This window comes from Rhizobacter sp. P2_G4 (assembly GCF_056403575.1).
Window position 1 is genome coordinate 1 of the sequence record NZ_JBFUFG010000015.1, and the last position, 114,141, is coordinate 114,141.

The 114,141-nt window shown below is 65.3% G+C and carries 84 protein-coding genes and 1 pseudogene; 49 read left to right on the top strand and 36 right to left on the bottom strand.

From position 1 onward, the window contains the following. Both AC1DYS_RS29515 and AC1DYS_RS29520 read left to right on the top strand, forming a co-directional pair. Positions 1-562, top strand: a 562-nt coding sequence (locus tag AC1DYS_RS29515; protein WP_477905206.1) for a beta propeller repeat protein, incomplete at its 5' end; no start/stop codon positions are given. 980 nt (positions 563-1,542) lie between these two features. Further along, positions 1,543-4,629, top strand: coding sequence for a hypothetical protein (locus AC1DYS_RS29520; RefSeq protein WP_477905208.1), 3,087 nt, complete (start codon positions 1,543-1,545; stop codon positions 4,627-4,629). 72 nt (positions 4,630-4,701) lie between these two features. Here the strand turns inward: AC1DYS_RS29520 and AC1DYS_RS29525 are convergent, their stop codons facing one another. From AC1DYS_RS29525 to AC1DYS_RS29560, 8 genes are all read right to left on the bottom strand, one after another. Next, positions 4,702-5,754: an MBL fold metallo-hydrolase gene (locus AC1DYS_RS29525; RefSeq protein WP_477905210.1), complete on the bottom strand. Its 1,053-nt coding sequence runs from the start codon at positions 5,752-5,754 to the stop codon at positions 4,702-4,704. A gap of 346 nt (positions 5,755-6,100) precedes the next feature. Next, the gene (gene katG, locus AC1DYS_RS29530) at positions 6,101-8,368 is read right to left on the bottom strand and encodes a catalase/peroxidase HPI (protein WP_477905212.1); all 2,268 of its coding nucleotides are present in this window, start codon (positions 8,366-8,368) and stop codon (positions 6,101-6,103) included. Between the two features lie 215 nt (positions 8,369-8,583). Then, positions 8,584-9,087 carry a hypothetical protein gene (locus AC1DYS_RS29535; protein WP_477905214.1) on the bottom strand — a complete coding sequence of 168 codons (504 nt, stop codon included), beginning with the start codon at positions 9,085-9,087 and terminating at the stop codon, positions 8,584-8,586. A gap of 29 nt (positions 9,088-9,116) precedes the next feature. Further along, positions 9,117-9,620, bottom strand: a complete 504-nt coding sequence (gene msrA, locus AC1DYS_RS29540; RefSeq protein WP_477905216.1) for a peptide-methionine (S)-S-oxide reductase MsrA — start codon at positions 9,618-9,620, stop codon at positions 9,117-9,119. Next, the gene (gene msrB / locus AC1DYS_RS29545) at positions 9,617-10,066 is read right to left on the bottom strand and encodes a peptide-methionine (R)-S-oxide reductase MsrB (protein WP_477905218.1); all 450 of its coding nucleotides are present in this window, start codon (positions 10,064-10,066) and stop codon (positions 9,617-9,619) included. The genes msrA and msrB overlap by 4 nt, the downstream gene beginning before the upstream one ends. A 157-nt stretch (positions 10,067-10,223) precedes the next feature. Further along, the gene (locus AC1DYS_RS29550; protein ID WP_477905220.1) at positions 10,224-13,268 is read right to left on the bottom strand and encodes a caspase family protein; all 3,045 of its coding nucleotides are present in this window, start codon (positions 13,266-13,268) and stop codon (positions 10,224-10,226) included. 89 nt (positions 13,269-13,357) lie between these two features. Beyond that, positions 13,358-18,676 carry a beta strand repeat-containing protein gene (locus AC1DYS_RS29555; protein ID WP_477905222.1) on the bottom strand — a complete coding sequence of 1,773 codons (5,319 nt, stop codon included), beginning with the start codon at positions 18,674-18,676 and terminating at the stop codon, positions 13,358-13,360. A 14-nt stretch (positions 18,677-18,690) separates the two neighbouring features. Then, positions 18,691-20,355, bottom strand: a complete 1,665-nt coding sequence (locus AC1DYS_RS29560) for a ShlB/FhaC/HecB family hemolysin secretion/activation protein (RefSeq protein ID WP_477905224.1) — start codon at positions 20,353-20,355, stop codon at positions 18,691-18,693. Positions 20,356-20,625: 270 nt separating this feature from the next. Between AC1DYS_RS29560 and AC1DYS_RS29565 the strand changes: the two genes are divergently transcribed. From AC1DYS_RS29565 to AC1DYS_RS29580, 4 genes are all read left to right on the top strand, one after another. Further along, a complete protein-coding gene (locus AC1DYS_RS29565) occupies positions 20,626-22,497 on the top strand; it encodes an ATP-binding protein (protein ID WP_477905226.1) in 1,872 nt (623 codons plus the stop codon). Between the two features lie 114 nt (positions 22,498-22,611). After that, entirely contained in the window at positions 22,612-23,607 is a 996-nt protein-coding gene (locus AC1DYS_RS29570; protein ID WP_477905228.1) for an XdhC family protein, read from the top strand. A 49-nt stretch (positions 23,608-23,656) separates the two neighbouring features. Further along, complete coding sequence (gene aat / locus AC1DYS_RS29575) at positions 23,657-24,436, top strand: leucyl/phenylalanyl-tRNA--protein transferase (protein ID WP_477905230.1); 780 nt, start codon at positions 23,657-23,659, stop codon at positions 24,434-24,436. After that, positions 24,433-25,173 (top strand): arginyltransferase, encoded by a 741-nt coding sequence (locus tag AC1DYS_RS29580; protein ID WP_477905232.1) that lies wholly within the window; start codon positions 24,433-24,435, stop codon positions 25,171-25,173. Before aat ends, AC1DYS_RS29580 begins: the two co-directional genes overlap by 4 nt. A 57-nt stretch (positions 25,174-25,230) precedes the next feature. Here AC1DYS_RS29580 and AC1DYS_RS29585 read toward each other — a convergent pair whose 3' ends face one another. Further along, complete coding sequence (locus tag AC1DYS_RS29585; RefSeq protein WP_477905234.1) at positions 25,231-34,623, bottom strand: YDG domain-containing protein; 9,393 nt, start codon at positions 34,621-34,623, stop codon at positions 25,231-25,233. Positions 34,624-34,671: 48 nt separating this feature from the next. Then, a complete protein-coding gene (locus tag AC1DYS_RS29590) occupies positions 34,672-36,408 on the bottom strand; it encodes a ShlB/FhaC/HecB family hemolysin secretion/activation protein (protein WP_477905236.1) in 1,737 nt (578 codons plus the stop codon). Positions 36,409-36,663: 255 nt separating this feature from the next. On the opposite strand from AC1DYS_RS29590, the gene mutS reads away from it, so the two are divergent. The 9 genes from mutS to AC1DYS_RS29635 all read left to right on the top strand — a co-directional run bounded on the left by mutS (position 36,664) and on the right by AC1DYS_RS29635 (position 46,607). Beyond that, a complete protein-coding gene (gene mutS / locus AC1DYS_RS29595; RefSeq protein ID WP_477905238.1) occupies positions 36,664-39,267 on the top strand; it encodes a DNA mismatch repair protein MutS in 2,604 nt (867 codons plus the stop codon). Further along, positions 39,264-40,088, top strand: a complete 825-nt coding sequence (locus tag AC1DYS_RS29600; protein WP_477905240.1) for a proteasome-type protease — start codon at positions 39,264-39,266, stop codon at positions 40,086-40,088. The genes mutS and AC1DYS_RS29600 overlap by 4 nt, the downstream gene beginning before the upstream one ends. Next, entirely contained in the window at positions 40,088-40,924 is an 837-nt protein-coding gene (locus AC1DYS_RS29605) for an alpha/beta fold hydrolase (protein WP_477905242.1), read from the top strand. Before AC1DYS_RS29600 ends, AC1DYS_RS29605 begins: the two co-directional genes overlap by 1 nt. 98 nt (positions 40,925-41,022) lie before the next feature. Then, positions 41,023-42,687 carry a CTP synthase gene (gene pyrG, locus AC1DYS_RS29610; RefSeq protein WP_477905244.1) on the top strand — a complete coding sequence of 555 codons (1,665 nt, stop codon included), beginning with the start codon at positions 41,023-41,025 and terminating at the stop codon, positions 42,685-42,687. Next, positions 42,684-43,541, top strand: a complete 858-nt coding sequence (gene kdsA / locus AC1DYS_RS29615) for a 3-deoxy-8-phosphooctulonate synthase (RefSeq protein WP_477905246.1) — start codon at positions 42,684-42,686, stop codon at positions 43,539-43,541. Before pyrG ends, kdsA begins: the two co-directional genes overlap by 4 nt. 41 nt (positions 43,542-43,582) lie before the next feature. Beyond that, a complete protein-coding gene (gene eno, locus AC1DYS_RS29620) occupies positions 43,583-44,866 on the top strand; it encodes a phosphopyruvate hydratase (protein ID WP_477905248.1) in 1,284 nt (427 codons plus the stop codon). A 131-nt stretch (positions 44,867-44,997) separates the two neighbouring features. Continuing rightward, positions 44,998-45,276, top strand: coding sequence for a cell division protein FtsB (gene ftsB, locus AC1DYS_RS29625; RefSeq protein ID WP_477905250.1), 279 nt, complete (start codon positions 44,998-45,000; stop codon positions 45,274-45,276). An 84-nt stretch (positions 45,277-45,360) separates the two neighbouring features. Then, complete coding sequence (gene pnuC / locus AC1DYS_RS29630) at positions 45,361-45,981, top strand: nicotinamide riboside transporter PnuC (RefSeq protein WP_477905252.1); 621 nt, start codon at positions 45,361-45,363, stop codon at positions 45,979-45,981. Continuing rightward, positions 45,978-46,607, top strand: coding sequence for an AAA family ATPase (locus AC1DYS_RS29635; RefSeq protein ID WP_477905254.1), 630 nt, complete (start codon positions 45,978-45,980; stop codon positions 46,605-46,607). Before pnuC ends, AC1DYS_RS29635 begins: the two co-directional genes overlap by 4 nt. A gap of 5 nt (positions 46,608-46,612) precedes the next feature. Here the strand turns inward: AC1DYS_RS29635 and AC1DYS_RS29640 are convergent, their stop codons facing one another. The 3 genes from AC1DYS_RS29640 to AC1DYS_RS29650 are packed head-to-tail and all read right to left on the bottom strand — an operon-like array spanning position 46,613 to position 48,582. Next, complete coding sequence (locus AC1DYS_RS29640) at positions 46,613-47,089, bottom strand: CopD family protein (protein ID WP_477905256.1); 477 nt, start codon at positions 47,087-47,089, stop codon at positions 46,613-46,615. 12 nt (positions 47,090-47,101) lie between these two features. Then, a complete protein-coding gene (hslO, locus tag AC1DYS_RS29645; protein WP_477905258.1) occupies positions 47,102-48,058 on the bottom strand; it encodes an Hsp33 family molecular chaperone HslO in 957 nt (318 codons plus the stop codon). Next, complete coding sequence (locus tag AC1DYS_RS29650; RefSeq protein ID WP_477905260.1) at positions 48,058-48,582, bottom strand: gamma carbonic anhydrase family protein; 525 nt, start codon at positions 48,580-48,582, stop codon at positions 48,058-48,060. Before AC1DYS_RS29650 ends, hslO begins: the two co-directional genes overlap by 1 nt. 37 nt (positions 48,583-48,619) lie before the next feature. Between AC1DYS_RS29650 and AC1DYS_RS29655 the strand changes: the two genes are divergently transcribed. The 4 genes from AC1DYS_RS29655 to AC1DYS_RS29670 all read left to right on the top strand — a co-directional run bounded on the left by AC1DYS_RS29655 (position 48,620) and on the right by AC1DYS_RS29670 (position 52,320). Beyond that, entirely contained in the window at positions 48,620-49,414 is a 795-nt protein-coding gene (locus AC1DYS_RS29655) for a ferritin-like domain-containing protein (protein WP_477905262.1), read from the top strand. Positions 49,415-49,543: 129 nt separating this feature from the next. Further along, a complete protein-coding gene (locus AC1DYS_RS29660) occupies positions 49,544-50,401 on the top strand; it encodes a basic amino acid ABC transporter substrate-binding protein (protein WP_477905264.1) in 858 nt (285 codons plus the stop codon). A gap of 15 nt (positions 50,402-50,416) precedes the next feature. Next, on the top strand, positions 50,417-51,169 hold the full coding sequence (locus AC1DYS_RS29665; RefSeq protein WP_477905267.1) for an amino acid ABC transporter permease: 753 nt from the start codon (positions 50,417-50,419) through the stop codon (positions 51,167-51,169). A gap of 152 nt (positions 51,170-51,321) precedes the next feature. Beyond that, positions 51,322-52,320, top strand: coding sequence for a porin (locus AC1DYS_RS29670; protein ID WP_477905269.1), 999 nt, complete (start codon positions 51,322-51,324; stop codon positions 52,318-52,320). 249 nt (positions 52,321-52,569) lie between these two features. Here AC1DYS_RS29670 and mutL read toward each other — a convergent pair whose 3' ends face one another. Then, positions 52,570-54,387 carry a DNA mismatch repair endonuclease MutL gene (gene mutL / locus AC1DYS_RS29675; protein WP_477905270.1) on the bottom strand — a complete coding sequence of 606 codons (1,818 nt, stop codon included), beginning with the start codon at positions 54,385-54,387 and terminating at the stop codon, positions 52,570-52,572. Between the two features lie 50 nt (positions 54,388-54,437). Between mutL and AC1DYS_RS29680 the strand changes: the two genes are divergently transcribed. Beyond that, positions 54,438-55,088 (top strand): DedA family protein, encoded by a 651-nt coding sequence (locus AC1DYS_RS29680; RefSeq protein WP_477905272.1) that lies wholly within the window; start codon positions 54,438-54,440, stop codon positions 55,086-55,088. Between the two features lie 19 nt (positions 55,089-55,107). On the opposite strand, the gene AC1DYS_RS29685 is transcribed toward AC1DYS_RS29680, so the two are convergent. Together AC1DYS_RS29685 and tsaE are read right to left on the bottom strand one after the other, a co-directional pair. After that, the gene (locus AC1DYS_RS29685; RefSeq protein ID WP_477905274.1) at positions 55,108-56,424 is read right to left on the bottom strand and encodes an N-acetylmuramoyl-L-alanine amidase; all 1,317 of its coding nucleotides are present in this window, start codon (positions 56,422-56,424) and stop codon (positions 55,108-55,110) included. Then, a complete protein-coding gene (tsaE, locus tag AC1DYS_RS29690; protein WP_477905277.1) occupies positions 56,421-56,888 on the bottom strand; it encodes a tRNA (adenosine(37)-N6)-threonylcarbamoyltransferase complex ATPase subunit type 1 TsaE in 468 nt (155 codons plus the stop codon). Before tsaE ends, AC1DYS_RS29685 begins: the two co-directional genes overlap by 4 nt. 24 nt (positions 56,889-56,912) lie before the next feature. On the opposite strand from tsaE, the gene queG reads away from it, so the two are divergent. Further along, positions 56,913-58,037 (top strand): tRNA epoxyqueuosine(34) reductase QueG, encoded by a 1,125-nt coding sequence (gene queG, locus AC1DYS_RS29695; RefSeq protein WP_477905279.1) that lies wholly within the window; start codon positions 56,913-56,915, stop codon positions 58,035-58,037. Between the two features lie 192 nt (positions 58,038-58,229). Then, the gene (locus AC1DYS_RS29700; RefSeq protein WP_477905281.1) at positions 58,230-60,404 is read left to right on the top strand and encodes a TonB-dependent receptor; all 2,175 of its coding nucleotides are present in this window, start codon (positions 58,230-58,232) and stop codon (positions 60,402-60,404) included. A 28-nt stretch (positions 60,405-60,432) separates the two neighbouring features. Here AC1DYS_RS29700 and AC1DYS_RS29705 read toward each other — a convergent pair whose 3' ends face one another. Continuing rightward, positions 60,433-61,338 (bottom strand): AEC family transporter, encoded by a 906-nt coding sequence (locus tag AC1DYS_RS29705; protein WP_477905283.1) that lies wholly within the window; start codon positions 61,336-61,338, stop codon positions 60,433-60,435. Positions 61,339-61,444: 106 nt separating this feature from the next. Between AC1DYS_RS29705 and AC1DYS_RS29710 the strand changes: the two genes are divergently transcribed. From AC1DYS_RS29710 to AC1DYS_RS29725, 4 genes are all read left to right on the top strand, one after another. Then, positions 61,445-62,416: a tripartite tricarboxylate transporter substrate binding protein BugE gene (locus AC1DYS_RS29710; protein ID WP_477905285.1), complete on the top strand. Its 972-nt coding sequence runs from the start codon at positions 61,445-61,447 to the stop codon at positions 62,414-62,416. Positions 62,417-62,605: 189 nt separating this feature from the next. Next, entirely contained in the window at positions 62,606-63,517 is a 912-nt protein-coding gene (xerD, locus tag AC1DYS_RS29715; RefSeq protein WP_477905287.1) for a site-specific tyrosine recombinase XerD, read from the top strand. Between the two features lie 144 nt (positions 63,518-63,661). Next, positions 63,662-65,047, top strand: a complete 1,386-nt coding sequence (locus AC1DYS_RS29720; protein WP_477905289.1) for a pseudouridine synthase — start codon at positions 63,662-63,664, stop codon at positions 65,045-65,047. Further along, entirely contained in the window at positions 65,044-65,715 is a 672-nt protein-coding gene (locus AC1DYS_RS29725) for a 4'-phosphopantetheinyl transferase family protein (protein ID WP_477905291.1), read from the top strand. Before AC1DYS_RS29720 ends, AC1DYS_RS29725 begins: the two co-directional genes overlap by 4 nt. An 8-nt stretch (positions 65,716-65,723) precedes the next feature. Here the strand turns inward: AC1DYS_RS29725 and AC1DYS_RS29730 are convergent, their stop codons facing one another. Then, positions 65,724-66,647 (bottom strand): PA2778 family cysteine peptidase, encoded by a 924-nt coding sequence (locus AC1DYS_RS29730; RefSeq protein WP_477905293.1) that lies wholly within the window; start codon positions 66,645-66,647, stop codon positions 65,724-65,726. A 4-nt stretch (positions 66,648-66,651) separates the two neighbouring features. After that, positions 66,652-67,056 carry a PA2779 family protein gene (locus AC1DYS_RS29735; RefSeq protein WP_477905295.1) on the bottom strand — a complete coding sequence of 135 codons (405 nt, stop codon included), beginning with the start codon at positions 67,054-67,056 and terminating at the stop codon, positions 66,652-66,654. A gap of 99 nt (positions 67,057-67,155) precedes the next feature. Between AC1DYS_RS29735 and AC1DYS_RS29740 the strand changes: the two genes are divergently transcribed. The 7 genes from AC1DYS_RS29740 (at position 67,156) to AC1DYS_RS29770 (ending at position 74,761) form a co-directional block, all read left to right on the top strand. Beyond that, complete coding sequence (locus AC1DYS_RS29740) at positions 67,156-67,950, top strand: putative signal transducing protein (protein ID WP_477905297.1); 795 nt, start codon at positions 67,156-67,158, stop codon at positions 67,948-67,950. Continuing rightward, complete coding sequence (locus tag AC1DYS_RS29745) at positions 67,947-68,858, top strand: polysaccharide deacetylase family protein (protein ID WP_477905299.1); 912 nt, start codon at positions 67,947-67,949, stop codon at positions 68,856-68,858. The genes AC1DYS_RS29740 and AC1DYS_RS29745 overlap by 4 nt, the downstream gene beginning before the upstream one ends. Before the next feature lie 24 nt (positions 68,859-68,882). Next, the gene (locus AC1DYS_RS29750) at positions 68,883-69,344 is read left to right on the top strand and encodes a nuclear transport factor 2 family protein (protein WP_477905301.1); all 462 of its coding nucleotides are present in this window, start codon (positions 68,883-68,885) and stop codon (positions 69,342-69,344) included. Between the two features lie 96 nt (positions 69,345-69,440). Further along, on the top strand, positions 69,441-70,664 hold the full coding sequence (locus AC1DYS_RS29755; RefSeq protein WP_047484208.1) for a multidrug effflux MFS transporter: 1,224 nt from the start codon (positions 69,441-69,443) through the stop codon (positions 70,662-70,664). Further along, the gene (gene miaA / locus AC1DYS_RS29760) at positions 70,661-71,608 is read left to right on the top strand and encodes a tRNA (adenosine(37)-N6)-dimethylallyltransferase MiaA (RefSeq protein ID WP_477905304.1); all 948 of its coding nucleotides are present in this window, start codon (positions 70,661-70,663) and stop codon (positions 71,606-71,608) included. Before AC1DYS_RS29755 ends, miaA begins: the two co-directional genes overlap by 4 nt. 1 nt (position 71,609) lies before the next feature. Beyond that, on the top strand, positions 71,610-72,254 hold the full coding sequence (locus AC1DYS_RS29765; protein WP_477905368.1) for an ABC transporter ATP-binding protein: 645 nt from the start codon (positions 71,610-71,612) through the stop codon (positions 72,252-72,254). Between the two features lie 2 nt (positions 72,255-72,256). Next, the gene (locus AC1DYS_RS29770; RefSeq protein WP_477905306.1) at positions 72,257-74,761 is read left to right on the top strand and encodes an FtsX-like permease family protein; all 2,505 of its coding nucleotides are present in this window, start codon (positions 72,257-72,259) and stop codon (positions 74,759-74,761) included. On the opposite strand, the gene AC1DYS_RS29775 is transcribed toward AC1DYS_RS29770, so the two are convergent. The 6 genes from AC1DYS_RS29775 to AC1DYS_RS29800 all read right to left on the bottom strand — a co-directional run bounded on the left by AC1DYS_RS29775 (position 74,745) and on the right by AC1DYS_RS29800 (position 81,566). Beyond that, the gene (locus AC1DYS_RS29775) at positions 74,745-75,245 is read right to left on the bottom strand and encodes a M48 metallopeptidase family protein (protein WP_477905308.1); all 501 of its coding nucleotides are present in this window, start codon (positions 75,243-75,245) and stop codon (positions 74,745-74,747) included. The genes AC1DYS_RS29770 and AC1DYS_RS29775 overlap by 17 nt on opposite strands. A gap of 30 nt (positions 75,246-75,275) precedes the next feature. After that, positions 75,276-76,283 (bottom strand): transporter, encoded by a 1,008-nt coding sequence (locus tag AC1DYS_RS29780; protein WP_477905310.1) that lies wholly within the window; start codon positions 76,281-76,283, stop codon positions 75,276-75,278. A gap of 4 nt (positions 76,284-76,287) precedes the next feature. After that, positions 76,288-77,922, bottom strand: coding sequence for an inorganic phosphate transporter (locus AC1DYS_RS29785; RefSeq protein ID WP_477905311.1), 1,635 nt, complete (start codon positions 77,920-77,922; stop codon positions 76,288-76,290). A gap of 91 nt (positions 77,923-78,013) precedes the next feature. Continuing rightward, the gene (gene ppk2 / locus AC1DYS_RS29790; protein ID WP_477905312.1) at positions 78,014-78,931 is read right to left on the bottom strand and encodes a polyphosphate kinase 2; all 918 of its coding nucleotides are present in this window, start codon (positions 78,929-78,931) and stop codon (positions 78,014-78,016) included. 82 nt (positions 78,932-79,013) lie between these two features. After that, a complete protein-coding gene (locus AC1DYS_RS29795; protein ID WP_477905314.1) occupies positions 79,014-81,005 on the bottom strand; it encodes a S9 family peptidase in 1,992 nt (663 codons plus the stop codon). A 129-nt stretch (positions 81,006-81,134) separates the two neighbouring features. Beyond that, on the bottom strand, positions 81,135-81,566 hold the full coding sequence (locus AC1DYS_RS29800) for a hypothetical protein (RefSeq protein WP_477905316.1): 432 nt from the start codon (positions 81,564-81,566) through the stop codon (positions 81,135-81,137). Between the two features lie 462 nt (positions 81,567-82,028). Here AC1DYS_RS29800 and AC1DYS_RS29805 point away from each other — a divergent pair, with 462 nt between their 5' ends. Beyond that, positions 82,029-82,598 (top strand): DUF1415 domain-containing protein, encoded by a 570-nt coding sequence (locus tag AC1DYS_RS29805; protein ID WP_477905317.1) that lies wholly within the window; start codon positions 82,029-82,031, stop codon positions 82,596-82,598. Here the strand turns inward: AC1DYS_RS29805 and AC1DYS_RS29810 are convergent, their stop codons facing one another. Further along, positions 82,599-84,032 carry an aminotransferase-like domain-containing protein gene (locus AC1DYS_RS29810; protein ID WP_477905319.1) on the bottom strand — a complete coding sequence of 478 codons (1,434 nt, stop codon included), beginning with the start codon at positions 84,030-84,032 and terminating at the stop codon, positions 82,599-82,601. It lies immediately after the preceding gene. Between the two features lie 178 nt (positions 84,033-84,210). Between AC1DYS_RS29810 and AC1DYS_RS29815 the strand changes: the two genes are divergently transcribed. The 4 genes from AC1DYS_RS29815 to AC1DYS_RS29830 all read left to right on the top strand — a co-directional run bounded on the left by AC1DYS_RS29815 (position 84,211) and on the right by AC1DYS_RS29830 (position 88,518). Next, on the top strand, positions 84,211-84,534 hold the full coding sequence (locus AC1DYS_RS29815; protein WP_477905321.1) for a hypothetical protein: 324 nt from the start codon (positions 84,211-84,213) through the stop codon (positions 84,532-84,534). Positions 84,535-84,553: 19 nt separating this feature from the next. After that, positions 84,554-85,522 (top strand): threo-3-hydroxy-L-aspartate ammonia-lyase, encoded by a 969-nt coding sequence (locus AC1DYS_RS29820; RefSeq protein WP_477905323.1) that lies wholly within the window; start codon positions 84,554-84,556, stop codon positions 85,520-85,522. Between the two features lie 755 nt (positions 85,523-86,277). Further along, the gene (locus AC1DYS_RS29825; RefSeq protein ID WP_477905325.1) at positions 86,278-86,646 is read left to right on the top strand and encodes a DUF1304 domain-containing protein; all 369 of its coding nucleotides are present in this window, start codon (positions 86,278-86,280) and stop codon (positions 86,644-86,646) included. A 102-nt stretch (positions 86,647-86,748) separates the two neighbouring features. Then, complete coding sequence (locus AC1DYS_RS29830) at positions 86,749-88,518, top strand: ATP-binding protein (protein ID WP_477905327.1); 1,770 nt, start codon at positions 86,749-86,751, stop codon at positions 88,516-88,518. A gap of 1 nt (position 88,519) precedes the next feature. On the opposite strand, the gene AC1DYS_RS29835 is transcribed toward AC1DYS_RS29830, so the two are convergent. Both AC1DYS_RS29835 and AC1DYS_RS29840 read right to left on the bottom strand, forming a co-directional pair. Beyond that, a complete protein-coding gene (locus tag AC1DYS_RS29835) occupies positions 88,520-89,359 on the bottom strand; it encodes an N-acyl amino acid synthase FeeM domain-containing protein (RefSeq protein ID WP_477905329.1) in 840 nt (279 codons plus the stop codon). A gap of 146 nt (positions 89,360-89,505) precedes the next feature. Next, positions 89,506-90,813, bottom strand: a complete 1,308-nt coding sequence (locus AC1DYS_RS29840; protein ID WP_477905330.1) for an alpha/beta fold hydrolase — start codon at positions 90,811-90,813, stop codon at positions 89,506-89,508. A gap of 277 nt (positions 90,814-91,090) precedes the next feature. On the opposite strand from AC1DYS_RS29840, the gene AC1DYS_RS29845 reads away from it, so the two are divergent. Beyond that, the gene (locus AC1DYS_RS29845; RefSeq protein WP_477905332.1) at positions 91,091-91,663 is read left to right on the top strand and encodes a DUF3617 domain-containing protein; all 573 of its coding nucleotides are present in this window, start codon (positions 91,091-91,093) and stop codon (positions 91,661-91,663) included. A gap of 48 nt (positions 91,664-91,711) precedes the next feature. On the opposite strand, the gene AC1DYS_RS29850 is transcribed toward AC1DYS_RS29845, so the two are convergent. The 4 genes from AC1DYS_RS29850 to AC1DYS_RS29865 form a co-directional block, all read right to left on the bottom strand. Further along, a complete protein-coding gene (locus tag AC1DYS_RS29850; RefSeq protein WP_477905334.1) occupies positions 91,712-92,119 on the bottom strand; it encodes a type II toxin-antitoxin system VapC family toxin in 408 nt (135 codons plus the stop codon). Position 92,120: 1 nt separating this feature from the next. Then, complete coding sequence (locus AC1DYS_RS29855; RefSeq protein WP_477905336.1) at positions 92,121-92,399, bottom strand: antitoxin; 279 nt, start codon at positions 92,397-92,399, stop codon at positions 92,121-92,123. A gap of 81 nt (positions 92,400-92,480) precedes the next feature. Then, complete coding sequence (locus AC1DYS_RS29860) at positions 92,481-92,774, bottom strand: hypothetical protein (RefSeq protein ID WP_477905338.1); 294 nt, start codon at positions 92,772-92,774, stop codon at positions 92,481-92,483. Between the two features lie 140 nt (positions 92,775-92,914). Then, a complete protein-coding gene (locus tag AC1DYS_RS29865) occupies positions 92,915-95,743 on the bottom strand; it encodes a DEAD/DEAH box helicase (RefSeq protein ID WP_477905340.1) in 2,829 nt (942 codons plus the stop codon). Positions 95,744-95,798: 55 nt separating this feature from the next. On the opposite strand from AC1DYS_RS29865, the gene AC1DYS_RS29870 reads away from it, so the two are divergent. Both AC1DYS_RS29870 and AC1DYS_RS29875 read left to right on the top strand, forming a co-directional pair. Continuing rightward, entirely contained in the window at positions 95,799-96,869 is a 1,071-nt protein-coding gene (locus AC1DYS_RS29870) for a lipocalin-like domain-containing protein (protein ID WP_477905342.1), read from the top strand. A 125-nt stretch (positions 96,870-96,994) separates the two neighbouring features. Next, positions 96,995-97,816 carry a GGDEF domain-containing protein gene (locus tag AC1DYS_RS29875; RefSeq protein ID WP_477905343.1) on the top strand — a complete coding sequence of 274 codons (822 nt, stop codon included), beginning with the start codon at positions 96,995-96,997 and terminating at the stop codon, positions 97,814-97,816. A 69-nt stretch (positions 97,817-97,885) separates the two neighbouring features. Here AC1DYS_RS29875 and AC1DYS_RS29880 read toward each other — a convergent pair whose 3' ends face one another. The 4 genes from AC1DYS_RS29880 to AC1DYS_RS29895 form a co-directional block, all read right to left on the bottom strand. Further along, positions 97,886-99,511 carry a DHA2 family efflux MFS transporter permease subunit gene (locus AC1DYS_RS29880; RefSeq protein ID WP_477905345.1) on the bottom strand — a complete coding sequence of 542 codons (1,626 nt, stop codon included), beginning with the start codon at positions 99,509-99,511 and terminating at the stop codon, positions 97,886-97,888. Positions 99,512-99,536: 25 nt separating this feature from the next. Next, positions 99,537-100,868 (bottom strand): EmrA/EmrK family multidrug efflux transporter periplasmic adaptor subunit, encoded by a 1,332-nt coding sequence (locus AC1DYS_RS29885; RefSeq protein ID WP_477905347.1) that lies wholly within the window; start codon positions 100,866-100,868, stop codon positions 99,537-99,539. 52 nt (positions 100,869-100,920) lie between these two features. Further along, positions 100,921-102,402: an efflux transporter outer membrane subunit gene (locus AC1DYS_RS29890; protein WP_477905349.1), complete on the bottom strand. Its 1,482-nt coding sequence runs from the start codon at positions 102,400-102,402 to the stop codon at positions 100,921-100,923. 77 nt (positions 102,403-102,479) lie between these two features. Then, positions 102,480-102,986, bottom strand: a complete 507-nt coding sequence (locus AC1DYS_RS29895; RefSeq protein WP_477905351.1) for a MarR family winged helix-turn-helix transcriptional regulator — start codon at positions 102,984-102,986, stop codon at positions 102,480-102,482. 128 nt (positions 102,987-103,114) lie between these two features. On the opposite strand from AC1DYS_RS29895, the gene AC1DYS_RS29900 reads away from it, so the two are divergent. The 8 genes and pseudogenes from AC1DYS_RS29900 to AC1DYS_RS29935 all read left to right on the top strand — a co-directional run. Then, entirely contained in the window at positions 103,115-104,941 is a 1,827-nt protein-coding gene (locus AC1DYS_RS29900; protein ID WP_477905354.1) for an ABC transporter transmembrane domain-containing protein, read from the top strand. Positions 104,942-105,075: 134 nt separating this feature from the next. Beyond that, on the top strand, positions 105,076-105,738 hold the full coding sequence (locus AC1DYS_RS29905; RefSeq protein ID WP_477905355.1) for a YiaD family glycine zipper/OmpA-like lipoprotein: 663 nt from the start codon (positions 105,076-105,078) through the stop codon (positions 105,736-105,738). An 85-nt stretch (positions 105,739-105,823) separates the two neighbouring features. Beyond that, positions 105,824-106,366: pseudogene (locus AC1DYS_RS29910) on the top strand (thymidylate synthase); the annotation flags it as partial. Positions 106,367-106,629: 263 nt separating this feature from the next. After that, on the top strand, positions 106,630-107,526 hold the full coding sequence (gene thyA, locus AC1DYS_RS29915; RefSeq protein WP_477905359.1) for a thymidylate synthase: 897 nt from the start codon (positions 106,630-106,632) through the stop codon (positions 107,524-107,526). A gap of 222 nt (positions 107,527-107,748) precedes the next feature. Further along, positions 107,749-110,367, top strand: coding sequence for a hypothetical protein (locus AC1DYS_RS29920; protein ID WP_477905361.1), 2,619 nt, complete (start codon positions 107,749-107,751; stop codon positions 110,365-110,367). Positions 110,368-110,541: 174 nt separating this feature from the next. Continuing rightward, on the top strand, positions 110,542-112,527 hold the full coding sequence (locus tag AC1DYS_RS29925) for a hypothetical protein (protein ID WP_477905363.1): 1,986 nt from the start codon (positions 110,542-110,544) through the stop codon (positions 112,525-112,527). A gap of 33 nt (positions 112,528-112,560) precedes the next feature. Beyond that, on the top strand, positions 112,561-113,073 hold the full coding sequence (locus tag AC1DYS_RS29930; protein WP_477905365.1) for a coiled-coil domain-containing protein: 513 nt from the start codon (positions 112,561-112,563) through the stop codon (positions 113,071-113,073). Positions 113,074-113,083: 10 nt separating this feature from the next. Continuing rightward, the coding region (locus AC1DYS_RS29935) for a tyrosine-type recombinase/integrase (RefSeq protein WP_477905366.1) at positions 113,084-114,141 on the top strand (1,058 nt) is incomplete at its 3' end.

Here is a 114,141-nt window from a genome sequence, read left to right on the forward strand (position 1 = left end):
CCTGGTTGCCGATCGCAAGAACCCGAACAAGGTCTATGCCTACGATTCAGGCGCCAATTGGTGGGGCACGCCGGGCAAGGCCTATGTGTCGACGGATGGCGGCCACACGTTCACGCTGAGCCAGGGCTCGGTGAGCGCGGGGCTGGCCCCCAACTACTTCGCGAACACCTCGCTGGCGGTCAACCCCAACGCCGAGGGCGACCTCTGGCTGGCCGACGGCAACGCCGTGTACCACTCGGTGGATTCGGGCTCGAGCTGGACGAAGCTGAGCCAGTTTGCGTCGATCACGGGCAGCAACGCGTGGCCCGACGTGCAGGGCGCCACGGCGGTGGCGGTGGGCAAGGCCAAGCCCGGCGCGGCGTACTCGGCTGCGGTCTATGTGGTGGGCGTGGTGGGCGGCGTGTGGGGCGTCTACCGCTCGGACGACGGCGGCGCCACCTGGTCGCGCTTCAACGACGACGCGCATCAGTTCGGCGGCATCGGCGCGTTGGCGGCCGACCAGAACGTTTATGGCCGGGTCTACGTCAGTGGCACCGGGCGGGGGCTGCTGTACAGCAACTGAACCAGTTCGGCTCGCGCCGGTCTACGGCGCCTTGACGACCCGCGTCTTTCCGCGGCTTGAACATGACCGCATGGTGCTGAAGGCCAATGGCAAGGAGAGCGGCTGAAGCGTGCCGATTTCCTTGCGGTTGCCGCCATCGCGGAACTCCGAGCGTCGCAAGCACGGTGTGAGGTGCTTGCCCGTTCGCCGCCCAGATCGACTGCAGCCCTACTGCGCAACAACGACGTTGTCGGCAGGACCAGATGCACTCGTGGCCACTGAAACGACAGACCCTGCCGGGGTGGTGACGGTGTTGCTGTGCCCCTGGACGACAACGACATTTCCGTTAGGCGCACTCACTGTCGTCCCTGCTGGAACATCAACCGTTTGTCCCTTTTCAAGGGTGATCGATTGACCAGCAGAAAGAGTCGTCGGTGCAGCACTCGGCGTGCTGTCGCTGCCCCCCCCGCAGGCGGAAAAAGCAGCAACACACAGAACGACAGAGCCCACGAGTTTCGTGTTCATTTTTCTTCCTGGGTGAAAGCGGGAATCCTAGCGTCGGGGCCTGAATCCGGTCTTAAGACCCCCGGGCGCGGAGACGTAAGCGGCACTCGCTTCGGACATCAGCTTTTGTCTCATGGCCTATGGGGGCTGCGCCACGACCATGCGCCAGGTCACACCACGGGATGAGCTTCTCGCCGTCGCTCTTGATGAGCCTGCCCACCTGGTCATCTGCGTAGCCAGTGGACACGATGAGATGATTGCCGCGCCCTGTGCATTGACACGGCATCACAATATTTCCAGGGAGTATTCCAATGAAGAGGGATGGTGGCTTGACGTCGAACGTCTGGCGTGGAGTGGTGTGGCTCGCAAGGTCACTTCCTTTGGCGTTGTTCATGGTCGTCCCCAACGCGCACACGCAACCCGCGTCGGGGCCGCCGCCCGTCCCCATCGGCCCGCCGCACGGCTTCCCTCCGGCGTGGCATGGCATGCCGGGGCCCATGACACCACCGAAGCTGCCGCCACTTGCGCACGAGCAAGCGCCTGTCGACTGGCCAGTCGTCGACTACTTCGACCAAGCCTTGCAAATGACAGGGCTGAAGCCTGGCACGCGGGCCTCGTCGCTCAAGCTGAGAATGACGGCCAACGAAGAACCACCCTATCTTGCGTTGCCGGTGCAGAGCCAGGCGTTCGGCTTTTCGCCTGCATTTCGCGCTCTGGTTGGCGCAGAGCTCGATCAGCAGCTTGAAGCTGCCGGCATCGACGCCGCCGGGCAGACTGATCTCGTTGATGGCCAAGGGCCATTCGTTCGCCGCTTCGACGTCGCCAGGGTCGATGCGTTTGCCGCGGAGCACCCGAAGCATAAGCTGATCGGGCTGTATGTGGGACACGACGGTGTCACGCAGATGTTCCTCACGCTGGTCGTGCGTGATGGTGCGAAGAGACAAGTCGCTCACCGCGCACTCGCGTTGCCGGCCGACCCAGCCTCGGCATTCGCGCCAATCTCAGCGGCTCTGCCTAGTCTGCTGAAGGAGGCTGGGCTGCCGGTTCGACCGACCGATGTGCGGGCCGATCGGCCCGCCACCGGTTGCCAACTCGACACTTTCAACTTTGCCACTCCTACGCGCAACGCTCCATCTGGCGCGCGTGCTTGCCACGCCTTCGCGCTGGGCATGCTCCTGCCGGTTTACGAGACCGTTGGCGCGCGCTTCGGTGCCCCTGAAGCACAGTCTCCAGCACGGCTAGCTTGGTTGGCACAGGCTTACGTCTTGGCCACCCCTGAAGCACTTTCGCCGGCCACAGCAGCCGCGATTCGTGACTGGACATTCAGGCACCTGGGTTTGCCAGTCGCGCAAGCCACGACAAGTTCTCCTGCACCCGTCGATGACCCGGTGGTGCAGCGGATCATGCAACTGAATCAGTTGCACACCAACAGCGAGAGGTCACCAGCTCGCTCGGCCCAAGACGCGCGAACCCAGCAAGTCGAGCGTATGACTCGGAATCTGCCGGAGTTCGCTACCGCAGTGTTTCGCGCTCATCTCGATTTCACCGAGCCTTTCTCTCAAGTCGACTTGTGCAGCATCGAGCGCCTGCTTCCGCAGGCGATGCCTCGCGCCGAATGCCGAGAGCAAGGCCAGGCAGCGCCGTCGCGCGCCGCCTGGCCGGCCGAAACGCTGCTGTACCAGGAGTGGCGACTCGCCACGTACTACAAGGAACTCGACCACGCAGGGAATACACAGGGTTCGCGCGCCCGCGTAGATGCTGCTCTCGCACGCTGGCCGGGCGATGCGGCTGAACACCCGCTGCTGCAGCGCTTGCGCCACATGGTCACCGGCAAGTTCGCGACCAACGGCACCGTCGATGATTTGATGAATGCCTCACGAGCCAGCGCCCGTGCGGTCACACAGAATACCGTCGACCTGCAGCGAGCTGACCGCTGGCTGGCTGGGCATTCCTTGAACGGCCATTCGTGGACGAACAACCTGAACATGATGAACGATCCCCAGGTGCAAGAGGTCACGGGGCACGAGCTGCGCTTGCTCTCTGTGCTGCGCTTCGATCGGTTCACCATGGACCGGTATCTTGCCCCGCGCAAGGCCGGCGACACCGCGTTTTTCTTGGCGCCGCCCATGCTGCTAAATTTTTCGAGCGGTGGCATGCCGCCGTATCTCGTGCAGAGCGGCCCGCCGATGCAGGCGGGCATGCCGCCGCCAAGCTTTCTGGCAAGCGCATCCAAGCGCAAGAAGTTTCCGACGCCATTCGCGGTACTTCAGGTGAGTAGTGACAAAGAACTGCTGGCAGAAATCGAAAACTCCCCGACCGATCTCCACGCCCGCACGACGCTGGCCATAGGTCGCCTGCAAGACGGGGGAACGCTTGCCGACGCGCTGAAATTGATCGATGCCCAACCGCGGGACCAGCGGCTGGACCAGCGTGTCAGCCAATCCCACGCGTGGGCCGAGCCGGGCCATTACTTCTACTTTGCTGGCGAACTGGAACCGGCTCGCCGGTACTACGCAAAGACTGCCGAGATCGGCACCGGCAGCGAGTCGGACATGATGGCCCGCACCCGGCTCAAACTGCTGGACGGCCAGTTGCGTGATGCGCTCGAATCCTCCGCACGGCGTGCAGACCGATACGACTCCAATTACGCGCGACGCGACCAGGTCGGTCTCTTGTTCATGCTCGGCGAGCGCGACAAAGCGTGGCAGGTCTTCATGTCTCGGGCCATGTCAAGCAATCTGTTTCCTTTCTGGATGGCGGCCTATACCGGCCATCGCATGGAAAAGGCCGATCTTGCGCAAGTCGACGAATGGCTGACCAAGAGCCAGCTCGACAAGGCACAGGTCAATTTCACCGATGCCAGCAGCCTGTACATGCATCTGGTATCCGTCATGGACCGGCTCCCATCGGAGGCTGATGTTCAGCGACTCAAGCGAACCAGGGGATCGAAGCCGTACATGGACCCTATGTGGAGCGCATCGGCCGGGCTGGCACGAAGCGCACTGCTGGGATCCGAATCCACTGCGGCCTATGAGGCGGCTTCTGCAGCACTGAAGAATCGCAGCGATTCTTCAGTCTCGTTCATGCAACCGCTCTACACATGGGTGGCATGGCAAGCAAGCGGAGGCAAGGACCCTTACCTCGACGAGGTACGCGAGGTCACGACCCGCTTGAGCTTCGACGAGATGCTCTCCAAATCCATGGTCCTGGCACTGGAAGGCAAGAGCGAAGAGTCACTGCGTTACTTCACGGCCGCCCGCTACCAGATCGCGTCCACATCGGAGCGCATCGTCCCGGGCGCGTACTCGTGGGCATTGGCTGGACTGCTGATGCATCGCAAGACCGGCCAGGAGGTTTATCGCCGGGACACCTTGCGCTTCGTTCGCGCGTACCAGAAGGTGTTCCCGTATCAAGGCTGGCTCTACGGCATGGAAGCGCTGCTCGCGACTGAGAACTCCGGCCGACTCATCGCAGCCTGCAGGGCACAGCACCTGGACGCGGGCTCCTATTTCCTGAGTCAGGCCCAGGTGAAGGGCGTGGACGCGGCGTCCTGCCGCGCGGCGCTGAAGTCATTGCTGCACTGATGCCCTTCCCGCTGGTTCACGGCCAAGTCCCTCAACGGCATGGTCAGCAGTGGCCGCAGGCGCGGCCACTGCTCAGCGTCCCCGCACAAGCGCCATCGGTACCCAGGTGTACCCATGCCGACTATCGGCCTGCAATTTCCCAATCCCCGGAAACCCCACATGCGCCGCGGCGACCCACGTCCCTTCGCGCGCGGCCTCGCGAAAGATCCTCTCGCGATTCGCTTTCGACAGCGCTGGCATCGCGTCGAACACTACCGTCGCCGCGGGCAGTGGGAACTGCACGGCCGCCACGTGCATCAGGTCGCCCCAGAGGATGAGCTTCTCGCCTTCGCTCTGCACGACGTAGATGCTGTGGCCGGGCGTGTGGCCAGCGGCGGGTTCGCCATGCACGCCGGGGACGAGTTCGGTGCGGCCGTCGAAGGGCTTGAAGCGGCCGCTCTTCACGTACGGGTCGAGCATGGCCATCGCGCTTTCGAAGTCTTCGGCGTCGCCCTTTGATGCGGCCATCTTCTCGCGGCTGAGGTAGTGATCGGCCTCGCGTGCCTCGGCGCGCACCACGGCGTTGGGGTACACGGCCTGGCCGTCGATGGTGAGGCCGCCGACGTGGTCGGTGTGCATGTGGGTGAGGTAGATCTCGTCGATCTGCTCGGGCGTGTAGCCAGAGGCGCGCAGGTTGGCGAGCACGTGGCCGAGCCTGTCGCCGAACATCTTTGATGCGCCGGTGCCGGTGTCGACCATCACGATGCGTTGGCCGGTGTCGATGACGAAGGCGTTCACCGACATCGGCATTGCGGGCGTGAGGTAGTGCTTCGCGAGCAACGCCTTCAGCTTCGCCGGGCTGGGCTTCTTGAACACCTCGGTGACCGGCATGTCGAGCGTGCCATCCCACAGCGCGGTGACGGTGATGCGGCCGATCTGCGCGCGGTACCAGCCGGGGCTTTCGGCGAGCGGCTCGGCGGCGTGCGATGCCAGGCCCGCGGTGAGCGCGAGCAGGCCGGCGATGAAGCGCAGCACGGCCTGTGCGCACCGATTCTTCAGACCGTCGACGATTGGCCTTCGGGTGGAGCGGCGCCAGAAGTGAGCCGCACGGACAGCGGCGTGGGTGCCACACAGGATGGTCGTCATGAAGAATGCCTACGTCTTGTTGTTCGTCGCAATCGTCGCAGAAGTGGCGGTCACGAGCTTCGAACGCGGGCCAGATCGTGATGAACCTGTTCTCCACGTCGGCGGGGCACCGAGCAGGGCGGTCGGGCAAGCACGCAAGCGTCTCCCGTTCGGGCTGAGGTATCGAAGCCCCTCGCTGCCCTTCGATACCTCATGGCGAACGGAGCTTGGCTGGGGTCACCAATCAGGAAGCTTGGCTGAAAGCGCAAATAGAAAACCCGCTCAGCCTGAGAGGACCTCAGGCTGAGCGGGTGTTTCTTGGCGAACGCTTCCGCGAACGGCGGGCCCAGATGGACCCGTGGTGCGCTCAGGCGATATCGAACCTGTCGAGGTCCATCACCTTGGCCCATGCGGCCGCGAAGTCATCGACGAACTTCTTCTGCGCGTCTGCGCTGGCGTACACCTCGGCAATGGCGCGCAGCTGCGCATTCGAGCCGAACACCAGGTCGACGCGCGTGGCCGTCCACTTCGGCGCGCCGGTCTTGCGGTCACGCCCTTCGAACTGCTCTTGGGTGCCCGAGGTGGACTTCCACTCCGTGCCCATGTCGAGCAGGTTGACGAAGTAGTCGTTGCTCAAGGGGCCCGGCTTCGTGGTGAGAACGCCGTGCTGGCTCTGGCCGACATTGGCACCCAGCACGCGCAAGCCACCGACGAGCACGGCCATCTCGGGTGCCGTCAACGTGAGCAGCTGTGCCTTGTCGATCAGCAGCAACTCGGCGGGCACGGCATAGCGAGACTTCTGGTAGTTGCGAAAGCCATCGGCAACGGGTTCGAGCGGCGTGAACGAGGGCACGTCGGTCTGCGCCTGAGAAGCGTCGGTGCGGCCGGGCGAGAACGGAACCTGAGTCTCATGCCCCGCATCGGCCGCTGCCTTCTCCACACCGGCAATACCCGCCAGCACGATCAGGTCGGCGATCGAGATCTTCTTGCCGCCCTTCTGCGCAGCGTTGAACTGGCCGCGGATGCCTTCCAGCACGTTCAGCACCTTCGCCAGTTGCTCGGGCTGGTTGACGGCCCAGTCTTTCTGCGGTGCGAGGCGAATGCGCGCGCCGTTGGCGCCGCCCCGCTTGTCGGAGCCGCGGAAGGTGGAGGCCGAGGCCCAGGCGGTCGACACCAGTTCGGCCACCGTCAAGCCAGATGCCAGCACCTGCTTCTTGAGCGACTCGACATCCTGCGCATCGACCAGTGCGTGGTCGACCGCGGGAATCGGGTCCTGCCAGATGAGTTCTTCGGCCGGCACTTCTGGGCCGAGGTAACGGGCACGCGGGCCCATGTCGCGGTGGGTGAGCTTGAACCAGGCGCGTGCGAAGGCATCGGCGAACTGGTCGGGGTTGGCCAGGAAGCGCCGGGAGATCTTCTCGTAGGCAGGGTCGAGCCGAAGCGAGAGGTCGGTGGTCAGCATGGTCGGCGCGAGGCGCTTGGAAGCGTCGTGCGCATGCGGAATGGTGCCGGCACCGGCGCCGCCCTTGGCGACCCACTGGTGTGCGCCTGCGGGGCTCTTGGTCAGCTCCCATTCGAAGGCGAACAGGTTCTCGAAGAAGTTGTTGCTCCACTTCGTCGGCGTGGTGGTCCAGGTGACTTCGAGCCCGCTCGTGATGGTGTCGGCGCCCTTGCCGGTGGCAAAGCCGTTCTTCCAGCCGAAGCCCTGGGCTTCGAGGCCGGCCGCCTCAGGCTCTTCTGCGACGTGCGATGCCGCAGCAGCACCGTGCGTCTTGCCGAAGGTGTGGCCACCGGCGATCAGCGCGACGGTCTCTTCGTCGTCCATGGCCATGCGGCCGAAGGTGTCGCGGATGTCGCGCGCCGCGGCGAGCGGGTCGGGGTTGCCGTCCGGACCTTCGGGGTTGACGTAGATCAGACCCATCTGCACGGCAGCCAGCGGGTTCTCGAGATTGCGTGAGTGCTTGTCACCGTCGGCATCGTCTTCGGAGACCAGCACGCCGCCTTGCTTCTCGACGCCTTCGGAACCGTGGGCGTAGCGCAGGTCACCGCCGAGCCAGGTGGTCTCGCGACCCCAGTACACGTCTTGATCGGGTTCCCACACGTCGGGGCGGCCGCCGGCGAAGCCGAAGGTCTTGAAGCCCATCGTCTCGAGAGCGACGTTGCCGGTCAGGATCATCAGGTCGGCCCACGAAATCTTGTTGCCGTATTTCTGCTTGATCGGCCACAGCAGGCGGCGCGCCTTGTCGAGGCTCACGTTGTCCGGCCAACTGTTCAGGGGCGAGAAGCGCTGCTGGCCACGGCCCGCACCGCCGCGGCCATCGCCGATGCGGTAGGTGCCGGCGCTGTGCCATGCCATGCGAATGAACAGTGGACCGTAGTGCCCGAAGTCTGCGGGCCACCAGTCTTGCGAGTCGGTCATCAACGCGGCAAGGTCTTTCTTCAGCGCGGCGAGATCGAGGCTCTTGAACGCCGCGGCGTAATCGAAGTCATTGCCCATCGGGTCGGACTTGGAGGAATGCTGATGCAGCAGATCCACACGCAATTGCTTGGGCCACCAGTCACGGTTGGTCGTACCACCACCGCCTGCACCGCCGTGGTCGACGGGGCACTTCGATTGAGCTTTTTCGTTTGCCATGTGGGCAACTCCTGCTTGATGAGAGAAAGTGATCAGGGACGGACGAATTCTGTTGCAAGGAACGTGTCGTCGCGACTGAAACGCTCTATCCCATCGATAGCTGACGGCACCGTGAACACACCGCGCTCTGCGCGCACGTGCCGATGCATGACGACGCGCCGTGCGGCGAGTGTGCTCCGATTCATGACCAATCGGTGACGGTCACGCAACGGCAGCTACTTCGATGAAGGAGTGGAGTTCGCAGGCCCGACCCTCAGGCCGACGCGGGTGTTGTTCAGCTCGTAGACATAAGCCGCGCGGCAGGCCTTGCCGCGCTGCGTCGAGCGCAGCAGTTCGTCGGCTTCGATGCTTCGGATGCGGCGGCGCAGCTCTCTCGCCATCTGCCCCACGGTCCACGTGGAGACCGATGCACAGAAGGTCGGTACCTCTCTCGATGTGAGCAGCGCCAACACGAAGCCGGTGCAGTTTCCCGCTGCGGTACGCACCGCTTCACGGTGTGCATCGACCGCCTTCGAGCGGCTGCCTCGCGCCAGCTGGATCGAGAGGCTCACCGCACTCAGTTCACACCGGGTGGTGCTCTCGTTGAGGGCCACCATGTCGAAGGAGCCGCTCAGGTACTCGTTGACCTTGTCGGCGCCTTGCCGGGACAAACGCTGCTCCAGGTCGGCGACCAATGCATCGGACGCCGTGGCGGCCGTCGGATAAACGACGGCCGCCACGAGAACAGCGAGCAGCTTCCGGGGCAAGCTCAGGCCCGAACGGGCAGCTTCCAGTTCGGCCGGATGAAGTGGCAGGTGTAGCCGTTGGGAATGCGCTCCAGGTAGTCCTGGTGCTCGGGCTCGGCTTCCCAGAACGGGCCAACAGGCGCGAGTTCGGTGACCACCTTGCCGGGCCACAGGTCCGAGGCGTTGACGTCGGCGATGGTTTCTTCCGCCACACGTTTCTGCTCTTCGCTCGTGTAGTAGATGGCCGAGCGGTAGCTCAGCCCCATGTCGTTGCCCTGCCGGTTCTTGGTGGTCGGGTCGTGGATCTGGAAGAAGAACTCGAGCAATCGACGGAAGCTGATGCGCTCGGGGTCGAAGATGATCTCGATGGCCTCGGCATGCGTGCCGTGGTTGCGGTAGGTGGCATTCGGCACGTCACCGCCGGTGTAGCCCACGCGCGTGGAGACCACGCCGTCGTATTTGCGGATGAGGTCTTGCATGCCCCAGAAGCAGCCGCCTGCCAGCACTGCGCGTTCGGTGGTACTCATTTCACTTCCTCTACTTGGTCGATGTAGGCGCCATAGCCTTGCGCTTCCATGTCATCGCGATGGATGAAACGCAGCGAGGCCGAGTTGACGCAATAACGCAAGCCGCCGCGGTCACGCGGGCCGTCGTTGAACACGTGCCCGAGGTGGCTGTCACCATGCGTCGAGCGCACTTCGGTCCGCACCATGCCGTGTGCGGTGTCGGTCAGCTCGTTGATGTGGGCCGGTTCGATCGGCTTGGTGAAGCTCGGCCAGCCGCAACCCGACTCGAACTTGTCGGACGAAGCGAACAGCGGCTCGCCCGAGACGATGTCGACATAGATGCCCGGCTCGTCGTTCTCGAGGTATTCACCGGTGCCCGGCCGCTCGGTCGCGCTCTGCTGCGTGACGCGGTATTGCTCGGGCGACAAGGCGGCCACGGCCTCGGATGTCTTCTGGTACTTCGGCATGTCGTTCCCTTCTGGAAGGCGTTGTTGAAAGGGTGGCTGAGGAGTATGACTGCGGCGACGCCGCCAGGTTCACTGGCAGGCTGTAGACCTTCATCGGGCAGTGGCCAGGCGCCTGCTGCGGCCTTCTGATGTCGGCCGCCACGCTCGCTTCTTACACCTAGGGCGCCACCAGACTCACCCCGGCGAGGGCTGGATTTGCGGTCAAGGTGGGCGTTTGCAAGGGCCCTTGCGTCGCCTTGCGCGGCACGCTTCGCAAAAGCTCGCTCACGCGCGGGCCGACGTACTTGAACGCGCTCTGCAAGGTCACTGCGCCACCTTGCGCGGCCTTGCCCGACAAGGCTTCGATCAGCGCATAGGTGAAGGCGCCGTGCCTGGGCGCGGTGCCGGCGGCGTTCTGCGGCACTTCGTACGACTCCTGGTCGCCTTGCGAGGCGGACAACACGGCGATCTGTGCCGAGGCGCTGCGCTTGGCCAGTGCATACGGGTCGCTGCGGCCGTCGGCGCTGCCGGAGTGGCAGGTGTCAAGCACGAGGATTCGCTTGCCGGGCACGCGCTTGAGCAGGGTGTGCAGCTCGGTGCCGCTCATCAGGCTGGCCGCGGAGCGCACGTCGACCGGCTGGCCGGGCTTGGCGGTGAAGACGTTGAGCAGGTCTTGCTGGCTCGCGTCCTTGGTGACGAAGTAGTACTCGCCCGAAGCGGGGTCGGGCGTGAAGCCGTGCGAGGCGACGAACACGAGCACGGTGTCGTCGGGGCTCACTTTTTCGAGCTCTTGCAGGCGCGAGACGAGGTTGGCCTTGGTGGGCTTGTCGGCGCTGTCTTCGGTGAGCAGCACGGTGCTCACGCTGCTGAAGAGCTTGCCGGTGTGGCGCGTGATCACCTCGGCCAGCTCGCGTGCGTCGTTGGTGGTGTTGGGGAGCTGGCTGATCTGCAGCTTGCAGCTCTTCGACGGGTCTTTCTCGGCCTCGCAGGCGAGCACGCTGTCGAAGCGCGACACGCCGGTGACCACCAGCCACAGCTTGCCGGGCCTGGCGCGCGCCGGTGCGGGCTGTGTGAGCGGGGCCGATTCGTCGAGGCCCAGCGAGCGCTCGGTCTCGGCCTCGACCCGGATCACCGAGGTGGCGCTGCCCACGCGTGCGTTCACGGTGCGGTTGACGCGCTGCGAATCGGCCGCGCTCACCAGCCGGTCTGCTGCGCGCAGCACGGGCACGCCGTCGACGTACACGCCGAGCTCGCTGATGGCGGCGCCAGTGCTCTCGGCAATCAGGCGCACGGCCACAGTGCCGGGCTCGCTGCCAGGCGTGATGGACTCGATGCTCACACGCGGTGCGGCCATCTGCCGCAGCGTCTCGGCAAGCTGATCGGCCGCGGCGATCGCGGCGAGCGTGGTGGCGCGCAAGGCGGTGCGCACGAGGTCGGGCCGGTACAGCTTGCGTTCGAACTGCACGGCACGAAAGAAGTCGGGGCTCTGCGCGTCACCGCGGTTCACCAGCCAGCCGACGTACTGGTCGCCTTGCGGTGACGAGGCATAAAACCCATCGCCACGCCAGGCCACCCAGTCGCCGCCGTTGGCGTGCACGAAGAGGCCCAGCAGCTCGCGCCCGCTGTCCACGCCGTACCAGCGGATGGTGCCGTCGCCCAGCGCCACCACCACCTTCTTGCCGTCGCCGGTGATGAGCGTGTGGTGCGCCGCGGCAGGCAGGTAGGGCGGGTTCTCCCAGGCCTTGAGCGGTTTGCCTTGCGCATCGACCACGCGCAGCCGCCACTGCGTGCCGATGGCGGCAATGGGTTGCGTGGCGTGCACCGCCCAACTCCATGCGCTCTCTTCGCGGTCCATCGCCACGGGCTTGCCGTTGACGAGCGTCTTGTCGCGGTAGGCGTAGATGCCGGTCTGCGTGTCGACCTTGGCCGCGCCGCTGCGGCGCGCAGGTTGCAGCGCCTTGTCGTCGAGGCCTTCGGTGCTGAGCACCTTGAGCTGGTTGATGGTGCCGAGGTTCACGCGCAGACGCGTGGCGTCGCCGCGCGCGAACACCAGCGCCTGGCCGTCGGCCGAGACGCGGAAGGCGTCGGCATCGGCGCGCTGGGCGTAGAAGTCGATGTTGTCGGGCAGCATGCGCATGGGCTGGCCCTCGCGGTCGATCACCACCTGGCCCTCGGCATTCAGGCGCGTGATCGACGGCACAGTGGTCGAGAGCACGATCTGGCCCTGCGGCAAGGGCAGCATGTTGGTGATCTGCTGGCGGCCGGCGTTCCAGCGTTGGAGCGCGCCGCTGAGCGGGTCGCGCACGCGGTAGATCGGCGTGGGGCCGTCGCCTTCGACGTTGCCGCTCACGTAGAGCGTGGCGCTGTCGGGCGACCACGCCACGCAGCAGAGCGACTGCTGGTCGGCCTCGGCGGCGCGCAGCGTGCGCTTGACCGTCAAGGTGGCAGCGTCCATCAGCGTCACTTCGGGTTGGTAGCGGCCGCCATCGGCGCGGTAGCGCACGCCGAAGGCCAGCCACTTGCCGTCCGGCGAGAAGCGGATGCCGCCGAGCTGCGAGCCGGTGCACTGCGGTTGGCCGGCGGGCACCGGCGGGTACTGGTTGCGGAACGCAAGCGCCATGTCTTTCGCATACACGCGCACGCAGCCGTCTTCGGAGGTGGACGCGAGCCGGCCGTCGGGCGCGAAGTGCACGAAAGTCACCGGCGCGGCGTAGGCGTTGTCGGTGCCGAGCGAGGCGCCGGTGTCGGCGTCGACCACCTGCACGCCGCCGCGCGCGAGACCGACAGCGAGGCGCTTGCCGTCGGGCGAGAGGTCGAGCGAGATCACCACGTCGTTCTCGAAGCGGGCGATCTTGCCGACGATGCGACCGCGCTCCGCGTCGACGGTGTAGACATGCGCGGCGCGGTTCCATTGCCAGCCGGTAACGCCGGCTACATAGACGCGCTTGCCATCGCGGCTCACGGCGAGGCCGTGGGGGGTGCCTTCGAGACCGGGCTCGGCCGGCAGGTAAACGGTGCGCAGCAACTGCAGGTCGGCCATGCGCCAGATGCGCAAGGTCTTGTCGAGCGAGACGGTGTAGAGGCGCGAGTAGTTAGCGTCAGCGCGGATCTGGCCGACGGGGGCGTTGTGCATTTCTTGCACGACGCGGAGTTGCGGGGTGGTGTTGGGCGTGGCGGCGATGGTTTGGCCAGCGAAGCCCAGTGCAAGCGTTGCTGCCAGCATGGCAACGCCGCCCAGCACGCCCTTAGCCGTTCTGGCTGAGGTATCGAAGCCCCGCACCGCTGACAACCAACGCACCAGCAAACGCCTCACTACTTCGCCGCCGCGCAATCCCGCTCCGTTTTGCCGTCGGCGGGCTTGACGGGTTGCAGCGACTCCGGCGCGCACACCGCGTTCGTGCTCGACGTGCCCAGGCGATAACGGCGCTTGAACACGTTGAAGGCCGAGCCTGGCACCGCAGAGCCGCGGCCGAGGTCGGCCTGCGAGGCGGCGCGCACGCCGAAGAGAACCTCGCCTTCGCCCAGCTCGCCGCCCGGCGTGCCCTCGGCACCGGCCACAGGCAACACCGGGATGCTGTCGGTCGGCGTGGTGGGCTCGGGCGGCGGCGGCGTACCGCTGCCGGTCTGCCCCGCAGGTGCGGTGGCGCCACCGGCGCCCTGCCCGCTCGCCGAGCCGGCGCCCGTGCTGCCGGCAGTGCCACCGGCCAATGAACCGAAGCCGGCGCCGACACCAGCAAAACCCACCGTGCTGTTGTTGAAGCCGGGGATGCCACCGAGACCCGGGATGGCGACGCCGGTGTTGGAGTCGGAGACGGCCGAGCCATTGGCGGAATTGATGATGCCGTCGTAGAAGAAAACGCGTGTCCCGGGGCGCGACCCGGTCGCCTGCGCGTCAACCAATGCACTTCTCACCGTGTACGTGGCGGGACCAATGGTCTGCACCAACTGCGGGTCCGGGAAATTGTCCGAAGGCAGGTAGCTGGGCTGGTAGTAGGTCGACTGGTTCAGGGCATATACCGGAATGGCCTGCGTGCCATTTTGCAGGGCAACAGTCGATACCCCAGTCACCGCCGGGTACAACGACGACGTGACGCTAACGCCCGATGCCGTTCCAGCCGTGGCGATGCTTGGCGAGACCAGGCGAAGAGCGGCAAGCGCCCCATCGCTTTGCCAGCCCGAGATGGTCCATGCGCCCGGTGCCGTGCCGCCGGGTGGCAGGGCAGGCAAGGCGGCCAGGTTCACGCTGCCGAGTTCCGTGTGTATCAGCTTGACCTGGTTGACGGTGCCCGCCACCAACTGAAAGGTTTGGATCGCCGCGTTCTCAGGGGTCTGAACCGTTTGGGTCACGATGCTTCCGTTCAACGTGAAGCTTCGTGTCGCGATGGCCGGCACTGACACCGTGAACACGCCGTTGACAGGCACCGTTGCAGCGAATTGCAGGATCTGGAGCGCATCTTGCTGTCCGTTCGGGTCGGTGAAAGGATGAAAGAAGAACAGCTGCCCGCTGTCATCGAGCTTGATCTGCGACGCCCACACCGCGGTCGATGCATCGCCGGCTCCAGGGAACGCCAGGGTCTTCAGGCTGATGCCCTTGGTGGCGGCGACCACGCCAGCAGTGGTCGGGGCCGAAACAATCGGCGTTTCACGCAAGGCTGAAAGCGTCGGCACCGGATCTCCAAGGTGCATGGCTGTCTGCGGCGTGTGGTTGCTCACGCCGGCAATCGTCGCGCTGTCGATGTTGATGCTTTGGCTGGATGTCAGAGCCTGTGTAGGTGCTACCAAGGTTCCAGCATTGGCGGCGTCCTGGTAATTCGCGACGTTGTTAGCCACTTCGATCTTGGCGATTTCCTGGGTCTTCGTGGGCACGGCATGACCGCCCACACCAAACACCTGTTCTCCGGCATGCGCATTCCCTGCAGCGACCTTGCCGTCCGCGGTGACGTTGTAGACCGCCATGTCGAAAACCGTCGGACCGGTGTTCGGATCGATGATGCTGTTCAACAAGCCGACCTGCTGATAGGTGCCATCGCTGGCAACAATGCGCAAGCCTGTTCCATCCACCAAAAAGCCCGAACCGTCGGTCGCAACCTCCTGTCTCACAGGCAACCCATTCTGGGTCTTGTAGTAGCCGACGATCAGTGAATCGACCGGCAGCTGCGCCATCTCGACCGTGTTGTCGAACAGGGCCAGCACCTTGCCGCCGATGCGGATACCGTAGCCCGTCTTCTGGTCGTCGGTGCCGCCGCGCACGCCGTCGGCGCCCACCGAATCCCAGCCGCGCGAGTACACGCTGCTGCCGAGGTAGACACCATCGGTGGCTTGCGTGCTGCCGCCGGTGAGTTCGATGTCGCCCTTGTTCACCGCGATCTCGTTGTTGCTGACGATGCGGCGGCCGGCGGTGACCGACAGGCCCGGCGTGGTGTCTGTCGGGTTGGCGTTGCCGTCGAGGTTCAGGCCGTTGAGTTCCACCGAGCCCTGCGGTGCGCTGATCACCATGCGGCCGACATTGGGCCGGTACTGCGCGAGGTAGCCACGCGCGTAGTCCACGTAGCCGGTGTTCAGCAGCACCGTGTTGCCGCCGAAGCTGCCGCTGGCGTTGCCGCCGAGGCCGCGCTTGAGCACGACGTTGCCCGTGTCAGACGTGAGCTGCACGCGGTTGTAGGCAATCATCTCGCCGAGGTTCATATCGCCCGCCGCATGCACGGCGATGATGGAGTTCGTGCCATCGGCCCCGGCGTCGAGCGTCGCGTTCTGCGTGGCATCGGTGCCGGTGCTGCTCGCGAGCACGTTGACCGTGCCTTGCGTCGAGTCGAGTGCGATGGTGCCGGCGTGCGTCTGGATGTCGCTGTTCGCCGCCAGATTGCCCTGGCTCGTGAGGCTGAGGTTGACGTCGCCATCGGCGCGGATGCCGGCGTTGCCGAGCGTGAGCGTGCCGCCGCGCGAGGTGAGCGACACGCTGCCGGTGTTCGTGGTCGTCGCGATGCCGGCGCCTGCCAGCAGCGACACCGCGCCGCCAGCACCGATCGTCACCGGGCCCTGGCTGAACAGCGAGCTGTCGCGCAGCGTGACGCTGCCTGTGCTGCTGTCGACCGAGATGCCGCCGGTACCGGCGATGCCACCAGCGAGGTCGATCGCGTCGCGTGCCGTGATGGCGATCGTGGTCGGCCGCGCGGTCGTGCTGGCGTTGACGGCACCGGTGTCGGCTGCGATGGGCTTGCTGACGGTCACGCCCCCTGCGGCGGCGCTGAGCGTGATGCTGCCCTGGCCGAGCAAGGTGCTGGCGTTGACGCCGGTGTTGCCGCCGACCAGCACGTTGCCCGCGGTCGCCTGCAGGTTCAGCGGCGCGGCCGTGGTGCCGGCCTGGCCGGCGTTGGCTTGCAATGTGATGCCGCCTGCGCTCAGCAGCCCACCTTCTGCCGTGGTGGCGCCTTGCGAGGTGATGTTGCCGCTGGCGGTGGTGATGGCGATGCCGCCGGCGCCGGCGTTGACACCTGCCAGCGCCACCGGGCCGGCCGCGTTGACGGTGAGGCCGCCCGTGGCCGCGGTGCCGCCGCCGGTGACGGCCTGGTGCACGGTGACGCCACCACCTGTGGATGTCAGCGTGGCCATGCCCTTGCTGATCACTGCGCCCACGTCGATCGACTGGCCGGCCGTGAGGTCCACGGTGCCGGCCGAGAGCACACCGACATTGTTGGCCGCCGTGGTGATGCTGCCGCCGGCGTCTACGTCGACATTGCCGCCCACGCTCTGGATCACGGCCGTGCTCAAGCCGACGTTGCCGGTGCCGCTGCGCACCGTCGCATTGCCCTGCACCAGCGCGCCGTTGAGGCTCACGTTGCCGGCGCCGTCGACGTTCAGGCTGGCCACCGGTGCGGCCGTGCCGTTGGCACTGGCCGCGACGATGGCGTTGCGCACGTTCACCGTGCCGCTCGCGCTGCGGATGTCGACCGCGCCGCCAGCGAGCACCTGGCCGACGTCGACGCCTGCACCGCCGCGCAGCGTGGCATTGCCGGTGCCGGTGTAGAGCAGCGCCGTTCCGCTGGTGCTGAGCGTGCCGTTGGTGGCGGTGAGCGCGAGTGCGCTGTCATTGAGCGCGATCGTCTGGTTGACGGTGAGGTTGTTGCCCGCGGTGAGCGTGAGGCCCCCACCCGCCACGCCGGTGCCGCCGGTGACGAGACCGTTGACCTCGGAATCGACGGTGATGTTCTGGTCAGCCGTGAGCGTAACGTTGCCGCCGCGGGTGAGGAAGTAGCGCAGCTGGTCGGCGGCGATCTCGGAGTCGCCCGAGGTCACGGTGCCGATGGTCAGGTTGGTCGGGTCGAGCAGCAGCGAGCCCTGCTTTCCGTGGGTCGCGAACATGTCGACATCGCCCATGAAGCCGAGCTGGCCCTTGGATGAGACCTCCACCTGGCCGCCGTTGCCACCGGCCGTGCCGCCGCTCGCCTTGATGCGCCCTGCGAACTGTGTGCTCCGATCGGACCACACGGCCACGGTGCCGCCATTGCCAACGCTGCCGGCACTGGCATCGACGACCGCCCCGGCCTCGATGTTCACCTGCTGCGCATGCGCGAGCGGGCCCTGGCCTTGCCAGTCGCCGCCGATGGCAATGCTGCCGGCGCCGCCTGTGGCCGCGAGCAAGGCAGTGGGCGCGAGGCGCACGTCGCGGCCGGTTACTTCGATGCGGCCACCGACGTCGCCCGATGTTTCCAGCGTGCCGCTTACCGACACCTTGGTGTTGGCATCGCCTTGCAGCGAGATCAGCCCCGGCGCCGTGGCAAACGAGGTGGCCCGCACGACGCCGCTCACGTTGATGATGTTGTCGACCAGTTGTTTGACTGTCGCGGCGCTGAGCTGCACACGTCCGCCCTGCGCGTTGATCTGGCCCGACTGGTCGACGATGGCGGCGAGAGGCATGCCGCTGGCGTCTGTGAGCGTGTTCATCGCGGCCGGGTCGACGATTAGGTTGACGAGCTTGTCGCCATAGAGATCGAGCACGAAGGCATCGCCTGCGGCGAGCGCCACCTTGCCGAGGCGTGCGTTGATCACGCCGCTGTTGGCGACGTTGCGGCCGACCAGCGCCGCGAAGCCGCCCTCGCCCACCGTGATGCTGCCCTCGTTCTCCACGCGCGCACCGGCCTTGCCGGGTTGGTTGAAGTCGAGCTTGCCGGCCATGAAGTTGCTGTTGCTGATGTTGGCGGTGGACGCCGTGAGCGCACCCACATCCACCTGCGCCGAGCGGCCGAACAGGATGCCGTTGGTGTTGACCAGGAACACCTGCCCGTTGGCGTTGATGCGGCCGAAGATGGCCGACGCCTCGTTGCCCACCACGCGGTTGAGGATGGCCGAGCTGGCGTTGGGCTGCACGAAGTTCACCGTCTCGCTGCTGCCCACGTTGAACGAGCGCCAGTCGATGGCGGCGCGCTGCGAGCCTTGCGTGATCGTGGTCGTCGCACCGCTCTGCTGGATGGCGGCTTGCCCGGCCGTCACCGTGCCGCCCTGTGGCGCGGCAAAGGCGAGAGGGACTGCCAGCATGGCGTAGGCCGCTGCGCCAGGCCGGAAGATGCGCGATATCTCGACCGCGAGCGGGCGCGCGGTGAACGGAGTGCGTGAACGTTGGATTGCGGTTGCCATGGCTTGCCTCGCTCTCAGAAATCGATGCCGATGCCCGCGAACACGCGCACATCACGGTTGCCTTCACTGATCACATCGCGGCGGCCCGGCTTGGCCACTTCGAGGTAGCCGCGCGTTCGCCGCGGGCCGCTCACGCGCACGCCAATGCCGGCCGAGCTGAGCGAGGTCGACGCGTAGCCGCCGTCGGCCTGTTGGCGCTTCACGCTGCCGCCGTCGCCGTACACGTAGACCGTCGAGGCGAAGCCAGCGATGCCCAGGTCGTAGCGCACTTCGAGCTTCACGGCCGCACCTTTCTCGCCGATGACTTCGGAGGGGTCGAAGGCGCGCAGGAAGGTCTCGCCGCCGAGGCCGAGTTGTTCGGCCGTGGGAAGCTTGTCCTTCGACGTTTGCGCGGTGCCGGCCAGCAGCGCCGACCAGTTGCCACCCAGGCTCTGCAGGCGCGCGGCGTAGGCCGTGAGCTTGCTGAACTGGGGGTTGGCGTCGACACCGGGGGCACCCTCTTTGGCAGCGCCCAGACTCGATAAGCCCTTGGACCATTCGAGGTCGAGCAGCGAGATGCCGCCCCAGTTGTCGGCGTAGTCGCCGGTGAGGCCGAAGCGCAGCGCGCGGATGCGGTCTTCGGACGCGCGGCTGCCGGCGATGTCGGCGGTATTGTTGTAGCCGTTGAACCCGCCGCGCAGCGAGAGGTTGCTTTGGCGGCTGCGCAACAGCGGGTAGGCCAGGCCTAGGGACACGTTGGTGCTGCGGGTGTCGATGTTGCTGAAGGCAATGTCGGTGTCGGGCTCGGAGCGCGAGGCCGAGGCGCCGAGCTGCAGCTTCAAGCCGTTGCCGCCAAGCGGCACGTCGCCGTTGTAGGCCAGCAGGTTCAGGCGCTTGCTGCCGGCAGTGACCCAGCGCAGGTTGTGGCGGTCGAAGTCGGCGATGGCGTCGTGCACTTCAGCGCTCGCTTCGAAGCGCACGCGGCCTTGGGCGGGCGTGCTGCGGTTGTGCAGCGAGAGCGAGAACTCGGTGCGTTTGAGGCTGGCCACCACTTCGAGGTCGGACGCACCCGGCGTGGCGCTCGGCCGCAGGTTCGCTTGCGCCGAGACACCGGCGAGCTCCCCGATCAGCAGCAGGCTGCGCTCGAGCGTGGCCAGGCGCAACGGCCGCTCGCGCCGCACCGGTTCGAGGTAAGGAAGGAGCTTGGCCTCGGGCAAGCCGGTGACGGATATCTTGTCGATGAAGCCTTCGATCACCTCGATGCGCAGCACCGCCACGCCAACGGTGCGGATGTCTTGCGCCGGGATGATGGCCTGCGACAGGATGAAGCCCGCCTCGCGGTAACGCGCCGAGATGGAAGCTGCGATGCCGAAGGCCTCGGCCAGCGTGATGGGCTTGCCGATCAGCGGCGCCCAGATCGGCGCCAGCGCATCGGTGGGCATGGAGGTACTGCCGTAGACCTGCACCTCGCCGAGCAGAAAGCGCACCTCTTGCGCGCCGGCCGGCACCTGCTCGGCGAAGCGCGGCGTGTCGATGCGCACGCTGTCGCGCCGGACCGGCTGCGGCGGCGGGCGCGTGTCGCGCTCGACGCGGCCGGGCTGAACGGCGCCGCCCTGCGCGAATGATGGTGTGGTGAAGCACGAGGCGGCTATCACGATGCACAACGAAGCGGGCAGCAAGGATCGGATGATTTGGCGCAAGGCAATTCCCCGGTTGTCAGCTGCGCCCCCGAAAGCTGGGTCAGCGCGCGACGCGGATGTTGCAACCGAGCGGCGCACTTTCCAATCCCGCAATCCCTGTAAATGGGCTTCGAGGTGACCTTGGTAACGACCACATAACGCCCGTGAGCACTTCGATCTAGGGGGTTGCCCAGACTTGCCCGGTGCTGCGATTCGCGAAGTTCGGGATTGCCCGCGCCGACGGATCGGCACATGATGCTCGGCAATCGACACGCGACACGAGGGGTCTGTGTGAATCGAAGCACCACGCCGCTCGAGTTGGACGCCAGCTTCACGCTCGATGAGGCCGCGCTGGCACAGCGCCGAGCCGCCAGCGTGCGACGGTTGAACACCGTGCAGATCCCCGCGATGCGGGCCGTCGGCTTCGTGATCCTCTGCGCCATCGCGCTGCTGCAAGGCTGGCGCAGCAACGGCCACTCGTTCCCGCAGCCCGGCATCGTCTGGCTTGTTGCATTGAACCTGGCGTATGCCGCCGCAGCCTATGCCGTGCTGCGGTTTGGCCACGGCCGAAGCGGGCCGGTCAACTTGAGCCTGCTGCTCTTTCATGTGGACGTGCTGGTCTGGCTCGTCAACCTGCATCAGCTGGAACAGAGCCAGCTGTTCTTTGCCTACTTTCTGCTCGTGCGCGTGGTCGACCAGGTGGGAGACGGCTTTCGGCGCGCGCTGTACTTCGGCCACGTGGTGACAGCGGCCTACCTGGCGTATTCGGCCTGGGTGGCCTACCACCAGCCTGCGCTGGCGTTGTGGCCCGATCGTCTGGGCATCGCCATGACGATGTACCTGCTAGGCATCTACCTCGCCATCACCGGGTTGGTGACCGAGCGGCTGCGCAACCGCACGCGGCAGGCGGTGCGCACCGCGCGCGCACTCGTGGGCAGCCTGAACCAGAAGGCAGCCGCGCTCGAGGCGCAGGCGGCCGAACTGGAACACGCACGCCAGCAGGCCGAGCAGGCCAGCCTCGCCAAGTCGCAGTTCCTGGCCGTCACCAGCCACGAGATCCGCACGCCGATGAACGGCATCCTCGGTGCCGCGGAGTTGTTGATGGCGACTGCACTGACTGCCACTCAGCAGCGCTACGTGCAGATCGCGCACCGCTCGGCCACCGCGCTGCTCGGGTTGATCGACGACGTGCTCGACCTGTCGCGCATCGAGGCCGGCAAGCTGGCGCTGAACACCACCAGCGTGGACTTGCGAGCGCTCGTCACCGACGCGCTCGACCTCGTCGCGATGACGGTGCGCGACAAACCGGTCAGACTGACCAGCGAGGTGGCCGCAAAGGTGCCACCCACGATGCTGGCCGACCCCTTGCGGCTGCGCCAGATGCTCGTGAACCTGCTGCACAACGCGGTGAAGTTCACCGACCAGGGCACGGTCGACCTGCAGGTGACCGTGCTCGCCGAGACGCCTCACTCCATGGGGCTGCGCTTTTCGGTGCTCGACACCGGCATCGGCATCCCCGCCCACAAGCTCGCTTCGATCTTCGATGCGTTCACCCAGGCCGACAAGTCGACCACCCGGCGCCACGGCGGCAGCGGCCTGGGGCTGACCATCGTGAAGCAGCTTGCCGACCTGATGGGTGGCCAGGTGCATGTGGAGAGCAAGGTCGATGTGGGCTCGCACATCTGGATCGAGCTGGAGCTGCAGAAGGCAGCCCATGTGGACGCACCGGTCGAGAAGCCGCGGGTCGACGAGCGGGATACATCGGTTTCGGTGTCGGTGCTGCTGGCGGAAGACGACTTCGTGAACCAGACCGTGATCGGCGAAATGCTTCAGCTGCTGGGTTGCGACGTCGACCACGTGGGCGATGGCCACGCCGCCTACAACGCCGCCCTGGGCAGGCGCTACGACATCATCTTCATGGACTGCCACATGCCGGTGATGGACGGCCACGAAGCCACCCGCCTCATCCGGGAAGAAGAGCTGCGGCGCGGGCAGCACACGGTCATCGTGGCGCTGACGGCGGACTCGGTGGCGAGCGATCTCCAGCGTTGCATCGAGTCGGGCATGGACGCCGTGCTGACCAAGCCGGTGAGCAGCATGCAGCTGTCGTCCACCATTGCCCGCTGGACGGGGCGCCGCACCAGCCCGATCACGCGCTGGTAGCCGCATGCCGGCAATCAACCTTCGGCGAGCACGGGTTGAGAAAAGCGTGACCCACACCATCGGAGCCTGCGCGATACCATGGCTGCAACCCGCGCCGCAAAGGATCTTTTTTCGATGGACAGCCTCGACCTCCAAGTTCTGACCCAGGCACGCCAGTGGCATGCCGAAGGGCACGCCGTGCGCCTGGTCACCGTCATCGAAACCTGGGGTTCGGCACCGCGCCCACCCGGTGCGCTGCTGGCGATGCGGGGCGATGGCCTGGTGGTCGGCTCGGTGTCCGGCGGCTGCGTCGAAGACGACCTGATCGACCGCGTGCGCGCCGGTGAGAGCGTCGACCAACCCTCGCTCGTGACCTATGGCGTCACCAAGGAAGAAGCCGCCCGTTTCGGCCTGCCCTGCGGCGGCAACCTGCGGCTGGTGCAAGAGCCGTTGCGCGACACCGCCTGGATCGACGAGGTGTTGGCGCGAACCCAGCGGCACGAGCTGGTGGCTCGGCAGCTCGACCTGAGCACCGGCCAGGTGACGGTGAGTGCCGCCACCCGCGGCGACGAATTCAGCTTCGACGGCCAGGTGATGCGTGCGATGTTCGGGCCGCGCTGGCGCATGCTGGTGATCGGCGCCGGCCAACTGTCGCGCGTGCTGGCGCAGATGGCGCTCGCGCTCGACTTCGAGGTGATCTGCTGCGACCCGCGCGACGAATACAACCTCACCTGGGACGTGCCCGGCACCCAGTTCAGCCGCAGCATGCCCGACGACCTGGTGCTGGAGCTGCAGCTCGACCCGCACAGCGCCGTGGTGGCCGTGACCCACGACCCCAAGCTCGACGACATGGCCCTGCTCGAAGCGCTCAAGTCGCCGGCGTTCTACGTGGGCGCGCTGGGCTCGCGCAGCAACACCGCCAAGCGCAAGGAGCGGCTGGCGATGTTCGACCTGTCGGCTGACGAGATCGGCCGCCTGCACGGCCCCATCGGCCTCGACCTCGGCGGGCGCACGCCGGCCGAGATTGCGGTGTCGATCCTGGCCGAGATCGTGGCGGTACGCCACGGCGTGACGCTCACGCAGAAGAAGCCGGTGATGGCCGTCGACGCGTGCGAGTCGCGTACCGAATGAGGAAACCGCTCAGGCTGAGCGGACATGACTCCGGCACAGGCGAATACAGATGATCCAGTGGCTGCGCCACCCGCTCGACCCGCTGCCTGACACGCAGCTGGCCCTGCCGCCCGGCTCCGACGCGCCGGGCCTGCTGGCCGCCGGCGGCGAGCTCACGCCGCAGCGCCTGCAGGAGGCCTATGGCAAGGGCGTGTTTCCCTGGTACAGCGAAGGCCAGCCGATCCTGTGGTGGTCGCCCGATCCGCGCATGGTGCTGTTCGTCGACGAATTCAAGCTGTCGCGCTCGCTGCGCAAAACGGTACGCCACTTCGCGTGGGACAAGCGCTGCGAGATCCGCATCGACAGTGCGTTTCGCCGCGTGATCACCGCCTGCGCCAGCACGCCGCGCGACGGCCAGGCGGGCACCTGGATCGTGCCGGAGATGATCGACGCCTACTGCCAGTGGCACGCGCTCGGCACGGTGCACAGCTTCGAGACCTGGATGGACGGCAGCCTGGTCGGCGGGCTCTACGGCATCAACCTCGGCCGCATGTTCTTCGGCGAGTCGATGTTTTCGCACCGCACCGACGCCTCGAAGATCGCGATGGCCGCGCTGGTGTGCTTTTGCCGCACCCACGGCATCGACCTGATCGACTGCCAGCAACGTACCGTGCACCTGGCCTCGCTAGGGGCAAGGGAGATTCCGCGAAGCGAGTTCGAGCAGGCCATCACCCCACGCGTCAGAGAGTCATCCATCGGCGATTGGACCTATCATCCCGCCATGTGGGCGCAGCTGGAAACCGAGGGGTCTGAACCCAGGCGCGCGCCCCACCAGGAACCTGGCCCGTGACCCACCCGAAAGAGCTGCCGCTCTCATCGATCCAGTTCTATGCCACCGCGCCTTACCCGTGCAGCTACATCGCGGGTCGGATGGCGCGTTCGCAGGTGGCCACGCCGAGCCATCTGATCCACGCCGACGCCTACTCGGGCCTCGTCGCCAACGGCTTCCGGCGCAGCGGCATGTTCACCTACCGGCCGTTCTGCGACGGCTGCCGTGCCTGCGTGCCACTCCGCATCCCGGTCAAGAGCTTCGAGTCCACCCGCAGCCAACGCCGCGCCTGGAAGCAGCACAACAACCTGCAGGCGCGCGTGCTGCGCCTGTGCTTCGTGCCCGAGCACTACCAGCTCTACCTGCGCTACCAGGCCGGCCGCCACAGTGGCGGCGGCATGGACAACGACAGCGTCGACCAGTACACCCAGTTCTTGCTGCAAAGCCGCGTCAACTCCCGGCTGGTGGAATTTCGGGAGCCGTCGGCAGACGGGCTGGGCACGCTGAAGATGGTGTCGATCCTCGACATCCTGAACGACGGGCTCTCCGCCGTTTACACCTTCTACGAACCCGAAGAACACACCAGCTACGGCACCTACAACGTGATGTGGCAGATCGAGCAGACCCGATTGCTCAAGCTCAAGCACGTGTACCTCGGTTACTGGATCGGCGAGAGCAACAAGATGGCCTACAAGGCGCAGTTCAAGCCGCACGAGTTGCTGGTGAACGAGAAATGGGTGCCGGGCGAAGAGGGTTGAGGCKGGTTGCCACCGGTACTCACACCTGCGGCGCGCAGGGGCAGCACACAGCAGCGGTCAGAGCGCCTTGTCAGCTCCCACAAAACGCAGGGTGACGGCAACCTGCACTTCCTTGCCCGTGCCATCTGCAGTCGCAATCAAGACCTTGAGCGTTTGCACATCGGCAGGCACCGTACCGGAAAAGGTGCGGCTGACCGGATCGAACTTGAGCCACGCGGGCAGCTCGCCGCCGCCTTCTGCCCGGGCACCCAGGGTGAGTGCGCCGGGGGCATCCGGGCGCGCCAGCGCCTCAGGCGGAACGGCAAGCGTAAAGGCCGTGCCTTCTGCGACGGGAACCGTCACGACCATCCCGGTCGCCGGGTTGTCGGCTGCGCTTGGCGCTGCTGGGCCGCCACTCTCGGCAGGCGCCGGTGCGGCTTTTGCAGGCGCGCTCGGCGGGTCAACCAGCGCGACGCTGGCCTGCACCACCGTCGCAGGGGCCACCAGCGGCGCTGCGATGCTTGGCGCAGGCTGTGGCGTTGGGGCCTGGATGATGGGTACCGGCGGTGGCTCAACAGGCGCTGCGGCCATGATGCTCGCCCGCAAGCCAGTCGGCTGCAGCAGGGCGTAGTTGCCCGCGTCGACACCGCTCAACGCGAAGCCGCTCACGCTGACGGGTTTCGCCGCTTCCACGTCCGCGTTGGCGAAGTCCGCTCGACCCACGCCGGCCACGGTTACTGAATCATTGCCCAGCGCACTCACGACGGCCGTGCCACTGAGGCTCGCCACGGTGGTCGCGTCGTAAACCTTGTTCAGGACCATGACGCCGCTGACGGCGAGCGTCGCCGTGGTGACGTTGGCCGCCAGCCCCGACGGTTGCATCACGGTGTAGTTGGACGCATCCGCGCCACTGAGCGTGTAGCCGCTCACGAGGACGGCCTTGCCGGTACCGACGTTTTTGTCCGCAAAGTTGCCGGAGCCGGGGCCTGCCACGGTGACTTCATCGCCCGCCAGCGCATTGACGGTCGCCGTGCCGGTGACACTGGCCACCGTGGTCGCGTCGTAGACCTTGTTGGAGGCAACAACCCCAGTGATGGCCAGATTCGCCGGGCTGATGTTGGCCGTTACGCTGCCCGGCTGCAGCACGAGGTAATTGCCTGCGTCGGCGCCGGTGAGCGTGTAGCCGGTGACTGTCACAGCCTTGTTCGTGCCGGCGTTCTTGGTAGCGAAGCTGCCCGTGCCCGTGCCGCTGAGAGACACGTCGTCGCCCGACAGCGCACCCACCGAGGCGGTGCCCCCCAGGCTCGCGGTGGTCGTTGCGTCGTACACCTTGCTTGACGCGGTGACACCCGTGACCACCAGATTCGCCTGCGTGATGTTGGCCGTCAAGCCGGTGGGCTGTGTGGCAACGTAGTTCATGGCATCCGCCCCGGCGAGCATGAAGCCGGTGACCGCCACTGCCTTGCCCGAACCCACGTTCTTGTTCACGAAGCTGCCTGTCCCCGTGCCCGCCACGGTGACGTCATCGCCCAGGAGCGCGCCCACCGCTGCCGTGCCGGTGAAGCTGGCGGTCGTGCTCGCGTCATACACCTTGCTTGATGCCGCCACGCCCGTGATCGCCAGACTGGCCGTGGTGATGCTGGCGGTGACACCGACAGGTTGCACCACGGTGTAGTTGCCTGCATCGGTGCCGACCAGCGAGTACCCCGTCACCGTGACGGCCTTGTTCGAACCGACGTTCTTGTCGGTGACGCTGCCAGCACCCGCGCCCGTGACGGAAACGCTGTCGCCCGACAGCGCGCTCACCAAGGCGGTGCCCCCGAGGCTCGCGGTGGTCGTCGCGTCGTACACCTTGTTCGATGCGGTGACGCCGGACACAGCCAGACTCGCCTGCGTGACGTCGGCCGTCAGACCCGCGGGCTGACTCAGCACGTAGTTCGCTGCATCTGTGCCTGTGAGCGTGAAGCCCGTCACCGTGACTGCCTTGCCCGTGCCGACGTTCTTGTCGGCGAAGCTGCCGGTGCCAGTGCTCAAGAAAACGCTGTCGCCCGACAGCACATTCACCGATGCGGTGCCAACCAGGCTCGCTGTGGTCGTTGCGTCGTATACCTTGCTCGACGCGGTCACGCCCGAGACCGCCAGGTTCGCTTGCGTGACGTTGGCCATCAAGCCCGCGGGCTGTGCGACGGCGTAGTTCGCCGCATCTGCACCCGCGAGCGTGTACCCGGTGACAGTCACGGCCTTGTTCGTGCCCACGTTCTTGTTGGCAAAGCTGCCCGTACCGGTGCCGGCCACGACAACGTTGTCACTCGAGAGCGCGTTAACCGCCGCGGTTCCGATGAGACTCGTTGTGGTGGTGGCGTCATACACCTTGCTCGACGCGGTGACACCCGAGACAGCCAGGCTGGCTTGCGTGATGTTGGCCGTTACGCCCGTCGGCTGCACGAGGGCGTAGTTGCCAGCATCCGCGCCTGAGAGGGTGAAGCCGGTGACGGTCACCGCCTTGCTGGTGCCTGCGTTCTTGTCGACAAAGCTTGCGCTTCCAGTGCCAGTGACCGAAACAACATCGCTCAACAGCGCGCTGACCCCCGCCGTGCCGGTGAGGCTGGCGGTGGTGGTCGCGTCATATACCTTGCCCGACACCGCCAACCCGGTCACGGCCAGATTGGCCTGCGTGATGTTGGCTGTGAGGCCTGTCGGTTGCGTCAAGACATAGTTCGCTGCATCGGTGCCAGCGAGCGTGTACCCGGTGACTGTCACGGCCTTGGCCGTGCCCACGTTCTTGTCTGCAAAACTGGCAACGACCGTGCCGCCAACCGACACGTCGTCGCTCAGGAGCGGGTTGGCCGTCGCCGCGCCGATGAGGTTTGCCGTGGTGGTCGCGTCATACACCTTGGTCGACGCCGTGATGCCGCTGACCGTGGTCGCCCGGGGGGTGATGTTGAAGCTGATGCCGCTGCCTGACAGGCTGTAGTTGCTGGCCAGGCCCGTGCCATCGCCGAGCACCAGCGTGCCCGTCGCTACTGTCTTGGCGTTGCCCACGTTCTTGTCGATGGCGACGCCGCTGCCGCTCACCGTGAGGGTGTCGCCACCGACCAGGCTGCCCAGAGTCAACCCGCTGCCTGCCACACCCGTGGTGGCGTCATAGCTGCGGCTGCCCGTCGCGCTCACGATGTACGGCGTGATGGTGCTGGTGGTGTTGTCGACGTAGCTGACGGTGTAGTTGCCGTTGTGCACGCCATCGCCGACCGTGACGCCTGAGACGGTGACCGTCTTGTTGCCACTGCCCGCGTTCTTGTTGGTGAAGGCGAAGCTGCCCCCCGTGAGCGTGTCGCCGCTGAACAAAGTGCCGCTGCTGATGGCCGCCGTGGTCGTGACACTCAGGCCACCGTCATAGACCTTGCTGGCATTGTTGGCAGTGAGCGTGAGCGGGGCCGGCGTGATGCTGAACGAGGTGCCCGTGCCGAAGCTGATGGCGTAGCCGAGCGTGGATGTCAGCGAGCCCAGCACGTAGGCATAGCTGCCCACGTCCTTGCCCGCAGCCCGCCCCAGCACGCCGCTCAATGCGGTGGATGCGTTGTCGGCTGTGGCCGGGTCGAACCCCGTCACCGCGTAAGTGAAGGTCGGGTCGGCAGCACCATAGGTCTTGGTCAACGTGTCGGCAACCACCGACAACACCCTCGGTGCAGCCAGCAGCGAGAACTCGGTGGCGCCATAAGACGGCGTGGCATAACTGCGCCCCAAGTTGAAGGCATCGAAGCTTCCGCTGTTCACACCGGAGGCAGCACTCAGGAGCGAGAACGTGTCGCCACTCAAGTTCACATAGCCATACCCGTTGATCTTGGTCAGCGCGAGGTTGCCGAACGAAGAGCCGGCGGTGCCGGTGTCTCCCGACAGCGCCCCGGTCACGACCAGCCGGTCAAACTGGCCCGCACTTGTGCCGCCCAACTCTGCGTTGAGGCTGGCGCCGGTGGCCATCTGCAGGTCGCCACTGATCGTGAGCGTTCCCGTCACGCCGGTGCCGCCCGGGTTGATGCTGCCCTGGTTGACCAACCTGGAAGCGCCCGTGCCCACGGCAATCGTTCCGCTGCCCGCCAGGTTGCCCGTGTTGACGAACCCACTGCCGCGGTAAAAGGTCGCGCCGGCATCAGCCTGAACCGTCCCGCTGTTGCCAAAGTTGCTGGCGTGGATGTAGAGGGCTTGGCCGCTCGTGTTGGCAATCAAACGGCCCGCGTTGATGACGGTGTTCCCACCCCAGGTCTCATTCAAGCTGCCATAGCCTTGGATCGTCATGCCCGACCCAATCTGCAGGGTCTGGCCGTTGACGGAGAAGGTGTTGAGGTTGGTGCCGCCCAGGTTGAGCGTAGCGGTGCCGGGGGTCGTCAGGTGGTGCACGGTGCCGGCGGCTTGCCCGGTGTCCTGTCCGTTGAAGTACCAGTTGTTGGGACCGGCGTTGACGGTCACTCCGTTGGCGAGCGTGAGGTCGTTGTACAGGTGCAGCTCGCCGCTCACGTTCAGGCTGGTGCCGCCAAGCGTCACGTTGTCGAGCCTGCCGCTGTTGCTCGTGAGCACGGTGCTGTCGCCACTGAGCACGGTGCCGTTGAGGACGCGGCCGTACAGCGTGGTGAGCCCACCGGTGCCGAAGAGCCCGCTGCCGCCGACGTCCACCGAGGTGCCGGTGTTGTCCAGCAAGCCGGTGAGGTTGACGTTGCCGCCGCTGCGTGCGTATCGGGCGCCGGTCAGATCCGCGACGGTGAAGGTACCGCCGAGGTTGAGCGTGCCGCTGTTCGCGTTGATCGTGCCGGTGTTACTCCAACTGGTGGCGTTGAGCGCCAACGTGCCGCCGCTGGCGTTGGCGGTGCCGCTGTTGCTGAAGCTCTGGGTCTGGATGTCCAGCGCGCCGGCGCTCGTGCCGATCGTGCCCACGTTGCTGAAGTTGCTGGTGTAGACGTACAGGCCTTGACCGTTCGTGTTCGCAAGCAAGCTGCCGGTGTTGATGACGGTGTTGCCACCCCAAGTCTGGTTCAGGCTGCCGTAGCCCTGGATCGTCATGCCTGACTCGATCTGCAAGGTCTGGCCGTTGACGGAGAAGGTGTTGAGGTTGGTGCCGGCCAGGTTGAGCGTCGCAGTGCCCGGTGTCGTGAGCCGGTGCACCGTCCCCGCCGCCTGACCGGTGTCTTGCCCGTTGAAGTACCAGTTGTTGGCGCTTGCGTGGACGGTTGTGCCGTTGGCCAATGTGAGGTCGTTGTAGATGTGCAGTTCGCCGCTCACGTTGAGGGTCGTGCCGCCCAGCGTCACGTTGTCGAGCCGGCCGCTGTTGCTGGTGAGGGTGGTGCTGTCGCTGCTGAGCACGGTCCCGTTAAGGATGCGGCCGTACAGCGCGGTGAGCCCTCCGGTGCCGAAGAGGCCGCTGCCGCCGATGTCCACCGAGGTGCCGGTGTTGTCCAGCAGGCCGGTGATGTTCACGTTGCCACCGGTGCGCGCGTATCTCGCGCCGGTGAGGTCCGCGACCGTGAAGGTGCCGCCCAGGTTCAAGCTGCCGCTGTCGACGTTGATCGTCCCGCTGTTGCTCCAGTTGGTGGCGTTGAGTGCCAGCGTGCCGCCACTGGCGTTGGCGGTGCCGCTGTTGGTGAAGCTCTGGGTCTGGATGTCCAGCGCGCCGGCGCTCGTGCCGATCGTGCCCACGTTGCTGAAGTTGCTGGTGTAGACGTACAGGCTCTGCCCGGGTGTATTGGCGAGCAGGGTGCCAGCGTTGATGAGGCTGTTGCCGCCCCAGTATTGGTTCAGGCTACCGAAGCCTTGCACAGTCACACCCGAGTCGATCTGCAGCGTCTGGCCGTTGACGGAGAAGGTGTTGAAGTTGGTTCCGCCTAGGTTGAGCGTGGCGGTGCCAGGGGTCGTCAGGTGGTGCACGGTGCCAGCCGCCTGCCCGGTGTCTTGCCCGTTGAAGTACCAGTTGTTGGCCCCGGCGTTGACGGTCACTCCGCTGGCCAGCGTGAGGTCGTTGTAGAGGTGCAGTTCGCCGCTCACGTTGAGGGTCGTGCCACCCAGGGTCACGTTGTCGAGCCGGCCGCTGTTGCTGGTGAGCACGGTGCCGTCGCCACTGAGCACGGTGCCGTTGAGGACGCGGCCGTACAGCGCGGTGAGCCCGCCGGTGCCGAAGAGGCCGCTGCCGCCGATGTCCACCGAGGTGCCGGTGTTGTCCAGCAAGCCGGTGAGGTTGACGTTGCCGCCGTTGCGTGCGTATCTCGCACCGGTGAGATCAGCGACGGTGAAGGTACCACCGAGGTTGAGCGTGCCGCTGTTCGCGTTGATCGTCCCGCTGTTGCTCCAGTTGCTGGCGTTGAGTGCCAGCGTGCCGCCACTGGCGTTGGCGGTGCCGCTGTTGGTGAAGCTCTGGGTCTGGATGTCCAGCGCGCCGGCGCTCGTGCCGATCGTGCCCACGTTGCTGAAGTTGCTGGTGTAGACGTACAGGCTCTGCCCGGGTGTATTGGCGAGCAGGGTGCCGGCGTTGATGAGGCTGTTGCCGCCCCAGTATTGGTTCAGGCTGCCGAAGCCTTGCACGGTCACGCCCGAGTCGATCTGCAGGGTCTGGCCGTTGACGGAGAAGGTGTTGAGGTTGGTGCCGGCCAGGTTGAGCGTGGCGGTGCCAGGGGTCGTCAGGTGGTGCACAGTGCCAGCGGCCTGCCCGGTGTCTTGGCCGTTGAAGTACCAGTTGTTGGCGCTTGCGTTGACGGTCACCCCGTTGGCCAATGTGAGGTCGTTGTAGATGTGCAGTTCACCGCTCACGTTGAGGGTCGTGCCGCCCAGCGTCACGTTGTCGAGCCGGCCGCTGTTGCTGGTGAGGATGGTGCTGTCGCTGCTGAGCACGGTGCCGTTGAGGATGCGGCCGTACAGCGCGGTCAATCCGCCGGTGCCGAAGAGTCCGCTGCCGCCGATGTCCACCGAGGTGCCGGTGTTGTTCAGCAGGCCGGTGAGATTCACGTTGCCGCCGGTGCGCGCGTATCTCGCGCCGGTGAGGTCCGCGACCGTGAAGGTGCCGCCCAGGTTCAAGCTGCCGCTGTCGACGTTGATCGTCCCGCTGTTGCTCCAGTTGGTGGCGTTGAGTGCCAGCGTGCCGCCACTGGCGTTGGCGGTACCGCTGTTGCTGAAGCTCTGGGTCTGGATGTCCAGCGCGCCGGCGGTCGTGCCGATCGTGCCGGTGTTAGCGAAGTTGCTGGTGTAGACGTACAGCGTCTGGCCCGGTGTGTTGGCGAGCAGGGTGCCGGCGTTGATGAGGCTGTTGCCGCCCCAGTATTGGTTCAGGCTACCGAAGCCTTGCACGGTCACGCCCGAGTCGATCTGCAGGGTCTGGCCGTTGACGGAGAAGGTGTTGAGGTTGGTGCCGGCCAGGTTGAGCGTGGCGGTGCCAGGGGTGGTCAGGTGGTGCACGGTGCCGGCGGCCTGACCGGTGTCTTGCCCGTTGAAGTACCAGTTGTTGGCCCCGGCGTTGACGGTCACTCCGTTGGCCAGCGTGAGGTCGTTGTAGAGGTGCAGTTCGCCGCTCACGTTGAGGGTCGTGCCGCCCAGCGTCATGTTGTCGAGCCGGCCGTTGTTGCTGGTGAGGGCCGGGGTCGCATCCAGACTCAGCAGCGTGCCGTTCTTGACGGTGCCATTGAGCGTGGTGACGCCGGTGAGCGAGGTGGTGCCACCGCGGTTGTCGATGGTGCCCGAGAGGGTGTTGCCACTGGCCGCGCTCAAGCTGACGTTGAGCACATTGCCGCTGGAGCCCGCGATGTTGGCGCCGGAACGGATGTCGATCGCACCATCGGCAATGAGGCTCAGGCCGCGCGTGCCGCCGCTGTTGTTGCTGATGGCCACGGCGCCGCCCGCATCGCTGTTGCCATTCACCACGATGGCGCCGGAGCCGCCGCTGCCCGTGGTCGTCTGGATCGTCACATCGGTACCGCCATCGAGTGCAGCATTGATCTCGGTGTCGCCGATGTTGGACGGCGCGCCGGGGTCGAACGCACCGCCCGCAAGTGAACCGGAAGAGCCATGCACGATGGTCACGTCTGACGGATCGAGCAGCCACCGGCCGTTCGCACCCTTGGGCGCAGAAGCATCCACACGCGCCCCGCCGATGTCGAGTGAGCGCTTGCCGGATGTCTCGATGAAACCGCCGTCGCCACCCGAGGCACCCCCGCGCGCGGTGAGGCTGCCCGCCACCACCGTGCGCTGGTCGGCCCATACGACAACCTTGCCGCCCTGCCCGCTTTGAGTGGCATCGGCACTTACCAAGCTGCCGGCATCCACGGTGGTGTTCTTCGCGTTGGGTACGCTGGCATTGCGGCCCTGCGTGTCGCCACCGATCAGCACCTCGCCACCTGCCCGCGTGCCGCTGGCGGTCACTTGTGCGTCGAGCAGATTCACGGCATTGCCGGTGAGCAGCACGCTGCCGCCGCGCTGGCCGCTCGCGTCGATGCGACCGACAGCCGTCAGCGTGCCACCGTCATCGCTCGCCAACGCACGCAGCTCGATGCGGCCGCCGTCGGCCACGGCGCTGGAGGCGTCGATCGTGCCCGTCTGCGAAATGACATCGCCTTCGAGCCGGATCAAGCCGCCCACATTGCGCACGCCTTTGGCTTCGATGCTGCCGTCGTTGCGGATCACGGCGCGTTGCAGCGCATCGCTGCTGCGCGCGCTGATGAGCACGCGGCCGTCTTCAGCCTTCACCAGATGCTTGTTTTCGATCAGCGACTCGAGCGCGCCTTGATCCACGGCAACGCTGAGAAGCCCCGAGGTCTGCAGCGTGATCGCTTGCCCGGACGCAAGTGCCACCGTGCCCAGCGTGGCGCTGACCACGCCCTCGTTGCGCACCTCGGGTGCCAGCAAGGCGATGTAGCCGCCATGCCGAGCACTCAGTTCGCCCTGGTTCACGACGCTGCCGCGACCGGCGGTGAAGTGATAACGGCCGGCCATGAAGTCGGCATCACCCAGCGTCAAGGTGCTGGCCACCAGGCCCCCCACGTCGACCCGCGCGGTGTTGCCGAACAGCACCCCGTTGGGGTTGAGGATGAACACTTGGCCATTGGCACTGAGCCGCCCGAAGATGCTGGATGGGTCGCTGCCCAGCACGCGGTTCAGGGCCACCGACGTGGCGCCGGGCTGCACGAAGTTGACTTGCGCACCAGCGCCAATGTTGAAACTCTGCCAGTTGATGATGGCTTGCTGGCTGGTCTGTGTGATGTCGAGCCGGTTGCCCGTGGTGCTCAAGCTCGCCTGGCCGCTTGCCACCTGGCCCGCGGTGGGCAGGGTGTTGGGCGGGGGCGCACCTTGCGCGAACGCCGCGCCACCGCTCAAGCCCATCAGCACGCCGGCAAGCAGGGTTGCAGTGCCGCCACCCGATTTGCCGCGCCTCGGTGCGGTTTCGCCCACTGCCACGTAGGTGCCGCTGTGCTCGCTCCAGACAACGCGATGAATGTGGTTCATGGGGGCGGCTTGATGTTGAAGTGCGGTGGGCGAAAAGAGCGCGGCGTGCTAGAAACTTGCGACCAGCGCCAGCCAAACGCGGGTGCGCCGCAAGCTGCCATCGCTGTCATTGCCTGTGGTCGGGCTGGCCAGCGGGTTGCTGCCGATGCGCTGGGCAACCCGGGCGCGAACGGTGTAGCGGCCGAAGCCCGACCAGTTCAGCCCGACCCCTGCGCCCTTGAGTACCAGCTGGTTGATGGCCGGCGCACCGGCATAGCTGCCGTCGTGACTGACGCGCACTTCACCGTGGTCGTAAAACGCCACCCATTGCAGATCGTCTCGCATGCCGTAGCGCCATTCGGCAGTGGCCAGCCAGCCGCTGTCGCCACTGCCTTCGAGGCTGGGGTAGGCGCGCACGCCGTTGGCACCGCCGAGGCCGAACTTCTCGGCCGAATCGAGGTTGCTGCGCGCAACTTGGCCGCTGGCGCTCAGCCACAGCGAGCTGCGCTGACTCAGGCTTTGCGAGCGCGCCAGGTTCCAGCTGAGGCGGGTATAGACGCCTGCCGTGCGCGGCCCGGCCTGATCGGCGGCGAGGCTCGCGGCATTGGCCGACAGATTGACCCGCCCGCTGCCCACGTTGACACCCCACAAGCTGAGGCCACTGCCGTACCAATCGTCGCTGAGGTCGCCACTGAGGCCGGCGTTGAAGCTCGTCAGGCGCTTGTGGGAGACCTCGGCGCCATTCGCCTCGTTGAGAAAGCTGCGGTGGTCTGCCGCGAGGTTGAGGTTCACGCTGCGCAGGCTGCCACGCAGCAAGGGGTAACGCGCGTTGGCACCGAGGGTCTGCGCGCTGCCCCGGGCACCGAGCGAAGCGAACTCCTCGCCCAGCCGGTAGCGCAGTGCCGACGCGTTGGCGCCGGCTCGCCAGCCGTCGCTGCCCAGGGGCAGGCTGTAGGCCAATGACAGGTAGGCGTTGCCCGCGCCGGTGGTATGCGCCCCGAACAGCAGCTGGTCGCCGATGCCACTCGGGCTGTCGAGCGAGGCCGAACCGCTGAGCCGGTTGGAACCGGTGGCCCGTGCGCTTTCGTTGTCGAGCTGCACCGTGCCGGACCAACGCGGCTGATCGCGCGGCTTGAGCACCAGGTCCGTCTCGCCTGGAAGCCGCCCTGCAGCCAGCACCGCCGCCACGCGCAGGCCCGGTGTGTCGTTGAGCAAGCTGACGGCACGTTCCAGGTCAGCAGGCCGCAAGGCCTCCCCTTGACGCTGGCGTGCCGTGAGCGCCTCGGCAAGGCGTTGGCGGCTGAAGCGCAGCGGCAGGCCGCCGTCGTCGATGCGCACCTCACCGAGCCGGGATTCGATGACCACGATGGTGACCGTGCCACCGACCACGTCTTGCGCTGGCAGCATGGGCCTGGCCAGCCAGCCCTCGTTCCGGTAGGCATCAGCCACGGCTTGCAGCGCCAGCTCCAGATCGGGAAAGCGGATGGCGCGGTTCAGCCAGGGGGCCAGGGCGTCTTGCAGTGCCGCCTCGGGTAACAGCTTGGCGCCCTGGATGCGAAAGCTCGTCACGGTGAAGGTGATGCCGCCCGTAGAGCCGCTCGCAGAGGCAGACCCTGCAGGCGCAACGATGGTCACGGCCTTGGGGGGCAGCGGCGCAGGTTCTCGCTGGCTGTCTCGCAAGAGGCTGCCGGCGTCGGGTGCGGTCTGTGCACGTGCGGCAAACGGCAGCAGGCACACCACGCACAACATCCATGCCATGGTGGGCCAGCCCGGGTGCGCCTTCCCTCGGCGATTCAGTTCAGTCATGTTCACCCCGTGCAGGGCCCAGCTGGTGTTCAGGCGCGTGGCTCCAGGCGAGGTTTGAGGCTCACTTGGACAGTTATCGGCAGCCTATGGGCATGACTAAAGGCTAAAGCCTCGACTTGACGGGGAAACGGCTCGCTTCTCGGGGTGTCGTGGTGCAGGGCCATGTGAATGGCAGGGTTAACCGGATTCAGCTGCCTCCCGGCATGGCGGGGCACTGCGGGACAATGCGCGTTTTGCCTCCCCGCCCCTCACCGCATGACCTCCGCGACTGCCGCCCCCGACCTGGCGCGCCACACGCCCATGATGCAGCAGTACCTGCGCATCAAGGCCGAGCACCCCGACACGCTGGTGTTCTACCGCATGGGGGATTTCTACGAGCTGTTCTTCGACGACGCCCGGCGCGCCAACAAGCTGCTCGACATCACGCTGACGCAACGCGGCCAGAGCGGCGGCGAGCCGGTGGTGATGGCGGGCGTGCCGGTGCATTCGGTCGAGGGCTACCTCGCCAAGCTCATCAAGCTCGGCGAGCCGGTGGCGATTGCCGAGCAGGTGGGCGATGTGGCCACGGCCAAGGGGCCTGTGGAACGCAAGGTGGTGCGCGTGGTGACGCCGGGCACGGTGACCGACACCGAGTTGCTGGCCGACAAGCGCGACGCGCTGCTGCTGTCGGTCTCGCAGCAGAGCAAGCGCGGCGTTGTGAGCTATGGGCTGGCGTGGCTGGGCTTGTCGAACGGCCAGCTGGGCATGACCGAATGCGGCGAGCGCGAACTCGCTGGCTGGCTGGCGCGCCTGAACGCTGCTGAAGCCTTGGTCGATCGGGAGCAGGTGCCGGCGTTGCTCACGCAATCGCGCATCGCGGTCACGCATCGGCCCGCATGGCAATTCGACACCGCGCTCGGTCAGCGCAAGCTGTGCGAGCAGCTGCGTGTGCAGAGCCTTGCGGGCTTCAATGCGCATGACATGGCCTGTGCGCAAGCCGCCGCCGCCGCTCTGCTGAGCTACGCCGAGCACACGCAAGGCCAGGCGCTGGCGCACGTGCGCACGCTGACGGTCGAGCGCGCGAGCGATCTGCTCGACCTGCCACCCTCCACGCACCGCAACCTCGAACTCACTCAAACACTGCGCGGCGACGACGCGCCGACCCTGCTCTCGCTGCTGGACACCTGCCGCACCGGCATGGGCAGCCGCGCGCTGCGGCACTGGCTCACGCACCCGCTGCGCGAGCGCACGGTGGCCATGCAGCGGCACGATGCCATCCAGGTGCTGATCGACCGCTCGCCAGAGCCGCTGCGCGAGGCGATGCGCCACGTGAGCGACGTCGAGCGCATCACGGCGCGCATTGCGCTGCGCCAAGTGCGGCCGCGCGAGCTGACCGGCCTGCGCGCCACGCTGCAAGGGCTGCCCGCGCTGCGCTCGCTGGTGCCGCCCGGCGCTGCCGTGCTGCTCGACATGCTGGCCGATGCGCTGAACCCTTCGCCCGAGATCGAGGCGCTGCTGCGCACTGCCATTGCTGAAGAGCCCGCGGTGCTGCTGCGCGACGGCGGCGTGATCGCCACCGGCTACGACGCGCAGCTCGACGAACTGCGCGGCATCAGCGAGAACTGCGATGCCTTCCTGCTCGACCTGGAGACCCGCGAACGCACGCGCACCGGCATCGCCAACCTGCGCGTGCAGTACAACAAGGTGCACGGCTTCTACATCGAGGTGACGCAAGGCCAGGCGGCCAAGGTGCCGATGGACTACCAGCGCCGCCAGACCTTGAAGAACGCCGAGCGCTTCATCACGCCGGAGCTGAAGGCCTTTGAAGACAAGGCGCTGTCTGCGCAAGACCGCTCACTGGCGCGCGAGAAGATGCTGTACGAGGACGTGGTCGACAAGCTGCAGACCCACCTCGATGGTTTGAGCGGCCTCGCCCGCGCACTCGCCGGCCTGGACGTGCTGGCAGCACTCGCCGAACGCGCCGGCACGCTCGACTGGTGCCGGCCGCAGTTCGTGCGCGAACCCTGCATCGACATCGAAGCAGGCCGCCACCCGGTGGTGGAAGCACGGCTCGCCGAAACTGGCGCCGGCAATTTCATGGCGAACGATTGCCGGCTCGATGCGACGCGCAAGATGCTCGTGATCACCGGGCCGAACATGGGCGGCAAGAGCACCTTCATGCGCCAGGTGGCGCTGATCGTGCTGCTCGCCGCGGTGGGCTCCTTCGTGCCCGCGACGGCGTGCCGCCTCGGGCCCATCGACGCCATCCACACCCGCATCGGCGCGGCCGACGACCTGGCCAATGCGCAGTCGACCTTCATGGTCGAGATGACGGAGGCCGCCGCCATCATCCACAGCGCGAGCGAACAGTCGCTGGTGCTGATGGACGAGATCGGCCGCGGCACGTCGACATTCGACGGCCTGGCCCTGGCCGGTGCCATCGCGAGCCACCTGCACGAGCGCAACCGCGCCTTCACGCTGTTCGCGACGCACTATTTCGAGCTGACGGAGTTTCCGGTCAAACATGATCGCGCGCTGAACGTGCACGTGTCGGCTGCCGAAAGCGGGGACGATATCGTCTTCCTGCACGACATCCAGGCCGGGCCGGCGAGCCGCAGCTATGGCGTGCAGGTGGCGCGCCTGGCCGGCATGCCTGCCACGCTGGTACGGCAGGCGCGCAACGCGCTCGAAGCGCTGGAGGCGCAGCAGAAGTCGGCCGACGCACAGATCGATCTGTTCGCAGCGCCAACGCCCCAGGCCGAAGCCGAGGCTTCCGCCGTGGACAAGGCGCTGGCTGCGATCAATCCCGATATGCTGTCGCCCAAGGAAGCGCTGGACGCGCTTTATCGCCTGAAGACTCTTCAAGAAAGCAAGACATGACCTACTGCGTGGGCATCAAGCTCGATGCCGGCCTGGTGTTTCTCTCCGACTCGCGCACCAACGCAGGCCTGGACCAGATCAGCACCTATCGCAAGATGATGGTCTACGAGAAGCCGGGCGACCGCTTCATGGTGCTGCTGTCGGCGGGCAACCTGTCGATCTCGCAATCGGTGCGCGAGATCCTACAGGTGGAGAAAGTCGAGAACGGCGACGACGCACCAATCACGATCTGGAATGCGACCAGCATGTTCGACGCCGTGCGGGTGCTCGGCGCGGCGGTGCGCCGCGTCTACGAGCAAGACGGCCCTTCGCTCAAGCAGGCCGGCGTGGACTTCAACGCCTCGATGATCTTCGGCGGGCAGATCGCCGGCGAGGGTATGCGCCTCTTCCTAATTTATTCGGCCGGCAACTTCATCGAGGCGACGCGCGAAACTTGCTACTTCCAGGTGGGCGAATCGAAGTACGGCAAGCCGGTGCTCGACCGCATGATCACGCCGCACACCCCGCTGGACGAAGCCGCCAAGTGCGCTCTGGTGTCGATGGATTCGACGCTCAAGTCCAACCTGTCGGTCGGCTTGCCGCTGGACCTGCTGGTGTACCAAGCCGATTCGATGCAGACCGAGCAGATCGTCTGCATCGACGAGCACAACCCGTATTTCGCGATGATCCGCGGCGCCTGGGGCAAAAAACTGCGGCAAGTGTTCGAGTCGATCGAAGACCCGCAGTGGGTCGGCCAGGCGGCTGCGCACCCGCTGATGACCCGGTCTGAGCGCTACGAGCCCATGCGCAAGATCACCCACCCCGGCGAGAAGATCATCTGATGCCGAAGCGATCGCTGGGAAGCATCGTCTTCTCGCACGGCAACAGCTTCCCGGCGGGCACCTACCGCCAGTTGCTTGAGGCCTGGCGCGAAGCCGGCTACACCGTTCATGCGATCGAAAAGTACGGCCACGACCCGAAGTACCCGGTGACGAACCACTGGCCGCGGCTGCGTGACCAGTTGATCCATTTCACTGAAACGCATGTCGAGGAGCCGGCTTTCCTCGTCGGGCATTCGATGGGCGGCTTTCTCAGCCTGCTGGCCGCCGCGAAGCGCCCTGGCCTCGCACGCGCCGTGCTGATGCTCGACTCGCCCATCATCGGTGGGCTGCTCACGCCCACCATCCGATTCGCCAAGTTCACCGGCTGGGGAGCCCGCTTCTCGCCGGCCAGCGTGTCGGTGCGCCGCCGCCAGCACTGGCCGACACGCGCCGCCGCGCACAAGCACTTTGCAGAAAAGGCCTCGTTCGCCCGCTGGGACCCGCAGGTGCTGAACGACTACGTCCAGAGCGGCATCGAGCCGTCGCAACCGCCGCTGGAGCGCGGCTACACGCTGAGCTTTCACCGCGATGTGGAGACGGCCATCTACAACACCATCGCCCACGACATCCCCGGGTTCCTGCGCAAGCACCCGCTGCAGTGCCCGTTGGCCTTCATCGGCGGCAAGCAATCGACCGAGGTGCGGCAGGTGGGCATGACCGCCACCGAGCGCTTGACCGAGGGCCGCGTGTCGTGGATCGACGGCACGCACCTGTTCCCCTTCGAGAAGCCCAGAGAAACGGCGGCCGAAGCGCTGAAATGGCTGGAAGAACTGGCTCGGGTGCCGGCCACCGCCTGAACCCACGAGCGCTCTGCCGGCATCGTCTGAGCCGACATCCACACGCCTATAATCGCGCTTTACCACCAGAGCATTTGTAATCAACAAGTGCCACAGCAATGACCAAGTTCGTCTTTGTCACCGGCGGTGTGGTGTCCTCGCTGGGCAAGGGCATCGCGGCTGCATCGCTCGCAGCGATTCTCGAATCGCGCGGCCTCAAGGTCACCCTCATCAAGCTGGATCCGTACCTCAACGTCGATCCGGGAACCATGTCTCCGTTTCAGCACGGCGAGGTGTTCGTCACCGACGACGGCGCCGAGACTGACCTCGACCTGGGCCATTACGAGCGCTTCATCACGACCAAGATGAAGAAGACCAACAACTTCACCACCGGTCAGATTTACAAGAGCGTGCTCGAGAAGGAACGCCGCGGCGACTATCTCGGCAAGACGGTGCAGGTGATCCCGCACGTCACCAACGAGATCCAGGATTTCGTCAAGCGCGGCGCAGGCTTCGGCACCGACCATGCGGTCGATGTGGCCATCGTGGAAATCGGCGGCACGGTGGGCGACATCGAGTCCCTGCCCTTCCTCGAAGCCGTGCGGCAGATGAGCCTGCGCATGGGCCCCAACAGCTGCGCCTTCGTGCACCTGACCTACGTGCCCTACATCGCGGCCGCCGGCGAGCTGAAGACCAAGCCCACGCAGCACACGGTGCAGAAGATGCGCGAGATCGGCATCCAGCCCGACGCCCTGCTGTGCCGCGCTGACCGCGCCATTCCCGATGAAGAGCGCGAGAAAATTTCGCTCTTCACCAACGTGCCCGAATGGGGCGTGATCTCGGTGTGGGACGCCGACACCATCTACAAGGTGCCGCGCATGCTGCACGAGCAGGGGCTCGACGGCCTGATCTGCGACAAGCTGCGCATCAACACGCCGCCCGCCAACCTGAAGCGCTGGGACGACCTGGTGCGCGAGGTCGAGCACCCGCAGCGCGAGGTGACGATCGGCATGTGCGGCAAGTACACCGACCTGTCGGACTCGTACAAGTCGCTCAACGAGGCGCTGCGCCACGCCGGCATCGCCAACCACGCCAAGGTCAACATCGAGTACATCGACTCCGAGACCTTGAACGCCACCAACGTGAACCAGCTGGCGCGCTTCGACGCCATCTTGGTGCCGGGTGGCTTTGGCAAGCGCGGCGTCGAAGGCAAGATCCTCACGGCGCAGTTTGCGCGCGAGCAAAAGCTGCCCTACCTCGGCATCTGTCTGGGCATGCAGGTCGCGACCATCGAGTTCGCGCGCCACAAGGCCAATCTGCCGGATGCCAACAGCACCGAGTTCGAGGCCGACACGCCGCACCCGGTGATCGCGTTGATCGAAGAGTGGCAAGACGCCGACGGCTCCATCCAGAAGCGCGATGCGCATTCCGACCTCGGCGGCACCATGCGCCTCGGCGCGCAGAGCTCCGACGTGAAACCCGGCACGCTGGCCCACGAGATCTATGGCGACGTCGTCACCGAGCGCCACCGCCACCGCTACGAAGCCAACGTGAACTACCTCGACAAGCTGACCGAATCCGGCCTCGTGATCTCGGCGCTGACGCAGCGCGAGCGGCTCACCGAGATCGTCGAACTGCCGCGCAACGTGCACCCGTGGTTCATGGGCGTGCAGTTCCACCCCGAATTCAAGTCGACACCGTGGGGCGGCCACCCGCTGTTCAAGTCGTACATTGAAGCGGCCCTGGCGCACCAGGCGTCGCGCACTGAAAAGGTGGCAGCATGAAGTTGTGTGGATTCGACATCGGCATCGACAAGCCTTTCTTCCTGATCGCCGGCCCCTGCGTCGTCGAATCTGAGCAATTGCAGATCGACGTAGCGGGCGCGCTGAAAGAAATGACTTCAGCGCTCGGCATTCCCTTCATCTTCAAGAGCAGCTACGACAAGGCCAACCGCTCGTCGGGCACCACGTTCCGCGGACCGGGCATGGAGAAGGGCCTGGAGATCCTGGCCAAGGTGAAGCGCGACTTGAAAGTGCCGATCCTCACAGACGTTCACAGCATCGAAGAGATCGGCACAGTCGCTTCGGTGGTCGACGTGTTGCAAACGCCCGCCTTCCTGTGCCGGCAGACCGACTTCATCCATGCCGTGGCGCAATCGGGCAAGCCCGTGAACATCAAGAAGGGCCAGTTCCTCGCACCGCATGACATGAAGAACGTCATCGACAAGGCCCGTGCGGCCGCCAAGGCCAAGGGCCTGAGCGAAGACAACTTCATGGCCTGCGAACGGGGCGCGAGCTTCGGCTACAACAACCTGGTGAGCGACATGCGCTCGCTGGCCATCATGCGCGAGACCGGCGCACCCGTGGTGTTCGACGCCACGCACTCGGTGCAGCTGCCGGGCGGCCAGGGCACGAGTTCCGGCGGCCAACGCGAGTTCGTGCCTGTGCTGGCGCGCGCCGCCATTGCCGTCGGCGTGGCTGGCGTGTTCATGGAAACGCACCCCGACCCCAAGAATGCGATGAGCGACGGCCCCAATGCCGTGCCGCTGAAGCACATGCGTGCGCTGCTCGAGCAGTTGCTGGCGCTTGATCGCGTGATCAAGCAGCAGCCTTTGCTCGAGAACGACTTCTCTTGCTGAGCTCCACAGCAAAAATTCAAAGCAACCCAGAGGAAGATTGAATGAGTGCCATTGTTGACATCGTCGGGCGCGAGATTCTCGACAGCCGCGGCAACCCCACCGTCGAATGCGATGTGCTGCTCGAGTCGGGCACCATGGGCCGCGCGGCCGTGCCTTCGGGCGCATCCACCGGTTCGCGCGAAGCCATCGAGCTGCGCGACGGCGACAAGTCGCGCTACCTCGGCAAGGGCGTGCTCAAGGCCGTCGAGCACGTCAACACCGAGATCAGTGAAGCCGTGCTGGGTCTCGACGCCTCCGAGCAAGCCTTCCTCGACCGCACGCTGATCGACCTGGACGGCACCGACAACAAGGGCCGTCTGGGCGCCAACGCCACGCTGGCCGTGTCGATGGCCGTGGCGCGTGCCGCGGCTGAGGAAAGCGGCCTGCCGCTCTACCGCTACTTTGGCGGTTCGGGCGCGATGCAAATGCCGGTGCCGATGATGAACGTCATCAACGGCGGCGCGCACGCCAACAACAACCTCGATCTGCAAGAGCTGATGATCATCCCCGTGGGGGCTCCGAGCTTCCGCGAGGCGGTGCGCTACGGTGCCGAGGTGTTCCACGCATTGAAGAAGATCATCGACAGCAAGGGCATGAGCACCGCCGTCGGCGATGAGGGTGGCTTTGCCCCCAGCGTGGCCAACCACGAAGCGGCGATCCAGATGATTCTGGAAGCCATCGACAAGGCGGGCTTCACGGCCGGCGAGCAGATTGCCATTGGCCTCGACTGCGCCGCCAGCGAGTTCTACAAGGACGGCAAGTACGTGCTGGGCAGCGAAGGCCTCACGCTGTCGGCTCCGGAGTGGACCGACGTGCTGGCCAACTGGGTCGAGAAGTACCCAATCATCAGCATCGAAGACGGCATGCACGAAGGCGATTGGGACGGCTGGAAGCACCTGACCGAACGCCTCGCGAGCAAGGTGCAGCTGGTGGGTGACGACCTCTTCGTCACCAACACCAAAATCCTGCGCGAAGGCATCGAGAAGCGGATCGCCAACTCCATCCTGATCAAGATCAACCAGATCGGCACCCTGACCGAAACCTTCGCCGCGATCGAGATGGCCAAGCGCGCGAACTACACCGCCGTGATCTCGCACCGCTCCGGTGAGACCGAAGATTCGACGATCGCCGACATCGCGGTAGGCACCAACGCCGGCCAGATCAAGACCGGCTCAATGAGCCGCAGCGACCGCATCGCCAAATACAACCAGCTGCTTCGCATCGAAGAAGACCTGGGTGACGTCGCGAGCTACCCGGGGCGCGCGGCCTTCTACAACTTGAGATGACAGCCCCCACGTCGCTTCGCTTCTGCCCCCCTTGGGGGCGCCAACGCTACGGCCGGGCGAAGCCCGTTCCGTGCGTTGTTGCTCTGTCTGGCCTGGCTTCGCCGGCCGCTGTCGTCTCCTGAGGCGGTACTTTGCGGTTCGTCACTCTCGCTCTTCTGGCGCTTCTCGCGCTGGTACATGCTGAACTTTGGTTCGGCAAGGGCGGTGTGCCGCGCGTGATGGAGTTGCAAGCCAAGCTGCTGGAGCAGAAGACGCAGAACGAGGCCGCGCACGGGCGCAATGACCAGATCACCGCCGAAGTGCGTGACCTGAAAGAAGGCCTAGAGATGGTCGAGGAGAAGGCGCGCTTCGAGCTAGGCATGATCAAGCCGGACGAGATCTACGTCCAGGTATCGACGGCCAAGCGTTGAGGTGACGTCGGCCACCAAGTCACTGCGTATAGGCGTCCCGCAGCGGCATTCAGCTGTCTTGGGGACAGTCCGCGGCTGAAGTCGATGAACGCGCTGCTGCAACCCCTGTTCGTCGCTGCATTCACGTTCCTCGGCTCGCCGGTCACATGGCTCGAGATCGTGGCCTTCGTGCTGGCCGTCGCGATGGTGGTCTGCAACATCCGCGTCAACCCCACCGGCTGGCCGCTCGCCATCGTGAGCTCGCTGCTGTACTTCGCGGTGTTCTGGAACAGCAAGCTGTACGGCGACGCCAGCCTGCAAATATTCTTCGCGACGATAGCCGGTTGGGGCTGGTGGCAATGGCTGGGCGGCAAGCAGGCCGATGGCACGGCACTGAAGGTGCGATCGCTGAACCCACACGCGCGCTGGCTGGTGCTGGGCGTGATGGTCATCGCGTGGCCTGCCACGGGGCTCTTCCTGAAGCGCTACACCGACACCGACGTACCCTGGTGGGACGCCTTCCCCACCGCGGGCAGCCTCGTCGGCCAATGGCTGCTCGGTCGCAAGTACGTCGAGAACTGGCTGGCCTGGGTCGTTGTCAACATCGTCAGCGTCGCGCTCTTTGCCTACAAGGGCTTGTGGCTGACGGTGTTGCTGTACCTCATCTTCATCGCAATGTCGGTCGTGGGCTGGCGGGCCTGGCGGCGGCTCGCGGCACAGCCATGAGCCGCGTGATCGCCCTGCTGGGTGCAGAGAGCACTGGCAAGACGACGCTGGCTCGCGAACTTGCTGACGCCTTGCGTGCCGAGGGCCACGATGTAGGGCTCGTCGCCGAATACCTGCGTGAGTTCTGCGAACGGAATGGCCGCACGCCGACGGTTCACGAGCAGGCTGGCATCGCGGCCGAGCAGACACGCCGCATCGCCGAGGCGGCGCAAGCTCACGACATCGTTGTCGCGGACACTACCGCGTTGATGATTGCGGTCTACAGCGAGCACGTCTTCGGCGATCGGAGCCTGTACGCCCAGGCCGAGGAAACGCAACGTGGCTACGCCCTCACGCTGCTCACGGCACTCGATCTGCCGTGGCTTCCCGATGGCTTGCAGCGCGATGGCCCTCAGGTGCGCGAGCCCGTTACGGCACAGGTACGCGCGAGCCTGTCACGGGCAGGCGTGGTCTATTCGGTCGTCAGCGGCTTGGGGCCGGCCCGACTGGCCTCTGCGCTCGCGGCTGTTCGGCACGCGTTGCATTCATCGGTCGACGTCGAAGACGCTGCCCCGATCCGCTGGCAGTGGACTTGCGAACGCTGTGGCGATGTGGACTGCGAACGGCACCTGTTGCCGCGCGGCTAGGTTCGTCAAGTCGCCGCGCCGAGCACCACGACGACGATGATCAGGGCGCCCAGCGACAGATTGGCGCCCACCCAGAAACGAATTTCAGTGATGGCCGCGCCGCCCGCCTTCCAGTCGCTGGCCGCCACGGCTCGCTGCAATCGCTTGTAGAGCGCGAAGCGGATGTGGCCGAAGATTGCCACCATCAGCAAGCCGAGCGCCGCCATCGCCATCCAGTCTGCCGGCATGTTGAACGGCGCTCCCGTCACGCGGGTGGTCTGCGCCACACGAATCACCATGGCAGCGCCGCTGGCAATCGCCACCAGCGCCATCCACAGCACGACCGAGAAGAAGCGCCCCAACACATCGGCCATGAAGGGAACGCGCACTTGAGGCTCCAACGTCGCAGCAGCCGGACGCAGGCAGAACAGCGTGAAGGACATCCCGCCGATCCAGACCACGACCGAGAGCAGGTGCAACAATTTCAGCAGTGCGTAGCCCATGGGTGCGTCCGATCAATTGAGTGATGTGGAGCCAGGTGCCTGCTTGCTTTGCGGCGTGAACAGTTCGCCCACGTCCACCGGGTCGAAGTGATATTTGGTGCCGCAGAAATCGCAGGCGATCTCGACGCGGCCCTGCTCGACGACGATGCCGTCGATCTCCTCGCGCCCCAGGCTCTTGAGCATGTTGCCCACGCGCTCGCGCGAGCAGGTGCAGGCAAAGCGCGGCTGCACGGGCTCGTAGCGAATGACCTTTTCTTCCCAGTACAGGCGGCGCAGCACGGTGTCGGCATCGAGCGTCAGCAGTTCTTCGCTGGTCAGCGTGGCCGTCAGGTGGGCGATGCGGTTGTAAGCCTCGTTGATGCCGATCTCGTCTTCATTCTTCTGGCCGAGGTTGCCGGCACCTTCGACCGGCAAACGCTGGATCAGCAAGCCCGCGGCAATTTCGTCGTTGGCCGCGAGAATGAGCTTGGTGTCGAGCTGCTCGGACTGCAGCATGTAGTGCTCGAGCACCTCGCTCAGCTGATGCAGCGGCTCACGCTGGTCGCCATGCAAGGCCACCACGCCCTGGTAAGGCTGCTGACCCGGGAAGCGCTCCTTGGGGTCGAGCGTGATGGCACAGCGGCCGCCGCCGTTCACGTTGAGCAGCGTGTCGAGTTGCGCGCGTTCCGGCATCTCGCCGACCACCTTGGCAGTGACACGAAAGGCCAGGTCGGGCTGCACCTCGGTCACCGCGAGCTTGACCGGACCGTCGCCGTAGATCTGGATGATCAGCGACCCGTTGAACTTGATGTTGGACTGCATCAGCACGCCGGCCGCTGCCATCTCGCCCAGCAAGGCCCTCACGGGTTGCGGAAAGGCGTCTTGCGCCTTCTCGCGCCGGCGCAGCACTTCGCGCCAGTCATCGGTCAGCCGGACCAGCAGGCCGCGCACCGGCAGGCCGTCGAACAGGAATTTGTGGAGTTCGCTCATCAAGCCAGTTTCTTCAAGCCAGCCTTGTAGCGCTTAGCGTTTTCGACATAGTGGAGTGCGGTTCGTTTGAGGCCATCGATCTGCTCGGGCGTCAGCGTGCGAACCACCTTCGCCGGCGAGCCGAGGATCATCGAGCCGTCGGGGAATTCCTTGTTCTCGGTCACCAGAGAACCGGCGCCGACAAGGCAATGCTTGCCGATCTTCGCGCCATTGAGCACCACGGCCTGGATGCCGATCAGCGTGCCTTCGCCGATCGTGCAGCCATGGAGCATGACCTGGTGGCCAATCGTCACGTTGTCTTCGAGGACTGCCGGAAAACCGGGGTCGGCGTGGATCACCGATCCGTCCTGTACGTTGGTGTTCTTGCCGATCACGATGCGTTCGGTGTCACCGCGCACCACCACGCCGAACCAGGCGCTGGCGCCTTCGGCCATGGACACGTTGCCGATGACCTGCGCGCTGTCGGCCACCCAGGCGGTGTCGGCGATGTCGGGACGCTGCTCCCCAAGTTGATAGATGGCCATGGGCGTGTTCCCGTGTACGAAGCCGATAATTCTAAGGATGAACCCGAGACAACGCGCCCTGGAGGTCTTGTGCCTGCGCGACCCGGCGACCAAGGCGGCCGAAGCCCGTGCCTTGTTCGCCGGACTGGACCGCCACCTCATCGACGCTGCGCCGATGTTCGAGGCACCCGACGATCTACCCGGCCGCCCTGAGAAACCACCGCTTGTCTCAGCGCGGGAAGTGCCATCGCGCACGCCGTTCACGCCTGAGGGCCGTGCGGCCTTGATCCACTCGATCGCGCACATCGAGTTCAACGCGATCAACCTGGCCCTCGATGCCGCCTTCCGCTTCACGCACATGCCGGTGGCGTTTTATGTGGACTGGCTGCGCGTGGCCAGCGAAGAGGCGTTGCACTTCAGCCTGTTGCAAGGGCACCTGCTGAGCCTCGGTCATGACTACGGGGACTTCAACGCGCACGATGGCCTGTGGGCCATGACGCAGCGCACCTCGGGCGATGTGGTCGCGCGCATGGCGCTCGTGCCGCGCACGCTCGAAGCGCGCGGTCTCGATGCCACGCCGCCGTTGCAGGCCAAGTTCGCGAAGGCGGGTGACGCACGCGCAGTCGAAATCCTCGACGTGATCCTGCGCGACGAGGTGGGCCACGTGGCCATCGGCAACCACTGGTACCGCTGGCTGTGCGAGCGCGACGGGCTCGACCCGGTGTCGCACTACGCCGAACTGACGCGGCGCCATGAAGCGCCGAAACTGCGGCCACCGTTCAACTGGCCCGCACGCGAAGCCGCCGGGTTCACGCCCGACGAAATGGCGCGGCTCAATGCCGACGCGAGCTGACCGTCCATCCGCGTGGCTCGCATCTTGCTGAGCCGTGGCACATCGGCCCCGCGCCGCCAGTACACTGGTGCCCCTTCGCGCGACCGGCTTGGTGCCGGCGCCTCCAAACGGCCCCATTCGAGGATGTCCATGAACGCAATTTCCACCCGCCGATTTCTTCAGACCACCGGCCTTTTGATCGCGGGCGTCGTGCTCGCGGCTTGCAGCAAGACCGAACCGCCGCCTCCGGCCGCCGCACCGGCACCTGTGGCCTCCGCACCGGCACCTGCTCCAGCCAAGGTCTACGCCGTTGGTACCGACGCAGCCTATGCGCCCTTCGAATCGCAGAACGAGAAGGGCGAGATCGTCGGCTTCGACATCGACGTGCTCAGCGCCGTCGCCAAGAAGGCCGGCATCGAGGTGAAGTTCATCAACACGCCCTGGGAAGGCATCTTCAACAACCTGTCCCAGGGTGACCGCGACATCATCGTCTCGGCCGTCACCATCACCGACGAGCGCAAGCAGACCATGGACTTCAGCGACCCGTACTTCGATGCGCAGCAGCTCATCGCGGTGAAGGCCACGTCCAAGATCTCCAAGTTCGACGACCTGAAGAAGCTCAAGGTTGGCGTGCAGACCGGCACCACCGGCGATGAAGTGGTCAGCAAGCTGCAAGGCAAGACCAACCCCAATATCAAGCGCTTCGAATCGACTCCTCTGGCACTGAAGGAACTCGAAGCTGGCGGTGTGGACGCTGTCGTTGCAGACAACGGCGTGGTCATCAACTACGTGACCAACAACGCAGGCAGCAAGTTCAAGACCGTCGCCGACAAGGCCTTCGCTCCCGAGCAATACGGCCTGGTGGTGAAGAAGGGCAATACCGACTTGCTCGGCAAGCTGAACAAGGGCCTGGCCGACATTAAGGCCGACGGTACCTACGACCAGATCTACGCCAAGTACTTCGGCGCCGCCGCGGCCGCCGCGCCCGCTTCCGCCGCGTCGAAGTAACACCGAGAGCAGGCGATGGATCTGCGCTGGGGCATCCTGGCCGGCTACGGCCCCTTGTTCCTCGAGGGGCTGTGGACGACGATCACGCTGACCATCGTCTCGATCGGCGCCGGCCTGCTGCTCGGCGTGTTGCTCGGGCTGATCAGCAGCTCGCGCGACGCGCCGCAGCCGCGCTCGGCACTGCTCGCGCTGTCACTGAAGGTGTCGCGGACCATCACACTGGCCTACGTCACCTTCTTTCGCGGTACGCCGCTCTTCGTGCAGATCCTGCTGGTGCACTTCGCAGTGATGCCGGCGCTGGTTCATCCAGACAATGGCCTGCTGCTCGCAGGCGAAGCCGCACGCGAGTTCCGGCAATCGCATGGCGCGTTCTTTTCGGGAGCGCTGGCACTGAGCCTCAACGCCGGCGCCTATATCTCTGAAATTTTTCGCGCAGGCATCCAGAGCATTCACCTCGGGCAAACGCAGGCGAGCTACAGCCTGGGCTTTACGCACCCGCAAGCCATGCGCTTCATCGTGCTGCCGCAAGCATTCAGGCGCATGCTGCCCGCGCTGGTGAATGAGGGCGTCACGCTCATCAAGGACTCGTCGCTCGTGTCGGCCATCGGCCTGGCCGAGCTGGCATTGGCCGCGCGAACTGTGGCAGGCGCGTACTCGCGCTACTGGGAACCGTACCTCGCCATCTCGGCCCTGTACTTGGCATTGACCTTGCTCCTGTCTTTCCTCGCCAAACGTCTGGAAGCGCCCGCCCATCAGCGGGGCCGTTAGGCCGGCATGAAGCCGCCCGCACGACGGGCGCCGCCGATGTGTCGAATCCCTTTTGTTGCGTTTCCACCACCGAAAGCACGGCGCGGCTTCGCAGTGGAGCTATCGCCCACTAGACTCAATCCTTCTCGCAAACCCCTACGAAAGCTTCATACATGAAAGCCATCAAAGCACTCATCCCCGCCGCCATCCTCCTCGGCACGGCCGGCGCTGCTCTTGCTCAAAGCTCTGTCACCGTCTACGGTCGGTTGAATGAATCCGTCGAACGCCAGAAAACGGATGACGACAGCGTCACCCGTCTGCAAAACAACGGTTCGCGTATCGGTTTCCGTGGCGTTGAAGACCTCGGTGGCGGCCTGAAGGCTGGCTTCACCCTCGAACACCGCCTCAACGCTGACACCGGCGCATCGACCAACGGTAACGCCTTTTGGGGTGGTGCTGGTGAGAGCTCGGTCTTCTTGTCGGGGGCCTTCGGTCAAGTCAAGGCTGGTCACTACACCAGCGAAGCGTATTTCGCCACGTCGGACGTGACCGACCTGCTGAACCACGGCACCGGCACCTCGTCCGACGCCCTGTACAAGTACCTTGGCACGGACAACAACAAGGTGTCCTACCGCACCCCGGAATTGGGCCCTGTGACTGCTGAACTGGGCGTGATCCTGGGTGAAGCCACCGCCAATCGTTCCTTTGACCTGGCTGTGAACGCAACAATGGGAGCGTTTGGCCTGGGTCTCGGATATGAGAAAGTCAATGACGACATCCTGACTGGTGCAGCTGCAGCCACGGCTGGTGACAGCCAACTGGGTATCCGTGCTTCGTACAGCGCGTCCCCGTTCACGGTAACCGGCTACGTGCAGCGATTCAAAGACGGTGCACTCAACGAATCGAAGAACATCGGCCGCGTTTCGGCTCAGTACGACATCGGTGCCCTGGAACTGCATGCAGCGGTTGGCATTGCAAGCGAACTTGACGCAGCTGGAACGCCCGCGACCGAAGAAGGCAAAGCACGTCAATTCACGGTCGGCGTGAACTACAACCTGAGCAAGCGCACCAAGGTGTTCACGTTCTTCAACCACACCAAGTCCGATGCCATCGGCGTGGTTGCTGAGAGCAAGTTCCAGGTCTTCTCCCTGGGCGTGCGCCACAACTTCTGATCTTTCGAGCAGTCGAGCTTCAAATTAAACGGCCGGTCGCAAGACCGGCCGTTTTTTGTTTTGGGCTTGGGAAAGCTGACCAGCAGACCAGTAGCGCTGGAACGCCTCCCCCAAGGCGTACCGTCATCCGCCGGCGGTGTTGCGGGTTCACTTCTCGCATCGCCGGAACGAAGACCAGCCGGCAGGCTGGCTATGAGTCCGCATAGCAGCGACAGGATGAAGGCCAACAGGAAACTGTGACCCGTCAGATCACCGCCCGCGCCAGAACAAGGCGTCAAGCTCCTTCATCGTGATCTGCCGCCAAGTCGGGCGACCATGGTTGCATTGGTCGGACCGCTCGGTGCGTTCCATGTCGCGCAGCAGCGCGTTCATCTCATCGATCGTCAGCTGACGATTGGCGCGCACGGCGCCATGGCACGCCATGGTCGACAGCAGCTCGTCTTGCGCGCGTTGGATCACGCTGCTCGCGTCGTACTGCGCCAGCTCGGCGAGCACGCTGCGCGCGAGTTCGACCACGTCTCCGCCGGCCAACGCGGCGGGACGCGAACGAACGGCCAGCGTCGTGGCCGACAGTACCGAGACGTCGAGCCCCAGTGTCAACAGGTTGTCGGCTTGCGCCTCGGCCGTGGCGATCTCTCGCGCTGTGGCCGCAAAGGTGGCGGGGATCAGCAGCGGCTGCGATTCGATCGCGGCGGCACCGAGGCTGGCCTTCAGTCGCTCATAGACGATGCGTTCATGCGCTGCATGCATGTCGACGATGACCAGGCCCTGAGCGTTTTCAGCCAACACGAACACGCCACCGATCTGAGCCACGGCCTTGCCCAGCGGCCAGTCACCCGCAGAAAGCGCGGCCGCAGCGACAGGCGTGGTCGGAACCGGCGATGCCTTCCAGGCGGCAGGCGCTTCTTGCGCGTACAAAACAGCAGCCTGCTCCAGGCCGAGCGACGCCTGCGACACCAGTGGTCGAAAGCTCGATGTGTAGCTCGGAAAATGGGACGCCGGTTCCATCGACGACACGGACCGCTGTGGCACCAAACTCGGCGCCGCCATGCTCCCAGCCTGTGACGGCGCGAGCCCAGCTTCCACCGCGCGCCGCACAGCTTGGTGCACCTCGCGCGAATCGCGAAAGCGCACCTCGATCTTGGTCGGGTGCACGTTCACGTCGACACGCTCAGGCGCGATTTCGATGAACAACACATACGCCGGCTGGCGCCCGCCGTGAAGCACGTCTTCGTAAGCAGAACGCACACCGTGCGCGAGCAGCTTGTCCCGCACATAGCGCCCGTTGACGTATACGTACTGCTGGTCGGCCCGCGTGCGCGCCGCGGCCGGGGTGCCAGCGCGGCCGGTGATGCGCAAGGGGCCAGCGGCGAACGACACCTCACGGCTCTCGGCGATGAAGTCATCTGTCAGCACCTCGCGCACGCGCTGGTCGTGGCCGGATGCACGGCGCCATTGCTGCACCAGCTTGCCTTCGTGCCACACCGCAAAGCCGACGTCGGGGCGCACCAACGCATGCCGGCGCACCGCTTCGATGCAATGCGCCAGCTCGGTGGCATCGGTCTTCAAGAACTTGCGGCGGGCCGGCGTGCTGAAGAACAGCTCCCGCACCTCGACACTCGTACCAACGCCACGTGCCGCGGGGACCAGCTCGCCCGAACGTGCGTCGATGCGCTGCGCATGCGCCATACCAGCAGTGCGGCTGGCGATGCTCAGCTCGGCCACCGACGAGATGGCCGCCAGCGCTTCGCCGCGAAACCCCATCGTCGACACATTTTCCAGCTCGTCGAGCGAGGCAATCTTGCTCGTCGCATGGCGGCGCAATGCGAGTGGCAGTTCATCGGCCGGAATGCCGGCGCCGTCGTCTTCGACCACGATGCTGCGCACGCCACCCGCCATCAGTTTGATCACCACCTCAGTGGCACCGGCATCGAGCGCGTTGTCCGCCAGCTCGCGCACCACCGAAGCGGGCCGCTCCACCACCTCGCCTGCAGCAATCTGGCTGATCAGCTCATCGGGCAGCTCGCGAATGGGACGGCGAGAACTAGGCTGCGGTACGGCATTCATCGCAGCATTGTATGAATCCAACCAGAGCGCTCCCCCGATAATGCGGCCCCATGGACATCATCGCCTTCATCCTCGATTTCATCCTGCACGTGGACGTGCACCTCGCCACTTTCGTGCAGACCTACGGCACCTGGGTTTACGCCCTGCTCTTCCTGATCATCTTCGTCGAGACGGGCGTCGTGGTGATGCCCTTTCTGCCTGGCGACTCGCTGCTGTTCGTGGTCGGCGCGCTGTGCGGCGCAGGGTTGATGAGCCTGCCGGTGTCGATCGGCTTGCTGATCGCCGCGGCCATCCTGGGCAACCAGAGCAACTATGCGATCGGGCGCTACTTCGGCCCCAAAGTGTTCCAGTGGGAGAACTCGCGCTTCTTCAACAAGAAGGCTTTCGAGCAGGCGCACGCCTTCTACGAAAAGTACGGTGGCGTCACCATCATCGCCGCGCGCTTCATGCCCTTCTTGCGCACCTTCGCGCCCTTCGTGGCCGGCGTAGCGTTGATGACCCGCAGCAAGTTCACGTTCTTCGACGTGAGCGGCGCCATCCTCTGGGTCGGCGGCGTGACGATGGCGGGCTACCTGTTCGGCAACATCCCGTGGGTCAAGGAGCACCTCGACAAGATCATCTGGGGCGCCATCTTGCTGCCCGGCGTGCTGGTGCTCTTCGGCGCGTGGAAGGCGCGGCGCAAGACACCAGCCACCGCTTGAACGGCCGCGCGGCCGAAGCTCAGAGCTGGCGCTGCCGCGCCAGCGGCGGGTTCTTCGCGAAGTAGCGCTTGATGCCCGAGGTCAGCGCGTCGACCAGCTGATCGCGGTACTCGTCGCTGCGCAGCTTCTTCTCCTCTTCTGGGTTGGAGATGAAGGCCGTCTCGACCAGGATCGACGGCACGTCGGGCGCCTTCAGCACGGCGAAACCCGCCTGCTCGACGCTGCCCTTGTGCAGATAGCCCACCTTGCGGATCTGCCCCAGCACCTCGCCGCCTAGCTTCAGGCTGTCCTTGATCTGCGCTGTCGTACTCATGTCAAGCAAGGTGCGCAGCACCGTCGCGTCCTTCGCCTTGATGTTGACGCCACCCACGAGGTCAGCAGCGTTTTCCTTGTCGGCCATCCAGCGCGCTGCGCTGCTCGTAGCGCCGCCTTGCGACAAGGCAAAGACCGACGCCCCACGTGCATGCGGCTTGAAGAACGCGTCGGCATGGATCGAGACGAACAGGTCGGCCTGCACCCGACGCGCCTTGCGGACCCGCTCTTGCAGTGGCACAAAGAAATCAGCGTCGCGCGTCAGCATCGCGCGCATGCCAGGAATGGCGTTGATGCTGTCGCGCAGCTTGAGCGCGACGGCCAGCACGACGTCTTTTTCTCGCAAGCCGGTGGGTCCCGTGGCGCCGGGGTCTTCGCCACCGTGCCCAGGGTCGAGCGCGACGATGATCAAGCGGTCGATGCGCGACTGCGTGATTGGCGGCGCAGAGGCTGCCGCCACAGGCGGAGGTGCCGAAGCCGCCGCACGCCCCGGAACGGGAGGCGCATTCATCTTGTCGATGAACTCGCCGAGCGCGTCCTGCACCGCTTGTGCCGCCTTCTGCTCGGCCTGGGCCTTGTCCTGAACCAGCGCACGCAGGGGGTCGCGTTCGTGTGTGGGGTGCAGATCGAACACCGCACGGTGCTGGTAAGCCGCCACCGGGGCCAGCGTGAAGAGCTGTGGCGCCGTGGCCTGCTTGAGGTCGATCACCAGGCGCACCACCCGCGGCTGGTTCTGGCCAACACGCACGCCCTCGATGAACGGATCGTCGGAGCGCACCTTGCCCACCAACTCGCGCAAGGTCGGGCTCAATTCCAGACCATCGATGTCGATCACCAGGCGCTGCGGGTTGTCGGCCATGAAGTGCTTGAGCGACAAGGGCGTGTCCGACTCCAGCGTGACCCGTGTGTAGTCAGCGGCAGGCCACACGCGGACGGCAACGATGCTGGCGCCGAAGGCCAGTTCATGTGCGCCCAGCAGCAAGGCCAGGCCACCCATGCCTCGCAAGGCGTCACGCCGCTTCATGAAGACGTACCCGCCGGCTCTGCGTCGGGCAGCAGCGCCAAGCCGCGGGTCGTGAGGGCATCGAATGTCACCCGGCGTTCGTCTCCATCCAGCGGAATGAGTTCCATGCGCAGGTCTGGCGTTGGTAAAAGTCCGGCTGCCTGCTCGGGCCATTCGGCCAGCTTTAGGCCGGGGCTCGCGAACACATCACGAAAGCCTGCGTCCTCGAACTCCTGCGGATCCTTGAAGCGGTAGAAATCGAAGTGCGAGACATTCAGGCCCGGCAACTCGTACCACTCCATCACGGCATAGGTCGGGCTCTTGATTCGGCCCTGCACGCCCAGGGCCTGCAGCAGATGCCGCACGAAGGTGGTCTTGCCGGCCCCGAGCGTCCCATGCAGTTCGATGAAGGCTTCGCGAAGCGCTGGCCTCTGCGCCAGCACCGAGGCGGTGGCGGTACAAGCGGCCTCGTTGGCCCAATGCACGGTGCGAGTTCCTAGAATCGACAAATGACGGTTGCTCGCGAGTTGAATGAAGAGGGCCTGCTCGAGCTGGTGACAAGTCTGCGCGAGTGGGCCAAGGCGCTGGGATTTTCCCAGATCGGTGTGGCCGATGTCGATTTGTCTTCGGCGGAGCCTGGTCTGCTGGCGTGGTTGAACAACGGCTTTCACGGCAGCATGGTTTACATGGCGACCCATGGCGTGAAGCGCGCTCGGCCGGCCGAGCTGGTGCCGGGGACCGTCCGCGTGATCACCGCCCGCATGGACTACCTGCCGCGACACACGCCCGACGACTGGCAGGCCATCGAGTGGAAAGGCATCGCCGATCCGTCGCAAGCCGGCATCTCGATGTACGCCCGTGGGCGCGACTATCACAAGGTCTTGCGATCGCGTTTGCAGAAGCTGGCCGAACGGCTGGCGCAGGCGGTGGGGCCCTTCGGTCACCGGGTGTTCACGGACTCCGCCCCCGTGCTTGAAGTGGAACTCGCCTCGCGCAGCGGCATCGGCTGGCGCGGCAAGCACACATTGGCGCTGCACCGTGAGGCAGGCTCCACCTTCTTTCTGGGCGAGATCTACATCGATCTGCCACTGCCCCTGTCGGAGCCGGTGACTTCGCATTGCGGCAGCTGCAGCGCCTGCATCGACGTCTGCCCGACGCAGGCCATCGTGGCACCTTACCGCGTGGATGCACGGCGCTGCATCTCCTACCTGACCATCGAGCACGACGGCCCCATCCCTGAAGAACTGCGCGCTGCCATGGGCAACCGCATCTACGGCTGTGACGACTGCCAGCTTGCCTGCCCCTGGAACAAGTACGCGCAACGCAGCACCCTGCCCGACTTCGACACGCGCGAGCCGCTGACGCATGCAACGCTGCTGCAGCTCTGGGCGTGGTCGGAGGATGATTTCTTGCGGTACACCGAAGGCGGTCCCATCCGGCGCATCGGCTACCAACGCTGGCGGCGCAATCTGGCTGTGGCGATGGGCAATGCGTTGCGGTCCGCTGAAGTCGACCACCGCGAGCTCTTGTCCCAGGGTTTACACCAGGCACTCGATGGCGCGAGTGAGCTGTTGCGCGAGCACATCGACTGGGCGCTGAACACCCAAAACGACGCTGCCGCATCGCTGAGGTGATGGGTTTTGGTGCACGATTGTCGGCGGTCGGTGGCATAGCAGTTGCAACCGGTGCACACAACTCAACCCAAGGATGCTCTCATGCCTCACCAGCCGGCTGTTCTGTCACCCTCCAGCAAACGTTTGGCAGTTAAACGCCTCCCCTTCTTGATCAGCTTGGCCCTTGCCGGTCTTTCGGCACAGGCTCAGGAGGTGAAGGCTCCCGACGCCGCGGCATCACAGGCGGCTCCCAACACTGGGGTTCTGGAGCGCGTGATCGTCACGGCCGAGCGCCGTGCTGAGAACGTGAAAGACGTGCCCTCGTCAGTCTCCACGCTCAGTGGCGAAAAGCTCGACATCATCAACTCCTCGGGCGAAGACATCCGCGTTCTGTCTGGCCGCGTGCCCAGCCTGAACATCGAATCTTCATTCGGCCGTGCCTTCCCGCGCTTCTACATGCGCGGCTACGGCAACACCGACTTCCGCCCGAACGCATCGCAGCCGGTCTCGCTCGTCTATGACGACGTGGTGCAGGAGAGCCCTCTGCTCAAGGGCTTCCCGATCTTCGACCTGGCTCGCGTGGAGTCGCTGGCCGGCCCGCAAGGCAGCCTGTTCGGCCGCAACACACCGGGTGGCGTCGTCAAGTTCGACTCAGTAGCACCGAGCATCGGCGCTACCGACGGCTTCGGCAGCTTCTCGTTCGGCACCTTCAAGACCACCAACATCGAAGCCGCCAAGAGCATCCCGATCAGTGACCAGTGGGCCGCGCGCGTGGCCGTGATGAACCAGTACCGCGACGACTGGGTCGACAACACCAACCCGAACGGCCCCACCCAGGAAATGGAAGGCTACAACGACGCTGCATTGCGCGTGCAGGCGCTCTACAAGCCCACCGGAGACTTCAGCGCCCTGTTCAACACCCATGCCCGCAACCTCAAGGGCACAGCACGCGTATTCCGCGCCAACATCTTCAAGCCCGGCACCAACGATCTGGTTGACGGCTTCGACGAGACCAAAGTGTCGACCGATGGTGTCAACGAGCAGGACATTCAGAGCTACGGCGGCAGCGCACGCCTGCGTTGGAACTTCGGTGACTACGCGCTGAATTCGATCACGGGCTTCGAGACGGTTCACACCTTCAGCCGCGGTGACATTGATGGCAGCTCCGGACCCTACTTCGGCACACCCGTGGTGCCAGGGCAAACGGTGGCGTTCCCGTCAGAAACTGCGGGCGGCCTGCATGGCCACCGCCAGTTCACTCAGGAGTTCCGCGTCGAGTCGCAATACAAGGCGCCGCTCAACTGGCAGGCCGGCCTCTACTACTTCAACGAGAAGTTCATCTCCAACAGCTATGGCTATAACAGCCTCGCTGCGGGAAATCCGCAGACCAGCTTGCTGACTGATGAGCAGAAGAGCACCTCCTGGGCCGCCTTCGGCTCATTGAGGTACAACATCACCTCCGACCTCAGCATGCGTGCCGGCTTGCGCTACACGCGAGACAAGAAAGACCTCGACAGTGACGCCACCGCTGGAATCAACACCAGCAACGGCACCACGGCCCACCTGAGCGATTCCAAGCCCACCGGGGACTTGAGCACCATCTACAAGCTGACACCCGATACCAACATCTATGCCCGGGTCGCCACCGGCTATCGCGGCTCCAGTGTGCAGCCTGCCTCGGCATTTGGTCCGCAGTCCATTGCCGGGCAGGAAAACACGACGTCCTATGAGGCCGGCGTGAAAGCCGATCTGTTCGATCGTCGCGCCCGTGCCTCCTTCACTGTCTTCCGCTACGACGTCAAGGATTTGCAACTCACCGAAGTGGGTGGCGCTGGCAACTCGAACACGCTCAAGGTGGCCGATAAGGCGATCGGTCAAGGCTTCGAAATGAACCTCGATGCGTACTTGACTGAGAATTTCCTTGTCACCTTCAGTGGCAGCTACAACGACACCAAGATCAAGGACCCGAATCTGACAGTCGCGGCTTGCGGCGCGCCTTGCACGGTGACGAACCCGTCGGCCGGTGGCGGCCAGTACTACATCGACGGCAATCCGCTGCCGCAGGCGCCTAAGTGGATCGCCAACGTCACTGCGCGCTACGGCATGCCCGTCGGCAACGGCGGCGAGGTCTTCGTTTACACCGACTGGGCCTATCGCAGCAAGGTCAACTTTCTCCTCTACGAGGCAGCCGAATTCACCGGCAAGCCTTTGCTGACCGGTGGCCTGCGTATCGGCTACAACTGGGATGGCGGCAAGTACGAAGTGGCCGCCTTCGGTCGCAACATCACCAACAAGATCGTCGCCGTCGGCGCCATCGACTTCAACAACCTGACTGGCTTCATCAACGATCCGCGGACCTTCGGGGTGCAGTTCAGAGCGGCGTTCTAAGCGCCGTTTGTAGACGCCTGCCGTCTTATCAAAGCGGCAGGCGCTCTATCACCGCCAACCAAAACGGGACGCTCACCATGCCCACCAAGGTGGACAAGGTGACGAGCCCCGCAACATAGGAGCCGTCGCCGCCCATGCGTGAAGCCAGCACGTAAGCGCTGGACGCCGTGGGGAGCGCCGCGAACAGCACGATGATGTGCCGCTGCGCGGGTGGCAACACCAGCAGCAAGGTCAGCCCGATCGCGATGACGGGCAGCACCAGGTGGCGCAGCATCAGCAGTACGGCCGCCAGGCGCGGCCCGCGTTGCAGGCCTCCCAGTCGCAAGCCGGCACCCACGGCCATCAGGCCGATCGGCAACGCGGTCACGCCGATGCGTTGCAAGGTCGTCGACACCGCCTCGGGAAACTGCAGCCCGGCAAAATTGGCAAGCAGACCGGCCGCCGTGCTCAGGATCAGTGGGTTGCGCGCGAGCTCTCGCGCATACGAATGGCCGCCCTGCCGGGCCAGCGGCCACACCGCTGCGATGTTGGCGATGGGCACGCACAAGGCAATGATCAATGCCATCCAGGCGACACCCTGCGGGCCACCGAGACGCTCGGCCAAGGCGAGCGCAATGAATGAGTTGAAGCGGAACACGATCTGTGCGCCCGAGCTGTGCAGGCGTGCGTCCACGCGGGGGACCAGCCGCAACGCGTAGGCCAATGCCACGCCGCACAGCATGATGCCGATGCCGCACAACGCGAGGTCAAGCGTCTGTGCCGGCTGCAGCGGGCTCTTGACGATCGAGTTGAACAGCAGCACCGGGAACAGCAGGTAGTACACCAGGCGCTCGGCGCTTTCCCACACGGGCCGGTCGAGTGCTGTGTAGCGGCACAGTACGAAGCCGCATACGATCAACAGAAAATCCGGCAGCAACAAGAGACCATTCGACATGACCTGAGTGTGCCAGCCGAGTTGCTGCGTAGTTTCCACACTCGCCAGCACGTCGCCGGACGGGCAGCATGCGCCCAAGTCGTATCAACCATTGCCAGGAGACAGCATGCACCGCAGAACCCTTCTCGCCACCGCCCTCGCCTTGTCAGCCGGGGCTCCTGCCGTGTGGGCTCAATCGGCCTACCCGACCAAGCCCGTGCGGCTGGTGGTGCCGTTTGCACCCGGCGGCACCACCGACATCGTGGCCCGCGTGGTCTCTGAAAAGATCAACGTGGCCTTGGGGCAGACGATGATCGTGGAGAACAAGGCCGGTGGCGGCGGCTCGATCGGCGCCAACGAAATCGCCAAGTCTGCCCCCGACGGCTACTCGCTCGGCGTGGCCACCGTGTCGACCACCGCGGCCAACCCGGCCATCAACCCGAAGATCCCGTACAACCCGATCACGGACTTCACGCCCATCATCAACATCGCGGCCACGCCGAACGTGATTGCCGTGCACCCGAGCTTCCCGGCGCGCGACTACAAGGGCTTTCTCGCCGAGCTCAAGAAGAACCCCGGCAAATACTCGTTCAGCAGCTCGGGCACCGGCGGCATCGGCCACCTGCAGATGGAGCTCTTCAAGAACCTCTCGGGCACCTTCGTCACGCACATCCCGTACCGCGGCGCAGGCCCTGCCCTCAACGACACCGTAGCCGGCCAAGTGCCGATGATCTTCGACAACCTGCCCTCGGCCCTGCCCTTCATCAAGGACGGCCGCCTGATCGCCATCGTCGTCGCCGCACCCACGCGCCTCGCCGTGTTGCCCAACGTGCCCACCTTCAAGGAAGTCGGCCTCGAAGGGGTCAACCGCATGGCCTACTACGGCATCTACGGACCGAAGGGCCTGCCGAAGGAAGTCGTCGACAAGGTCAACAGCTCGGTGAAGAAGACGCTCGAAGACCCGGCCGTGAAGAAGCGCATCGAAGACACCGGCTCACTCATCGTGGCCAACACGCCCGAGCAGTTCGCCGACCAGATCAAGGCCGAGTACGAGGTCTACAAGAAGGTCGTCGTGCAGCAGAAGCTGCAGCTGGATTAGAACGGCCCCCCAGTCGCTGCGCTCCTGCCCCCGAGGGGCGCCATCCAGCGGACCGGCAAAGCCGGCTCCGCGGATGTTGCTCTGTCACGCTTCGCTGCGCTGGCTGAGCTTTCGGATGCTCACAGCCCGCCCTGCTGAAGTACCGAGCCCTGGGCCCGTGTAGACGAATTCAGGTGCGATCATGAACACATGGCCGAGCCCGAACTGACCACCACCAGCCAACAGTCCATTGACCGCTTCATCGACGCCCTCTGGATCGAGGACGGCCTCTCGGCCAACACGCTCGCGGCCTACCGGCGTGACCTGACGCTGTACGCTCATTGGCTCGCGCAAAACGCCGAGAAGCCGCTCGACGCCACCACCGAGAGCGACCTCCGCGCCTATGCCGTGGCGCGGCATGCCGGCACCAAGACCACCAGCTCGAACCGGCGGCTCACCGTGTTCAAGCGCTACTTTCGCTGGGCGCTGCGCGAGCATCTTCTGCAGGTCGACCCCACGCTGAAGCTGCTCAGCGCCAAGCAGCAGCCGCGCAGCATCAAGCTGCTGAGCGAAGCGCAGGTCGAGACGCTGCTCAACGCGCCCGACGTCGATACGCCGCTGGGCCTGCGCGACCGCACCATGCTCGAGTTGATGTATGCGAGCGGGCTGCGCGTGAGCGAGCTCGTCACGCTGAAGAGCGTGCACCTGAGCTTGTCGGAGGGCGTGCTGCGCGTCACCGGCAAGGGCGCCAAGGAGCGGCTCGTACCATTCGGTGAAGAAGCCCATTCGTGGCTGACCCGCTACCTGGCCGAATCGCGCGCCACCATCCTGCACGGGCAAGCGAGCGACGCGCTCTTCGTCACGAACCGCGGTGGCCCGATGACGCGGCAGATGTTCTGGCAACTCATCAAGAAGCATGCGCTGCAAGGCGGCGTGGCCGTGCCTCTGTCTCCGCACACGCTCAGGCACGCCTTCGCGACGCACCTGCTGAACCACGGTGCCGATCTGCGCGCCGTGCAGATGCTGCTCGGCCACGCCGACATCTCCACGACCACCATCTACACCCACGTGGCCCGCGAGCGGCTGAAGTCGCTGCACGCACAGCACCACCCGCGCGGCTGACTCGCCTCCCTCGGAACCAGCTGCCACGGGCAGCGCGCGAGCTGTTCGAACCGGCGGCCTGAACTCCTGCAGCTGGCGACGGGTCACAGCAGCATGTTCCAATCGCGGTTGCCACCTCCAGAGCGCAACTGAAACGACACCACCATGGCCACGCTGAAACTGAAAAAGCCCGCCGGCCCACGCTCTGCCCCCGCCAAACCCGAGCGCGCGCCGGTACGCGGCAGCACCTCGGGCGTGAAGAAGCGCCCTACGCTGGCCGAAGCGCAAGCCTCGCGGGCCGAACGCGAGGCGCGCTACCAGGAGCAGCTGCGACAGCGCTTCGGCGACAAACCGCCAAGCAATTTCGTCCGCCGCGACGAGCAAGGCGCCGCAACCCGCCCGCCTCGGCGTGATGACCGAGCGCCGGATCCGCGTCGCCGCACGAATGCCGAGCCGTCTTTCGCACCCCAGCGCCAGGGGCGCGATGATCCGCGGCAAGGGGCAAGGCAAGATGCCCGACAAGAGACACGCAGAGACCCACGCGGCCCGGCGCCGGCCCCCTACAACGGTCCGCGCGACGACGGCCGCGGACCCGCGCCCCGCCGCGATGCCCGCGACGCCCCACGCTCGCGGCCAGCCGCACCCAGCGGCGGTAACACCGCCTTCGGGCCGCGCAACCACGGGCCGGCACCGCGCAAGCCCGCACCCCAGCGCCCACCTTCACGGCCTTCACGTCACTCCCACGACGATGACGACGACGAAGGCCCGTTCCACCCCGAGCAGCCGGGCACCATGCGCCTGTCCAAGCGCATGAGCGAGCTGGGCATCGCCTCTCGTCGCGAAGCCGACGAGTGGATCCCCAAGGGCTGGGTGCGCGTCGACGGCCGCGTAGTCAGCGAGCTGGGTTCACGCGTGCTGCCGGGCCAGCACATCACCATCGACGCCAAGGCACGCAATGCCCAGGCGATGAAGGTCACGGTGCTGATAAACAAGCCGGTCGGCTACGTCAGCGGCCAGGCCGAAGACGGCTACGAGCCCGCCTCGGTGCTGGTCACGCCTCAGAACCAGTGGCGCGAAGACCGCTCCGGCATCCGCTTCCTGCACAGCCACATGCGCGGGCTGGCACCGGCCGGCCGGCTCGACATCGACTCCGTCGGCCTGCTGGTGCTCACGCAAGACGGCCGCATTGCCAAGCAGCTGATCGGCGACGAGAGCGAAGTCGAGAAGGAGTACCTCGTACGAGTCAACACACTCGACGGCAACGCGTTGCCCGACAGCCAGCTCGCCCTGCTCAACCACGGCCTGGAGCTCGACGGCGAGGCGCTGCGCCCGGCGCAGGTGGAGTGGGTCAACGACGACCAGCTGCGCTTCGTGCTGCGCGAGGGCAAGAAACGCCAGATCCGCCGCATGTGCGAACTCGTGGGCCTGAAGGTGCTGGGCCTCAAGCGCGTGCGCATCGGCCAGGTGATGCTGGGCGACTTGCCGCCTGGCCAATGGCGCTACTTGCGCGGCGACGAGCGCTTCGCCGAGGTCCCCACGCCAACACCATGACGCGACGGCCGTTGCCCGCCCCGGCACCGGTGCGTCTGTGGATGGTCACGCTCGACGCAGTGCCCTCGGCAGCCGGCATCGCCAGCCTGTCGGAAGCAGAGCGAACGCGTGCGCAGCGCTTTGCCTTCGAGCATCTCAAGCGGCGCTACTTTGCATCGCATGTGGCGCTGAGAGAAACGCTCGCCGAATGCACCGGCGTGACAGCCGTCGATCAGCGCTTCACCGAAGGCCCGTTCGGCAAGCCGGCGCTGGCGAACGCAGCCTGCGCCTTCAACATGAGCCACAGCGACGATGTGGCGTTGATTGCCGTCGCACCAAGCGGCGAAATCGGCGTCGACGTCGAGGTGCTGCGGCCGGTCAACGACGCCATCGCGCTGGCCGAGCGCAACTTCACGCCCACCGAACACCAGCAGGTGCTGAATGCACCGCCCGAGCAGCGCGACCTCGTCTTCCTGCGCATCTGGACGCGCAAAGAAGCCTGCCTCAAGGCCGTGGGCAGCGGCTTCTCGATTGCAGCCGACTGCTTCGAAGCCGGGTCCGAGATCGCGCCACGGTGCGTGACGATGCCCACGCCAACAGGCACGGCGACCATGCACGTCGAGTCACTGCCCGAGGTCGACGGCTGCGTGCTAGCGCTGGCTTGGCTGCTGGAGGAAAGCAGGCTGTAGCGCGCGGATCAACGGCCAGCCTCGAGGCGCGCCAGCAGGTCGCTCGCCTGCGCCGCCCACTGCGGGTCCGTCAGCGCACGCCGTGCAGCCGCAGTGGCATCGTCGTTCTGCCCCAGCTCCATCAACACGGTTGCCAGATTCACCCAGGCGGCACCACTGCCGTGCCGCTCGGCCGCGGCGCGAAACACATCGGCCGCGCGGCGCTTGTCGCCAATCGCGTAGGCCGCATTGCCCAGGCCGATGTCGAGTGCGAGTTCGCCGGGCCAACGCTTCATGGCACTCTCGTACATGAGCAGCGCTTGCGCCGGCGTGGCGCTGCGTTCAAAGCCGACGGCGGCCTCCACGGCGGCAGCCGGCTGCGCGCTCACCGGCCACTCGCCGGGCTGGAGCGCCGCAAATGCCCAGAAGCCCGACCGCCCCCAGGTGTGYTCGAAGGTACGCAGCGGCATCGTCTCGCGCTGCGTCGTACCGGACCGCATCACGACCTCCGAGGCGTCGATGTCATAGCCAACCACCACCGCGTAGTGCCACAGCGGCGCAAAACTCAGGCCGAGGTTCTGCAACACCACGACCACATGGCCGGCGGCCACTTCACGGAGCACAGTTTCGAGCGTGCCGGGGACCAGCGTCGCGACCGCCCCGTGCCTGCGTGCACCGGCCAGCATCTCCGTCTGCAGACTGCCGCCGCGCGCCGGCAGGAACACCTCGTCGGCGAGCGCGCTTGGAACGGCTTGCACGCCAATGGCTCCCAGCGCCGTGGCCAGCGCCGCCGGGCCGCAGCGGTACTCAGTTTGGGGAAAGAACGGCGTCGCCACGAGCTCGGCCCGGCGCGGCAGGTCCCCCGGCGGCGCCGCCTTCAACGCTGCGGTCTGCACAGCGCAGCCCGGCAACCCAAGCAAGGCCGCGACCAGCAACGCGCAGCGAATCAGCACGCGTTCAACGATTGGAATGAATGAACGGGAAGATGTGGGTGTAGCCGAAGATGTCGGTGAACATCAGGATGACCAGCACGATGACGACGCTGCCGATCAACTCGCCCGCGCCAGCCGGTGCCTTGTCGATCTCGGTCGCGAGCTGAGTAACTTCCGCATCGGTCAGTGCGGCCACGCGCGCCTTAGCCTCGTCGACGCTGACACCGCGCTCGGCCAGCGACGCGGCCACGTCAGAGCGCTCCAGTGTGGCCAGCACCTGGGCGCGGCGGTCGGCGGCAGTGCGCAGGCCCGCGCTCGCGGCCACCTGCTCGGCGCTGATGAGACCAGCGGCGCCCGCGCTCTGCACGAGGCCCGAAAAACTGACGCAAGCCGCGACACAGAGGGCGATGAGACGACGGGTTCTTGCCACGAACTGCTCCTGAACGGGAAATGGAACGAATCGTAGCAATGCCAACGGCAAGAAGAAGTTCGAAGGAATCGCGCTCGGCTATGGCAGAGTGACGCACCCATGAAAACCGTGTTTGAAGCCTCCAGCGCCGTCGAAGCCCACATGCTGCAGGACGTACTGCGCCAGCAGGAGATCCCAGCCCACGTGCACGGCGAATTCCTGCCCGGCGCCGTGGGCGAGTTGCCGGCCGGCGGCCTGGTGCGGCTGGTGGTCGACGACGAGGACTACGAACGCGCCAAGGCCGCCATCGCGCGCTGGGAGGCCACAGCCATCGAGAAGACGCCCTCACCGCCCAGGCGCCCGTCCAGCGGGCTGTTCATGGCCCTGTGCGGCCTCGTGGTCGGCGTGGCGGGAACCTCGGCCTTTCTTCGTGCGCCCGCCTCAGGGGACGGCATCGACTACAACAGCGACGGCGTGCTCGACGAGCGCTGCACGCTCTCGCCCAGCGGCACGCTGCTCGAGACCAAGGTCGACCGCAACTTCGACGGCAAGATCGACTACGTCATCCACTTCAATGCGGCCGGCCAGACCGAGTCGGCCGACGCCGACGACAACTTCGACGGCAGCTTCGAAACCCACTACCACTACAAGAACGGCAACGTCGACCGCAGCGAGGTCGACACCAGTGGCGACGGCCTGCCCGACCTCAAGTCGTACTTCGTCAACGGCGTCATCCAGTCCACCGAATACATCAACGCCAGCACCGGCCTGCCGGTTCGCGTGGAGCACTTCGTGCTCGGCAGCGTGGTCACCGCCGAGGTCGACACCGACAACGACGGCAAGCTGGACACGCGCCTGACGTATTCGCCGATCCAGGAACTGCTGCGCACTGAGCCGCTCGGCCCGCCGCAATGACGCTGCGACGGCACCTTCTGACGGCCCTCGCCGTCACGGCCTTGCTGCTGCCAGGGTGGCTGCGAGCGCAAACGCTGAGCTTCACCTTCGACGACGGGCTTGACCCTCGCACGCAGGCCCAGGCAAGCCAGTGGAACAGCCAACTGCTGGCGGCCCTGGCGGCCGAGAACGTGAAAGCGATGCTGTTCCCGGCCGGCAAGATCGTCGGCAGCACCGAGGGCATGAAGCTCGTCGCCGACTGGTCCGCACGCGGCCACGCCATCGGCAACCACAGCTACTCGCACCAGGGCCTGGGCTCGAAGAAGATGAGCCTGGAGAACTTCGCGGCCGATGTGATGCTGGCCGACGAGATGTTCCGGTCGCTGCCGGGCTGGGTGCCGCGCCTGCGCTTCCCGTACCTGCAGGAAGGCGACACCCCCGCCAAGCGCGACGGCATCCGCGATTGGATGGGCGCGAAGGGTTATGAGCCGGCGCCCGTCAGCATCGTGACGAGCGACTGGTACTACGACGACCGCTTCCTCAAGTGGCGCAGCACCCACGCAGACGACGACCCGGCCCTCTTCCGCAAGGCCTATCTCGCCCACCTGCTGGACCGGGCCAACTACTACGAGCATCTGGCGCGCGAGCTGCTCGGCCGCAGCCCGGTGCACGTGATGCTGTTGCACACCAACGCCCTCAATGCCGCCTTCCTGCCCGCCGTCATCGCGATGTTCAAGTCCAAGGGCTGGAAGATCGTCAGCCCCGCCGAGGCATTCAGAGACCCGCTCTACACCGAGAAGCCGAGCACCCTGCCGGCCGGCGAAAGCATCGTCTGGTCACTGGCGAAGCAAGCCCAGCGGATCGGGCTCCGGTATCCGGCCGAAGACAGCGTGTACGAACAAACCACCCTGGATGCGCTCGGGCTGTAGCGCACACCTCTCACAGGACCTGCCATGGCCTTCCTCCGTTTGCCGCTTGTCGCCACCGCATTCCTGGCCATGCTGTTGCAGGCCTGCGCGCTGCCGCCTGCCGCCGATGACCGCGCTCAGCTCGTCGCCAAGCTCACCGCGCAAGCTGACCTGTGGGACAAGGCCATCGTCCGCAAGGACCGCGCGGCCATCGAGGCCAACATGGCCGACGACTTCCGCCAGATCGACAGCCGCGGCAACGTCGAAACCAAGGCCTCGTTCGTCGAAGACCTCACATCCTCCGATCTGCAGATCGACCCGTACACCATCGAAGATTTCGATGTGCGCCTCTACGGCAACGTGGCGCTGCTCAGCGGCCGCACCCGCATGACCGGCAGCTACCAGGGCAAGCCGTTCAGCACCCACTACCGCTACATCGACATCTACGTGCGCCATGGCGAGCAATGGAAGATCGTCAGCGTGCAGGTGTCACCCCTGCCGAAGTAGCGACAGAACCCCGGGTGCCGGCGGGCGCAAGCAATCATCAGTTAGGCTCGCCGGATGACTCCCATTCCGGCGGCGCAAGCCACCTCACAAGCAGCGATGAATCCGGCCACCGTGGTCGTGATGCTGACGCTGCTGCTCGGCATCCAGCCCGTCACCACCGACCTCTACCTGCCGGCCCTGCCCACGCTCACGCGCGACCTGCACACCACGGTGTCGCAGGCCCAGCTCACCTTGTCGGCGCTCATCATCTGCTTCGGCTTCGGCCAGCTCGTTTGCGGCCCGCTGGCGGACCGCTTCGGGCGGCGGCCGGTGCTGCTGATCGGCCTGTCGCTCTACACGGTGGCCAGCGTGCTCAGCGCGGCTTCACCCGCCATCGAGTGGCTGATCTTCTGGCGCGCCTTGCAGGGCGCCGCGATGGCCGCGGCGGTGACCTGCGGCCGCTCCATCGTGCGCGATCTGTATGCCCCGCACGAAGGCGCACGGGTGATGTCGCGCGCACTCACCGGCCTGGGCGTGATCGCCATGCTCAGCCCGCTGATCGGCGGCCTCTTGGTGCAATGGCTCAGCTGGCATGCGGCGCTCACCGTGCTGGCGGTGTTCGGCGCCGCCACACTGGCCTTCGTGGCATGGCGCTTCGAAGAGACGATCCCGCTTCGCAACCCCAACGCCACACGGCTCGCGCCGATGCTGAAGAACTGGGCGGCTGTCGCGCGCCATCCCACCTTCCGGGCCTGGGCCGCGCTGTCGGCGCTGACCTATGGTGGGCTCTTCATGACGCTGGTGGGCTCGTCCTTCGTGTTCATCGAGGTGCTGGGCACGTCGCGAGTGGGCTTCGGCGCGTTCCTGCTCACCAACTCGCTGGCCTACACCGCGGGCACCTTCTTGTGCCGCCGCCTGCTGCTGGCGCGTGGCTTGCGCGGCGCCGTGGCCATCGGGGGTGGCCTCACGCTGGCCGGCGGGCTCGGCATGGCGGCGTTGAGCCTGCTGGGCTTTCACAGCGTGTGGTCGGTGGCGGTGCCGCAGTGGCTTTACGCGCTGGGGCACGGCATCCACCAACCCTGCGGTCAGGCCGGCGCTGTTGGCCCCTTCCCGGAGAAAGCCGGCGCGGCCGCGTCGCTCTCAGGCTTCGGCATGACGCTCAGCGCCTGCTGTGTGGGCCTGTGGATGGGGCGCAACCTCAACGGCACCGTCTACCCTCTGACCCTGGGCGTGTGCGCCTTCAGCATCGGCGTCGCGCTGGTCGCCTGGACGCTGGTGCAGCGCCATGGTGACCCCCACGGCACCTCGACCCCTTCACCCAAAACAAGAACAAGCGCATGAGCTCATTCAACTATCTGTGCCTCGCCGGCCCCACCGCCTCGGGCAAGACGGCATCGGCCTTCGCTATCGCCGATGCGCTGGCGGCCACGCGGCCCGTCGAGATCGTCAGCGTCGACTCGGCGCTGGTCTACCGCGGCATGGACATCGGCACCGCCAAGCCGAGCGTGGCCGAGCGGGCGCGCGTGCCACACCATTTGATCGACATCATCGAGCCGAGCGAGGCCTATTCGGCAGCGCGCTTCGTCATCGATGCACAACAACTGATCGGCGAGATCAATGCGCGAGGCCACGTGCCCTTGCTCGTCGGCGGCACGATGCTGTACTTCAAGGCCCTGTTCGAAGGGCTCGATGCAATGCCCGCGGCCGACCGCGGTGTGCGTGCGGCACTCAGCGACCAGCTCGAGCGCGAAGGCCTGCACGCGCTATACCGCGAGTTGCAGCGCGTCGACCCGGTGACGGCCGCACGCCTGAAGCCCGCTGACCAGCAACGCATCCAGCGTGCGCTCGAGGTCTACCGCGTGAGCGGCCAGCCGCTGTCGTCGTTCCACAGCGAGAAGGCACCCGTCGCCACGCCGCCGCTGATCTCGCTGGAGCCGACCGACCGCGCGTGGCTGCACCAGCGCATCGAGGCACGCTTCCATCAGATGCTCGACGATGGCCTGGTCGACGAGGTGATCGCACTCGAAGCACGTGGCGACTTGAATGCCGACATGCCGTCGATGCGCTGCGTGGGCTATCGCCAGACCTGGGAGGCTCTGGTCGAAGGCGACCAGAGCGAACTGCCTGAACGCGGCATTGCGGCCACGCGGCAGCTGGCCAAGCGCCAGATCACCTGGCTGCGCAGCATGCCGCAGCGCCACATCGTGGCCTGCGATGCGCCCGATGCGCTTAGCCAGGTCACCACACTTGCGCTGCGCCTCGTGTCGGAGCTGAAGCTTGGCTGAACTGCTCGAGGTGCACAGGCTCGCCAAGCGGTATGGCGACAGCCCGGTGTTCAGCGAGGTGGACCTGCAAGTGGCGGCCGGCGAGTTCGTCGCCATCCTCGGCGAGTCGGGTGTCGGCAAGTCGACGCTGCTGAACTGCATCGCCGGGCTGGACACCGTGGCGAGCGGCTCGGTGCACATCGCCGGCACCGAGATCACCACGCTGCCCGAGGCGCAGCAGGCGTTGTTTCGCCGAGCGCATCTGGGCTTCGTGTTCCAGGCCTTCCATGTGCTGCCGCACCTGAGTGTTGCGCACAACGTGGGCTTGCCGCTGCTGTTGCAGGGTCGGCCTGATGATGCGCGCGTCGAGGCGCTGCTCGTCGCCGTCGGCCTGCAAGGGCTCGGCCCGCGACTGCCGCAAACGCTGTCGGGCGGGCAGCTGCAACGTGTGGCCCTGGCGCGCGCTCTGGTGCACAAACCGCAACTCATCCTGGCCGACGAACCGACCGGCAACCTCGACCCCGGCACCGCCGAAAAGATGATGGACCTGCTGGCCGCACAGGTGCGTGAGCAAGGCGCCGCCTGTGTGCTGGTCACGCATTCGCGGACAGCCGCAGCGCGTGCGGACCGCGTGCTGACGCTCACCGCGGCCGGCATGGAGAGCTGATCTTGTTAAGCCTGCTGCGCCAGCTGTCGTGGCCCGAGTTGCGCCACCACCCCTGGCGCAATCTTGCCGCCCTGCTGGCGGTGATGCTCGGCGTGGCGCTCGCGTTCTCGGTGCAGCTCATCAACCAGTCCGCGCTCAGCGAGTTCAGCGCGGCGGTGCGTTCGGTCAATGGCCAGCCAGACTTCGAGATCCGCGGGCAGCGCGATGGTTTCGACGAGGCGATCTACGAACGCGTCGCGAAGCAGGCACAGGTGGCCTGGGCCAGCCCGGTGGTCGAGATCGACACCTATGCCTTCGATGCGCAAGGCCAGCGTTTTGCGCTGCGACTTGTTGGTATCGATGCGCTGGTGGCCGCTCCGCTGTCGCCGTCCTTGATGCCGCGGGCCGCTGAAGGTGCGGACCGGTTCGCCCTGCTCGACCCCGCCGCACTGTTCCTGAATGCCCAAGCGCAGCAGCGCCTCGGCACCAGCGGCACCGCGCGATTGCAAACGCCGAACGGCCACGTCGACCTGCGCGTGTCAGGCAGCGTCGCCGCGAACGGCCCGCCGCTGGCCGCGATGGACATCGCCGGCGCACAAGAGAACTTCGGCTGGCTGGGCCGCCTGAGCCGCATCGATGTGCGCCTGCAACCGGGTGCCGATCGGGCCGCCGTGTTGAAAGCCCTGGCGCTGCCCGAGGGCCTGCGCGCCGCCTCGCCCGATGAAGCGGCGCAGCGCGTGTCGAATCTCTCGCGCGCCTACCGCGTGAACCTCACGGTGCTTGCACTCGTGGCGCTGTTCACTGGCGCATTCCTGGTGTTCTCCATCCTCTCGCTCTCGGTCGCCAAGCGGCAGCCACAGCTCGCCTTGCTCGGCGTGCTGGGCCTGAGTGGGCGGGAGCGATTGGGTCTGGTGCTGGCCGAATCGGCGCTGCTGGGTGCCGTCGGCAGTGCATTGGGGCTGGTGCTGGGCATAACGCTCGCAGCACTGGCACTGCGGCTGCTGGCAGGCGACCTGGGTGGCGGCTACTTCCCCGGTGTCGCACCCGTCTTGCAGTTCAGCCCGGGTGCAGCAGTGATCTACGGCCTGCTGGGTGTGGCGGCAGCCGTGATCGGCGGCTGGGTCCCGGCGCGGTCTGCGCAACGCCTCTCTCCGGCGCAAGCCTTGAAAGGCCTCGGCGATCAGCGCGGCCACGCGTCTGCCCGCTGGCTGGGCCCCGCACTGCTGGCTGTCGGCGTGGTACTTGCCCTGCTACCACCGGTGGCCGAGATTCCGCTCGCGGCTTATCTCTCGGTGGCTTGCCTGCTGTTCGGCGGCATCGCCTGCGTGCCGGCAGGCGTGGGCTGGCTGCTCAAGGCGCTGCCCCCCTCACGCCATGCGCTGCCGCTGCTCGCCATCGAACGCGCGCGGCACGAGCGCCACACCGCCACCATCGCCGTCGCCGGTGTGGTAGCAAGCCTGAGCCTGGCGGTGGCACTCACGGTGATGGTGACGAGCTTTCGCGATTCGATGACGCATTGGCTTGACACCGTGCTGCCCGCCGACCTGTACGTTCGCTCGGCCGCCAGCAGCAACGCAGGCGACGTCGTCACCTTGCCACCGGCCTTGCTGCAACGCGTGCCCAGCTTGCCCGGCGTACAGCGCATGACGACCCAGCGTGTGGCCTCGGTGCAGATGGCGGCCACACGCCCGGCCGTGGCACTGATCGCGCGCCCGCTCGTTCAACCTGAGCAGGAGCTGCCGCTGATCGGCGACCTGCGCGCGCTGCCCGGCGGCGAAACCGCCGCCTACGTGAGCGAGGCAATGGTCGGCCTCTACGGCGCCGAGCCCGGCACACGTTTCGTTTTGCCACTGCCGAACGGCCGCAACGCAACGGTGTTCGTGCGAGGGGTTTGGCGCGACTACGCACGCCAGCACGGCGCCGTCACCCTCGACGCCGCCGACTACCAACGGCTCACCGGCGACACACGCGTGAACGACATGGCGCTTTGGCTGCAACCCGGCGCCGACCTCGCCGCAGTCCAACAATCATTGCGCGCCATCGGAGATACCGAGGGCACCTCACTGGAATTCGCGACCGCCGGCCAGGTGCGCACGCTGTCGCTGCGCATCTTCGACCGCAGCTTCGCCGTGACCTATTGGCTGCAGGCGGTGGCCATCGCCATCGGCCTGTTCGGCATCGCGGCAAGTTTCTCGGCCCAAGTGCTGGCCCGCCGCAAGGAGTTCGGCCTCCTGGCTCACCTCGGCTTCACCCGCGCTCAGGTGCTCACCGTGGTGGCCGCCGAAGGCGCCGTGTGGACCGCAGCGGGCGCCCTGATCGGCCTGCTGCTAGGGCTGGCCGTCAGCGTGGTGCTCGTGAAGGTCGTCAACCCGCAGAGCTTCCACTGGACCATGGAGATGGCCCTGCCATGGGGCCGTCTTGCCACGCTCTGCGCTGCGGTCGTGCTGGCCGGCACGCTCACCGCGTGGCTGGCGGCGCGCGGCGCAGCCACACGAAACATGGCGCTGGCGGTCAAGGAAGACTGGTAGCGTCCTGCAGCGTCAGGTACACCCGCAGATCGAACTCGTACTGGTGGTACTGCGGCTCCATGTGCTCGCACAACTGATAGAACGCTTTGCCGTGCTCGCGCTCCTTCATGTGCGCCAGCTCGTGCACCACGATCATCTTCAGGAACTCAGGAGGCGTGGCCTTGAACAGGCTGGCCACGCGGATCTCGCGCTTGGCCTTGAGCTGGTTGCCTTGCACGCGCGACACCGTGGTGTGCGTGCCCAGCGCGTGCTGGATCACTTTCAGCTTGTTGTCGAAGACCACCTTGTTCAGCGGCTCGGCGCTGCGCATGAAGCGGCTCTTCAGTGCCATGGTGTAGTCATAGAGCGCGCGGTCGGTGCGCACCTCGTGCGTGCTGCCGTAGCGCTTCGCCAGGCTGTCGGCGAGGCGGCCTTCAGCGATCAGTGATTGCACTTGCGAGATCAGCTCCGGCGGGTAGCCGGTGAGGTATTTGAGCGGGGTCATCACGGGGGATTCTCGCCCCACCGCCATCAATCACTCTCTGCGCCGAAACGCCAGCCAGCCCGCCAGCACGGTGAAGGTGGCGATGACGAGCACGATCACCAGAAAGCCATGCGGGCTCTGGGCCAGAGGAATGCCGCCGACGTTCATGCCCAGAAGGCCGGCGACGATGTTGATCGGCAGGGCGAGCACGGTCACCACCGTCAGCGTGAAGAGGCTGCGGCCGGTCTGCTCGTTCACCTGCGCGGCGATCTCTTCTTGCAGCAGCTTGATGCGCTCCTGCAGCTCGGAGACGTCGCGGATGATGAGCGAGAACTCTTCGGTCGCCTGGCGCAGCTCTTCTAGGTCATCGGTCGCGATCCAGGGTGGTGGGTGGCGCAGAAGGCGGAACAGCGCGCCGGGCTCGGGCGCCAGCAGGCGCTGAAGGCGCACCAGCACACGCCGCAGCTTGCCGAGGTCGATGCGCTTGTGCTTGAGCCGCCCGAAGTGAAAGCTGTCTTCGATGGTGTCGACCTGCACTGTCGCCTCGCGCACGATGCGCACCAGCACGTCGCCCTGGTCGTGCATCAGCCGGTTGAGAAAGGCCACCGACGAGTCGAAACGGCAGCCGTCCCTCACCGCCTGCCGCAGCCGGTCGATCGAACGCAGCGGGTGGCTGCGCGCGCTGATGGCCAAGCGTGGCGCGACGTTGAGCCACAGCGTCGCGATCTCCGACGGGTCGAACGAGAACTCGTAGGCCACGTCGTTGACCACCGCCACCAAGGTGTCGTGCGCGTCTTCGATGCGTGTCGAACGCGAGCCTTCGTGCAGCGCCTCGAAGAACTCGGGCACCACGGCACCCAGGTGCTTGGCGATCCAGGTTTCGGCGGCTGCGTCGCTCAGGTTGAAGTGCAGCCACACGAAGCCGGCCCCGTCTGGCCCCGGCTCGCGGCGAAGCCAGTCGAGCGCTTCCGTCAGCCCGATCGGCTCACCGGCGACTCCGTTCGAGAACAGGTACCCGCAAATCAGCCCGTTCTTGTCGGAGCCGTAGGTGATCTCCATCCGGTCAGAAGAGGTGCGAGAACAGCCAGTAGAGCGTGCCCGACAGGACGATGGCCACCGGCAGCGTCAGCACCCAGGCCATCAGCAGGTTGCGGATGGTCGACATCTGCAGGCCCGAGCGGTTGGCCGCCATCGTGCCCGCCACGCCGGACGACAGCACGTGCGTGGTCGACACCGGCAAGCCGTACACGTCGGCCGCGCCGATGGTCAGCATCGCGACGAGTTCGGCGCTCGCGCCTTGCGCATAGGTGAGATGCGTCTTGCCGATCTTCTCGCCCACAGTGACGACGATTCGCTTCCAGCCGACCATGGTGCCCAGGCCGAGTGCGATGGCCACCGCCACCTTGACCCAGAACGGGATGAACTTGGTCGCGTCGTCGGTCTGCTTCTTGAAGGCCTTCAGCTTGGCCTTCGTGTCGGCGTCGAGCGCCACGGTGCTGTCTTTCTCGATGAAGCGGATGGCTTCGGAGGCGAGGTACATGTCGTTGCGCACGTTCGCAACCGCGGCCGAAGGCACCTGCGCCAGGCTGCCATGCGCCTTCACCTGGGCACCGATGCTGCCGGTCAGCGAAGCCAGTGCCGGAACCAGCTCGGGCGTCGGTGTCTTGGTGCGCACGTACTCCGAGATCACCGGCCGCGGCTCGGCTGGCGGTGTTGCCGTGGTGCTCTTGAGCAGCGCCTCTTGCGTGACCTGCGCGACGGCGGCGAACTGCGTCACCTGGTCCACCGGCATCGCGCGGTTCAGTGCGTAGGCCATCGGCACGGTACCCACGAGGATCAGCATGATGAGGCCCATGCCCTTCTGCCCGTCGTTCGAGCCGTGCGCGAACGACACGCCGGTGCAGGTGAGGATCAAGAGGCCGCGGATCCACCACGGCGGCGGCTGGTTGCCGCGCGGCTCTTCATACAGCGCCTTGTTCTTGACGAAGGCGCGCAGCGTCAGCAGCAGCAAGGCCGCGCAGCAGAAGCCGACCAGCGGCGACAACAGCAGCGAGTAGCCGACCTTGGTGGCCTGAGCCCAGTCGACACCGCTCGTGCCATCGCGCCCGTGCATCAGTGCATTGGCCACGCCCACACCGATGATCGAGCCGATGAGGGTGTGCGACGACGATGCCGGCAGCCCCAGCCACCAGGTGCCGAGGTTCCACAAGATGGCCGCGATCAGCAGCGCGAACACCATCGCGAAGCCGGCCCCCGAACCTACCTGCAAGATCAGCTCCACCGGCAGCAGCGAGATGATGCCGAAGGCCACCGCCCCGCTCGACACCAGCACGCCGAGAAAGTTGAAGAAACCCGACCAGACGACCGCGAAGTTCGGCGCCAGGGAGTGGGTGTAGATCACCGTGGCGACGGCGTTCGCCGTGTCGTGAAACCCGTTGACGAACTCGAAGCCCAGCGCAATGACCAGCGCCACGCCGAGCAGGATGTAGGGCACGTAGGTGGTGATGGGACCACCCGCCTCGGTCACGTCGGAGACGAGGCTCCAGCCCGAGAACAACAGGCCCACCGCGAGCAGGCCGATGAACATGATGGCCGTCATCGGCCCGCGCTTCTGGTCGAGTTGCGGCCGGGCTGGAGCCGGGGTGGCGGGCGGCGTTGACGCCGACAGCGTCGTCGCGCTGGTGGTAACTGAATTCATGGTGCGAGCTCCGACCCAAAGGAAGGACCGATGCTCACCTCATGTCGTGACAACGGCATGACACACAGGCTGCGTTGCCACGCGTTCAGCGTCAGTACACCGCCGGCACCTCGATCTCGCGCCGTGCCGGCTGGCGGGCGTAGTTGTCGCCGCGCTGGCGTTCCGGCAGTTCGATGGCCGGGTGCGCCACTTCTTCGTACGGCATCTGGCTCAGCAGGTGGTGGATGCAGTTGAGCCGCGCCCGCTTCTTGTCGTCGGCCTGCACGATCCACCACGGCGCTTCGGCGATGTGAGTGCGCTCCAGCATCACCTCTTTCGCGCGGGTGTAGTCCTCCCAGCGGCGGCGCGATTCGAGGTCCATCGGACTCAGCTTCCACTGCTTCAGCGGGTCGTGGATGCGGCCGAGAAAACGCAGGCGCTGCTCGTCGTCCGAGATCGAGAACCAGTACTTGATGACCTGGATGCCCGAGCGCACGAGCATGCGCTCGAACTCCGGCACCGAGCGGAAGAACTCCTCATACTGGTCGTCGGTGCAAAAACCCATCACCCGTTCGACGCCGGCGCGGTTGTACCAGCTGCGGTCGAACAGCACCATTTCACCGGCCGCCGGCAAGTGGCTGATGTAGCGCTGGAAGTACCACTGCGTGCGCTCGCGGTCGCTCGGTGCCGGCAGGGCAGCCACACGGCACACGCGCGGGTTCAGCCGCTGCGTGATACGCTTGATCGCGCCGCCCTTGCCGGCTGCATCACGCCCCTCGAAGAGGATGACCGCCTTGTGCCCGGTGCTGACCACCCAGTCCTGCAGCTTCACCAGCTCGGCCTGCAGGCGGAACAGCTCGCGGAAGTAGGTCTTGCGCGCATCGGCCCGCTGCGTGTCCGGCACTTCGTTGTCGGCCCCGACCAGCAGGTCCACCTCCCGGTCTTCGAACTCCAGCTCCAGCTCTTCGTCGTAGCTGTCGCGCAGGTCTTCATGGATGCGGTGGATGAGGCTGGGATCGAGAGTGTTCACGGCGCACCTGTGCGGCAGTCTGGGGAGCCGACCTTAGGCGCACTTTGTGGCAGCTGTGTGACCTCAATGGCAAGCCTTCGATTCAGTCTGCGGGTTGAAGCGATGCTTTAAGGAACTTCTCAACGCGCTCATAGAAATTGGCGTGATTGGCCTCATCAAAGAAGCCATGGCCTTCGTCGAGGTACTCGACGCGTTCCACAGAGACACCAGCTTTTTGCGCGGCCTCGGCAAACTTTCGGGCGTGAACGATAGGAACCCTTCGGTCCGCACCTCCATGCGCCAACAGAACAGGGATCTTGATCTCAGCCACGCGCTTGAGTGGTGATGCCGCTTCGAGGCGGACAGCATCTTTGACCGGGTCTCCCATGAGCACTGGAAGGGAGTACGCCAAAGTATCGGCGGAGGCGTCGCTCCATGTCACTGAGTACGTGAGCATCGGATCGGTCACTCCTGCATAACTTACAGCACACCGGTACACGCCTGGGTGCGCAATAGGACCCATCAATGCTGCGTAGCCACCGTAACTGGCACCCATGATGCAAACACGACTCGGGTCAACCAGCTTCTGCTTGACGGACCATTGCACGGCGTCAGCCAAGTCGTCCTGCATTGCAAACCCCCATTGCTTCCACCCGGCCTCGTAGTGACGAAAACCAAAGCCAGTACTGCCGCGATACTCAGGCTGAAGCACACGGTAGCCGCGCGACGCCAGAAACTGTGCTTCGGCTTCCCATGTCAGATCCGATCCGCGCACCCACGGCCCGCCATGCACAAGCACAACGGCAGGCAACGGCTTGTCGACAGCTGCTCCAGGCGGATGAGTGACAAACAACGGAATCTTCAGACCGTCCTGCGCTTCGTAACGATGGAAGCTGCGACGCCCCTGATTGGCTTCTACGATCCAGGGTCGGGCGGCGCCGATGAGTTGGAGCGACAGCTTCTTTCGATCGAACAGGAAATACTCGCCGGGCTGCTGGTCCGAGGTGGACCGGATCACAAAGAACTGGCTGGACTCACATCGACCACAGTACAGGCGGTTGCTGCGCCCGGCCGGCAGAGCCGCATCAAGGCTTGCCTGCAGCTTTTGCATCTCCTGATCAAACCAGTAGCTGACGGGCCGATCAGCTTGAAAATGAACGCCCATCAAGCGCTTCGTCTTCGAGTCGATTTCTGCCTGCGGATGCAAATCGAACCCGCGAACCTTGACCAAAGCCTCGGAATCGAGCTTCTTCGCGACGGGGTCGAATTTGTAAAGCCCCTCGGTATCGTCCTTTGTGGCGGTCACCAACATCTGCCCGCCAACATCGACATGCCAGGGCCGGAAGCCCTCTTTCAGAGGGTCGAAATCCGCCACTTCATCCCACGTGTTATCTGATCCCTTACGCCAATAGACCTTGGTGCGACCACCGTGATATGCCCTGAGAACGCGCGGTTCATCACTCGGGTCCAAGAGCACAGCGCGCACATTTTCGGGCGTTCCGAAACTTAGGTTGTGCAACTCGCGCGTCAACGTGTTCAGGCGCGCAAGCTGAATCTGCTTGGCGTCGCCAATGCTGTCGTAGATCTGTTTGTAGACAAAGACGTCGTTGCCGCCATCATCGATGGTGGAATGAAAGAACCAGCCATACGGAAGCACCCTCGAAGCGATGCGAGTTCCAGGGATGTCGCCTACTGCGTTCTGCCAAGAGATCAGTTGCCGATCGTTGCCGCCGTCATGGTTCACTGCAAAGGTACCAGCGCCGCCTGACCGAATCTCCGAGCCTCGCCGAAACGCTTCATAAACCAGGCGGTCATCATTGACCCACAGTACGCTGGTAATGTCGGCATCGCCAAAACCCGCCACCACACGCGCCTGCCCCACGGGATCTAGATCCATGACGCCAAGGCGACGCATGCCATTGGTGCCAAAGATCAACATCGCCAAACGTTTGCCAGACGGCGATATGGCCACGTCACTGATGGCTGGCCACCGGGTGAAATCCTGAATCGGTGGCTGCTCGGCATGCGCAAGAGTGGCGCCCAAACTCAGTACCAACAACCATGTGGTTTTCTTCAACCAATGCGCTATCGACATTCTTCCTCCCTCTGGATTTGCCAACTTAGTTTCTGAGCTTGAATGCCTCGCCAGGTCGGTTCAGGCAGCCTTAAGGCCGCCTCTCCGCCTCTCCGCCTCAACCCTTCAAACCTTCAAACCTTCAAACCTTCAAACCTTAGGCAGCGCGCTTTGCGCCATTGCAGCGGCTTGCGAAAGCTTTTCCTGCAACGCTGGCACGACGGCCAGGGGAAGGCGGAAGTCGACATTGACCCCTTCGCCCACTACGACTCTGAGGGCCACATAGCCGGCCCCAGGTGCGGACGAGGCATTGATCCTTGCGATGTCGACGAGCGCCGCCTGGTCGGCGCTCTGAGTGCTGTGACCGGCCACGGTGGCCCGGTCGTTGGCAGCGACACTGGCGCCGAACATCATCGCAGTGACCAGTCGACCGATGTTCGAATGCTTTATCGCGAACCACTCGGAGGAGTGGTCCTCCATTCGAAGGTTCAGCGTCACCACTTGTCCTTCACCGATGGAACCGACATCTCGGGCATCCCTGATGTGACGAATAGATGTGAAGTCTGGCAACTGATCTGACATGGGTACCTCGGTGCAAATGTGATCGGGCTTGGGCATATTGCTCGCCGTGCGCCATTTTGGAATGAGTTGTGAGCGCCGACCAATGATGATCTGCGCTCACAACCAACGGTTTTCGTTCAATCTTAAAGAACAACGTCAAGAATCCTAGGGAAGTTGTTCGGCGGCAAATGACGACGCGCTCTTCGCAAATCGACTGCGCACTCATTGTCAAACCCGCCACGAGGATCATCGGCGCCAGGTCGCAAATAAGATTCTGTTTCGGTATGACTTGACGATTGCACGCACTCGGCCGTTTCGAGAACGTCGAAGTGCGGGCGAAGTAAGCCGCGTGCATGCTTGCTGACTTTGCGGAGCACTACTCGACTGTTTCGATTTGGATAGGGACTCAGGTCGTTCCGGATTGAACTGGTCCCGCGCTGCAGGGTAAGGTACATGCCGTTGCCACGACGCCTCACTACCTTGATGATTCCTTCCCCCCAGCAAGCCCTCGCCGAAACCAGGGCGTGGGTCGACCGTGCCGTGATCGGCCTGAACCTGTGCCCGTTTGCCAAGGCTGTGCAAACCAAGAACCAGGTGCGCTATCTCGTGAGCGGCGCGACGGATGGCGATGCCTTGCTGGCCGAGTTGCGCGACGAGATGAACCGGCTCATCGAAGCCGACCCGGCTGAGCTGGACACCACCTTGCTCATCCACCCGCAGGTGCTGAACGACTTCCTCGACTTCAACGACTTTCTCGGCGCGGCCGACGAAGCGCTGGAAGAGCTGGGCTACGAAGGCATGCTCCAGGTCGCGAGCTTTCACCCGCAGTTCCAGTTCGCGGGCACCGATGTCGACGACGTGACGAACGCGACCAACCGGTCGCCCTACCCCACGCTGCACCTGCTGCGCGAGGACAGCGTCGACCGCGCGGTGGCTGCGTTCCCGCAGGCCGAGGCGATCTTCGAGAACAACATCCGCACGCTGGAAGCGCTGGGCGCCGAAGGCTGGGCCGCACTGCAAGCGCAGTGCAAAGCTGACGCCGCCGGCGGCTGATCAGCCCTCGGCGACGATGCGGCCGAGTTGCCGCAGCGCCTGCTCGGCCTTGTCGTCGAAGGTGAAGCCGCAACTGATGCGCATGAAGTGGTCGAAGCGGCCGGAGTTGGAAAACAGCGAACCCGGCACCACGCGGATGCCTTGTGCCAATGCCGTCTCGAACACCGTCTGGGCCGAGCGGGGCTTGGGCATTTCGACCCACAGCAGCAGGCTGCCATCGGGCACGCTCAGGCGCGTACCTTCGGGGAAGCAAGCGGCGATCGACTCGGACACTTGCTCGCGCTGGGTCTTGAGCTGCCGGCGCAAGCGGGCCAGGTGTCGGTCGAAGGCGCTGGAGCCGATGAACTCGGCCGCGATGAGCTGCGGCAGCGCCTCATTGGCACGGCTCTGCGCGTACTTGATCATCTGGATGCGCGCGTGCCAGCGGCCGCCGCTGATCCAGCCCAGGCGCATGCCGGGCGCGAGGATCTTGCGCAGCGACGCGCAATGGATCACCCCGCCGCTGCGGTCCCAGGCCTTCACGGCCTTGAGCGGCACGTCGTCCGACGTCAGCGCGCTGTAGGTGTCGTCTTCGATCACCGGCACCTCGAAGCGCTCGCACAGCTCGACCAGCCGCTGCTTGTGGTCGTCTGGCATCACACAGCCGAGCGGGTTCTGGAAGTTGGGCACCAGGGCCACGGCTGCGATGCGCTCGTGGGTCTGCAATGCCAGTTCGAGCGCCTCGATCGACATGCCGGTGTGCGGGCTGGTGGGGATCTCCAGCGCGCGCAGGCCAAGGCTTTCTAGCACCTGCAAGAGCCCGTAGTAAGTGGGCGACTCGACGGCAATCGTGTCGCCGGGCTGGGTCACGGCACGCAGCGCGACGTTGAGCGCTTCGATGCAACCGTGGGTGACCATGATCTCGTCGGCAGTCAGGCTCATGCCAGCCTCGAGCGCGCGCCGCGCCAGCACGGCCCGCAGGAGCGGATCACCGGGCGACGCGACCGGCTTCACCAGCAGCTCGGGCCGGTGCCGCAGGGCACGGATGGCGGCGTTCTTGAGGGCTTCGGCCGGGTAGGCCTCGGGCGAGGCATAGGCCGCTGCGAAATCGAACTTCACGACGTGGCGCTCGCTCTGCGCGACGAAGGCCGACACCCGGTCGTGCACGCCGACGTATTGCGCCGCGTCGAGCGCCCGCACGGTGTCGGGCTCGTTGGCCGGGGGAATGGTTGTACGGCGTGGCATGCGCACGAAGTAGCCCGAACGCGGCCGGGCCTCCAGCAGCCCTTCGTCTTCCAGGCTGCGACAGGCCTGCAGCGCGGTGGACAGGCTCACCTGGTGAAGGCGTGTCAGCGAGCGCACCGAAGGCATGCGTGTGCCGGGCGTCAGCACGCCGGAGCGGATGGCGCCGCGGTAGTGGTGGGCGACACGTTGGTAGAGCGGTTGCAGATCCATGTCGGACATGATGCGTGCCCCCAGCAGAGGCAGACCGGAACAGATCGCAGCTTAAAGCGCCATAACAGCGCGGGCAAATGGCTTCTGATCCGAAACAGAAGCTTCGCGGCTGTGCCTGTTATTGAACAGCCGCGCTGCATAAGCTGGAACCCTCGAAACACACATCAGGTGAACCGTCATGGACACGGATCAGGTCAGGCAGCGCATGCGTCTTGGCGCCGGAGAATCGCAATGGCTTCGCACTGAGGCGGGCACGATGTTCGTCGGCATCGGCGGCAGCTTCATCGTCGTCGAAGCACCACGCTGGATGGCCGATGCCTCGTGGCGCGATCGCGTCTCGGTCGATGCCGGGCAGGCGCATACAGTCGAATCCGCCGGCTGGGTGCAGGTCAGCAGCGCCACGGGCGCAGAGATGATCTGCCTGCAACCCGGCAAGATCGCCGCACCGCGCAACTGGTTGAGCGACGCGTGGCGCCTGTTGGCCCGCCGAGCCCTCGCCTGAAACAAGATTGAAGGAAGACATGCTGCAGTTCAGTGACGTCCAGACCGCCGCGGCTCGCCTCCAGGGCGTGGCCCATCGCACCCCGGTGCTCCGCTCTAGCACGCTCGACGAGATGTTGGGCCTGCAGGTGTTCATGAAGGCAGAGAACCTGCAGCGCATGGGTGCGTTCAAGTTCCGCGGTGCCTACAACTCCGTCAACGCCTTGAGCGACGACCAGCGCTCACGTGGCGTGGTGGCCTTCTCCTCGGGCAACCACGCGCAAGCGGTGGCACTTGCCGCGCGCATGCACGGCTGCCAGGCGACGATCGTGATGCCGCACGACGCCCCCGCGCTGAAGCTGGCCGCCACGCGAGGCTACGGTGCCGAAGTGGTGATCTACGACCGCTACAAGGAAGACCGCGCCGCCATCGCCAACCGCCTGGTCGGCGAGCGCGGCGCCACGCTGATCCCACCCTTCGACTACCTGCCGGTGATGGCCGGCCAGGGCACGGCGGCGCTGGAGCTGCTGGAAGAGACCGGCCCGCTCGACGCGCTGATCGTCTGTGCCGGTGGCGGCGGCTTTCTGTCGGGCTGCGCGGTGGCCGCCAAGCACTTGGCGCCCGGCATCGCGGTCTACGGTGCCGAGCCCGAGCGTGGCAACGACATGCAGCAGTCGCTCCAGGCCGGACGCATCGTCAGCATCGACGTGCCACGCACCATCTGCGACGGCCAGCAGACGCAGGCCGTCGGTCACCATACCTTCGAGGTGATCCAGGCCCTGGTGAGCGATGTGCTGACCGTGCCCGACCCGGTGGTGGTCGACGCGATGCGCTTCGCCTTCGAGCGCATGAAGGTCGTGCTCGAACCCTCTGGCGCGTGTGCGCTGGCGACGCTGATGCTGCACCGCGAACGCTTCAAGGGGCAACGCGTGGGCGTCACGCTGTCGGGTGGCAACATCGGGGTCGACCGCTTTGTTGCGCTGATCACTGGCGCGGAGCGGGTTGATTGAAAGGTGCCGCTTCGCGCCGGTGTTTCTTCTGCCTACCGGCGGGTGCGCCGGGTGGTCGCCCCGGCGGGCGAGTTACTTTCATTTGTCGCGTCAAATGAAAGTAACCAAAGCAAAGACGCTCTTCACTTTGCCGTACCGCTTCGGCTGCTTCCTTCCGCGACTTGTCGCCTGCAGATAAATCCGGACCACGGCACACCTGTTCAACGTACCCCACCCCTCGGCTCGCTGCGCCTCGCCACGAAGCACGATGCGCWGCGAGCTGGGACAGGKAATGTTTGCGCAGCAAACGACCGCATTGCTCTTCGGGCCCCGTGGGAGGCGTCGAGGAGCGCAGGGGTTTGGGGCCGCGTGCGCAGCACGCTTCGTGAACTGACTTCGCGCGGCTGTCTGAGCGCAGCGGCCGCAGGCCGCGAAGCGAGTTCGGCGCGAGGCCCCATACACCGAGCACCGCAGAGCAGTCCGGCCCTAGCCGGACCGCCTACGTCGGGGTCGCCTTTCTTTGCCTTCTTTCTTTGGCGAAGCAAAGAAAGAAGGTCGCCCGCCGGGGCGATATCCCGGCAGCTGCCTCACGCAGTGAACAGAAGCATCACGCGCATAGCGCTGCCGGGTTCGATACCTCAGCCTGAACGGTCGGTGGTACACGAAGACAAGGCACCCCCACCCGGGATTGCCCTGAGCCCAAGCCTCGCAGCCAGCCCAACACCCATGCAACACTCGCGTTCTCAAATCAGGCGCGCAAAGCGCTGGAGATATCGATGCTGATTGCCTCTGTCCTCGTCGGCCTGGTGGCCCTGATCCACGTCTACATCCTCGTGCTAGAGATGTTCATGTGGGACACGCCCAAGGGCCGCAAGGTGTTCAACACCACGCCCGAATTCTCGGCCGCGTCCAAGGTGCTGGCAGCCAACCAGGGCCTGTACAACGGCTTCCTGGCCGCGGGCCTGATCTGGAGCCTGATCCTCGGCATCGGTGCTGGCGCGGCCGGCCGCCCGGTGGCGCTGTTCTTCCTGGCCGGTGTCGTGGCGGTCGGCGTCTATGGCGCCGCCACTGCCGCGAAGAAGATTCTGTACGTGCAGGCGCTTCCCGCTGCCGTCGCCATTGCTGCTGTGCTGTTCCTGGCCTGATGACCTTCAGCAGGGCGCCAGCCGCCCTGCCGCCCTAACGGCCAAGACGAGTACATTGCTCGCCAAATGGCCTCCGCTGCCCCTGCTCTTGCCATGCCCGACATGACGTCGGACATCCCTACGCGGGTTCGCGTGGCGCAGATGCGGATGATCTTCGAGCAGACCTCGGTGGCGGTGTTCGCCGCCACAGCGTATGCCGTTGCACTGGTCCTCTACCTGCACGGTGCGATTCCCGCGCAAACGCTTGCGATATGGATCGGCCTGAAGATCGCGGTGGTGATTCCGCGGGTCGTCCACGGCCGCATGTTCAGGCACCGCCAAAACGATTCGCTGACCTGGCTGGCGTGGGGCCGCGCAATGCTGTTCCTCGATGGGTTGGTATGGGGTGCGGCTGGCATTTTCCTGACCGCCACCAACGACACCAGTGTCGTGACGTTGGTGATCGCCACGCTGGCCGGCGTGAGCACGGTCGCTGCCTTCGTGTTGCATGCCGACTGGCCTTGCTGCGTGGCCTACACCGCACCGATGCAGCTGCCCGGCGTGCTCATGATGTTCTCGCGCGGCGACGCCATCGGCCTGTACGGTGCGTTCTCGATCATCGCCTTCTACGCTGTTTTGCTGGTCGCCACACGCCGCTCGGAGCGGCAGGTGGTGGAGATGCTGACGCTGCGCTTCACCAACGAGCGGCTCACGGCCCAGCTGTCATCGGCACTCGAGTTGGCGCGCATGGAGAACCGCGCGAAGAACGAGTTCGTCGCCAACATGAGCCACGAGTTGCGCACGCCGCTGCACGGCATCTTGGGTATGTCGAGCATGCTGCTGGGCAGCGCACCCGAGAGCAACCCGCGGGACGGGCTGACCGTCATCCGGCGTTGCGGCGAGCACCTGCTGGGTCTCATCAACAACATCCTTGAATATTCGCGCTTCGACGCGCACGGGATCGACGTGCACCCACAGCAGGTCGACCTCGCGCAGCTGATCGACGACACGGTGGAGATGTGCACGCCAGGTGCCGCAGAAAAGGGCCTCACGCTCACCAGCGAGCTCGACCTGCCGCGGCCTTGCATGGCGACGATGGACCCGTTCCGTCTGCGCCAGATCCTGCTGAACCTGGTGGGCAACGCGGTGAAGTTCACCGAGCACGGCACGGTGCGCGTGCGGGTCGCGGAAACGCAGGGCGGCAGCGGCCTGTTGATCCGAGTCGAAGACACCGGCGTGGGCATCGCGCCGGCGGCGCTCGACCGCATCTTCGAGCCCTTCGTTCAGGTCGACAGCTCCAACACGCGGCGCTTCGGTGGCACCGGGCTCGGGCTCAGCATCACGCGCGCGATTTGCGAGGCGATGGGCGGCTCGGTGAGGTATCACAGCGCGTTGGGATCAGGCTCGACCTTCGAGGTGCTGCTGCCGCTGAAGCGGGTGCATACGCCGAATGTACCTTCGCCCGCTGCAGCGGCATCACCGGCAACCGGCCAAGTGCCGATGCACGGCCGCGTGCTGCTGGCCGAAGACAACCAAGTCAACGCCATCGTTGCCGAGGCCTCGCTCGCTCGCCTAGGCCTGGAAGCCGAACATGTGGTCGATGGGCGCGGTGTCGTCGAGCGCGTGTGCCAGGCGCACTCGCCGCGGCCCGATCTGGTGTTGCTGGACTGCCAGATGCCGGAGATGGATGGCTTCGAAGCCGCGCGCCGCATCCGCGAGCACGAGATGAAGAACGGCTTGCCGCGCCTGCCGCTCATCGCGCTCACGGCCAATGTATTTCCCGAAGACCGTGAACAATGCCGCGCCGCGGGCATGGACGACTTTCTGGCCAAGCCCTTCAGCACCGAGCAGCTGCGCGAAATTCTGTCTGTGTACCTGACGCAATCTGCCTGATTCAGGCAGCGCGCGGCCAGACTTCGTCACCCTTGTTGCGAAGCCCATCGGCAACAGCGGCCGAGAGCGCCTCGAAGATCGCGATGTCGGGGTGATAGCGGCGAAACACGAAGTCGTGATCGGGGTGCCGGCGCTCGCGTGCCATCGCCTCGGACGTGACCGTGTCGCGGAACAGCACGCGGTGAGGCAAGCCGCCCGCATGCAGCAGCGGGCACATGCGCTCGTCGCCAAACAGATCGGTGAAGCCGAGGTTCTCGTAGGTGCGCAGCAGCGTGCGGCGCGAGCCAGCCAGCACACCGCCGATCTGCGTCGCGATGCAATACAGATGGCTCGCCTTCACCAGCGCCAGGCGCACCGGGTGGTCGTAGCCGGGCTGCACGCACAGGCGCGTGATCTCGGCCAGCAACTGGCCTTGGCGTTCTGGCGGCAACTCGATGCTGCGCTCGATCTGCAAGGGCGCCGTGCGGTTGCTCTGTATGCGCGCCGAGCCCACCACCGCGCCGGTCGCCTTGTCTTCTGCAAAGAAGATGGTGGTGTCGACCAATCGATCGAGCGGATCGGCGCTGCCGAATGCTGCGGCCTGCGCCGGCAGATGGCGGCCATAGGCCGTCTGCCTCAGCGCCTGAACGCGCAGCAGTTGTGATTCGTCGCAGACCACCCTCACTTTGAAGGGCAGGCTGTGTTCGATGACGGCAGAGGCTCGGTGAGTTGCCCGATTGCGCGATGCATCGAGTGCCCCGAAGTCTGAGTCGTTGCTGCGCAGCCCGTGAGCGCGCGACACGATGTCGAGTGCCCGCGGCACCGGCATCAATGAAGGTGGCGGAAGTTCGTCCCTGTACATGCAGTATCCCCATCAGCGGGCCTTTGGCCTCTTGCATGATCCCGGGGCAGTAATCGCAAGGGCCGGGCCAGCCGCCTCGATTCAAGTGTTGCGAGTTGTGACCGGCACGGTGCCGATCGGGCCTTCAGCGATGGGGGCGTGAAGGCTCAACGCTGCCCGGTAGACAGCGGCCAAACGAAGTGGGCGTCGCCGTTGAAGTCGGGCGCCTGCCAGTCGCTCACCGAGAAGTAGAGCCGGCTCGGTGCCAGCATCTCGACACCGCGTTCGATGGCCTGCAGGCTGACGCCGGCCAGGTCGAGGCGGCTGTTGTCGGCACGGATGGCCACACGCCCGCGCAGCCGCAGGTTTGTGGCCGTGAGCTGGCTGGCTTGCGTCGAGAGTGCGACATCGTCGCTGTCGATCACGCTGTCTTCGACGGTCACCGACGACGCCTTGATGGTCAGCTGCCGGAGCTTTGCGCCGCTGATGCGGGCGTTGCCGCAGTTGTCGAGCGTGATGCTGTCGTAGTGGCCGCTGAAGCTGCGGTCGGGTTCGTTGAGGCAACTCGCAGCGCCCTTGGACACCTCGGGAACGTCTACCGCGTATTTCGGCGACAAGGGCGAAGCCAAGGCCTCCTGCAACAAGCGCATGAAGGTGGTGGGGCTGTCTTGCATCGGCGTGTGCCCTGCGCCGTCGATCACCCGCAAGCGGGCATCGGGCAGGCGCGCTGCGAGCAGGTTGCCGGTGCGCAACGGCGCCACCGGGTCATCTCGGCCCCAGATCACCGTGGTGGGCGCCTGCACTTCACGGATCGCCGAAGTGAAGTCGTGCTCCACCAGGCCGAGGCCGGCTTCGACCTGTGTGTAGCGGCCAAGCAGCGCATACCGCACGCTGGGGTTTTGTGCCAGCCAGCGGCTGAAGTCGAAGCGATCGTCGAGATCGTTGAACACGATGCGCCTGAGGCCGTTGATGCGCTCGCCAAGGCCCTTGAGGAACCGGTCGACCGGGTCGATGCCGACCTGCCGCGTTCGCATGCTGGCCACGTGCTGCGCAAACACCGTCTTGAGCAGGATGCCCGCCGCGTCGACGAGCACCAGCCGATCCACCCTGTCGGCATGCGCGTGGGCGAAATGCAGACTCACCGCGCCACCCAGCGAATGGCCGACCACATGCACCCGCTGGCCGGGCGACGTCTGGTCGAGCACCTCCTTCAGAGCCTGGCTCAGCGCGTCGAAGGAATAGCCTTGCGGCGACGACTCCGATGCGCCGAACCCCGGCAGGTCGACAGCGACCACATGAAACTGGCCCGCCAGGGCGGCAACCACGCTGGCCCAGTCACGATGCGCGTTGTTGCCGAGGCCATGCACCAGCAACACGGTGGGCGCGCTTTGCGCCCCGGCCTGCCCTATCAGCACGCGCTGCCCGCTGCGCAAGGCCAGGCAGGTGTAGCGCAGGCCCGGCAGCCGGACGATCACGGCCGAGGCCGCTTCGGCAACCCGATCGACACATGGAACCGAAGTGGGAGGCACTGCCGACAACGGCACCGATGCAGGGGCCGGCTGAGTCGGGGCGGCAGATCGGGCTGCGGCGCCACAGAGCATCACCATCAAACCCAGTGCCAGAGGCCGCCACACACACAGGAGCATTCGTCACCTCAAGAAACACCGGGCGCCCATTCTCGCGGAACCATGCGCGCAGCGGTGATATCAGTATCTGCATACTGGCACTGCTGCCAACCACGGAGGTACCGATTTGAAGACCAAAACACAGACTCTCTCGCTCTCGCTGGCCCTCTTGATCGCCGTGAGCCTGCCCGCGGCTCAGGCCCAGACCACGACCACGACAGGCCCGAAGATCGAGCCCGGCTTGTGGGAGATCAACATCGCGCTCAAGAGCCAGAGCGGCAAGGCCGAAGCGGCGGTGAAGCAGGCGCAGGCCTACATCAACCAATTGCCGCCCGACCAGCGCAAGGCCGTAGAACAGGTGATGGCCCAGCAGAACATCCGCCTGGGCGACAAGTCGAGCACCGTGCAGGCCTGCATCAGCAAGGAAGACGCCGAGCGCGGCGAGATCCCGCAGCAAGCCGGTGACTGCACGCAGCAGGTGCTGGAGCGCGGCAGCAACTCGATGAAGGTGAAGTTCGCCTGCACCACCACACCACCGGCCAACGGCGAGGCCGTGGTCACCTTTCAGAGCGCGACGGCCTACACCAGCCAGGCGGTGGTCGACACCGTGGTCGTTGGCCAACCGGAGCGCGTGAACGTCGACCAGACGGGGCGCTGGCTCGCGACGGACTGCGGCAACGTGAAGGCCTTGGGGAAGTAAGGAGCACCTGCGGTCGAAGGGCTGCGGGGTGTAGTCGTCAACCGGGCTTTACGACGCGCGAATCCAGTTCTCCAGCCGCAGGCCTTCCACTCGCTTGAAGTGGCGCAGGTTGTCGGTGACCAGCACCGCGCCGAGCGCCAGCGCGTGCGCGGCGATCATCTCGTCAAAGTCACCCAGAGCCTGCGCCTTCGCGCGCAGCTGCGCGCGCACCAGGGCGTGGAACTCGGCGCAGGCGGCATCCCACGGCTCGGTGTGGACCACCGCAAGGAACGCGCCGACATAGCGCTCAAGCTGAACAGCGTCCGGCCGCGTCGCCACGCCGAAACGCATCTCGGCATTGGTGATGGCCGAGATGCACCATTCGTCAGGTTGCAGTTGCTGCAAGCGGCTGTCGAGCCCGGCCGTGCCGCGCATCGCGGCCACCGCCGTGTTGGTGTCGAGCAGGTAGAGCGTCATGTCACTCCACCCATGACTCGAGCGCGTCTCGGCGCTGCGTGTCTTGCACGCGGTCGGCGAGGAAGTCGGCCGGCACCGCGCCCAACTGATGCCGCAGCGACATGAACTCCATCCACGACAACTCGGGCCGGCTGGACAGGATCACGTTGCCGTTGCGCGCGTCGCGGCGGATGTAGACGGCGTCGCCTTCGAAGCGAAACTCGGCCGGCAGGCGCACGGCCTGGCCACCGCCATGGGCGAAGAGCTTGGCGACCTTAAAAGATGTGTTCTCTGACTGCATGAGTGCAGCCTAAGACCTCACTGGCTCAGGCGCTGAGCCAGTCACACGAACCCATGGCAAGCGGCAACGCGCCGCCTGTGTTCAGCTGCGCTGGAAGCCGTCGTCCAAGGTCTTCTTCGGCTCGGCCAGCACACCATGTGCGAGGTCGTTCATCAGCGTGTCGGCCCAAGCCGAATTGGTGTCGGTGGCATAGAAGCGCTCTTCGCCGGTGGAACGACGGCGCACCACGAGCAGCCCGCCCGCCAGGCGAAAGAGCTGCGCCAGCGGCGAGGCGTTGTCGGACTTGATCTCGAAGTCTTCGGCGTCGTAGCCAACGTCGGCGAGCATGCGGCCCACCGTTTTCACCTGGCTCTGGAACTTGGGTAGATCGATCATGGCGCTCCTCTCCTGGGCCGTGCGTCTCGACGCGCAATGCGGAGAACGCCCAGGCGATGATCGGCACGCGGCCCCATGAAGCTTGTAGGAGAACACCGCATCGGCGCGTCGGCATGCGGCGCGCCGTTCCATGTCACTCGCTACTCGGCGCCCAGCGGCTTGAACAGCTCTTCGAAGTCCTGCGAGGTCAGCCCTGCATCGCCGGCCACGCCGGACAGCAGGGAATCGGCCAAACCGGCCTTGCGCGCCTGCAGCTCGAGCATCTTGTCTTCGACCGTGCCGCTGGCCAGCAGCTTGTAGACGAACACCGGCTTGTCCTGCCCGATGCGGTAGGCCCGGTCGATGGCCTGCTGCTCGACGGCCGGGTTCCACCATGGGTCGTAGAGGATCACGGTGTCGGCCGCGGTGAGGTTCAGGCCCACGCCGCCGGCCTTCAGACTGATGAGGAAGAGCGGCACCTCGCCTTGCTGGAAGCGCGCCACCAGCTCGCCGCGGTCCTTGCTCTCGCCAGTGAGCTTGAGGTGCGGCAGCTTGAGCCGCGCGAGTTCGATCTCGATCAGCGCCAGCATCTCGGTGAACTGGGAGAAGAGCAGCACGCGGCGGCCGTCTTCGATCAGCGTGGGCAGCAGGTCGAGCAGCAGCTCCATCTTGGCCGACGGGTGGTGCGGCCTGGCAGCGGCGGGCTCGTTCGGGTCGCCGATCTTCAACAGCCGCGGGTCGCAGCAGACCTGGCGCAACCTGAGCAAGGCGTCGAGCACCATGATCTGGCTGCGCGCCAGGCCTTGCTGCGCGATCACGTCTCGCAGCTTGGTGTCCATGGTGGCGCGCACGGTCTCGTACAGGTCGCGCTGGGTGCCGCTGAGTTCGACGCGCAGGTGTGTCTCGGTCTTCTCGGGCAGTTCTTGCGCCACCTGCTGCTTGGTGCGACGCAGCACGAACGGGCGCACGCGGCGCGCGAGGTTGGCGGCCTGCGCCGTGTCTTGCCGCCGCTCGATGGGCGTGCGGTAGTGCTCGCGGAACTGCGGCTCGCTGCCCAGCAGGCCGGGGCAGACGAAGTCCATCAGGCTCCACAGCTCGCCCAGATGGTTCTCGAGCGGCGTGCCGCTCAGGCACAGGCGGTGCCGGGCGTTCAGGCCCTTCACCGACATCGCGGCCTGGCTGCGGGCATTCTTGATGCGCTGGGCTTCGTCGAGCATCAGGTAATGCCACTCCTGCGCACCCAGGGTCGGCACGTCTCGCATGGCGAGCGGGTAACTGGTGACCACCAGGTGCGAGCCGGCGATGTGCTTGAAGTGCTTGGCGCGCTGAGGCCCGTGCAGCACCACCAGCTTCAGCTCGGGCGTGAAGCGCCGCGCCTCGGCCTCCCAGTTTCCGATGAGGCTGGTCGGCACGATCACGAGGCTGGGCCGGTCGAGCCGGCCGGCGTCGAGCTCGCCCTGCAGCAAGGTCAGCGCCTGCAGCGTCTTGCCCAGGCCCATGTCGTCGGCAAGGATGCCGCCGAGCCGCGCGCGGCGAAGAAAGTCCATCCACGCCAGGCCGTCGAGCTGGTAGTGGCGCAAGGTGGCCTGCACCTTCGGCGAGACCGCCACCTCGGGCAGGCTCTTCCCGCTGCCCAGCAGGCGCACCTGCGTCATCAGCTCGGTGAAGCTGGGCGGCGCCTTGACCTGCACGTCGGCCGACAAGGCCTCGAGCGTGCCCAGGTCGAAGCGCGACAGGCGCAGTGCCCCGGCCTTGTCGCCCACACGGAAGACCGAGCGCAGCCAGTCCATCAAAGGCGCCACCCGCTTCACCGGCAGGCGCAGCAGGCGTTGCCGCGGGGCAGTGCCCGGCGCGGCGGGCACATCGCCGGCCCAGGGCACGAGCACGTCGCCGTTGTCGTCCTGGCTCATTGCGGCGTCCAGCTTCAGCCAGCCGCTCTGCACCAGGCTCACGAGCAGCGGCACCAGGTTCACCGGCTGGCCGTCGACCTTGACCTGCAGGCCCACGCTGAACCAGTTGCCGCCGGGCTCTTCGCCGATGTCGACCGACCAGTCGTCGGGCGTGTGCAGCTCGAAGGGAAAGTCGTCGACCACCTCGACGGCCCAGCCCCGGCTTTGCAAGTCGGGAATGTGATGCGCCAGCAGCTCGGGCCAGCGCTCGCGCCGCTGCGGCACCAGCATCATGGGGTTGCCTTCGACACCGACCGGCAACACCGACGACTGCAGGCGAGCGCTCGAGAGCCGGGTCAGCCGGTCCATCGCCACGCCGGCCGACAGGCTCCAGGGCCGCAGCTCCAGCTCGCCGAACAGCGTGCGCAAGGCCGCCGCCTCGGCCTGCGCCTGCCGCTGGAAATGACCCATCACGATGCGGCCGGGCCGCTCCGGGTCGTTCACTTCACCCAGGGCCGTGGTCGCATTGCCGGCGGGAAAGTGGAAGTCGAACGCCCGGCCCGTGGGCGGCTGGTAGCGAAAGATCAGCTGCGCCGCGCCCTGGCGCAGCGTGGTGCTGCGCGAATTCGCCGAGCCGTAGCGGTGGTGCAGCATGGCTTCGGAAGCCACGTCGACGCAGGTGGTCAGGCGCAGCACCGGCACCAGGGCCAGCGCGCCGAGTTCGATCATGGCCGGCGGGGGCGGCTCGGACGAGCGGGCCGTCGGCGTGGCCACGCCCGGCACTTCGGGCAGGCCGCGCTTGATGCGGATCTGCTGCGCTTCCCACGCCATCAGTGCCGCGGCCACATGCTTGCAATTGGTACCGACCGGGCAGGAACAGCGGCCTTCCAGCCGCGGCCCGAGCCGGCGATCGTTCACCCAGTGGATGCTCTGCTGGTAGGCGGTGGGGCCGGACCCTTGCGTGCGCGTGTTGAGCCGCGGGCCGTCGATCTGCATGGACAGCACGGCCTGCTGCGGCTTGAGCCCCATGGCCGAGGTGAGCGTGCGGTGGTCGAAGTGCTCGCCCAGGTCAAAGTCTTCGGGCAGGGAAAAGTCGGTCATCGGGTGAAGGGAAAGGCAACCCTGCATTGTCGTCTGCCATGCGATGCTTGCCCAGATGAAACGCCGACACCTCTTGGGGACTCTGGCCGTACTCGCACCTGGCCTGCAGGCGCGAGCCGCGCTGATCGCCCCGCGCCCGCTGGCTTTCCCGGCGGACTTCGGCGCCCACCCGGCCGCCCGCACAGAGTGGTGGTACCTCACAGGAGCCCTGCAGGCGGGGGAGCGCCTGTTCGGCTTCCAGGTCACCTTTTTCCGTTCTCGAACCGACGTGGGGGCCGACCACGCCAGCCGCTTCGCCGCCCGACAGCTCGTGTTCGCCCACGCGGCATTGAGTGACGTGCAGGCCGGCAAGCAACGCCACGACCAGCGCCTAGCGCGGGCGGGCTTTGGCATCGCAGAGGCTGCCGAAAGTGATACGCATGTGATCTTGCGTGACTGGTCGTTACAGCGCGAAGGCCCGGTTGACGCCAGCCGCTACCGCACGCAAGTCACCAGCGACAACGCCGGTTTCCGCCTAGAACTGACGTTGGCCGGCACCCAGCCGCCGCTCTTGCAAGGCGAGGCCGGCTTCTCGCGCAAGGGCCCGCGCCCCGAGCAGGCCAGCCACTATTACAGCCAGCCGCAACTCGCCGCCACCGGCACGCTCACGCTCGACGGCCGCGCCGTGTCGGTGCAAGGCCGCGCCTGGCTCGACCACGAATGGAGCGAAAGCCTGCTCGACCCGCAGGCCGTGGGCTGGGACTGGATCGGCATGAACCTCGACGACGGAAGCGCCCTCACCGCCTTCCGCCTGCGCCGAGCCGATGGCTCCGCGGTCTACGCAGGAGGCAGCCTGCGCTCGGGCGGCGCGGTGCGCAGCTTCGCGCCCGGCGAAGTGCGCTTCACCCCCGGGCGGCGCTGGCTGAGCCCCGGCTCGCGCGCCAGTTACCCGGTGGAGTGGACGGTGCAAACGCCTGCCGGCGAACACCGCATCCGCGCCCTGTTCGACGCACAGGAGCTCGACAGTCGCGGCAGCACCGGCGCCTTCTACTGGGAAGGCCTGAGTGACCTGCTCGACGCGCGCGGACAACGCGTTGGACGCGGTTACCTTGAAATGACCGGTTACGCGAATCCGCTCATCTTGTGATCTAGTGCATCAAAGGCATGGCACGAAAAACGCTAGGGAAACGGCGCTTTTTCACGCGCAGGCCGACCAAGGATTCGCTCAAAATCGACCACGCGCACGAGACAACTCCACCCGTGCCCCACGCCATGAACACTGCGTCCCCCGATCGCGAAAAGCCCTTGCACACCGCCACGCGGATGTTGGCGAGCGCCTGGGCCGGTCTGACCAGTGCCATCGCCCGGCTCGACGGCCGCCCCACGGGAACCGCCGTGCTGAGCCGCCCGCGCCCACTGCATCTGCGCGAACTGGAACCCCAGGTCACCGCGCGCCGCCGTTCTGACGTCACCGAACCGCTAAATTTCCCCGGCCATGAGAACACCACCGGCGAAGCCATCACGCTGCCGCCGCTGGCACTGAAGACGCACCAAGACGCCCTCACCGGCCTCGCCAGCCGCGAATACCTGAACGACAACGCCGAAGGCCTGGTCGCTGCGCTGCGCGCCGGCGGCACCGAAGCCTGCATCCTGCGCATCGGCGTGGATGGGCTGGACGCCGTCACCCAACGCTATGGCGCCCATGCGGCCGACCAAGTGCTGCAGCAGGTGGCCAAGCGTCTGCGCCACCTGGCGCGTGAAAGAGACATCGTGATGCGGCTGCACGGCGCGGAGTTCGCACTGCTGGTGGCCTGCCCCGGCCAAGAGGCGGCGGCATTTGCCCGCACCCTGGCCAACCGCGTGCTGGTCGACCTGAAGCGCCCGTTCTCGTGGCGCACCCTGAGCAACCTGCGCATCTGCGGTTGCGTCGGCTCGGCCGTGTGGCCGGCCAACGGCGCCACGCTGGACGAGGTGATGGCCTACGCCGAAGACGCGCTGGCCTCGGCCCGCCGCAGCGGCCCGGGCCAGACCCGCCAATTCGTCGAAGGGTTCAGCAACCGCTTCGACCCCACGGCCCACCCGGCCGCGGCCTGAACGCAGCCTGAAAACAAACGAGCCGGCACTTCGCCGGCTCGCTCACTTTCAGCTTCTACGCGGTGCTAGTCAGTGCGCGCCGCCCACGTCGGCCCCACCCGCATTCATCTTGGGCTTGGCGAACCACACCAGCCCGATCAGTGCGATGAAGATGATCGACGAGAGCCAGAAGATGTCGGTCGCCGCCATCGTGTAGGCCTGCTGGTCGAGGAGCCGATTGACGGTGGCCAGTGCCTGCTCGTTGCTGTAGCCCGCCGCGCCGAGCTGGCTCAACGTCAAGGTGGCGGCGTTGTTGGTACTCGTCAACGACTCGGTCAGCTGCGCGTGGTGCATCACCGCGCGGTTCTCCCACGCGGTGGTGAAGATCGAGGTGCCGATGGCGCCCGCCGTGATCCGCACGAAGTTGCTCAGGCCCGCGGCTGCCGGCATCTGCTGCGGCGCCAGGCCTGAGAACACGATGGCCTGCAGCGGGATGAAGAAGAACGCCATCGCCGCGCCTTGCAGGATCGTCGGGATCAGGATCGTCGAGAAGTCGGCCTGCACGTTGAAGCGCGAGCGCATGTACAGCACGATGCCGAAACCGATGAACGCCACCGTCGACAGCTTGCGCGGATCGATCTTGCCGACGTTCTTGCCCACCCAGGGCGACAGCACGATCGCCAGCACACCCACCGGTGCCAGCGCAATGCCGGCCCAGGTGCTGGTGTAGCCCATGTACTGCTGCAGCCACAACGGCATCAGCACCACGTTGCCGAAGAACACGCCGTACGCGACCGACAGCGACACCGTGCCGAGCCAGAAGTTGCGCCGGGCGAACAGGCGCAGGTCGACGATGGGGTTCTTCTCGGTGAGCTCCCAGGCCAGGAAGAACAGGAACCCGACCACCGCCAACACCGCCAGCGTGATGATCTGGCCGGAATTGAACCAGTCGAGCTCCTTGCCCTTGTCGACCATGATCTGCAGCGATCCAACCCACAGCACCAGCAGCCCCAGGCCCACGAAATCGAGCGGCACGCGGCGGGGCCCCGGGTCACGCTTGTGATAAATCGACCAAGTGACGAGCGCCGCCAGCAAGCCAATCGGGATGTTGATGTAGAAGATCCACGGCCACGAGATGTTGTCGGTGATCCAGCCGCCGAGCAGCGGCCCGACCACCGGCGCCACGAGCACCGTCATCGCCCACATCGCCATGGCCACCCCGGCTTTCGCCGCAGGGTAGCTGGCCAGCAGCAGGGTTTGCGACAGCGGGATCATCGGTCCGGCCACCAGGCCCTGCAGCACGCGGAAGGCGATCAGGGATTCGATGTTGGGCGCGAGGCCGCACAGCCACGACGCGATGACGAACAGCACGATGCTGGCGGTGAACAGCCGCACCTGGCCGAACCGCTGCGTCAGCCAGCCGGTCAGCGGCACCGAGATCGCATTGGCCACGCCGAACGAGGTGATGACCCAGGTGCCTTGCGCCGGGCTCACGCCCATGTCGCCGGCAATGGCGGGGATCGACACGTTCGCAATGGAACTGTCGAGCACGTTCATGAAGGTCGCGAGCGACAACGCCACGGTGCCGAGCACCAGTTGACTGCCCGTCAGCGGCGGATAGGCCGGCGCGCGCATCGGCGGCGCGGGCGGCGGCGGAGCGGCGGGTGCGCTCTCGCCCGAAGGCGAGCCGGGCAGCGCCGCGGTGGTGGACGACATGGCTCGGCCTCTCGGTGATCTGTGTTTACTTCAGCGCGGTCAGCGCAGGCGTGCGGGGGCTGCCCGAAGACGCCAGGGTCGAGCCGCTCGACGCCTGCCCGCCCACGTCGGGCTGCGATGCGGTTTGCGTCTGCGCCTTGGCCGGCGTGCCGCGAACGGGGCGGCCGAGGTTGGCGGCGATGATCTTGCGCACCTGCTCGTCGGCGGCATTTGCGCTTGGGTCGACCACTTCACCCACCACCGTGCTGCTCGCGCGCGGTGCATCGGCGAGGGCCTTGCCGCTGGTGTCGCTCACATCGACCTGAGCGTCCATCGACAAACCGACGCGCAGCGGGTGTTCGGCCACTTCCTTCGGGTCGAGCGCCACGCGCACTGCGAGGCGCTGCACGACCTTGATCCAGTTGCCGGTGGCGTTCTGCGCCGGCAGCAGCGCGAACGCCGAGCCCGTGCCCGCACCCAGCCCCTCAACCTTGCCGTGGTACTCGACCTTCTTGCCGTACATGTCGGCGGTGAGGCTCACCGGCTGCCCGATGCGCAGGTTGCGCAGCTGGCTTTCCTTGAAGTTGGCATCGACCCAGACCTGGTTCAGCGTGATCACCGACATCAGCGGCGAGCCAGCCTGCACACGCTGGCCGAGCTGCACGCTGCGCTTGGCGACGTAGCCGTCGACAGGCGCCAGCAAATCGGCACGCTTGACGGCCAGCGCCGCCTCACGCACACGCGCTGCCGCACGCAGCACGTTGGGGTGCTGTTCGACCGAGGTGTTGTCGGTCAGCGTCTGGTTCGACAGCAGCTGTTCGCGAGCCGCCTCGACCGCCGACTGCGCCGCCACGACGGCGCTCTTCGCGGCCGACAGCTGCGAGCTCGCATGGTTGAACTCTTCCTTGCCGACCGCGCCAGAGGCCAGCAGCGGGCTGCGGCGCGACACGTCGTCTTGTGCGCGGGCCGCCTCGCTCTGCGCGCGGGCCAGGTCGGCCTCGCGCAGCGCAATCTGCGCCTTCAGCGTGGAGTTGTTGGCGTACAAGGTGCGCACTTCACGCACGGTCTGCGCGAGCTGGGCTTCAGCCTGGTCGAGTGCCACTTGTGCATCGGCCGGGTCGAGCTTGACCAGCAGCTGGCCGGCCTTGACGAAATCGGTGTCGTCGGCCTTGATCGCCAGCACGGTGCCGCTGATCTGCGGCGTGAGCTGCACCACGTTGCCTTGCACGTAGGCGTTGTCGGTCGACTCGTAGTGGTTCAGCACCAGCGCGTAGTAGGCGGCGTAGGCGATGCCGGCCACGACGACGAGGCCGGCCACGGCGCTGAGCGCCTTCTTGCGATTCGGGTTGCCGGCGGGTGTGGTTTGAGGGGCGTCCATGAATTTTTTCTCCGGAAAGCGGTGTGTCTGTTGTCTGTGTGAAATCAGCGGATCACTGGGCGGCAGCGGTGCGCGTGCTCTCGGCCACGTAGCCGCCGCCGAGAGAACGGATCAGTGCGACCTGCGTGTCGAGCGCACGGGCCTTCAGGTCCGTCGCCGAGCGGCGCTGGGCCAGCACGCTGGCTTCGGCATTGAGCACTGTGAGGTACGTGCCGAGGCCGGCCTTGTAGCGTTGCACCGCGAAGTCGTAGGCTGACTCGGCCGCGGCTTGCGCTTGCACCTGCTCGGTCTGTTGGCGCGCGATCGATTGCAGCGAGCTGATCTGGTCGGCCACGTCGCGCACCGCGTCGATCACGGCGGCGTTGTAGGTTTCCACCGCCACGTCGAAGTCGGCCGACTTGCCGCGCAGGTTCGCGCGGATGCGGCCTGAGTCGAAGATCGGCAAGTGGATCGCCGGGCCCACGCCCCATTGCTCGCTGCCGCTCTTGAAGAGGCGGTCGAGGCCGAGGCTCGACAAGCCGGCAAACGCCGTCAAGCTGACGTTGGGATAAAACTGGGCCTTGGCACTGGCCACGTCGTTGCTAGCAGCCTCAACACGCCAGCGCGCGGCGCTGATGTCGGCACGTCGGCCCAGCAGGTCGGCCGGCACGTTGGCCGGCAAGGGTACGGCCTGCACGGCTTGCAGCTGCGGCGTCAGCTGGTCGAGCGCCTGTGGCCCCTGGCCCGTCAGTGCCGCAAGCGAATGGCGGGCGAGCGTGATCTGCTCTTCCAGTGCCTCAAGCTGGGCGCGTGTCTCGGGCAGTGCCCCCTCGCCTTGGCGCAGCTCGACCTTGGTGTCGAGGCCGGCGTCCACTCGCTGGCGGATCAACGCGAGGATTTCATCGCGCTGTGCCAGCGAACGCTTGGCCACGTCGCGCTGGTCGATCAGGCGTGCGAGCTGCACATAGCTGCGCGCCACGTTGCTGGCCAGCATCACGCGGGCGGCCTGTGCGTCGGCCTCGGCGGCACGCTGCGCGCCGATGGCGGCGTCGAGCGCGCGGCGGTTGCGGCCGAAGAAGTCGAATTCCCACGACGCGCCAACCTGCAGCGTGCCGGTCTCATAGATCTCGCCGCCCAGCGGTGGCGGGTAGATGCTGTTGCCCGAGAAGAGCTGGCGCGTCGCCTCGAAAGAGCCGTTGACTTGCGGGCCGTCGACCGAGCGCACGGTGTCGGCATTGGCCTGCGCACGCGCAAGGCGCGCCTGGGCGACCTTGAGATTCGGGCTGCCCTCGAGCGCGTGGGAGATCAGGTCGGACATGCCGCCGTCGCCGAAACCTTGCCACCAGTCGGCACCGACGGGGGCGGTGGCGCTCGAGTCGCTCACGCCCAGGGTGGCAGGCGCCACCACCTTGGCTTGCGGCGCATTGATGCCGGCGGTGCTGGCACAGCCGGCCAGGGTGAGCACCAGGGTCGAAGCCAGTGCGACGACGAGCGCAGTGACCGTGGGCAACGCCTGAACGTGCTTGCACGTGAAAGAGTGGGTTGCTTGAGACATGTTCTTGGTCTTTCTTGTAGAAACTTGTTCGGGCTTTATTTGCTTAGGCAGTCAATGTGGCTCACTTTTGAAGGCCTTTATTTCGTCGGGTCTTCTTTGTTCGGCTGCGCGTCACGCATGGTTTCGGCGTTGGCCAGCATGCGCCGCAGGTAACCCGTGAGCGCTTGCCATTCGGTCTTGGAGAACCCGGCCAAGTGCGCATTCATGACCTCGGCCAAGGCCGCCGGCACCTTGTCGGCAGCCGCTTCTCCGTCGGGCGTGAGTTCGAGGTTCACCACACGCCGGTCTTCGGTGGAGCGGATGCGCTTGCACAGGCCCTTGGCCTCCAGTCTGTCGAGGAGACGGGTGGTTGCGCCAGGGTCGATCTGCATTTCGCGGGCCAGCTCTGCGACAGTCGAAGCGTGCGTCTTTTTCAGCTTGAAAAGAGGCTCCCATTGGGCATTGGTCAACCCATGCGGCTCCAGCTTCCTATCGATCTCCTGCTTCACGCTGTTCAGCACGCGGCGCAGCAGATACCCCACGCTGTCGTCGGACGCATATTCGTTCGGACGGTAAAAATCGGCAGGTGGGGGAGGACGGGACATGAGGGTGGCAACCATCGGTTTGTTGCAGTGCACACCAACTTTATGTGCCTAGGCAATTAATGTCAAGGCTCTCATTCGTGAACTCTGTCTTGCGCTTTTAGCAAGCCACCCGCCCGCTAGACTCCGGCATGCCTTCATCGACCTCCCTGAACACTTCTGAGGCCGGCAACGCGGCTTCACGCCCGGCAACGCCGGCGCCCGCCCGCAACGTTCGCTCGCTCAGCGGTCTGTGGCCCTTCTTGCGGCCTTACCGGGTTCACATGGCCTTGGCGGTCGTGTTCCTGGTGATGGCGGCGGCCGCCACGCTGGTGTTTCCGATCGCGCTCAAGTCGCTGATCGACCAGGGCCTCGTCTCCAGCGACCCAGGTGCGCGGGTGATGGCGCTGCGCGAACACTTCTTTGCGCTGTTTGCCGTGGGCGCCGCGCTGGGTGTCTTTTCGGCCGCGCGCTTCTATGCCGTCACCTGGCTCGGCGAGCGCGTCACCGCCGACCTGCGCAACGCCGTCTACGCCCACGTGGTGAAGCAAAGCCCCGAGTTCTTCGAGACCACACAGACCGGCGAGGTGCTGTCGCGCCTGACGACCGACACGACACTGGTGCAGACCGTCGTCGGCTCGAGCCTGTCGATGGGGCTGCGCAACACGGTGATGGGGCTCGGCGCGATGGCGATGCTCGTGATCACGAACCCCTACGTGATGTCGCAGGTGCTGGGCATCCTCATCATCGTCGTGCTGCCTTCGCTCTACTTCGGGCGCCGCGTGCGCAAGCTCAGCCGCGCGAGCCAGGACCGCGTGGCCGACTCAGCCGCGATTGCAGCCGAAGTGCTCAACGCCATTCCGGTGGTGCAAAGCTACACGCAGGAACAGCGTGAAGCCGCGCGCTTCGACCAATCCACCGAGCAGGCATTCACCACGGCCATCAACCGCACCCGCATGCGCTCACTGCTGGTCGCCTTCATCATTACCGCCACCTTCGGCGCGCTGCTGTGGGGCCTGTACCAGGGAACGCAAGCCGTGGTGCGTGGCGACATCACCGCTGGCCACCTCGGGCAGACGGTGGTGTTCGTGATTATTCTGGTGAGCAGCGTGGCGGTGCTGTCGGAGGTCTATGGCGACCTGCTGCGCGCGGCCGGCGCCACCGAGCGCTTGATGGAACTGCTGGCGGCGCGCTCGCCGATCGAGTCGCCTGCGCGGCCGCTCGCATTGCCCGACACGCGCGCCGGCTCGTCGATCGAGCTGCGCGACGTGACCTTTCGCTACCCGTCGCGCCCGCAGCACCCTTCCCTGCAGCAGGTGAGCCTGCATGTGCAGCCTGGCGAAACCGTGGCGCTCGTGGGACCGAGCGGCGCCGGCAAGAGCACCGTGTTCCAGTTGCTGCTGCGCTTCTATGACGCAGGCGAAGGCACGGTCACCATCGACGGCGTGTCGGTGCGCGACACCTCGCTGCATGACCTGCGCCAGCGCATCGGCATCGTGCCGCAAGACAGCGTGATCTTCTCGGCCAACGCGCTGGAGAACATTCGCTACGGCAAGCCGACGGCTTCCGACGACGAAGTGAAGGCCGCAGCGCGCGCTGCGTTCGCAGACGACTTCTTGCGCGAGCTGCCCGAGGGCTACAACACCTTTCTCGGCGAACGCGGCGTGCGCCTGTCGGGCGGGCAACGGCAACGCATCAGCATCGCGCGCGCGATGCTGAAGAACCCGCCGCTCTTGCTGCTCGATGAAGCCACCAGCGCACTGGATGCCGAAAGCGAACGCATGGTGCAGGCCGCGCTCGAGTCGGCGATGAAAGGCCGCACGACACTTGTCATCGCGCACCGCCTGGCCACGGTGCAGCGAGCCGACCGTATCGTCGTGATGGAGCATGGCCGCATCGTCGAGACCGGCACGCACGCGGAACTTGCTGCAGCCGGCGGCCTCTATGCAAGGCTCGCCGCACTGCAATTCGAGCAATAAAGAAGCAAGAAAAAAGTTGTGTCAGCTGTAGTCCACGGCCGACATCGCGCGTTGTGAGTGTCTGACAGACGCTCTCATGCCGCCCGAACAAAGTGATCGTCCGGGCGGACCTCTCCCGTTTTGAAGGAAACATCATGAACAGAAAAATTGCCATTCGTTCGACCATCGCAGCCCTCGCGGCCGGCTCCATGCTGCTCGCCGGCTGCGACACCATGAGCCCCACACAGAAGGGCACCGCAGCGGGCGCGGGCATCGGCGCCGTTGGTGGCGCTGCGATCGACGCGGCCACCGGCGGCCGTGGCGGCACCGGCGCCGTCGTGGGCGGTGCGATCGGTGCCGTTGTGGGCAACATCTGGTCCAAACGCCAGGAAGAACGCAAGCAAGCCATGGAGCAGGCCACCAAGGGCACCGGCGTCGAAGTGACGCGTACCGCCGACAACCAGCTCAAGCTCAACGTGCCGAACGACATCTCGTTCGACGTGAACAGCGCCAATATCAAGCCCGAGCTGCGCGCCGTGCTCGACCCGTTCGCCAACAGCCTGCGCGGCGACCCGAATGCCCACCTGAGCATCGTCGGCCACACCGACAGCACCGGGTCCGACGCCATCAACAACCCGCTCTCGCTGCAGCGCGCCCAGAGCGTGCGCGACTACCTGGCTGGACACGGCGTGGCCGCAAGCCGCATCGACACCGCCGGCCGCGGTGAGCGCGAGCCGGTCGCCGATAACAACACCGAGTCCGGTCGCGCCAAGAACCGCCGCGTCGAAATGTTCATCCGCGAGCCGAGCCAGTCCTGATCGTTCACCTCTCCCATCAAGGGCGCACACAGTGCGCCCTTTTTTCTGCCTGAGATAATCTGCCAGCCGATTTTCCGGAGCCCGCATGACCCGCCCCATCCGCTCGCAGTACGAAGATTTCATGCGCCACGTGCACGAGCACGGCGTGTTCAAGGCAGACCGCACGGGCACCGGCACGAAGAGCGTGTTCGGCCACCAAATGCGCTTCGATCTAAACGAAGGCTTCCCGCTGGTCACCACCAAGAAGGTCTTCACCAAGGCGGTGATCCTGGAGCTGCTGTGGTTCCTGCGCGGCGACAGCAATGCCACCTGGCTGCAGGAACGCGGCGTGACGATCTGGGACGAATGGGCAGCGCCCAACGGTGACCTCGGCCCCGTCTACGGCGTGCAATGGCGTTCTTGGCCCACGCCCGATGGCGGGCACATCGACCAGATCGCCGAAGTGGTGAAGACGCTCAAGACCAACCCCGACTCGCGCCGCATCATCGTGAGCGCGTGGAATGTGGCCGAGCTGTCGAAGATGGCGCTGATGCCTTGCCATGCCTTCTTCCAGTTCTATGTGGCCGATGGCAAGCTGAGCTGCCAGCTGTATCAGCGCAGTGCAGACATCTTCCTCGGTGTGGCTTTCGTTGGTCACATTCACTAAGTGTCTGAATAGCCTTTATCGAGGTGAATGGTCGGGCAGTGTTTATGCAGACTGTCTGCATAAAGACGCCGTGACGACCGGACCCGACTGAGCTTCCCTGCAACCAGTCCGGGCGCTCCTCGTCACATTGCGACTCGAGATAAATCCGTGCGCTACATGTCGCTAATCCCCGTGCGACAGCCGGACCTGGAAACTCACCCACGGCTATGCTCTAGTCTGAGCCGGCCACTCCAGAAGATTCACTCATGCGTCACCCTGAAACCCAATACCTCGAAATGCTCACCCGTGTGCTTGAGTCCGGCGACCCAAGAGTCGACCGCACTGGAGTTGGCACGTTGTCGCTCTTTGGTGAGATGGCTCGATTCGACTTGTCATCGGGACAGGTGCCAATCCTGACGACCAAGAAGGTCTTCTGGAAGACGTCCGTGAAGGAAATGCTCTGGTTCCTCACCGGCGGCACCAACATCCGCGAACTCCTGCAAGACAACGTACGCATTTGGACGGACTGGCCGCTGCAGAAGTATCGTGCGGAGACCGGAACTGATATCTCGCAGACAGACTTTGAGACTCGAATCCTTGAAGACACGGCATTCGCTGCGCAGTGGGGCGAGCTTGGTCCGGTGTACGGCAAGCAGTGGCGTCGCTGGCTCGGAGCGGATGGCAAGGTCTATGACCAGATTGAAGGCGTCATCCAAACCCTCAAGAGCAACCCCTCGAGCCGCAGAATTCTCTTTCACGGATGGAACGTGCCTGAGATTGGTGGAATGGCACTCCCACCCTGCCACCTCCTATATCAGTACCACGTCTCGAGCGAAGGTCGCCTGAGCTGCATCCTCTATCAACGAAGCGCAGATATTCTGCTCGGCGTACCTTTCAATTGGACTGGCGCAGTTGCTCTCCAACTCATGTTGGCGCAGCAAGCTGGCCTCACTCTGGGAGAGTTTGTCTGGATGGGCGGAGATGTTCATCTGTACAAGAACCACACCAGCCAGGCACGGGAACAACTAACGCGCAGTCCGCGCCCTCTTCCAAGGATGCGCCTCGTCGCAGCGCGCAACAGCATCGACGACTATCGAATTGAAGACTTCGAGGTCGACGGATACGACCCGCATCCGCCAATCAAGGCAGACGTCGCAGTCTGATTTTCCGGCAACAAAGCCGCACGTCTAAGTTTCAGTGTCCTGATGCAATAGTGCCAGCACCCCGAGCCCGCCTTTGCATGGACGTGAATTACACCCGCTCCACTATTCTTTGAGTTTCCAACGCTATTGCGGACTGCCCACCGACAAGTTTGGTCAGGCGCTGCATCGTATGTAGAGTTGCCGCGCCCCATCCAATTGTTTGGAAGGGTCGGAGCTCTGAGATTGGGAACATTCAAATCTGAAGCCAAACGGCCGACAGCTGAAACGCATTCGCCGAGGATTCATCTCGCGCCTGTTGATGCGTTGATTCAAGGAAGGCGCCGCAAGCCGAAGCCTGGCATCCGAGCGACCGTAACTATTCCCAATGGTGCTGATGGGCCGCTGGTCCTTTCAAAGCAAAAGGCCGGCAGAGACTTCTCGACCTTTGTTTCGCACTTCGGTCGCGAGTTCGTCACCACCGCAGTCGAATTCGTCCGAGCGAAACGCGCGGAGATGAATGAAAAGACTTGGTGGATGAACGTTGACGGACTTGAGGATGTCCTTGCCGTTTTGGCGGTTCTCTCTCCAGAGAAAGCACTGCAGGACAACAAGCTTTGCCTAAGCGAAGACTGCGCTACTTCAATCGAGCGCGAGTACCTCGCCGAAATCGAGGCTGCTGATGACATTAGCGAGGCTTCCAAACTGAAGCGCACGGTCCGAGCCAATGTCGTGCTTTCGTATCTCGCACAGGCGGGGCTTGTGAATAGACGACTGTCACTTGATACCGGCGCCAGCAACGAGCGAGCGCGGTTCGGTAAGGCCAAGCAGCCAGACAGTCTCACGGCAAAGCCTCCTTCACCGAGAAATGTACCTCCGAGCAACCTGAATTTTGTGGCCCATGGAGTGGCGCACGACTATGCAAAGTTCAAGGAGCTTGGCGAACACTTCATGACTGAGGTCGCGAACGACCGGTACGAGTTCAGCCGGTCCAGCGGCGAGGAGGTTTCGAATCAGGCGAAGCAGACTTTCCAACACTTTCTCGGGTTCATTCGCATTAGGAAGCGTGCGAAAGCCAACCCCGAGTTCTACGCGCAACTCGCAGGCGAAAATTTCCGATTGATTTCGGAGCGGGATTGGAGCCTTGAGCTCGGTCTCTGGCGTGAACATGTCGTTCGGGAAAGCGAAAAGCAGGGCCTAAATCCCGGCACTCCTCATAACCACATTCGACGTCTCACGCGAGCACTGGGGAAACTGTCCTCAAAGGGAATTCTCCCAGCGGTGACTCTTAAGGGAGTCAAAGGCGCCAAGTCTCAACTCAACCAGACGCCTCGCAAGAACCTTGCACAGGTCAGCCGCAAGAGAGAAGAGGCAGTCGTCGCGCTCGCAGATGACATGCGTCGGCAGCTTCTTGACCTGGAAGATGGGGAAGATGTAGAGGGCTACATCCGAGCCCTTTGCGATAGCTTGCCTGCGGAGGCTGTCGCGAACATGACCATTTCAGAAATCACCAAGGCCATTGAAAAGCTGAACCGAGAACGACTGTTGGCCCTTCGCGCGTGCGCTGAAGCTGAGTTCATCAAATGGCATGAACATTGGCAGACCGGGCAGCTGGCGATGCGCGCTCCTGGAGTGCTCAGTGGCGAAGCCATCCTATCGAGAATGGATAGCGAGCGCCGGCTCGCCTCCGAAGTGCGGAAGAGCAGCCGGGCGCTCTTTGAGGGAACTCCAGAGCGAAGCCTCGGGAACCTAATGAACTATGCATGGGCAGATGTTGGCGGCATCGCGACAGGTCGCCTTGGCCGATGGCACCACCTCCAGCGAAAGGTTGGAGGGCGCATCATCTTTCAAGCCTACCTCCACGCCCATTCATTCGCCACGACAGCGCTCTGGGTGATGCTCCTCGTCGATTCAGCCGCTAACACGGAGGTATGTCGAGAGACACCCTGGAACTGCCTTAAGCCCAAAGGCACCGGCAAGGTCATTCTCACGCTGGGCATTAAGGAGCGCGCGCGTGTGCGGAACAAGGGGAAACAAATTTCCATCGTGCTGGACGAGGCACCCACTCGAGGAGAACGCATCTCGACAGTGCAGGCCATACGAGCGCACCAAGAGATGTTCTCAAGGCACCGCCAACTCGCCCCGATAAGCACCCAGGACTTCCTTCTCCTCACGGTGCCGCAAAGCAGAGTGAAGCTGCTGACTGAGTACAACGCCCGAGAGTGGTTCAGGCAGCTCGCCGCCGGAAATCCGGTGTTCCATGGGCTCCCAATAGTGCCTTCGATGGTTCGACCTTCCAAACTCCTTGATGCACATCTCAGCAAGAACCTGGCTCAAGCCCAAGCACAAGGTGACCATTCGAGCGCGGTGACCACGCTGGTCCACTACAGCGGTCGACTTCCTGTGAACACAGGGTACAGCCTGCTCATGCGAAAGTTCACAAATCACTACGAGGCCATCGCGGCATCCAGCATCGAACGTGCGGCCTCCAAGCTGCAAGTTGACCCAGTTGTCTTCGAGCAGCGACTCCGGGAGGCCCGAGCCCTGGGCCTGGGCGAGCTGTCGTTGGCTCCCCAAGACTCGGACGCGGTGCTCGATGAGCGTCGGGCCGGAACGTTCGCAATGACAACCCGCTATGTGGTGGCCACCGATGAAATCATTTCGGAGCTCATTGAAATCCACGAACGACTGACTTACGAGCATAGCCATGTTGCAGAGCCTGTCAGGGAGGCCTGGGAGTCGAAGTGGATGCCGTGGCTGGTATTCAGCGAGGTGGCTCTCTCGAAGCTCTCGACAGGTGAGACTGCACCGGACTTCCTCCGTGTCCAGGAAGCTCGTAGGTCGTCGCCAACCTTTGCCGCGTAAGCAATGGCACTCACGCTTCCCCGGGCCTCTTACTGGCGTCCCACCCCTGAGTCGCGACAGAAGCGCAGCTGGCCGACTGAGCGTCCAGATTGGCTACTGAGTGACTCCCTCACCAGTTACACGTGGCAGGTTGCTGGAATCGGCTCCCAAGAACCGACAACCATCAATTTCGACGTGTCCCTCTTCGACGGGCGAACGCTGTCGTCGGCAAACCTTCATCTCCTGGAGGAGGTCCAATGGTTGACCTTCTGGCTGCGGACTGGGCCGATGCCCAGCTTCGAGAGCGCGGTTGCATTGGCCGAGGCTGCGAAGAACCTACTCACGCTAGCCTTCTGGATGGTCAGAAACGGCATTGCGCGCTTCGATGAACTTACGCCGCTTGATTTGGATGTGTTCAAGGGCACCGCAGTCCATGGGAAGGGGGCACTCCTTGAAGTCGATGAGCAACTGGAGCAATACCTCGAGCAGCTCCGGTGTGAAGCTTGCGCAGTGGCAGCTCCCGCCCCAACGGGCGCGCTCCGTTCCACTTCGGAGCGTCGCCCTCGCGAAAGTCAGCGTAACCCCGACGCCGAATTAGCAATCAATGAGAACAACGCGGAAGATGGTTCTGTCGGTGTTGCTAGCGCGTACATCAAAGCCATTCAAGCGCGACTTCCTCTTAAGCTAAAGAGAACTCTTACCCTCGACCACGCTCGACTCCTCGAGCAGGCAGGCCTCAAGGGACACGGAAGATACTCCAGCGTCAGGCATGTCCTCCGCCGCTTTGCCGCTRAGGTAGGCCTTCAAACGGACATCAAGACTGAAGACGCTGACGAGGAACGGCAACCGGTGACCACCGAGCATCTTCGCCGCTCCCTCATGTCATTCGAGTATCTGTATCAATATCGGACGCTGCTCGATGACGGCCTTGACTTCAATCCGTTCCCAGGTAGCAGCGCGGGCGAAGTGGCGAAACACCTTGGTGCCCTCAGTGGAAGAACTCTGACAGTTCCGCCACTGCAGGCAATGACGTTCATTGAACGCTGCATGCGCTGGGTGCTTGAGTACTCTGAACCGTTGCTTGCTCTGCAGCATCTTGGAAACGAAAACCCGAATCACCTGCCAGAGGCTCTGGCCAAGGTTCGGCTTTCGGGGCCCGGCGCTCCCATGCTTCAAGCCGAGGCTCCGCCCGATAGCGATACAGGTGAATCGACCTCATCGCCCAACTGTCTGTACTTGGACGACGCGCTACGCTTCCTGGCTACCGCGTGCGCGATGACGATGGCGACGTTCTCAGCACGACGTTCATTCGAGATTGTTTCAGTGAAGGCGGGCTGTAGTCGCCGGGATGCATCCGGCGAGTACTGGCTGACCACGTTCATCCACAAGTCGCTCAGGCGCGATGCAAGCATCCCGGTCCCTGCCGTTGTCGCCCGAGCCGTTGAAGTACTCGAGCGCCTGAGTGCCGCTGCAAGAGGCATAACAGGCACTCCGTTTCTTCTGCAACTGAACCAAACGGGAACGGCCAAGTGCCAGTGGACTACTGACAGCGGGCATCCATCCTTTCCCTATGCCTACTACATGAACAAGTTCGCTCTGTACTTGGACATTCCTCCGCTGGAAGATGGCTCGCCGTGGCACTTCAAACCACATCAGACTCGTCGATTCTTCGCCATTGTCTACATCTGGATTTATGAGGTGGGCGAGTTCGGTGCACTCAGCGCGCATCTCAAACACTTTGACCTCTCCCACACGATGCGGTACGTCACCGAGGAAGAGGTAGGCCGGATTATTCGTATGGTTCGTCGAGAGCGAACAGCACTGATTTTGGCGAAAGCTGCAGCCGGACGCGGTGCCGTTCGCACCGAGCACGCCGGTCGACTGCGCGAGATGGCTGTCAGGACTCGTGACCGACTGATGCTTCGGATGAATGTGCTGCCGGCACGAAAGTACCTGCAACGTCTTGAGCGAATGGTCGACTTAGCCGGCGTAACCCTTACTGCGGCAGAGTTCGGCTTCAACGCGTTTGGTCCGGAAGACATATCGCTGGTGGCGACATCGGCAAATCAAGACTCGCCAGCTGAATTCCTAGCTGGAACCCGCCAACTCCATCAGAGATTGGCTACTTCAACCGACGCGAGTCTCGCTGTTAGAAGTGCGAGCGCTGGTTGGCTGAACTAGCAAGGCTCATTTTCTATCGCGCAGGAACAGGCTATGCCGTTGAGCGAGAGGCACATCTCAGTGGGTCGGAAGGCGATTGCACTCGCGAAGTTCGAGCGAAAGGTGCTTGTCCTTGAGGGAATGGTCGGGAAGCCTTTCCCGTCTTCCGGCCTATCAAGCACCCTGAGAAGGCCGTTCATTCGATGGGCGGAGCCGGAGCTGGGGGTTGCGAATTTTTCTCCATCAACGTTTTACTCGACGCTACCCGAGCACACGGCGCTGCGAAAACGCGCAGACGACGCGCTCAAGGAGCTAGAGAAAGCGCGAGTGCGACCAAAGGCAGCTGTTTCGGAACTGTCGTCAACGAAGCTGGAGTTGAAGCAGAGCAAGCACGGCCACAGGATTACCGAAACAGAATTGATAAGGGCTCAGGCAAGGCTTGATGAGGTATTGAAGGAGCTCGCAATCATGAAGCAGCGCGTCAAAAGAAAGCACGAGCCAACCAAGACAAATGTGCTGCCATTCGCACCGCCTCGTGCCGGAAAGCCGCCCTCTTCTACTGCCTAGCGAGGAAGCAATGGCAACCATGGTTCAAGCGTCGCTGTGGTGGGGCCGCCGCGAGGTTCTGATTCCGGTCTTCAAGGACAGATATCGTCGCCACATTCAGCCAGCATGCGACTACTTCCGCGAGCTTGCCTTGACAAAGCGACGTAGCAACGGGTCGCACATCACTTATGGCGAAGACGTCGTTTTGTTTCTCACCTTCCTTGAGCGGAAACGAGTGCCGTTGACGGACTTCTCGGACAGAACCTTGCTTGAATGGATGGAAGAGCAAGCCGAGCGAGGCGTGCTTCGTGGCGTCGTTTCGCAAAGACTCGACACGGTATTCAGATTCGCAGTCTGGCTTGCAAGCCACGGCCAAGATGACATTGTCAAACTGCCCACTGCAACTTACCCGGCGGGCTTCGTCTTTCGACTTTCAAGTCGTCCTGACAACTCCAAGAGGGGTCGCGCGCATGCCGGCATCGTGTCTGCGCTGGAAGCGTTCGGCGAAGAACCGGAACGCCAAGTCACTCCGACAACTGACGACGTCGCGAAGCTGGCCGCGGTTGTGGCGCGTCAGCCTGATGAGGAGGCGCGAGAACGCAACCTCCTCCTTCTTGCTTGGTACTTCGAAGTTGGGCTGCGGCGCACCGAATGGAATGAGTTGCCGCTTTCCCAGATTCCGTCGTTTAAGGACATCGCTCTATTGACGATTCGCACGGAATACCAAGAGGTGGTTCTCACAGTTTCCAAGGGTGGAAGACCACGTTGGGTAGCCGCACTTCCAAACCTCTTGGAGCGAACTCGTGAGTACATCGACGGAGCACGCCAAGCTATTGTCAAACGCTTTGCCCACATCTACGGGCGAAAGGGTCCACCGACGCAAATCTTCCTGTCCACAAAGACAGGACTGCCAATGAACCCTCGTGCCATATCCAACCTCCTCCGGGCATTGTTCGACGAAGCGGGAGTCGAAGGGCATGGCCATCGGGTACGCGCGACCTTTTTGACAAACCTTTTCGACGAGGAATACGAGGCCGACATAGCGCTCATCAACTCGCTAGACCCTCGCTATCGCAGGGAGGTTGATTT

Excerpts from the sequence above, each read along its gene's own strand:
- AC1DYS_RS29520 (WP_477905208.1), top strand. The coding sequence starts at position 1,543 with ATGACACCACCGAAGCTGCCGCCACTTGCGCACGAGCAAGCGCCTGTC.
- AC1DYS_RS29525 (WP_477905210.1), bottom strand. The coding sequence starts at position 5,754 with ATGACGACCATCCTGTGTGGCACCCACGCCGCTGTCCGTGCGGCTCAC.
- katG (WP_477905212.1), bottom strand. The coding sequence starts at position 8,368 with ATGGCAAACGAAAAAGCTCAATCGAAGTGCCCCGTCGACCACGGCGGT.
- msrA (WP_477905216.1), bottom strand. The coding sequence starts at position 9,620 with ATGAGTACCACCGAACGCGCAGTGCTGGCAGGCGGCTGCTTCTGGGGC.
- msrB (WP_477905218.1), bottom strand. The coding sequence starts at position 10,066 with ATGCCGAAGTACCAGAAGACATCCGAGGCCGTGGCCGCCTTGTCGCCC.
- AC1DYS_RS29550 (WP_477905220.1), bottom strand. The coding sequence starts at position 13,268 with ATGCTGGCAGCAACGCTTGCACTGGGCTTCGCTGGCCAAACCATCGCC.
- AC1DYS_RS29555 (WP_477905222.1), bottom strand. The coding sequence starts at position 18,676 with ATGGCAACCGCAATCCAACGTTCACGCACTCCGTTCACCGCGCGCCCG.
- AC1DYS_RS29570 (WP_477905228.1), top strand. The coding sequence starts at position 22,612 with ATGGACAGCCTCGACCTCCAAGTTCTGACCCAGGCACGCCAGTGGCAT.
- aat (WP_477905230.1), top strand. The coding sequence starts at position 23,657 with ATGATCCAGTGGCTGCGCCACCCGCTCGACCCGCTGCCTGACACGCAG.
- AC1DYS_RS29585 (WP_477905234.1), bottom strand. The coding sequence starts at position 34,623 with ATGAACCACATTCATCGCGTTGTCTGGAGCGAGCACAGCGGCACCTAC.
- AC1DYS_RS29590 (WP_477905236.1), bottom strand. The coding sequence starts at position 36,408 with ATGACTGAACTGAATCGCCGAGGGAAGGCGCACCCGGGCTGGCCCACC.
- mutS (WP_477905238.1), top strand. The coding sequence starts at position 36,664 with ATGACCTCCGCGACTGCCGCCCCCGACCTGGCGCGCCACACGCCCATG.
- AC1DYS_RS29600 (WP_477905240.1), top strand. The coding sequence starts at position 39,264 with ATGACCTACTGCGTGGGCATCAAGCTCGATGCCGGCCTGGTGTTTCTC.
- AC1DYS_RS29605 (WP_477905242.1), top strand. The coding sequence starts at position 40,088 with ATGCCGAAGCGATCGCTGGGAAGCATCGTCTTCTCGCACGGCAACAGC.
- pyrG (WP_477905244.1), top strand. The coding sequence starts at position 41,023 with ATGACCAAGTTCGTCTTTGTCACCGGCGGTGTGGTGTCCTCGCTGGGC.
- kdsA (WP_477905246.1), top strand. The coding sequence starts at position 42,684 with ATGAAGTTGTGTGGATTCGACATCGGCATCGACAAGCCTTTCTTCCTG.
- eno (WP_477905248.1), top strand. The coding sequence starts at position 43,583 with ATGAGTGCCATTGTTGACATCGTCGGGCGCGAGATTCTCGACAGCCGC.
- pnuC (WP_477905252.1), top strand. The coding sequence starts at position 45,361 with ATGAACGCGCTGCTGCAACCCCTGTTCGTCGCTGCATTCACGTTCCTC.
- AC1DYS_RS29635 (WP_477905254.1), top strand. The coding sequence starts at position 45,978 with ATGAGCCGCGTGATCGCCCTGCTGGGTGCAGAGAGCACTGGCAAGACG.
- AC1DYS_RS29640 (WP_477905256.1), bottom strand. The coding sequence starts at position 47,089 with ATGGGCTACGCACTGCTGAAATTGTTGCACCTGCTCTCGGTCGTGGTC.
- hslO (WP_477905258.1), bottom strand. The coding sequence starts at position 48,058 with ATGAGCGAACTCCACAAATTCCTGTTCGACGGCCTGCCGGTGCGCGGC.
- AC1DYS_RS29650 (WP_477905260.1), bottom strand. The coding sequence starts at position 48,582 with ATGGCCATCTATCAACTTGGGGAGCAGCGTCCCGACATCGCCGACACC.
- AC1DYS_RS29655 (WP_477905262.1), top strand. The coding sequence starts at position 48,620 with ATGAACCCGAGACAACGCGCCCTGGAGGTCTTGTGCCTGCGCGACCCG.
- AC1DYS_RS29660 (WP_477905264.1), top strand. The coding sequence starts at position 49,544 with ATGAACGCAATTTCCACCCGCCGATTTCTTCAGACCACCGGCCTTTTG.
- AC1DYS_RS29665 (WP_477905267.1), top strand. The coding sequence starts at position 50,417 with ATGGATCTGCGCTGGGGCATCCTGGCCGGCTACGGCCCCTTGTTCCTC.
- AC1DYS_RS29670 (WP_477905269.1), top strand. The coding sequence starts at position 51,322 with ATGAAAGCCATCAAAGCACTCATCCCCGCCGCCATCCTCCTCGGCACG.
- mutL (WP_477905270.1), bottom strand. The coding sequence starts at position 54,387 with ATGAATGCCGTACCGCAGCCTAGTTCTCGCCGTCCCATTCGCGAGCTG.
- AC1DYS_RS29680 (WP_477905272.1), top strand. The coding sequence starts at position 54,438 with ATGGACATCATCGCCTTCATCCTCGATTTCATCCTGCACGTGGACGTG.
- AC1DYS_RS29685 (WP_477905274.1), bottom strand. The coding sequence starts at position 56,424 with ATGAAGCGGCGTGACGCCTTGCGAGGCATGGGTGGCCTGGCCTTGCTG.
- queG (WP_477905279.1), top strand. The coding sequence starts at position 56,913 with ATGACGGTTGCTCGCGAGTTGAATGAAGAGGGCCTGCTCGAGCTGGTG.
- AC1DYS_RS29705 (WP_477905283.1), bottom strand. The coding sequence starts at position 61,338 with ATGTCGAATGGTCTCTTGTTGCTGCCGGATTTTCTGTTGATCGTATGC.
- AC1DYS_RS29710 (WP_477905285.1), top strand. The coding sequence starts at position 61,445 with ATGCACCGCAGAACCCTTCTCGCCACCGCCCTCGCCTTGTCAGCCGGG.
- xerD (WP_477905287.1), top strand. The coding sequence starts at position 62,606 with ATGGCCGAGCCCGAACTGACCACCACCAGCCAACAGTCCATTGACCGC.
- AC1DYS_RS29720 (WP_477905289.1), top strand. The coding sequence starts at position 63,662 with ATGGCCACGCTGAAACTGAAAAAGCCCGCCGGCCCACGCTCTGCCCCC.
- AC1DYS_RS29725 (WP_477905291.1), top strand. The coding sequence starts at position 65,044 with ATGACGCGACGGCCGTTGCCCGCCCCGGCACCGGTGCGTCTGTGGATG.
- AC1DYS_RS29740 (WP_477905297.1), top strand. The coding sequence starts at position 67,156 with ATGAAAACCGTGTTTGAAGCCTCCAGCGCCGTCGAAGCCCACATGCTG.
- AC1DYS_RS29745 (WP_477905299.1), top strand. The coding sequence starts at position 67,947 with ATGACGCTGCGACGGCACCTTCTGACGGCCCTCGCCGTCACGGCCTTG.
- AC1DYS_RS29750 (WP_477905301.1), top strand. The coding sequence starts at position 68,883 with ATGGCCTTCCTCCGTTTGCCGCTTGTCGCCACCGCATTCCTGGCCATG.
- AC1DYS_RS29755 (WP_047484208.1), top strand. The coding sequence starts at position 69,441 with ATGAATCCGGCCACCGTGGTCGTGATGCTGACGCTGCTGCTCGGCATC.
- miaA (WP_477905304.1), top strand. The coding sequence starts at position 70,661 with ATGAGCTCATTCAACTATCTGTGCCTCGCCGGCCCCACCGCCTCGGGC.
- AC1DYS_RS29775 (WP_477905308.1), bottom strand. The coding sequence starts at position 75,245 with ATGACCCCGCTCAAATACCTCACCGGCTACCCGCCGGAGCTGATCTCG.
- AC1DYS_RS29780 (WP_477905310.1), bottom strand. The coding sequence starts at position 76,283 with ATGGAGATCACCTACGGCTCCGACAAGAACGGGCTGATTTGCGGGTAC.
- AC1DYS_RS29785 (WP_477905311.1), bottom strand. The coding sequence starts at position 77,922 with ATGAATTCAGTTACCACCAGCGCGACGACGCTGTCGGCGTCAACGCCG.
- AC1DYS_RS29795 (WP_477905314.1), bottom strand. The coding sequence starts at position 81,005 with ATGTCGATAGCGCATTGGTTGAAGAAAACCACATGGTTGTTGGTACTG.
- AC1DYS_RS29800 (WP_477905316.1), bottom strand. The coding sequence starts at position 81,566 with ATGTCAGATCAGTTGCCAGACTTCACATCTATTCGTCACATCAGGGAT.
- AC1DYS_RS29805 (WP_477905317.1), top strand. The coding sequence starts at position 82,029 with ATGATTCCTTCCCCCCAGCAAGCCCTCGCCGAAACCAGGGCGTGGGTC.
- AC1DYS_RS29810 (WP_477905319.1), bottom strand. The coding sequence starts at position 84,032 with ATGGATCTGCAACCGCTCTACCAACGTGTCGCCCACCACTACCGCGGC.
- AC1DYS_RS29815 (WP_477905321.1), top strand. The coding sequence starts at position 84,211 with ATGGACACGGATCAGGTCAGGCAGCGCATGCGTCTTGGCGCCGGAGAA.
- AC1DYS_RS29820 (WP_477905323.1), top strand. The coding sequence starts at position 84,554 with ATGCTGCAGTTCAGTGACGTCCAGACCGCCGCGGCTCGCCTCCAGGGC.
- AC1DYS_RS29825 (WP_477905325.1), top strand. The coding sequence starts at position 86,278 with ATGCTGATTGCCTCTGTCCTCGTCGGCCTGGTGGCCCTGATCCACGTC.
- AC1DYS_RS29830 (WP_477905327.1), top strand. The coding sequence starts at position 86,749 with ATGACGTCGGACATCCCTACGCGGGTTCGCGTGGCGCAGATGCGGATG.
- AC1DYS_RS29835 (WP_477905329.1), bottom strand. The coding sequence starts at position 89,359 with ATGTACAGGGACGAACTTCCGCCACCTTCATTGATGCCGGTGCCGCGG.
- AC1DYS_RS29850 (WP_477905334.1), bottom strand. The coding sequence starts at position 92,119 with ATGACGCTCTACCTGCTCGACACCAACACGGCGGTGGCCGCGATGCGC.
- AC1DYS_RS29855 (WP_477905336.1), bottom strand. The coding sequence starts at position 92,399 with ATGCAGTCAGAGAACACATCTTTTAAGGTCGCCAAGCTCTTCGCCCAT.
- AC1DYS_RS29860 (WP_477905338.1), bottom strand. The coding sequence starts at position 92,774 with ATGATCGATCTACCCAAGTTCCAGAGCCAGGTGAAAACGGTGGGCCGC.
- AC1DYS_RS29865 (WP_477905340.1), bottom strand. The coding sequence starts at position 95,743 with ATGACCGACTTTTCCCTGCCCGAAGACTTTGACCTGGGCGAGCACTTC.
- AC1DYS_RS29870 (WP_477905342.1), top strand. The coding sequence starts at position 95,799 with ATGAAACGCCGACACCTCTTGGGGACTCTGGCCGTACTCGCACCTGGC.
- AC1DYS_RS29875 (WP_477905343.1), top strand. The coding sequence starts at position 96,995 with ATGAACACTGCGTCCCCCGATCGCGAAAAGCCCTTGCACACCGCCACG.
- AC1DYS_RS29880 (WP_477905345.1), bottom strand. The coding sequence starts at position 99,511 with ATGTCGTCCACCACCGCGGCGCTGCCCGGCTCGCCTTCGGGCGAGAGC.
- AC1DYS_RS29885 (WP_477905347.1), bottom strand. The coding sequence starts at position 100,868 with ATGGACGCCCCTCAAACCACACCCGCCGGCAACCCGAATCGCAAGAAG.
- AC1DYS_RS29890 (WP_477905349.1), bottom strand. The coding sequence starts at position 102,402 with ATGTCTCAAGCAACCCACTCTTTCACGTGCAAGCACGTTCAGGCGTTG.
- AC1DYS_RS29895 (WP_477905351.1), bottom strand. The coding sequence starts at position 102,986 with ATGTCCCGTCCTCCCCCACCTGCCGATTTTTACCGTCCGAACGAATAT.
- AC1DYS_RS29900 (WP_477905354.1), top strand. The coding sequence starts at position 103,115 with ATGCCTTCATCGACCTCCCTGAACACTTCTGAGGCCGGCAACGCGGCT.
- AC1DYS_RS29905 (WP_477905355.1), top strand. The coding sequence starts at position 105,076 with ATGAACAGAAAAATTGCCATTCGTTCGACCATCGCAGCCCTCGCGGCC.
- thyA (WP_477905359.1), top strand. The coding sequence starts at position 106,630 with ATGCGTCACCCTGAAACCCAATACCTCGAAATGCTCACCCGTGTGCTT.
- AC1DYS_RS29930 (WP_477905365.1), top strand. The coding sequence starts at position 112,561 with ATGCCGTTGAGCGAGAGGCACATCTCAGTGGGTCGGAAGGCGATTGCA.